Origin of the sequence: Streptomyces sp. NBRC 110028 (genome assembly GCF_001417735.1) — a bacterium.
GTDB lineage: Bacteria > Actinomycetota > Actinomycetes > Streptomycetales > Streptomycetaceae > Streptomyces.
Window position 1 is genome coordinate 1 of the sequence record NZ_BBUZ01000031.1, and the last position, 113,340, is coordinate 113,340.

The 113,340-nt window shown below is 72.2% G+C and carries 106 protein-coding genes, 2 pseudogenes and 1 riboswitch (1 of these 109 only partly in view); of the genes and pseudogenes, 45 read left to right on the forward strand and 63 right to left on the reverse strand.

The features are described from left to right. Positions 1-248: 248 nt before the first annotated feature. A complete protein-coding gene (locus ASC60_RS23130; protein ID WP_055554011.1) occupies positions 249-911 on the reverse strand; it encodes a DNA-3-methyladenine glycosylase in 663 nt (220 codons plus the stop codon). Between the two features lie 198 nt (positions 912-1,109). On the opposite strand from ASC60_RS23130, the gene ASC60_RS23135 reads away from it, so the two are divergent. Further along, positions 1,110-1,892 carry a sporulation protein gene (locus ASC60_RS23135; protein WP_055554012.1) on the forward strand — a complete coding sequence of 261 codons (783 nt, stop codon included), beginning with the start codon at positions 1,110-1,112 and terminating at the stop codon, positions 1,890-1,892. Between the two features lie 53 nt (positions 1,893-1,945). Here the strand turns inward: ASC60_RS23135 and ASC60_RS23140 are convergent, their stop codons facing one another. Next, on the reverse strand, positions 1,946-2,278 hold the full coding sequence (locus ASC60_RS23140) for a barstar family protein (protein ID WP_055554410.1): 333 nt from the start codon (positions 2,276-2,278) through the stop codon (positions 1,946-1,948). Positions 2,279-2,365: 87 nt separating this feature from the next. Here ASC60_RS23140 and ASC60_RS23145 point away from each other — a divergent pair, with 87 nt between their 5' ends. Together ASC60_RS23145 and ASC60_RS23150 are read left to right on the forward strand one after the other, a co-directional pair. Further along, positions 2,366-2,905, forward strand: a complete 540-nt coding sequence (locus ASC60_RS23145) for a YbhB/YbcL family Raf kinase inhibitor-like protein (RefSeq protein ID WP_055554014.1) — start codon at positions 2,366-2,368, stop codon at positions 2,903-2,905. Positions 2,906-3,008: 103 nt separating this feature from the next. Then, positions 3,009-3,512, forward strand: coding sequence for an HNH endonuclease (locus ASC60_RS23150; RefSeq protein WP_055554016.1), 504 nt, complete (start codon positions 3,009-3,011; stop codon positions 3,510-3,512). A gap of 87 nt (positions 3,513-3,599) precedes the next feature. On the opposite strand, the gene ASC60_RS23155 is transcribed toward ASC60_RS23150, so the two are convergent. The 3 genes from ASC60_RS23155 to ASC60_RS23165 all read right to left on the reverse strand — a co-directional run bounded on the left by ASC60_RS23155 (position 3,600) and on the right by ASC60_RS23165 (position 6,024). After that, a complete protein-coding gene (locus ASC60_RS23155) occupies positions 3,600-4,565 on the reverse strand; it encodes an SPFH domain-containing protein (RefSeq protein ID WP_055554018.1) in 966 nt (321 codons plus the stop codon). A 137-nt stretch (positions 4,566-4,702) separates the two neighbouring features. Further along, complete coding sequence (locus ASC60_RS23160) at positions 4,703-5,128, reverse strand: NfeD family protein (RefSeq protein WP_055554019.1); 426 nt, start codon at positions 5,126-5,128, stop codon at positions 4,703-4,705. 104 nt (positions 5,129-5,232) lie between these two features. Further along, positions 5,233-6,024: an ABC transporter ATP-binding protein gene (locus tag ASC60_RS23165; RefSeq protein WP_055554412.1), complete on the reverse strand. Its 792-nt coding sequence runs from the start codon at positions 6,022-6,024 to the stop codon at positions 5,233-5,235. Between the two features lie 110 nt (positions 6,025-6,134). Between ASC60_RS23165 and ASC60_RS23170 the strand changes: the two genes are divergently transcribed. After that, entirely contained in the window at positions 6,135-6,938 is an 804-nt protein-coding gene (locus ASC60_RS23170) for a hypothetical protein (protein ID WP_055554021.1), read from the forward strand. Between the two features lie 95 nt (positions 6,939-7,033). On the opposite strand, the gene ASC60_RS23175 is transcribed toward ASC60_RS23170, so the two are convergent. The 3 genes from ASC60_RS23175 to ASC60_RS23185 all read right to left on the reverse strand — a co-directional run bounded on the left by ASC60_RS23175 (position 7,034) and on the right by ASC60_RS23185 (position 9,209). Further along, positions 7,034-7,264 (reverse strand): chaplin, encoded by a 231-nt coding sequence (locus ASC60_RS23175; RefSeq protein ID WP_055554023.1) that lies wholly within the window; start codon positions 7,262-7,264, stop codon positions 7,034-7,036. A 138-nt stretch (positions 7,265-7,402) separates the two neighbouring features. Further along, the gene (locus ASC60_RS23180) at positions 7,403-8,059 is read right to left on the reverse strand and encodes a response regulator transcription factor (RefSeq protein ID WP_055554025.1); all 657 of its coding nucleotides are present in this window, start codon (positions 8,057-8,059) and stop codon (positions 7,403-7,405) included. Then, entirely contained in the window at positions 8,052-9,209 is a 1,158-nt protein-coding gene (locus ASC60_RS23185) for a GAF domain-containing sensor histidine kinase (RefSeq protein WP_055554026.1), read from the reverse strand. The genes ASC60_RS23180 and ASC60_RS23185 overlap by 8 nt, the downstream gene beginning before the upstream one ends. A 448-nt stretch (positions 9,210-9,657) precedes the next feature. On the opposite strand from ASC60_RS23185, the gene ASC60_RS23190 reads away from it, so the two are divergent. Further along, positions 9,658-10,422: a lytic transglycosylase gene (locus ASC60_RS23190; RefSeq protein WP_055554028.1), complete on the forward strand. Its 765-nt coding sequence runs from the start codon at positions 9,658-9,660 to the stop codon at positions 10,420-10,422. Between the two features lie 85 nt (positions 10,423-10,507). Here ASC60_RS23190 and ASC60_RS23195 read toward each other — a convergent pair whose 3' ends face one another. Next, positions 10,508-13,117, reverse strand: coding sequence for an FHA domain-containing protein (locus tag ASC60_RS23195; RefSeq protein ID WP_055554029.1), 2,610 nt, complete (start codon positions 13,115-13,117; stop codon positions 10,508-10,510). 330 nt (positions 13,118-13,447) lie between these two features. Between ASC60_RS23195 and serB the strand changes: the two genes are divergently transcribed. Beyond that, the gene (serB, locus tag ASC60_RS23200) at positions 13,448-14,683 is read left to right on the forward strand and encodes a phosphoserine phosphatase SerB (RefSeq protein WP_055554031.1); all 1,236 of its coding nucleotides are present in this window, start codon (positions 13,448-13,450) and stop codon (positions 14,681-14,683) included. A 116-nt stretch (positions 14,684-14,799) separates the two neighbouring features. Here serB and ASC60_RS23205 read toward each other — a convergent pair whose 3' ends face one another. The 4 genes from ASC60_RS23205 to ASC60_RS23215 form a co-directional block, all read right to left on the reverse strand. Continuing rightward, positions 14,800-15,318, reverse strand: a complete 519-nt coding sequence (locus ASC60_RS23205; RefSeq protein WP_055554032.1) for a histidine phosphatase family protein — start codon at positions 15,316-15,318, stop codon at positions 14,800-14,802. A 99-nt stretch (positions 15,319-15,417) separates the two neighbouring features. Then, positions 15,418-15,633 (reverse strand): hypothetical protein, encoded by a 216-nt coding sequence (locus ASC60_RS23210; protein WP_055554034.1) that lies wholly within the window; start codon positions 15,631-15,633, stop codon positions 15,418-15,420. A 169-nt stretch (positions 15,634-15,802) separates the two neighbouring features. Next, positions 15,803-15,919 (reverse strand): SGM_5486 family transporter-associated protein, encoded by a 117-nt coding sequence (locus tag ASC60_RS43770; RefSeq protein WP_267892818.1) that lies wholly within the window; start codon positions 15,917-15,919, stop codon positions 15,803-15,805. Between the two features lie 23 nt (positions 15,920-15,942). Continuing rightward, positions 15,943-17,232 carry an MFS transporter gene (locus tag ASC60_RS23215; RefSeq protein WP_234357092.1) on the reverse strand — a complete coding sequence of 430 codons (1,290 nt, stop codon included), beginning with the start codon at positions 17,230-17,232 and terminating at the stop codon, positions 15,943-15,945. Between the two features lie 128 nt (positions 17,233-17,360). Between ASC60_RS23215 and ASC60_RS23220 the strand changes: the two genes are divergently transcribed. Further along, a complete protein-coding gene (locus tag ASC60_RS23220; RefSeq protein WP_055554038.1) occupies positions 17,361-18,041 on the forward strand; it encodes a FadR/GntR family transcriptional regulator in 681 nt (226 codons plus the stop codon). A 17-nt stretch (positions 18,042-18,058) separates the two neighbouring features. Here the strand turns inward: ASC60_RS23220 and ASC60_RS23225 are convergent, their stop codons facing one another. The 3 genes from ASC60_RS23225 to fabG all read right to left on the reverse strand — a co-directional run bounded on the left by ASC60_RS23225 (position 18,059) and on the right by fabG (position 20,043). Beyond that, on the reverse strand, positions 18,059-18,388 hold the full coding sequence (locus ASC60_RS23225) for a hypothetical protein (protein WP_055554040.1): 330 nt from the start codon (positions 18,386-18,388) through the stop codon (positions 18,059-18,061). Between the two features lie 174 nt (positions 18,389-18,562). Beyond that, positions 18,563-19,333: an enoyl-ACP reductase FabI gene (fabI, locus tag ASC60_RS23230; RefSeq protein ID WP_039939381.1), complete on the reverse strand. Its 771-nt coding sequence runs from the start codon at positions 19,331-19,333 to the stop codon at positions 18,563-18,565. 5 nt (positions 19,334-19,338) lie between these two features. Next, the gene (fabG, locus tag ASC60_RS23235; protein WP_055554041.1) at positions 19,339-20,043 is read right to left on the reverse strand and encodes a 3-oxoacyl-[acyl-carrier-protein] reductase; all 705 of its coding nucleotides are present in this window, start codon (positions 20,041-20,043) and stop codon (positions 19,339-19,341) included. 677 nt (positions 20,044-20,720) lie between these two features. Here fabG and ASC60_RS41750 point away from each other — a divergent pair. From ASC60_RS41750 to tyrS, 5 genes and pseudogenes are all read left to right on the forward strand, one after another. Then, positions 20,721-21,092 carry a hypothetical protein gene (locus ASC60_RS41750; RefSeq protein WP_159043302.1) on the forward strand — a complete coding sequence of 124 codons (372 nt, stop codon included), beginning with the start codon at positions 20,721-20,723 and terminating at the stop codon, positions 21,090-21,092. 199 nt (positions 21,093-21,291) lie between these two features. After that, positions 21,292-22,794, forward strand: a pseudogene (locus ASC60_RS23240) (bifunctional glutamine-synthetase adenylyltransferase/deadenyltransferase); the annotation flags it as partial. A gap of 165 nt (positions 22,795-22,959) precedes the next feature. Further along, positions 22,960-24,486 (forward strand): TldD/PmbA family protein, encoded by a 1,527-nt coding sequence (locus ASC60_RS23245; RefSeq protein WP_055554045.1) that lies wholly within the window; start codon positions 22,960-22,962, stop codon positions 24,484-24,486. Next, positions 24,483-25,877, forward strand: a complete 1,395-nt coding sequence (locus ASC60_RS23250; RefSeq protein WP_055554047.1) for a metallopeptidase TldD-related protein — start codon at positions 24,483-24,485, stop codon at positions 25,875-25,877. Before ASC60_RS23245 ends, ASC60_RS23250 begins: the two co-directional genes overlap by 4 nt. 95 nt (positions 25,878-25,972) lie before the next feature. Continuing rightward, on the forward strand, positions 25,973-27,391 hold the full coding sequence (tyrS, locus tag ASC60_RS23255) for a tyrosine--tRNA ligase (protein WP_055554049.1): 1,419 nt from the start codon (positions 25,973-25,975) through the stop codon (positions 27,389-27,391). A 76-nt stretch (positions 27,392-27,467) separates the two neighbouring features. Here tyrS and ASC60_RS23260 read toward each other — a convergent pair whose 3' ends face one another. After that, entirely contained in the window at positions 27,468-27,749 is a 282-nt protein-coding gene (locus ASC60_RS23260) for a GlsB/YeaQ/YmgE family stress response membrane protein (RefSeq protein WP_055554051.1), read from the reverse strand. Between the two features lie 214 nt (positions 27,750-27,963). Here ASC60_RS23260 and ASC60_RS23265 point away from each other — a divergent pair, with 214 nt between their 5' ends. Both ASC60_RS23265 and ASC60_RS23270 read left to right on the forward strand, forming a co-directional pair. After that, positions 27,964-28,413, forward strand: a complete 450-nt coding sequence (locus tag ASC60_RS23265) for a DUF3099 domain-containing protein (protein ID WP_055554053.1) — start codon at positions 27,964-27,966, stop codon at positions 28,411-28,413. A gap of 193 nt (positions 28,414-28,606) precedes the next feature. Then, on the forward strand, positions 28,607-28,846 hold the full coding sequence (locus ASC60_RS23270; protein ID WP_055554055.1) for a hypothetical protein: 240 nt from the start codon (positions 28,607-28,609) through the stop codon (positions 28,844-28,846). A 34-nt stretch (positions 28,847-28,880) separates the two neighbouring features. Here the strand turns inward: ASC60_RS23270 and moaA are convergent, their stop codons facing one another. The 3 genes from moaA to ASC60_RS23285 form a co-directional block, all read right to left on the reverse strand. Continuing rightward, a complete protein-coding gene (gene moaA, locus ASC60_RS23275) occupies positions 28,881-29,870 on the reverse strand; it encodes a GTP 3',8-cyclase MoaA (RefSeq protein ID WP_055554057.1) in 990 nt (329 codons plus the stop codon). 100 nt (positions 29,871-29,970) lie between these two features. After that, positions 29,971-31,590, reverse strand: coding sequence for a cation acetate symporter (locus tag ASC60_RS23280; protein ID WP_055554058.1), 1,620 nt, complete (start codon positions 31,588-31,590; stop codon positions 29,971-29,973). A gap of 139 nt (positions 31,591-31,729) precedes the next feature. Continuing rightward, positions 31,730-32,086: a DUF485 domain-containing protein gene (locus ASC60_RS23285; RefSeq protein ID WP_055554060.1), complete on the reverse strand. Its 357-nt coding sequence runs from the start codon at positions 32,084-32,086 to the stop codon at positions 31,730-31,732. A 324-nt stretch (positions 32,087-32,410) separates the two neighbouring features. On the opposite strand from ASC60_RS23285, the gene ASC60_RS23290 reads away from it, so the two are divergent. After that, positions 32,411-33,958, forward strand: a complete 1,548-nt coding sequence (locus tag ASC60_RS23290; RefSeq protein ID WP_055554062.1) for a S8 family serine peptidase — start codon at positions 32,411-32,413, stop codon at positions 33,956-33,958. An 82-nt stretch (positions 33,959-34,040) separates the two neighbouring features. Here ASC60_RS23290 and ASC60_RS23295 read toward each other — a convergent pair whose 3' ends face one another. Next, complete coding sequence (locus ASC60_RS23295; RefSeq protein WP_055554063.1) at positions 34,041-34,694, reverse strand: lysoplasmalogenase; 654 nt, start codon at positions 34,692-34,694, stop codon at positions 34,041-34,043. Continuing rightward, positions 34,691-35,572, reverse strand: coding sequence for a sterol desaturase family protein (locus ASC60_RS23300; protein ID WP_055554065.1), 882 nt, complete (start codon positions 35,570-35,572; stop codon positions 34,691-34,693). The genes ASC60_RS23295 and ASC60_RS23300 overlap by 4 nt, the downstream gene beginning before the upstream one ends. Before the next feature lie 162 nt (positions 35,573-35,734). On the opposite strand from ASC60_RS23300, the gene ASC60_RS23305 reads away from it, so the two are divergent. The 5 genes from ASC60_RS23305 (at position 35,735) to ASC60_RS23325 (ending at position 40,532) form a co-directional block, all read left to right on the forward strand. Next, a complete protein-coding gene (locus tag ASC60_RS23305; protein ID WP_055554067.1) occupies positions 35,735-36,730 on the forward strand; it encodes a DEDDh family exonuclease in 996 nt (331 codons plus the stop codon). Between the two features lie 63 nt (positions 36,731-36,793). Further along, positions 36,794-37,027: a hypothetical protein gene (locus tag ASC60_RS23310; protein ID WP_055554069.1), complete on the forward strand. Its 234-nt coding sequence runs from the start codon at positions 36,794-36,796 to the stop codon at positions 37,025-37,027. 79 nt (positions 37,028-37,106) lie between these two features. Beyond that, on the forward strand, positions 37,107-37,961 hold the full coding sequence (locus ASC60_RS23315) for an SURF1 family protein (protein WP_055554071.1): 855 nt from the start codon (positions 37,107-37,109) through the stop codon (positions 37,959-37,961). A gap of 29 nt (positions 37,962-37,990) precedes the next feature. Then, positions 37,991-39,772, forward strand: a complete 1,782-nt coding sequence (locus ASC60_RS23320; RefSeq protein WP_055554073.1) for a glycoside hydrolase family 15 protein — start codon at positions 37,991-37,993, stop codon at positions 39,770-39,772. 4 nt (positions 39,773-39,776) lie between these two features. After that, positions 39,777-40,532, forward strand: a complete 756-nt coding sequence (locus ASC60_RS23325; RefSeq protein ID WP_055554075.1) for an SDR family oxidoreductase — start codon at positions 39,777-39,779, stop codon at positions 40,530-40,532. A gap of 200 nt (positions 40,533-40,732) precedes the next feature. Here the strand turns inward: ASC60_RS23325 and amaP are convergent, their stop codons facing one another. The 5 genes from amaP to ASC60_RS23350 all read right to left on the reverse strand — a co-directional run bounded on the left by amaP (position 40,733) and on the right by ASC60_RS23350 (position 42,937). Then, entirely contained in the window at positions 40,733-41,278 is a 546-nt protein-coding gene (gene amaP / locus ASC60_RS23330; RefSeq protein ID WP_055554076.1) for an alkaline shock response membrane anchor protein AmaP, read from the reverse strand. 7 nt (positions 41,279-41,285) lie between these two features. Continuing rightward, complete coding sequence (locus tag ASC60_RS23335) at positions 41,286-41,831, reverse strand: DUF6286 domain-containing protein (RefSeq protein ID WP_055554078.1); 546 nt, start codon at positions 41,829-41,831, stop codon at positions 41,286-41,288. Then, positions 41,828-42,115 (reverse strand): hypothetical protein, encoded by a 288-nt coding sequence (locus tag ASC60_RS23340; protein ID WP_055554414.1) that lies wholly within the window; start codon positions 42,113-42,115, stop codon positions 41,828-41,830. Before ASC60_RS23340 ends, ASC60_RS23335 begins: the two co-directional genes overlap by 4 nt. A 105-nt stretch (positions 42,116-42,220) precedes the next feature. Further along, positions 42,221-42,412, reverse strand: coding sequence for a hypothetical protein (locus ASC60_RS23345; RefSeq protein WP_055554080.1), 192 nt, complete (start codon positions 42,410-42,412; stop codon positions 42,221-42,223). Positions 42,413-42,454: 42 nt separating this feature from the next. Further along, entirely contained in the window at positions 42,455-42,937 is a 483-nt protein-coding gene (locus tag ASC60_RS23350; protein WP_055554082.1) for an Asp23/Gls24 family envelope stress response protein, read from the reverse strand. Between the two features lie 85 nt (positions 42,938-43,022). Here ASC60_RS23350 and ASC60_RS23355 point away from each other — a divergent pair, with 85 nt between their 5' ends. Beyond that, positions 43,023-43,763, forward strand: coding sequence for a hypothetical protein (locus ASC60_RS23355; RefSeq protein ID WP_055554084.1), 741 nt, complete (start codon positions 43,023-43,025; stop codon positions 43,761-43,763). Here the strand turns inward: ASC60_RS23355 and ASC60_RS23360 are convergent. From ASC60_RS23360 to ASC60_RS23375, 4 genes are read right to left on the reverse strand one after another with little or no spacing between them, the layout of a single operon-like run. After that, on the reverse strand, positions 43,751-44,209 hold the full coding sequence (locus ASC60_RS23360) for a MaoC family dehydratase (RefSeq protein ID WP_055554086.1): 459 nt from the start codon (positions 44,207-44,209) through the stop codon (positions 43,751-43,753). The two genes, ASC60_RS23355 and ASC60_RS23360, sit on opposite strands and share 13 nt — an antisense overlap. Positions 44,210-44,249: 40 nt before the next feature. Continuing rightward, positions 44,250-45,740, reverse strand: coding sequence for a long-chain fatty acid--CoA ligase (locus ASC60_RS23365; protein ID WP_055554088.1), 1,491 nt, complete (start codon positions 45,738-45,740; stop codon positions 44,250-44,252). 7 nt (positions 45,741-45,747) lie between these two features. Then, the gene (locus tag ASC60_RS23370) at positions 45,748-46,620 is read right to left on the reverse strand and encodes an amidohydrolase family protein (RefSeq protein ID WP_055554090.1); all 873 of its coding nucleotides are present in this window, start codon (positions 46,618-46,620) and stop codon (positions 45,748-45,750) included. After that, entirely contained in the window at positions 46,617-47,558 is a 942-nt protein-coding gene (locus ASC60_RS23375; RefSeq protein ID WP_055554415.1) for an SDR family NAD(P)-dependent oxidoreductase, read from the reverse strand. Before ASC60_RS23375 ends, ASC60_RS23370 begins: the two co-directional genes overlap by 4 nt. A 136-nt stretch (positions 47,559-47,694) precedes the next feature. Here ASC60_RS23375 and ASC60_RS23380 point away from each other — a divergent pair, with 136 nt between their 5' ends. Further along, a complete protein-coding gene (locus tag ASC60_RS23380; protein ID WP_055554091.1) occupies positions 47,695-48,207 on the forward strand; it encodes a MarR family winged helix-turn-helix transcriptional regulator in 513 nt (170 codons plus the stop codon). Positions 48,208-48,215: 8 nt separating this feature from the next. On the opposite strand, the gene ASC60_RS23385 is transcribed toward ASC60_RS23380, so the two are convergent. After that, positions 48,216-48,842 carry a two-component system response regulator gene (locus tag ASC60_RS23385; protein ID WP_055554093.1) on the reverse strand — a complete coding sequence of 209 codons (627 nt, stop codon included), beginning with the start codon at positions 48,840-48,842 and terminating at the stop codon, positions 48,216-48,218. After that, positions 48,839-53,104, reverse strand: a complete 4,266-nt coding sequence (locus ASC60_RS23390) for a HAMP domain-containing protein (protein ID WP_055554095.1) — start codon at positions 53,102-53,104, stop codon at positions 48,839-48,841. The genes ASC60_RS23385 and ASC60_RS23390 overlap by 4 nt, the downstream gene beginning before the upstream one ends. A 95-nt stretch (positions 53,105-53,199) precedes the next feature. Between ASC60_RS23390 and ASC60_RS23395 the strand changes: the two genes are divergently transcribed. Further along, positions 53,200-55,056 carry a SpoIIE family protein phosphatase gene (locus ASC60_RS23395; RefSeq protein ID WP_055554096.1) on the forward strand — a complete coding sequence of 619 codons (1,857 nt, stop codon included), beginning with the start codon at positions 53,200-53,202 and terminating at the stop codon, positions 55,054-55,056. Between the two features lie 35 nt (positions 55,057-55,091). Here ASC60_RS23395 and ASC60_RS23400 read toward each other — a convergent pair whose 3' ends face one another. From ASC60_RS23400 to ASC60_RS23425, 6 genes are all read right to left on the reverse strand, one after another. After that, complete coding sequence (locus tag ASC60_RS23400; protein ID WP_107097143.1) at positions 55,092-55,871, reverse strand: enoyl-CoA hydratase/isomerase family protein; 780 nt, start codon at positions 55,869-55,871, stop codon at positions 55,092-55,094. A 130-nt stretch (positions 55,872-56,001) separates the two neighbouring features. Beyond that, entirely contained in the window at positions 56,002-56,223 is a 222-nt protein-coding gene (locus ASC60_RS23405; RefSeq protein WP_009718933.1) for a helix-turn-helix domain-containing protein, read from the reverse strand. Positions 56,224-56,701: 478 nt separating this feature from the next. After that, positions 56,702-58,300, reverse strand: a complete 1,599-nt coding sequence (locus ASC60_RS23410) for an ABC-F family ATP-binding cassette domain-containing protein (protein WP_055554098.1) — start codon at positions 58,298-58,300, stop codon at positions 56,702-56,704. Positions 58,301-58,505: 205 nt separating this feature from the next. Beyond that, positions 58,506-59,921 carry a hypothetical protein gene (locus tag ASC60_RS23415; RefSeq protein ID WP_079038563.1) on the reverse strand — a complete coding sequence of 472 codons (1,416 nt, stop codon included), beginning with the start codon at positions 59,919-59,921 and terminating at the stop codon, positions 58,506-58,508. Positions 59,922-60,185: 264 nt separating this feature from the next. Next, positions 60,186-61,313, reverse strand: coding sequence for an alpha/beta hydrolase (locus ASC60_RS23420; RefSeq protein WP_055554102.1), 1,128 nt, complete (start codon positions 61,311-61,313; stop codon positions 60,186-60,188). A 46-nt stretch (positions 61,314-61,359) separates the two neighbouring features. Next, positions 61,360-62,010: a class II aldolase/adducin family protein gene (locus tag ASC60_RS23425; protein ID WP_107097144.1), complete on the reverse strand. Its 651-nt coding sequence runs from the start codon at positions 62,008-62,010 to the stop codon at positions 61,360-61,362. A 291-nt stretch (positions 62,011-62,301) separates the two neighbouring features. On the opposite strand from ASC60_RS23425, the gene ASC60_RS23430 reads away from it, so the two are divergent. The 10 genes from ASC60_RS23430 to cobC all read left to right on the forward strand — a co-directional run bounded on the left by ASC60_RS23430 (position 62,302) and on the right by cobC (position 73,605). Further along, positions 62,302-63,615, forward strand: a complete 1,314-nt coding sequence (locus ASC60_RS23430) for an inorganic phosphate transporter (protein WP_055554105.1) — start codon at positions 62,302-62,304, stop codon at positions 63,613-63,615. 15 nt (positions 63,616-63,630) lie between these two features. Continuing rightward, entirely contained in the window at positions 63,631-63,861 is a 231-nt protein-coding gene (locus tag ASC60_RS23435; RefSeq protein ID WP_055554107.1) for a hypothetical protein, read from the forward strand. A 163-nt stretch (positions 63,862-64,024) separates the two neighbouring features. Further along, positions 64,025-64,166: riboswitch (cobalamin riboswitch) on the forward strand. 140 nt (positions 64,167-64,306) lie between these two features. Beyond that, entirely contained in the window at positions 64,307-65,269 is a 963-nt protein-coding gene (locus tag ASC60_RS23440) for a cobalamin biosynthesis protein (protein ID WP_055554109.1), read from the forward strand. After that, a complete protein-coding gene (locus ASC60_RS23445; RefSeq protein ID WP_055554111.1) occupies positions 65,266-66,858 on the forward strand; it encodes a cobyric acid synthase in 1,593 nt (530 codons plus the stop codon). The genes ASC60_RS23440 and ASC60_RS23445 overlap by 4 nt, the downstream gene beginning before the upstream one ends. A gap of 58 nt (positions 66,859-66,916) precedes the next feature. Next, a complete protein-coding gene (locus ASC60_RS23450; RefSeq protein WP_055554113.1) occupies positions 66,917-69,085 on the forward strand; it encodes a putative cobaltochelatase in 2,169 nt (722 codons plus the stop codon). Continuing rightward, positions 69,085-69,681: a cob(I)yrinic acid a,c-diamide adenosyltransferase gene (cobO, locus tag ASC60_RS23455; protein WP_055554114.1), complete on the forward strand. Its 597-nt coding sequence runs from the start codon at positions 69,085-69,087 to the stop codon at positions 69,679-69,681. Before ASC60_RS23450 ends, cobO begins: the two co-directional genes overlap by 1 nt. Further along, positions 69,675-71,150, forward strand: coding sequence for a cobyrinate a,c-diamide synthase (locus tag ASC60_RS23460; RefSeq protein ID WP_055554116.1), 1,476 nt, complete (start codon positions 69,675-69,677; stop codon positions 71,148-71,150). Before cobO ends, ASC60_RS23460 begins: the two co-directional genes overlap by 7 nt. Before the next feature lie 20 nt (positions 71,151-71,170). After that, on the forward strand, positions 71,171-71,632 hold the full coding sequence (locus ASC60_RS23465; RefSeq protein ID WP_107097151.1) for a cobalamin biosynthesis protein: 462 nt from the start codon (positions 71,171-71,173) through the stop codon (positions 71,630-71,632). 64 nt (positions 71,633-71,696) lie between these two features. Continuing rightward, a complete protein-coding gene (locus ASC60_RS23470) occupies positions 71,697-72,536 on the forward strand; it encodes a sirohydrochlorin chelatase (protein WP_055554120.1) in 840 nt (279 codons plus the stop codon). Beyond that, on the forward strand, positions 72,526-73,605 hold the full coding sequence (gene cobC, locus ASC60_RS23475; protein WP_055554419.1) for an Rv2231c family pyridoxal phosphate-dependent protein CobC: 1,080 nt from the start codon (positions 72,526-72,528) through the stop codon (positions 73,603-73,605). The genes ASC60_RS23470 and cobC overlap by 11 nt, the downstream gene beginning before the upstream one ends. A gap of 134 nt (positions 73,606-73,739) precedes the next feature. On the opposite strand, the gene ASC60_RS23480 is transcribed toward cobC, so the two are convergent. Next, the gene (locus ASC60_RS23480) at positions 73,740-74,636 is read right to left on the reverse strand and encodes an SCO1860 family LAETG-anchored protein (RefSeq protein WP_055554122.1); all 897 of its coding nucleotides are present in this window, start codon (positions 74,634-74,636) and stop codon (positions 73,740-73,742) included. Positions 74,637-74,861: 225 nt separating this feature from the next. Further along, entirely contained in the window at positions 74,862-75,977 is a 1,116-nt protein-coding gene (locus ASC60_RS23485; RefSeq protein WP_199831030.1) for an amidohydrolase family protein, read from the reverse strand. Between the two features lie 223 nt (positions 75,978-76,200). Between ASC60_RS23485 and ASC60_RS23490 the strand changes: the two genes are divergently transcribed. The 6 genes from ASC60_RS23490 (at position 76,201) to thpD (ending at position 81,223) form a co-directional block, all read left to right on the forward strand. Continuing rightward, positions 76,201-76,827, forward strand: a complete 627-nt coding sequence (locus ASC60_RS23490; RefSeq protein ID WP_055554126.1) for a SigE family RNA polymerase sigma factor — start codon at positions 76,201-76,203, stop codon at positions 76,825-76,827. Further along, the gene (locus ASC60_RS40935; RefSeq protein WP_055554128.1) at positions 76,827-77,621 is read left to right on the forward strand and encodes a hypothetical protein; all 795 of its coding nucleotides are present in this window, start codon (positions 76,827-76,829) and stop codon (positions 77,619-77,621) included. The genes ASC60_RS23490 and ASC60_RS40935 overlap by 1 nt, the downstream gene beginning before the upstream one ends. Positions 77,622-77,963: 342 nt before the next feature. Then, positions 77,964-78,512 (forward strand): diaminobutyrate acetyltransferase, encoded by a 549-nt coding sequence (gene ectA, locus ASC60_RS23500; RefSeq protein ID WP_079038567.1) that lies wholly within the window; start codon positions 77,964-77,966, stop codon positions 78,510-78,512. A gap of 110 nt (positions 78,513-78,622) precedes the next feature. Beyond that, positions 78,623-79,885, forward strand: coding sequence for a diaminobutyrate--2-oxoglutarate transaminase (ectB, locus tag ASC60_RS23505; RefSeq protein ID WP_055554131.1), 1,263 nt, complete (start codon positions 78,623-78,625; stop codon positions 79,883-79,885). Positions 79,886-79,926: 41 nt separating this feature from the next. Continuing rightward, on the forward strand, positions 79,927-80,331 hold the full coding sequence (locus ASC60_RS23510; RefSeq protein ID WP_055554132.1) for an ectoine synthase: 405 nt from the start codon (positions 79,927-79,929) through the stop codon (positions 80,329-80,331). A 4-nt stretch (positions 80,332-80,335) separates the two neighbouring features. Next, entirely contained in the window at positions 80,336-81,223 is an 888-nt protein-coding gene (thpD, locus tag ASC60_RS23515; RefSeq protein WP_055554133.1) for an ectoine hydroxylase, read from the forward strand. 91 nt (positions 81,224-81,314) lie between these two features. Here thpD and ASC60_RS23520 read toward each other — a convergent pair whose 3' ends face one another. The 5 genes from ASC60_RS23520 to ASC60_RS23540 all read right to left on the reverse strand — a co-directional run bounded on the left by ASC60_RS23520 (position 81,315) and on the right by ASC60_RS23540 (position 88,978). Further along, the gene (locus ASC60_RS23520; protein ID WP_055554134.1) at positions 81,315-83,978 is read right to left on the reverse strand and encodes a DUF6493 family protein; all 2,664 of its coding nucleotides are present in this window, start codon (positions 83,976-83,978) and stop codon (positions 81,315-81,317) included. Then, positions 83,975-85,399 (reverse strand): SWIM zinc finger family protein, encoded by a 1,425-nt coding sequence (locus ASC60_RS23525; RefSeq protein WP_055554135.1) that lies wholly within the window; start codon positions 85,397-85,399, stop codon positions 83,975-83,977. Before ASC60_RS23525 ends, ASC60_RS23520 begins: the two co-directional genes overlap by 4 nt. Before the next feature lie 104 nt (positions 85,400-85,503). Next, positions 85,504-86,553, reverse strand: a complete 1,050-nt coding sequence (locus ASC60_RS23530) for an aminotransferase class V-fold PLP-dependent enzyme (protein WP_199831031.1) — start codon at positions 86,551-86,553, stop codon at positions 85,504-85,506. Positions 86,554-86,624: 71 nt separating this feature from the next. Continuing rightward, on the reverse strand, positions 86,625-87,278 hold the full coding sequence (locus ASC60_RS23535) for a DsbA family oxidoreductase (RefSeq protein ID WP_055554138.1): 654 nt from the start codon (positions 87,276-87,278) through the stop codon (positions 86,625-86,627). A 164-nt stretch (positions 87,279-87,442) separates the two neighbouring features. Continuing rightward, positions 87,443-88,978, reverse strand: coding sequence for an aldehyde dehydrogenase (NADP(+)) (locus ASC60_RS23540; protein WP_055554141.1), 1,536 nt, complete (start codon positions 88,976-88,978; stop codon positions 87,443-87,445). A 131-nt stretch (positions 88,979-89,109) separates the two neighbouring features. Between ASC60_RS23540 and ASC60_RS23545 the strand changes: the two genes are divergently transcribed. Then, the gene (locus ASC60_RS23545; RefSeq protein ID WP_055554143.1) at positions 89,110-89,880 is read left to right on the forward strand and encodes an IclR family transcriptional regulator; all 771 of its coding nucleotides are present in this window, start codon (positions 89,110-89,112) and stop codon (positions 89,878-89,880) included. A gap of 99 nt (positions 89,881-89,979) precedes the next feature. Beyond that, positions 89,980-90,960, forward strand: coding sequence for an aldo/keto reductase (locus tag ASC60_RS23550; protein WP_055554144.1), 981 nt, complete (start codon positions 89,980-89,982; stop codon positions 90,958-90,960). 72 nt (positions 90,961-91,032) lie between these two features. On the opposite strand, the gene ASC60_RS23555 is transcribed toward ASC60_RS23550, so the two are convergent. The 15 genes and pseudogenes from ASC60_RS23555 to ASC60_RS23625 form a co-directional block, all read right to left on the reverse strand. Continuing rightward, a complete protein-coding gene (locus ASC60_RS23555; RefSeq protein WP_079038569.1) occupies positions 91,033-92,253 on the reverse strand; it encodes a right-handed parallel beta-helix repeat-containing protein in 1,221 nt (406 codons plus the stop codon). A gap of 281 nt (positions 92,254-92,534) precedes the next feature. Continuing rightward, complete coding sequence (locus ASC60_RS23560) at positions 92,535-93,830, reverse strand: polysaccharide lyase family 1 protein (protein ID WP_055554148.1); 1,296 nt, start codon at positions 93,828-93,830, stop codon at positions 92,535-92,537. 38 nt (positions 93,831-93,868) lie between these two features. Next, positions 93,869-94,681 (reverse strand): rhamnogalacturonan acetylesterase, encoded by an 813-nt coding sequence (locus ASC60_RS23565; protein ID WP_055554150.1) that lies wholly within the window; start codon positions 94,679-94,681, stop codon positions 93,869-93,871. A 77-nt stretch (positions 94,682-94,758) separates the two neighbouring features. Continuing rightward, positions 94,759-96,096: a sugar ABC transporter substrate-binding protein gene (locus tag ASC60_RS23570; protein ID WP_055554151.1), complete on the reverse strand. Its 1,338-nt coding sequence runs from the start codon at positions 96,094-96,096 to the stop codon at positions 94,759-94,761. Beyond that, positions 96,093-96,611, reverse strand: a pseudogene (locus ASC60_RS23575) (pectate lyase); the annotation flags it as partial. The pseudogene ASC60_RS23575 and the gene ASC60_RS23570, both read right to left, overlap by 4 nt. Positions 96,612-96,688: 77 nt before the next feature. Beyond that, positions 96,689-98,224: a glycoside hydrolase 43 family protein gene (locus ASC60_RS23580; RefSeq protein WP_055554156.1), complete on the reverse strand. Its 1,536-nt coding sequence runs from the start codon at positions 98,222-98,224 to the stop codon at positions 96,689-96,691. Then, entirely contained in the window at positions 98,221-98,994 is a 774-nt protein-coding gene (locus ASC60_RS23585; RefSeq protein WP_055554421.1) for a DUF6807 family protein, read from the reverse strand. Before ASC60_RS23585 ends, ASC60_RS23580 begins: the two co-directional genes overlap by 4 nt. 56 nt (positions 98,995-99,050) lie before the next feature. Then, the gene (locus ASC60_RS23590) at positions 99,051-100,268 is read right to left on the reverse strand and encodes a Gfo/Idh/MocA family protein (RefSeq protein ID WP_055554158.1); all 1,218 of its coding nucleotides are present in this window, start codon (positions 100,266-100,268) and stop codon (positions 99,051-99,053) included. Positions 100,269-100,306: 38 nt separating this feature from the next. Beyond that, positions 100,307-101,215: a carbohydrate ABC transporter permease gene (locus ASC60_RS23595; RefSeq protein WP_055554160.1), complete on the reverse strand. Its 909-nt coding sequence runs from the start codon at positions 101,213-101,215 to the stop codon at positions 100,307-100,309. Next, positions 101,212-102,150, reverse strand: a complete 939-nt coding sequence (locus ASC60_RS23600) for a carbohydrate ABC transporter permease (protein WP_055554161.1) — start codon at positions 102,148-102,150, stop codon at positions 101,212-101,214. The genes ASC60_RS23595 and ASC60_RS23600 overlap by 4 nt, the downstream gene beginning before the upstream one ends. Before the next feature lie 102 nt (positions 102,151-102,252). Further along, a complete protein-coding gene (gene araD / locus ASC60_RS23605) occupies positions 102,253-104,004 on the reverse strand; it encodes an L-arabinonate dehydratase (RefSeq protein WP_055554163.1) in 1,752 nt (583 codons plus the stop codon). Beyond that, entirely contained in the window at positions 104,001-104,903 is a 903-nt protein-coding gene (locus ASC60_RS23610; protein WP_055554165.1) for a dihydrodipicolinate synthase family protein, read from the reverse strand. The genes araD and ASC60_RS23610 overlap by 4 nt, the downstream gene beginning before the upstream one ends. A gap of 11 nt (positions 104,904-104,914) precedes the next feature. Further along, positions 104,915-105,571 (reverse strand): GntR family transcriptional regulator, encoded by a 657-nt coding sequence (locus ASC60_RS23615; protein ID WP_055554167.1) that lies wholly within the window; start codon positions 105,569-105,571, stop codon positions 104,915-104,917. Positions 105,572-105,822: 251 nt separating this feature from the next. Next, the gene (locus ASC60_RS23620) at positions 105,823-107,184 is read right to left on the reverse strand and encodes a hypothetical protein (RefSeq protein WP_055554169.1); all 1,362 of its coding nucleotides are present in this window, start codon (positions 107,182-107,184) and stop codon (positions 105,823-105,825) included. Between the two features lie 159 nt (positions 107,185-107,343). Then, positions 107,344-107,934: a TetR/AcrR family transcriptional regulator gene (locus tag ASC60_RS23625; RefSeq protein ID WP_055554171.1), complete on the reverse strand. Its 591-nt coding sequence runs from the start codon at positions 107,932-107,934 to the stop codon at positions 107,344-107,346. Positions 107,935-108,134: 200 nt separating this feature from the next. On the opposite strand from ASC60_RS23625, the gene ASC60_RS23630 reads away from it, so the two are divergent. Continuing rightward, positions 108,135-109,049 carry an alpha/beta fold hydrolase gene (locus ASC60_RS23630; RefSeq protein WP_055554173.1) on the forward strand — a complete coding sequence of 305 codons (915 nt, stop codon included), beginning with the start codon at positions 108,135-108,137 and terminating at the stop codon, positions 109,047-109,049. A 38-nt stretch (positions 109,050-109,087) separates the two neighbouring features. Here the strand turns inward: ASC60_RS23630 and bla are convergent, their stop codons facing one another. Further along, entirely contained in the window at positions 109,088-110,002 is a 915-nt protein-coding gene (gene bla, locus ASC60_RS23635; protein WP_055554175.1) for a class A beta-lactamase, read from the reverse strand. Between the two features lie 119 nt (positions 110,003-110,121). On the opposite strand from bla, the gene ASC60_RS23640 reads away from it, so the two are divergent. Both ASC60_RS23640 and ASC60_RS23645 read left to right on the forward strand, forming a co-directional pair. Then, positions 110,122-111,009 (forward strand): LysR family transcriptional regulator, encoded by an 888-nt coding sequence (locus tag ASC60_RS23640; protein WP_079038570.1) that lies wholly within the window; start codon positions 110,122-110,124, stop codon positions 111,007-111,009. Then, the gene (locus ASC60_RS23645; protein ID WP_055554179.1) at positions 111,006-111,908 is read left to right on the forward strand and encodes a serine hydrolase; all 903 of its coding nucleotides are present in this window, start codon (positions 111,006-111,008) and stop codon (positions 111,906-111,908) included. Before ASC60_RS23640 ends, ASC60_RS23645 begins: the two co-directional genes overlap by 4 nt. 213 nt (positions 111,909-112,121) lie before the next feature. Here ASC60_RS23645 and ASC60_RS23650 read toward each other — a convergent pair whose 3' ends face one another. Beyond that, positions 112,122-112,865, reverse strand: coding sequence for an SDR family oxidoreductase (locus ASC60_RS23650; RefSeq protein WP_055554180.1), 744 nt, complete (start codon positions 112,863-112,865; stop codon positions 112,122-112,124). A 94-nt stretch (positions 112,866-112,959) separates the two neighbouring features. On the opposite strand from ASC60_RS23650, the gene ASC60_RS23655 reads away from it, so the two are divergent. After that, positions 112,960-113,340: the 5' portion of a TetR/AcrR family transcriptional regulator gene (locus ASC60_RS23655; protein WP_055554182.1), read on the forward strand. Its footprint extends 180 nt past the window's final position; only the first 381 of its 561 coding nucleotides appear in the window; it begins with the start codon at positions 112,960-112,962; its stop codon lies beyond the right edge, outside the window.

Consider the following 113,340-nt stretch of genomic DNA (forward strand, 5'->3'; position numbering starts at 1 on the left):
TTTCCGGCCCCCTGCTGGAGCGGGGTGTTTCGCGCCTTCCGGCGTGTCCACCACTTTAGCCAATTTCCCGCTCAGCTCCTAATCGGAGCCCCGGGGCATGATTTCGCGCAGCGAAATAGAGCCCTGTTCGGGAAGTGTCAGTAGTGGTTGGCCGCTCCGGGGCTGCTGTGACCCGACCTGCTGGTCGTGCCGACAGCGCTGCCCGTCTCAAGCGACTCGGGCTACGTTAGGCCCCCGGCCGACCGGAGTCAAATTGCCACCTGACGGCGCGTCCGATCGCGGCGCCTCGGGGTGTGCGCCCGGTACGGGCTCACCGAGGGGTCCCCCTCGATCCAGAAGCGCCACGGATGGGTCGCGCCCTCGCCGCCGACCCCCGTGCGGGGTCCGCTGAGCACCTGTTCGGGCCGGGCGGGGCAGCCCGCGAGTATTTCCAGCGGGGCCTCCGGGCCCGCGCACACATCGGCGCCGTCCAGCCGGCGGTCGACACCGAGTGCCGTGGCCAGCCGGGCGGGACCCTTGGCCAGTTCATGGTCGTTGCGCGCCTTCGGCCGGCGCTCATGGGCGTGCTCATGTCCGCACAGCACCTCCCCCGCGCGCAGCAGTACCCCGCTCGGGGAGCCCTCCGGCCCGCAGACCAGGTTGAGGCAATGCCACATGCCGTAGGTGAAGTAGACATACGCGTGGCCCGGGGGGCCGAACATCACGGCGTTGCGCTCGGTGCGGCCGCGGTAGGCGTGCGAGCCGGGGTCGGCCAGGCCCGCGTACGCCTCGACCTCGGTCAGGCGCACGGCGATCGCGCCCTCCGGTGTGCGGCGTACGAGGGTTCGGCCGAGCAGGTCCGGCGCGACCTCCAGGACCGGGCGGTCGAAGAAGGTACGGGCCAGCGGCGTGCGGTCGGGTCCATCGGTCACTTCGGCTCCGTCAGTCACGCGTTCCGAGCGTAGTGGAACCGATAGGTACCGGTGGTTGGAGCCGGGGCGGTCCGCTGCGAGGGTATGACCTGCGGAACCGCCGGAGGCTGTTCCGCGTATCTACTGTTCAACAGCGATCGACGCGATCGAGTCGTGGCGCGAAAGCGTCGGCGCCGAAGCGTGCTTGAGAGGGAGAACATGGGCTTCAAGAAGCTGCTCGCGAGTCTGGGTGCCGGTGGCGCCTCGGTGGAGACGGTGCTGACCGAGGAGAACGTCGTCCCGGGTGGCGTCGTTCAGGGTGAGGTCCGGATCCAGGGGGGCTCCGTCGCGCAGCAGATCGAGGGGCTCTCCGCCGGCCTGCAAGCCCGGGTCGAGGTGGAGCGGGACGGCCAGGAGCACAAGCAGGACATCGAGTTCACCCGGCAGCAGCTGGGCGGCGCGTTCGAGGTGCAGCCGGGTGCGGTGCACTCGGTGCAGTTCGGTCTTGAGATCCCCTGGGAGACGCCGGTCACGATGTTCCTGGGGCACCATCTGACCGGGATGAACGTGGGGGTGACGACGGAGCTGGCGATCGCGCGTGCGGTGGACTCCGGCGACCTGGACCCCGTCAATGTGCATCCGCTGCCCGCCCAGCAGGCGATCCTGGACGCGTTCGGCGCGCTCGGTTTCCGGTTCAAGAACGCCGACTTGGAGAAGGGCCACATCCGCGGCACGCGCCAGCGGCTGCCCTTCTACCAGGAGATCGAGTTCCACGCGCCGCAGCAGTACCGGGGGCTCAACCAGGTGGAGCTGTCCTTCGTCGCGGACGACCACGAGATGGACGTCGTCCTGGAGATGGACAAGAAGCCGGGGCTGTTCAGCTCGGGCAGCGACTCGTACCGGTCCTTCACGGTCGGCCTGAACTCCTACCAGGAGACGGACTGGGCCGCGTATCTGAACCAGTGGCTCGCCGAGGTCGGCGGCAAGCGCAACTGGTTCTGACCTCGCCGATGCCGCGGGGCGTGCGCCGGATGGTTCGGTGCGCGCCCCGCGCGCTATGTGTCCGGGCCGTCGTCGTACCAGATGGTCAGCGGTGTGCCGCGGGCCGACCAGTACGTGACGGCGTCGCTGAGGATGTCCGCCGCGATCGCCGCGGCCTCGGGTGCGGCGTCGCGGAACGCCGTCCAGCCCCGGACCCGCAGCAGATAGCCACTGGGCGCGGCGCCCTCGCCCCACCAGGACAGGTCGGTGAGGCAGTCGGCGAGCGCGTCCCAGTTGTGCCCGTACCAGTCGGGGAAGCGCAGGTCCCGGGCGCAGCGCTCGAGGAAGCCGTCCTTGTCGTGCACGCCGTCGAGGTGCAGGGGGAGGACGGGGGTCGGGCCGGTCATGGGCGCCATGGTGCCAGCCCGCGCCGGTCCGGTCTCGTTAGGCTGGCCGGACAGCTGATCAACCACGATCATCAGGAGGTTTTCGACGTGTCCGATCAGAACCGGCGTCCGCTCCCCCATGACTTCCATCCGCCGGTGCCGTCGTTCACGGTGGTGAGCGACGATGTGGAGGCGGGCGGCACGCTGCCGTCCGCCCAGGTGCAGGCGGAGGGGAACACCTCGCCGCAGCTGCGCTGGGAGGGTTTCCCGGAGGGGACGAAGAGCTTCGCCGTCACCTGCTTCGACCCGGACGCGCCGACCGGCAGCGGGTTCTGGCACTGGGTGCTGTTCGACATTCCGGCGACCGTGACGGAGCTGCCGGCCGGAGCGGGCGGCGGTGGCTTCGCGGGGCTTCCCGAGGGTGCCGTGCACGCCCGTAACGACTTCGGCACCCGGGACTTCGGCGGGGCCGCGCCGCCGCCCGGGGACGGGCCGCACCGCTATGTCTTCACGGTGTACGCGGTGGACACCGAGAAGCTGGGCCCGGACGCCGACGCGACGCCCGCGGTCGTCGGCTTCAACCTGCGGTTCCACACGCTGGGCCGGGCGCACCTGATCGGTGAGTACGAGGTGCCCGCGGCGGGCTGACGCCGCGAAATTGCGTTGTCCTCGGCCATCCTCCCGGCCAGAGTTGATCCCGGCCCGCCCGTCACGGAGCGGCGGGCGTGGCCGGGACGGGGAGGTGGTCGGGATGCGCGAGACGCTGGTTCTGAACGCGAGCTTCGAGCCGCTGTCGACGGTGACGCTGCGGCGTGCGGTGGTGCTGGTCCTGCAGGAGAAGGCCGTCGTCGAACGCGCCCATCCCGGGCTGCGGGTGCGCGCCGCGCAGGTCGATCTGCCGCTGCCGCGGGTGATCCGGCTGTGCCGCTACGTACGGGTGCCGTTCCGAAGACGGGCCGCGTGGTCGCGGCGCGGGGTGCTGGTGCGGGATCAGCACCGGTGCGCGTACTGCGGGCGGCGGGCGACGACGGTGGACCATGTGGTGCCGCGGTCGCGCGGGGGCGGGGACACCTGGCTGAACACGGTCGCGTCGTGTGCGGAGGACAACCACCGCAAGGCGGACCGGACTCCGGAGCAGGCGGGGATGCGGCTGCTCAACTCGCCGTTCGAGCCGACGCCTTCGGACGCGCTGCTGCTGGCGCTGGGGGCGGCGGAGCGGGACGGGCTGCCGGAGTGGCTGTCGCTGCCGGCCTGAGCCCGCCGGAAGGGCCAGGACGGCGGAAGGGCCGGTACCCCGCGGGGTGCCGGCCCTTCGGCTTCGGTCGGTGTCGCTCGGTGCCGGTCAGTCGATCCTCGGCTGCTCACGGCGCGGGGCGGCTTCCTTGCCGGTGCCCGTCGGGGCGGCCGGGGTGGCGCCGCCGTTCCCGCCGGTCATCGGGCCGAAGTTGCCGAAGGCGCCGCCGAGGCCCTTGAGGGCGTCGCCGATCTCGCTGGGCACGATCCAGAGCTTGTTGGCGTCGCCCTCGGCGATCTTCGGCAGCATCTGGAGGTACTGGTAGGACAGCAGCTTCTGGTCCGGGTCTCCGGCGTGGATGGACTCGAAGACCGTACGGATGGCCTGGGCTTCGCCCTCGGCCCGCAGCGCGGCGGCCTTGGCCTCACCCTCGGCCCGCAGGATCGAGGACTGCTTCTCGCCCTCGGCGCGCAGGATCTCGGACTGCCGGACACCTTCGGCCTGGAGGATCGCGGCGCGCTTGTCACGGTCGGCGCGCATCTGCTTCTCCATCGAGTCCTGGATGGAGGTCGGCGGCTCGATGGCCTTCAGCTCGACGCGGTTGACGCGGATGCCCCACTTGCCGGTGGCCTCGTCGAGGACGCCGCGCAGCGCCGCGTTGATCTCCTCACGGGAGGTCAGGGTGCGCTCCAGGTCCATGCCGCCGATGATGTTCCGCAGGGTGGTGACGGTCAGCTGCTCGATCGCCTGGATGTAGCTGGCGACCTCGTAGGTCGCGGCCCGGGCGTCGGTCACCTGGTAGTAGATGACCGTGTCGATGTTCACGACCAGGTTGTCCTGGGTGATCACCGGCTGCGGCGGGAACGGGACGACCTGTTCGCGGAGATCGACGCGGTTGCGGATCGAGTCGATGAACGGGACGACGATGTTGAGGCCCGCGTTGAGGGTGCGCGTGTAGCGGCCGAAGCGTTCCACGATGGCGGCACTGGCCTGCGGGATGACCTGGATCGTCTTGATCAGTGCGATGAAGACGAGCACCACCAGGATGATCAGGACGATGATGATCGGTTCCACAGCGGCTCCCCGTGCCCTTCATGCGTGCTTCTGGATGATCGGGATGATCAAGTCCGGTCTTGTGGGTGGAGTCTGTCAGATCAACGGCCGACTCCGCAGCTGAGCGGGGTGGGGCTCAGCTCTTGGTACTACGACGTCTACATGACGACGGCGGTGGCGCCGTCGATCTCGACGACGTCGACCTGCTGGCCCGGTTCATAGGTCTGGCCGGGATCGAGTGAGCGGGCGGACCAGATCTCGCCGGCCAGCTTGATGCGTCCGTCGCCGCTGTCGTCGACGCGCTCGAGGACGACGGCCTGCCGGCCTTTCAGCGCCTCGACGCCGCTGCGCAGCCCGGGTTGCTGCCTCCGGCTGCGGACCGCCATCGGGCGGACGACGGCGACCAGCGCGACCGAGACGGCACAGAAGACGATGACCTGGAGCACGACGCCGCCGCCGAACGCGTCGGTGATCGCACCGGCGACCGCGCCGACCGCGACCATCCCGAATTCGGGCATCGCGGTCAGCACGAGCGGAATGCCCAGCCCTACGGCGGCGATCAGCCACCACACCCACGGATCCACAAGGTCATGGTAGTTCTCAGGGTCCGTCGGGGAACAGGGCGCGATCCGGGTCGCCGGTGGCATGTGCCGTGTTCGGAGGGGGTTCAGGCCACCGGAGGGCGGTTTCAGGTCAGCGGCAGGCCCTGGGCGGTCCAGCGGTCGCCGTTGCGCTCGACGAGCAGCGGGAGCCCGAAGCAGCGCGAGAGGTTACGGGAGGTCAGTTCCATGTCGATGGGTCCGGCGGTGAGCACCTTGCCCTGACGGATCATCAGAACGTGGGTGACGCCCGGGGGGATTTCCTCGACATGATGTGTCACCATGATCATCGACGGCGCGTACGGGTCGCGGGCGAGCCGTCCGAGGCGGCGTACGAGGTCCTCGCGGCCGCCGAGGTCGAGCCCTGCCGCCGGCTCGTCGAGGAGCAGCAGTTCGGGATCGGTCATCATCGCGCGGGCGATGAGGGTGCGCTTGCGCTCGCCCTCGGAGAGGGTGCCGAACTTGCGGTCGAGGTACTCGTTCATGCCGAGGCGGTCGAGGAAGGCCCGGGCCCGGGTCTCGTCGACCTGGTCGTAGTTCTCCTGCCAGTGCGCGGTCATGCCGTACGCGGCGGTGAGCACGGTCTGCAGGACGGTCTGGCCGCGCGGCAGCTTCTCGGCCATGGCGATGCCCGCCATGCCGATGCGCGGGCGCAGGTCGAAGACGTCGACGGCGCCGAGCTGCTCGCCGAGGATCCGGGCGGACCCGGTACTCGGGAAGAGATAGCTCGACGCGAGGTTGAGCAGGGTGGTCTTCCCGGCACCGTTGGGGCCGAGGATCACCCAGCGCTCCCCTTCCTTGATCGACCAGGAGACGTCGTCCACCAGAGCCCGACCGTCGCGGACCACGGATACGTCCACCAGCTCCAGAACCTCGCTCATGAGCGCGTTGTCTCCCATTGCAGTCTCGAGTGTCGCGTGCGCCTGTGGGCGCAGCCCCCAGAGGAAAACCTACGCCACGCATTGTCGGCGCCAGTCCTTAGGCTGGTTCCATGCTCGATGAACCACGTTCAGGGCGCCTCGCAGCCTGGGGAAATGCCCTTCTCGCCGGACTTGTCCCGCCGGACGACGCCGCGCACCGGATCGCCGGGGAGGACGCGTCGCACCGGGTGGCGGGGCTGCCCGGCGAGTCCGGGCCGGTCGGACTGACGCTGGCGCTGGGGCGGCTGAGAGCGCTCGGGGCCAAGGGGCTGCGGGTGGCGCTGCCGGTAGCGGGGCATCCGCTGGGGCTGAGCGGGCCGCCGGAGTTCAACGCGAGGGCGCTCGACGCGGGCGAGGCGGTGGTGGCCACGGGGGTGGCGCTGGGCCTGGTGCCCGAGGTGTCGGCGGTGGGGCCCGAGGGCGATCAGCACGTCGAGGTGGTGTGGCACTGTCTGCCGGTGCGGGAGGCGCCGCCGGCGGATGTGCCGTCGCTCGGCGAGGCCGAGCGGGAGCTGGCCGAGGCGCTGCGGGAGGCAACCGAGGTGCTCTCCCGGCTGAATGTGGCCGGGGCCGGTCCGGCCGCCCAGGCGGCGCTGGAGGCGTACCGGGCGCGGGCCGAGCGGGGGCGTGAGGTGCTGGCGCCGGGCTATCCGCCGCGGGCCCTGCGGGTGCTGGAGCTGGCGCAGCGGGTGGGCGCGCTGGTCGGCATCGCGTACGCGCCGGGCGGGGACGGCAAGGATCACGGCGCGGCGGTGAGCGCGTCGGAGATCGCGGCCCGCGCGGAGGCGCTGCGGCCGGTGGAGCGCACGGCGCGGCGGGCCCAGGTGGCGGCGTACAACGCGTATGTGGAGGAGCTGGAGCGGGGCGGGTTCTGACGCCGTGACACCGTGACCGCATGGGGTCGGCCCCGGAGGCGGGTGCCTCCGGGGCCGACCGGTGCTGAGCGGTGCCTCTGCCCTGAAGAGAGCGCTCAGTCGCAGAAACCGGGGTTCATCGCCCCGATGACGTTGATGGTGTTGCCGCAGACCTCGACCGGCACATGGACGGGCACCTGGGCGTTGTTGCCCGACACGACGCCCGGGGACATCGTCGCCCCGCCGTCGGCCACGGGGCCGTCCTGGGCGGAGGCGACGCCGGCACCGGCGACGGCGAGACCGCCGGCCGCGATGGTGATGGCAGCGATCCTCTTGATGTTCTTCACTTTCTCAAGACCCTTCGTCCATAGCGCGTCGCCGCGGCGAATCGCCGCAGTACGCCGTGAAGAACGGCCCGGGGCGGGCGGGGTTGCGCTGTTCAGGTGACATACACACGTTGGTGTGATTGCACGGAGAAACGCTGTTCATGCTCCGATTCCATGGCGTACCGCCCAGAGCGCGGCCTGAGTGCGGTCGGCGAGGTCCAACTTCATAAGGATGTTGGACACATGTGTTTTTACGGTCTTTTCGGACAGCACGAGCGCGCGGGCGATCTCCCGGTTCGACCGGCCGTCCGCGATCAGCCCCAGCACCTCCCGCTCCCGGTCGGTGAGGGAACCCCCGCGCCCCTGGCCGCCGCCCGCCTCGTCCTGGGTGAGCAGCGCGTCGGCCACCTCGGGCTGGAGCACCACATGTCCGGCGTGGACGGACCGTATGGCGCTCGCGAGGGCGTCGGGGTCGACGTCCTTGTAGACGTAGCCGGCGGCGCCCGCGCGCAGGGCGGGGACCACGGTGCGCTTCTCGGTGAAACTCGTCACCACCAGCACCCGGGCCGGGTTGCCGAGGTCACGCAGTCTGCGCAGCGCCTCGATGCCGTCGACGCCGGGCATCTTGACGTCCATCAGGACGATGTCCGGGCGCAGCTCCTCGGCCCGGGCGATGCCCTCCTCCCCGTCCGAGGCCTCGCCCGCCACGTCGATGTCGTCCTGCACCTCCAGAAAGGTCCGCAGGCCCCGCCGCACCACCTGGTGGTCGTCGACGAGCAGCACCCGGATCGCCGCTCCGTCAGGTCGCTCAGCCACCGGGCACCTCCATCTCGATCACGGTTCCCTTGCCGGGCGCCGACTCCACGGTCAGTCCGCCGCCGACGCCGCTCGCCCGGTCGCGCATCGACACCAGCCCCAGGTGCCGCCCCGCCCGGCGCACCGCCGAGGGGTCGAAGCCGCCACCGTCGTCGGTCACCCGCAGCAGGGCGCCCTGGCCGTGCCGGGAGAGGGTGACGTCGACCCGCTGGGCGCCGGCGTGGCGCAGCGCGTTGTGCAGGGCCTCCTGGGCCACCCGCAGCAGGGCCTCCTCCTGGGAGGCGGGCAGTGCCCGCACCCCCAGGGCCTCGAAGGTGACCCGGGCGGTGTGGGCCCGGTCCAGGACCTGCACCTGAGTGCGCAGGGTCGCGACCAGGCCGTCCTCGTCGAGCGCGGCGGGGCGCAGCTCCACGACGGCGGAGCGCAGCTCGTCGGCCGCCTCGGCGGCGAGGGCCGCCACCTGCTGCAGCTCCTCCTTGGCGCGGACCGGGTCGCGGTCGACGAGCGCGGCGGCGGCCTGGGCGGTCAGCCGCAGCGAGAAGAGCTTCTGGGCGACGGCGTCGTGCAGCTCATGGGCGAGCCGGGCGCGCTCCCCGGCGATGGTCAGCTCCCGGCTGCGCTCGTAGAGCCGGGCGTTGGTGAGGGCGATGGCGGCATGCTGGGCGAGGATGGCCAGCAGTTCCTCGTCCTCGGGGGTGAAGCCGCAGCCGCCCTCCGGTTTCGCGCATCGCTTGTTGGCCAGGAAGAGCGCGCCGAGGACTTCCTCGCCGTCCGCGATGGGCAGACCGATGAAGTCCGACATGTTCGGATGCTCCGGCGGCCAGCCCTCGAAGCGCGGATCCCGCCGGACATCGGCCAGTCGCTGCGGGGTGGCGTCCTTGAGCATCGCGGCGAGGATCCCGTGCTGGCGGGGCAGCGGCCCGATGGCCTTCCACTGCTCGTCACTGACGCCATCTACTACGAACTGGGCGAAACCCCCATGGTCGTCCGGAACCCCCAGTGCCGAGTACTCCGCGTCAAGCAGCTCACGGGCGGACACAACGATGGTCTTTAGGACATCCCGGACTTCCAGATGTCGGCTCATCGCGAGGAGCGCACTGCTCACCCAGGCCAGGCCCGCCCCGGCTCCACCGCCCGGTCCGTTGGTCATGCGCCTCACCGTACCGGCGCCGCGACAGCGGGCGTATCGGCCTTGTCGCGGCGCTTCATTGCGACCTGAGACCTAGGGCGAGGGAAGTATGGGGAGCGCCCGGAGAGCGCCGTTACAAGAGCGGGAAATTCGGCGACACTCCGCATTTGCGCGGGCACACCTCGCGATATTAAAGACTCTGCAATGTGACCCCTAACACAGGATACATATCACTTACGAAGACAGTTAGTGGATGTTTCAACCCGGCATGAGCGGGGACAACGCCCGCCCGCATGGCCAGGGAAGACCTACTTATCCACTAAGCAGGATCGTATGTCACACCTTTGCCACAGCTTTTTGCGACCGCTAAGAATTTCCCCCAGTCGCACGGCGCCGTAGATCCAGACACGGCGCACAAGGCGCCGATTTGGCCTGCGACACATAGCGATTGGAAGAGGTCCACTCCGTCATGCCCCTGCCCAGTATCCCCGGCTACACCCGCCTGACGAAGACAACCAAGTACTCCGCCGCCGGCATAGCCGCGGCCGCCGCGGCCGCCCTGACCTTCACGCTCGTCCCCGGCGGCAACGCCGACGCCAAATCGACCGCCCAGGAACTGCCGGCGAAGCCGGTCTCCTGGACCTCGCAGAAGGTCGACAGCAAGGCCCAGCAGGAGGTTCTGCTCAAGCAGGCCACCCTGGCCAGCAAGCAGGCACAGGCGGAGGCCGCGCAGAAGAAGGCCGCTGAGGCAGCGGCCGCGAAGAAGGCCGCTGAGGCCGCGCAGAAGAAGGCCGCCGCCGAAGCGGCCGCCAAGAAGGCCGCCGCGGCGCAGGCCGCCAAGGAGCGCGCCGCCAAGGAGGCCGCGAGCCGTGCCGCCGCGCGCGCCAAGCTCGCCGCCGCCAAGAAGACCTACCCGGACAACCTCGACGGCTGGATCCGGGAAGCCCTCGACATCATGAAGAAGCACAACATCCCGGGCACCTACGAGGGCATCCACCGCAACATCATCCGGGAGTCCGGCGGTAACCCGCGGGCGATCAACCTGTACGACATCAACGCCCGGAACGGCGTCCCGTCGAAGGGTCTGCTCCAGGTCATCCTGCCGACCTTCCAGGCGTACCACGTCCCGGGCACGCCCTTCGACCAGTACGACCCGGTCGCCAACATCGTCGCCGCGTGCAACTACGCGGCCGACCGGTACGGCTCCATCGACAACGTCAACGGCCCGTACTAAGCCGGCGTGCACACGCCGAAGGGCGGCGGCATCCCCTGTGTGCGAGGGGTGCCGCCGCCCTTCGGCCGTGCGGTGCCGGTTGCCGCTACTTGCGCATGACCTCCGGCTCATGGCGGCGCAGCAGCCGCGCGACCGCGATCGCGCAGATGATGCCGAGCACCAGCAGGATGGCCATGTCGATGCTCCACTGGGCGGTGGTGTGCTCCCACAGCGGGTCCGTGTCCAGCGGCTTCTTGCGGTCCCACGGCGCCATCAGATGGCCCGGGCCGGGACCGAGGTCCAGCGTGGCGCCGACCGCGCCGACCGCCCAGCGGGCGGGCATCAGATACGCGAACTGCTCGATGCCGGGCGATCCGTAGATCTTGAACAGGATGCCGGTGAAGACGACCTGGATGATCGCGAACATGACCAGCAGCGGCATGGTCTTCTCGGCGGTCTTCACCAGCGCGGAGATCACCAGGCCCACCATCATCGAGGTGAAGCCGATCGCGATGACGGCCACGCACATCTCGACGGCCGGCGGCATGATCAGCGCCTCGTCGGGCAGCTCGCGGGTCGAGAAGCCGATGGCGCTGATGATCACGCCCTGGAAGGCGGTGATCACGCCCAGCACGATCACCTTGGACATCAGATAGGCGGAGCGGGACAGGCCGACGGCCCGTTCCCGTTCGTAGATCACCCGTTCCTTGATCAGTTCTCGTACGGAATTGGCCGCGCCCGAGAAGCACATGCCGACCACGAGAATCAGGGTGATCGTGCCGGAGTCCTGGTTGAACTGGCCCTTGGGCGCTCTGGTGAAGCCGAAGTCCGACGGGATCACGGTACTGACCGCGCCGAGCACGGCGGGCAGGATCACCATCAGCGCCATGAAGCCGCGGTCGGACGCGATGACGGAGACGTAGCGCCGTATCAGCGTCCACAGCTGGGAGCCCCAGCTCTGCGACTTCTGCATCCGCGCGGGCGGCGCCTGCACATCGACGGACTGCGGGGCGACGGCGTCGATGTCCGCGGCGTACATCTGGTAGTGCTGCGAACCGCGCCAGCGGCCCGACCAGTCGTAGTCGCGGTAGTTCTCGAACGCGGAGAAGACATCCGCCCAGCTGTCGTAGCCGAAGAAGTTGAGCGCCTCGTTCGGCGGACCGAAGTAGGCCACCGAACCGCCCGGCGCCATCACCAGCAGCTTGTCGCACAGCGCCAGCTCGGCGACCGAGTGGGTGACCACCAGGACGGTGCGGCCGTCGTCGGCGAGGCCGCGCAGCAGCTGCATGACGTCGCGGTCCATACCCGGGTCGAGACCGGAGGTCGGCTCGTCCAGGAAGATCAGCGACGGCTTGGTGAGCAGCTCCAGCGCGACCGAGACCCGCTTGCGCTGGCCGCCGGAGAGCGCGGTGACCTTCTTGTCCCGGTGGATGTCGAGCTTCAGCTCGCGCAGCACCTCGTCGATCCGGGCCTCGCGCTCGGCGGTCGCGGTGTCGCCGGGGAAGCGGAGCTTGGCGGCGTACCGGAGGGCCTTCTGGACGGTCAGCTCCTTGTGCAGGATGTCGTCCTGCGGGACCAGACCGATGCGCTGGCGCAGCTCGGCGAACTGCTTGTAGAGGTTCCGGTTGTCGTAGAGGACGTCGCCCTCGTTGGCCGGACGGTAGCCGGTGAGCGCCTTCAGCAGCGTGGACTTACCGGAGCCGGACGGGCCGATGACCGCGATCAGCGACTTCTCGGGGACGCCGAAGGAGACGTCCTTGAGGATCTGCTTGCCGCCGTCGACGGTGACGGTGAGGTGGCGGGCCGAGAAGGAGACGTCACCGGTGTCGACGAACTCCTCGAGCCGGTCGCCGACCAGCCGGAAGGTGGAGTGACCGACGCCGACGGTGTCGTTCGGGCCGATCACCTGCTGGCGGACCGGCTGGCCGTTGACGTACGTACCGTTGTGGCTGCCGAGGTCGCGGATCTCGAAGCGGCCGTCGGGCAGCGCCCGGAACTCGGCGTGGTGGCGGGAGACCTGGAGGTCGGAGACGACCAGTTCGTTCTCCAGCGCACGGCCGATGCGCATCACCCGGCCCGCGTCCAGCTGGTGGAACGTGGTCGGGCTGCGGTCGCCCTGGCCGGACCGCGCGTCGGCGGAACCGCCGGGTCCGCCCTGTCCGCCGGGAGTGCCGGGGCCGCCGCCGCTGCCGTTCTGCGCGAGGTTGTCGAGCGGGCTCTGCTGCTGCGGTACGAACGGCTGCTGCTGCGGGGGCTGCTGCCACCCCTGAGGCTGCTGGCCCTGCTGCGGCCAGCCCGCGCCGGGCTGCTGCTGGTAGGGCTGCGGTGGGGGCTGCTGATACTGCTGGGGCTGCGCCTGCTGCGCCGCTCCCTGTGGGCTGTACGCGGCGGCGCCCGCGGCCGCCCCGGCCCCCGCCCCCGAAACGTTCAGCCGCGGGCCATCCGTCGCGTTGCCGAGATGGACGGCCGCACCCGGGCCGATTTCCACCTGTTGGATTCGCTGCCCCTGCACATAAGTGCCGTTGGTGCTGCCGTGATCCTCAACGAGCCAACTGCGCCCGCCCCAGCGCACCGTGGCATGCCGCCAGGAGACTCTGGCGTCGTCCAGCACCATGTCGCCCTGTGGGTCACGCCCCACGCTGTATGACCTGGAAGGATCAAGCGTCCAGGTCCGTCCGTTCAATTCCAGTACGAGTTCCGGCACTCCATGCCCCACTAGTTGTCCCCCGAGCTACCCCCTGTCAGGGAGTCTAGGGATGGCGAACATCGTGAGGAACTATTTCAGGCTCAGCCGCTTAACCGGAAGTCGGGTTTTGAGCAAGACGGCAACTCGGGCATGTTGGTTCATCCGGAAAACCCCAGGAAAGCGATAAGCGCGTCCGGATGCTGCCGACCATGGATGATCCGGGCTATTCGGCACGGCCATGGCCATCCCGGGGGCGGTGACGGGGCGACGTCCGGCAGATGAACGTTCCGCGGCGCGCGGCCGTCCACGAAGCGGGCTGCCGCGCGCCGGGCGGGGGCGGCCGGATACGGTGGGAAGACCATGAGCGCATCGCAGATCCCCCCTGCCACCACCGTCCCGGCCGACGACGATCCCACCCTCCTTGTCAAGATCTTCGGCAAGGACCGCCCCGGCCTCACCGCCGGACTCTGCGACACCCTCGCCGGGTACGGCGTGAACATAGTCGACATAGAGCAGGTCGTCACCCGGGGCCGCATCGTGCTGTGCGTGCTGGTCACGGCCCCCAAGGGCGACGGGGCCGAGGGCGAGCTGCGGGCCACCGTGCACACCTGGGCCGAGTCGCAGCGGATGCAGGCCGAGATCATCTCCGGCCGGGGCGACAACCGGCCGCGCGGCACCGGCCGCTCGCACGTCACCGTGCTGGGGCATCCGCTGACCGCCGAGGCGGTGGCAGCGATCGCGTCCCGCATCACCGGCACCGGCGGCAATATCGACCGTATTTTCCGGCTGGCGAAGTATCCGGTGACGGCCGTGGAATTCGATGTCTCCGGAGCTGAGACGGAGCCGCTGCGCACCGCGCTGGCCACCGAGGCCGCCGATATCGGGGTCGATGTGGCGGTCGTGGCGTCGGGGCTGCAGCGCCGGGCGCAGCGGCTGGTGGTCATGGACGTGGACTCCACGCTGATCCAGGACGAGGTGATCGAGCTGTTCGCGGCCCACGCGGGCTGCGAGGCCGAGGTCGCCGAGGTCACGGCCCGGGCGATGCGCGGTGAGCTGGACTTCGAGCAGTCGCTGCACGCGCGGGTCGCGCTGCTGGCGGGAATCGACGAGTCGGTGGTGGAGAAGGTGCGCGCGGAGGTCCGGCTGACGCCCGGCGCCCGCACCCTGATCCGTACCCTCAAGCGCTTGGGCTACCAGGTGGGGGTGGTGTCGGGCGGCTTCACCCAGGTCACCGATGATCTCAAGGAGCGGCTGGGGCTGGACTTCGCCTCCGCCAACACCCTGGAGGTCGCGGACGGCAAGCTCACCGGGCGCGTGATCGGCGAGGTGGTGGACCGGGCGGGCAAGGCCCGGCTGCTGCGGCGCTTCGCGGCCGAGGCGGGGGTGCCGCTGGTGCAGACCGTCGCGATCGGCGACGGGGCGAATGATCTGGACATGCTCAACGCGGCCGGGCTCGGGGTGGCCTTCAACGCCAAGCCGGTCGTACGGGAGGCCGCGCACACCGCCGTGAACGTGCCGTTCCTGGACACCGTGCTGTATCTGCTCGGCGTGACCCGTGACGAGGTCGAGGCCGCGGACGCGCACGTGGAGGACTGACCGCCCGACGCCCGCGGAAGTAACCCCGCCCCGCCCCCGGAAGTATCCGCGCCCCGCCCGCCTCGCTGCCGAGGCGGGCGGAACGGTAGGGCGGCGGAACGGTACGGCGGCGGGGTTTACTCGTGCGGCGCCCAGAAGTCGTCGAGGCGGCCGACGCCGTGCTCCACCGACTTCCACGAGCCGTTGAACGTCACCACGGCGATGGCGGAGGTGGGGAAGCCGGTGCGGGCCATCCGCTCCCGGGTGCCCTCCGCGGCCCGGCCCGCGAGGGCGTCGGCGAGGGCGTGCACCCCGGGGTTGTGGCCGACCACCAGCAGGTCGGTGATCTCGTCGGACGTCTCGTTGAGTACCGCGATCAGGTCGCCGAGTGAGGCGTCGTACAGCCGCTCCTCGTACACCGTCTTGGGGCGCTGGGGCAGCTCGTGGACCACGAGCTTCCAGGTCTCCCGGGTGCGCACGGCCGTGGAGCAGAGGGTCAGTTCGGGGACCAGACCGGCTTCGGTGAGCCGGCGCCCGGCGAGTGGGGCGTCCTTGCGGCCGCGCTCCGCGAGCGGCCGCTCATGGTCCGCCACCTCGGGCCAGTCGGCCTTGGCGTGTCGGAGAATGACAATCCTGCGGGGCACATCGACGCTCATGCGTCCCAGCTTCGCATGAAACGGCTGGCGAGGCGCAGGGTGTTGAAACGGTGCTCACCTAAGTGAGCGCACGAGGCGAACGCTCCCGCGCACCGTCGGTCACGCCCCCTGGTGCCCGAGGACCTGGCGCAACAGCTCCAGGAACTGCGAGAGGGCGCCGGGCCCGCTCGCGGCCTGCGCGTCGGAGGGCCCGGCGAGCAGGAGCAGCAGCGCCGCGAAGGCGAGGGCGGGCAGCGCGAGGGCCCACCACGGCAGCCGGGCGTCCATGCCGCCGTCCGCCGGGGTCGCGGGCCGGGTGGGGGTGCGGGCGGACATGGGGATCGCCTCCGGTCGGGGAACCACGCTGCTTCGGATGGTTCGACGGTACGGAGCGGGCGGCCCCGTTCCCATCCGGTGATCCACCCAGTTCCCCCTGACCCTCACCCCCTAGGGGATGGTGGGGCCGGCCCCACCCCGCGGGCGGGCGTCCCCGTGCGGGCGGGCGTCAGGGAGAGGCGATGGTGGCGATCACGCCGATGACCACCGTGATCCCGAGCATCACGCCCAGGATGAGGAGGAGCTTCTTCTGGCCGTCCGGCGGGTTCTCATCGAGCACTGGCATGACGCCAGTGTCCCACCCGCCGGTCACATCTCGTCCTCAAGGGTGCGGTCACGCCCGGCGATCAGGCCCGTCACGATCTGCGGCACCATGAGCCCGGCCATCAGCGCCAGCGGCGGCCCCCAGCCGCCGCTGTGCTGGTACAGCGTGCCGACCAGCAGCGGGCCGGGGATGGACAGCAGATAGCCGGTGCTCTGGGCGAAGGCGGAGAGCCGGACCACGCCGGCGCTGGTCCTCGCCCGCATGCTGATCATCGTGAGGGCGAGCGGGAAGGCGCAGTTGGCGACGCCGAGCAGGACGGCCCACACCCAGGCCCCGCCGGCCGGGGCCAGCCACAGCCCCACGTAGCCGATGAGCCCGCAGACGCCGAGCACCACGGCCAGCACGCCCTGGTTGCGCAGCCGGGCCGCCGTGCGGGGCAGGACGAAGGCCAGCGGGACGCCCATGGCCATGGTGACCGCGAGCAGCACCCCGGAGGTGGAGGCGGAGACTCCCGCGTCACGGAAGATCTGCGGCATCCAGCCCATGGTGATGTACGCGGCCGTGGACTGGAGGCCGAAGAAGACGGCCATCGCCCAGGCGGTGGGGCTGCGGGTGATCCGGATGGCGGGAGCCGCCGGGCCGGACGCGGACCGGTCGGCGGCGGGGTCCGGCGCGGCCGGCTGCTCGGAGGGGCGGTGGTCACGGTCGCGGGCGAGGAACAGCCAGGGCAGCATCGCGACCCCGGCGAGCACCGCCCACACCCCGAGCCCGGCCCGCCAGCTGCCACCCAGCGCGTCGGTCATGGGCACCGTGATGGCGGCGGCGCTGGCCGTGCCCAGCGACAGCCCCATGGAGTAGAGGCCGGTCATGGTGCCGACCCGGTCCGGGAACCAGCCCTTGACGATCACCGGCATCAGGATGTTGCTGACCGCGATCCCGGCCAGGCCGAGCGCGCTGGCGCACAGGAAGGCCACCGTGCCGCCCGCGAACGGGCGCAGCGCCAGGCCCGTGGCGATGGCCGCGAGACCGGTGCAGACGACGGCTCCGGGCCCGAAGCGGCGGGCCAGCCGGGGCGCGGTGACGCCGAAGACGGCGAAGCAGGCCGCGGGCATCGAGGTGAGCAGTCCGGCGATGGTCCCGCTCATGCCGAGGTCGTCCCGGACCTCCTTCAGGAGCGGGCCCAGGCTGGTGACGGCGGGGCGCAGGTTGAGCGCGGCCAGCAGCAGGCCGACGACCACGATGCGGCGGCGCCACGGCGAGGGCGCGGGGGGCGGTTCGTGGTCCCGTCGGGCGGGGGCCGCGGTGTCGAGCGTCGCGAGGTCGTCATGTGACATGCCGGCCATCATAGAATCATGGGATGAATGGCTGTCCAGTTGATACGTAACCGCCAGGTGACAACGGGACGGCATCATGGAATCCCCCATTTTCCAGCACCAGACCCAGTCCCAGTCCCAGGAGAGTCATGCCGCTGACGTCGCCCCAGCGCTCCGTCCTCGCCGACCAGGTGATCGCCCAGCTGCGCGCCCAGATCACCTCGGGCGAATGGCCGGTGGGCTCGCGGATCCCGACCGAGCCCGAACTGGTCGAGCAGCTCGGGGTGGCACGCAACACCGTGCGCGAGGCGGTGCGCGCGCTGGCGCACAACGGCCTGCTGGACATCCGGCAGGGCTCGGGCACGTACGTCCTGGCGACCAGCGAGCTGGCCGGGGTGATGCACCGCCGCTTCGCGAGCGCCGAGCCGCGACACGTGGCGGAGCTGCGCAGCGCCCTGGAGACGAAGGCCGCGCAGCTGGCCGCGGAGCGCCGTACCGAACAGGACGTCAAGCAGCTCGACGCCCAGCTGGACCGGCGCGAGCGGGCCTGGGAGTCCGGTGACAGGGACGCGTTCGTGGAGGCGGACGCGACGCTGCACATGGCGATCGTCGCCGCCGCCCACAACGACGTGCTGGCGGCGCTCTACGCCGACCTGGGCTCGGTCGTACGGGACTTCCTGCGCGCCGACGTGGCCGACGGCCTGAGCCCCGAGGCGTACGTGGACCACGCGCGGCTGGTGGAGGCCATCCGGCAGCGGGACGGGGAGCGGGCGGGAGCCGAGGCGAGCACCCACCCGTTCGCCTGCCGGCTCAGCGCCGAGACCGGCTGAGCCCCCGTACCTCCGCCTCACCGGCGCCGGTGGGTCACCCACGCCTTGCGGATCTCCTTCCAGCAGCGCTCGTCCAGCTCCACGTGCTGCGCCGGGCCCACCTCCACCCGGCGGCTGTCCATGTCCGGGTCCCACCAGCGGGCGCATTCGACGTGCAGCTGCACCCGGTCGGCGTCGGGGTAGGGGTTGAAGCAGCTGGTCCTGGCGTGCGAGCCGCGCACCGAGGTGGAGCAGGCGGCCTCGCGCGGCCGGGGTCGCTCCTGCGCGGCGGAGCTGGAGGCGGCGAGGACGCAACCGACCGCGGCGACGACCATCGAGGCGACCGCGAAGCGCCGGGGCGTACGCATGGCAGGACCTCCTCGGCCGGGCTGTCGCTCCGCGAGTCGTGTCGTACTCCACCCTGCGGGCCGCGCCATCCGCCCGCCCGCTCGCTGGTCCGAACGGGTGACCACACACACGAACGGCCGCCGCCCCGCTCCCGCTGCACGCGGGAGGGGACGGCGGCCGGAAGGTCCGGTGACTCAGGCGCCCATCATGTGCACGCCACCGTCGACGTGCACGATCTCGCCCGTGGTGCGCGGGAACCAGTCGGACAGCAGGGCGACGACACCGCGGCCGGCCGGCTCCGGATCGGTCAGGTCCCAGCCGATCGGGGCCCGGTGGTTCCACACGTCCGCCAGCTCCTCGAAGCCCGGGATGGACTTCGCGGCCATGGACTTGATGGGACCGGCGGAGACCAGGTTGCAGCGCACGTTCTTCTCGCCCAGGTCACGGGCGAGGTAACGGCTGGTGGACTCCAGGGCGGCCTTGGCCACGCCCATCCAGTCGTACTTCGGCCACGCGAACTGGGCGTCGAAGGTCAGACCGACGATGGAGCCGCCACGCGGCATGACCGGCAGGCAGGCCATGGTGAGCGCCTTGAGGGAGTACGCCGAGACGTGCACGGCCGTGCCGACGTCCTCCCAGCTGCCCTCCAGGAAGTTGAACGCGCCCTGCGGGCCGAAGGCGATGGAGTGCACGACGCCGTCGAGGTCGACGCCCTCCCCCAGGTGCTCGCGCACCTTGTCGGCGAGCCCGTCGAGGTGCTCCTGGTTCTGCACGTCCAGCTCGATGACCGGGGCGGGCTTGGGCAGCCGCTTGGCGATCCGCTCCACGAGGGAGACCCGGCCGAAGCCGGTCAGGATGACCTCGGCGCCCTCCTCCTGGGCGAGCTTCGCGGTGTGGAAGGCGATCGAGGACTCGGTGATGACGCCCGTGACGAGGATGCGCTTACCGGCGAGAATTCCACTCATGACGTTCAGTGACCCATGCCCAATCCGCCGTCGACAGGGATGACGGCTCCAGTGATGTACGCGGCCTCGTCGGAGGCCAGGAAGCGGACCGAGGCGGCGATCTCCTCGGGCTGCGCGTAGCGCGCGAGCGGTACCTGCTTCACGATGTTCTCGCGCTGCTCGTCGCTGAGCGCGCGCGTCATGTCCGTGTCGACGAAACCGGGCGCGACCACGTTGACGGTGATGTTCCGCGAGCCCAGCTCACGGGCGAGCGACCGGGCGAAGCCCACCAGGCCCGCCTTGGACGCGGCGTAGTTCGCCTGCCCGGCGGAGCCCATGAGCCCGACCACGGACGAGATCAGCACCACGCGCCCCTTACGGGCCCGCAGCATGCCCCGGTTGGCCCGCTTGACCATGCGGAACGTACCGGTGAGGTTGGTGTCGAGGACGGCGGAGAAGTCCTCCTCCGACATGCGCATCAGCAGCTGGTCACGGGTGACCCCGGCGTTGGCCACCAGAACCTCGACCGTGCCGTGCTTCTCCTCGATCTCCTTGTACGCCTGCTCGACCTGCTCGGGCTCGGTGATGTCGCACTTCACCGCGAGGAAGCCGGCCGGCGGCTCACCGGACCGATAGGTGATGGCGACCTTGTCGCCTGCGTCGGCGAAGGCCCGGGCGATGGCGAGGCCGATGCCGCGGTTGCCTCCGGTGACGAGAACCGAGCGGCTCAAGGGACCACCCTCTCTTGTAGAAGTCATGCCGGTCGCCACGCGCGTGCGTACGTGTGCCGACCCTTGCACTAATGAAAACTATCGGGCTCCGGGCGGCTCCGGAGAATCGAGCACGCACAGGGGCGCCGACCGGACCCTGTCGACTTCCTACAGAAACCCGCCGACCGGCGGGAGCGGTCCCCGCGCGAGCTCCCTCTGACACACCCCACCAGCCCCTCACCCTGGCCCACGGCACGGTCGAAATGGCGGACTGCACCGGATACCGACCACGAAGCCCCGCCCAGGCGGGGGTGGTCCGTACACCTCCAGCTTCCCGGAGACCTTCCGGACGTGGTCCCCGCGCAGCCGGGGGTGGTCCGGGGTGCTCGGGCAGCGCGACGTCCCGCTACCCGGAGCGCGGGGTGAGGCGGACGGTGGCGCGGCCGCTGATATTGGGCGAAGCATGCTGACGCGGCGGTGATGCAGTGCCAGGCGCGTTCGAGTTCCTCGCTCACATTGCGCCATGTCTCACACCTCGCTTTCCGGCCAACCCACCGGTTCACGACCCGCCGAACCCGAGGCGTCACGACTGTAGCGATGGGAATCCCTTTACCGCGATGGACATCACTTTACCCCTCATGGGGAACTAACGCGGACAGCCGGATCGGGATCGACCCCGATCCGGCGCACATTAAAACATGAACAAACACTTGGTGAATATTGATCCAAAGAACCGCCTGGGGCTCCAGGAACCCGCAGGGAAAAGTGCTGTCCAAAACTCCACGGACACAGCGTCACGCGAATCCACTTTGCCCCAATTCGCACATCAATGCATCACTCAACGTTTTATTGCCCCCGTCTTGACCGGCATCGATGGCCCCTCCTACGTTTTTTCCGCCCAGACTCAGGCGTTTCATCTGGCGCCGGAAACAGCGAAACGCCTGTCGCAAGTCAACGAGAGGCGCGATGAAGGAGATCGCGAAGTCATCGACGGCCTCGATTTTGCCAGCCAGGCAAAGACAGGACGGCCGCCGAGCCCTCGCACACAAAGGGCTGGATGCGCCCGCTGAAACACGCCATCCAGCCCTTCCAATAGGAGACGCACTTGATTCGGCGATGACTCATCTCGACCTGGTCGACGCGACGGGACTATCGGGAGCAGCCATTGTTCTCGGGAATGATCCGGCTCCTTTCACCATGGCGTTCGCAGAGGAGCGGGCCTCGGTCATGGCAGGGCGAGAATGTCGGACAGGGACGGAGACGGCGCGCATGGCCCCATCGCAGGGACGCATGAACAGCACATTCACCCGGTTGCCCCGGCACGGGTTCACCGACCCCCCGGCCGCCCGGCGACTGCTGGACGCGCTCGAACTGGCCGGGGTACGCGGCGATTCGGTGCTGCTCGACGGGCTCGGGGCGACCGTCGATCCCGACCTGGCGCTGCGCGGGCTGGTGCGGTTGATCGAGGCGCTCCCGGAGATTCCGGAGGGCGGGGACGACAAGGAGGGCGCTGACTCGCGGCAGGCGTTGCTGGACACGCTGGTCACCACGAAGCCGCTGCGGGACCGGCTGCTGGGGGTGCTCGGGGCGTCCGAGGCGCTGGGCGATCATCTGGCGCGCCATCCGCAGGCCTGGCACGCGCTGCAGACGTACGAACCGGCGGATCTGCATCCGGCGACGCCCGAGTTCGAGCAGGCGCTCGCCGAGGGGGTCTGGGGCGAAGCGGGGGCGGGGATGCCGCGGCCGGACGCGCTGCGGGTCGCGTACCGCAAGGCGCTGCTGGCGATCGCGGCGCGCGATGTGTGCGGCTCCACGGACATCACCCAGGTCGCCGCCGAATTGGCGGACCTCGCGACGGCGACCCTGCGCGCCGCACTGGAGATCGCGGCGCAGGAGGAGCCCGAGGACGCGGCGGCCTGCCGGCTGGCCGTGATCGGGATGGGCACCTGCGGCGGGCGCGAGCTGAGCTACGTCTCGGACGTCGACGTGATCTTCGTGGCGGAGGCCGTGGACGGGGTCGAGGAGGGCAAGGCCGTCCGGGCCGCCACCCGGCTGGCCACGCGGCTGATGCGGATCTGCTCGGACGTCACCGTCGAGGGCACCATCTGGCCGGTCGATGCCGATCTGCGACCGGAGGGACGCGACGGCCCGCTGGTGCGGACGCTCTCCAGCCATGCGGCGTACTACCGGCGGTGGGCCAGGACATGGGAGTTCCAGGCACTGCTGAAGGCCCGCCCGGTGGCGGGCGCCCCCGGTCTCGGCGAGCGTTTCATCGAGCTGATCGACCCGCTGCGCTACCCGCCCGGGGGACTGGAGGAGGACGCGGTCCGCGAGATCCGCCGGCTCAAGGCGCGGATGGAGTCCGAGCGGCTGCCCCGCGGCGCCGATCCCACCACCCACACCAAGCTCGGCCGCGGCGGGTTGAGCGATGTCGCGTGGACGGTCCAGCTCCTCCAGATGCGTCACGGCCGCGCCGAACCGGGCCTGCGCACCACCCGCACCCGCCGCGCCCTGGCCGCCGCGCACGCGGCCGGTCTGATCGGCAGGGACGACGCCCGGACCCTGGACGAGGCGTGGGTGCTGGCCGGCCGGGTCCGCAACGCCGTGATGCTGATCCGCGGCCGCCGAGGCGACAGCTTCCCCGGCGACGCGCTCGAACTGGCCGCGGTGGCCCGCTACCTGGGCTACGGCCCGGGTCGGGCCGGCGAGATGCTGGACGACTACCGCCGCACGACCCGCCGCGCCCGCGTCGTGATGGAACGCCTGTTCTATGGCTATGAAAGATGATCGCCGCGCCGGTCCGGTCAGTTCCGGGGCTGACCGGACCTCGGCCTACGCCGAACCGTTGCGCTCCGGTTGGGGTGAAGCGATGGAAGGCCCCGGTGTCGTAGCGGCATGGTTCACTGCTGCCGGACACTCACAGACGAAGGGGCCGCCGTGGGGCACGAGATCGATCCGTCCTTCCTCGCGTTGCCGCTGCGCGCGCTCGCCGACGCGGCGCTCGCGCGGGCGCGGGCGCTGGGGGCCGAGCATGCGGACTTCCGGTTCGAGCGGGTGCGCAGTGCCGCGTGGCGGTTGCGGGACGCACGGGTCGCCGGGTCGTCCGACACCACGGACCTGGGGTATGCGGTGCGGGTGGTGCACGGGGGGAGTTGGGGGTTCGCGTCCGGGGTGGATCTGTCGATGGACGCGGCGGCGCGGGTGGCCTCGCGGGCGGTGGCGATGGCGAAGCTGTCGGCCAAGGTGATCGAGGCGGCCGGGTCGGACGAGAGGGTGGAGCTGGCGGACGAGCCGGTGCACGCGGACCGGACGTGGGTGTCGTCGTACGAGATCGACCCGTTCGAGGTGCCGGACACGGAGAAGACCGGGCTGCTGGCCGAGTGGAGCGGGCGGCTGCTGGCGGCGGACGGGGTGGCACACGTGGACGCGTCGTTGCTGACCGTCCATGAGAACAAGTTCTACGCGGATACGGCGGGCACCACGACCACCCAGCAGCGGGTGCGGCTGCATCCGCAGCTGACCGCGGTGGCGGTGGATCCGGTGAGCGGCGAGTTCGACTCGATGCGGACCCTGGCGCCGCCGGTCGGGCGGGGCTGGGAGTATCTGACCGGGGCGGGCGGCTGGGACTGGGACGCGGAGCTGGCCGAGCTGCCGGGGCTGCTGGCGGAGAAGATGGCGGCGCCGTCGGTCGAGCCGGGCTCGTACGACCTGGTGATCGATCCGTCCAATCTGTGGCTGACGATCCATGAGTCGATCGGCCACGCGACCGAGCTGGACCGGGCGCTGGGGTACGAGGCGGCGTACGCGGGGACGTCGTTCGCGACCTTCGACAAGCTGGGCAGCCTGCGGTACGGCTCGGAGGTCATGAACGTCACCGGTGACCGGACCGCCGAGCACGGGCTGGCCACGATCGGGTACGACGACGAGGGCGTGGCCGGGCAGTCCTGGGACCTGGTGAGGGACGGCCGGCTGGTGGGGTATCAGCTGGACCGCCGGATCGCCCGGCTGACGGGTTTCCCGCGGTCCAACGGCTGTGCTTACGCCGATTCGCCGGGCCATGTGCCGGTGCAGCGGATGGCGAATGTGTCGCTGCGGCCCGACCCCGGCGGGCCGTCCACGGACGGGCTGATCGGCGATGTCGAGAACGGGCTCTATCTGGTCGGTGACCGCTCATGGTCGATCGATATGCAGCGCTACAACTTCCAGTTCACGGCGCAGCGCGCGTACCGCATCCGGAACGGGGCGCTGGCGGGGCAGGTGCGGGACTTCGCGTACCAGGCGACGACGACTGATTTCTGGGGCTCGATGACGGCCGTGGGCGGCCCGCAGACGTACGTCCTGCACGGCGCCTTCAACTGCGGCAAGGCCCAGCCCGGCCAGATCGCGTCCGTCTCGCACGGCTGTCCGTCCGCGCTCTTCCGCGGCGTGAACATCCTCAACACCACCCAGGAGGCGGGAGCATGAGCGTGAAGCCGCACGAGATCGTGGAGCGCGCCCTGGAGCTGTCCCGCGCGGACGGCTGTGTGGTGATCGCGAACGAGACGTCGACCGCCAATCTGCGCTGGGCGGGCAACGCGCTGACCACCAACGGCGTCACCCGGGGCCGCACCCTGACGGTGGTGGCCACCGTGGACGGCGCGGAGGGCACCGCGTCCGGGGTGGTGTCCCGGTCGGCGGTGACGGCCGAGGAGCTGGAGCCGCTGGTACGGGCCGCCGAGGCGGCCGCGCGGGACGCGGGCCCGGCCGAGGACGCCCAGCCGCTGGTCGGGCCCGGGGCCGCCGCGCCCGCCTCCCCCGGCTTCACCGACTCCCCCGCCGAGACCTCCTCGGAGGTGTTCGCGGCGTTCGCCCCGGCGCTCGGCGAGGCGTTCGCCCGGGCCCGCGCGGGCGGCCGGGAGCTGTACGGGTTCGCCAACCATGAGGTGGTCTCCAGCTATCTGGGCACCTCCAGCGGGCTGCGGCTGCGCCATGACCAGCCGAGCGGCACGCTGGAGCTGAACGCGAAGTCGCCGGACATGACGCGTTCGGCCTGGGCCGGGCGGGCGACCCGCGACTTCGCGGACGTCGACCCGGCCGCGATCGACGCCGAGCTGGCCCGGCGGCTGCGCTGGGCCGAGCGGAAGGTCGACCTCCCGGCGGGCCGGTACGAGACGCTGCTGCCCCCGACCGCCGTCGCCGATCTGCTGATCTACCAGTTCTGGTCCTCGGCGGCCCGGGACGCGGCGGAGGGCCGTACGGTCTTCAGCAAGCCCGGCGGCGGCACCCGGGTCGGCGACACGCTGTCGGACCTGCCGCTGACGCTGCGCAGCGACCCGCGTGAGCCGGGGCTCGAGGCGGCGCCGTTCGTGATCGCGCACTCCTCCGGGGACGACGCGTCGGTGTTCGACAACGGGCTGCCGCTGCCCGCCACCGACTGGATCCGGGACGGGGTGCTGAAGCACCTGGTCACCACCCGGCACACCGCGGAGCTGACCGGGCTGCCCCTGGCCCCGGGGATCGACAATCTGATCCTGGACGGGGGCGGCACCCGCTCGCTGGAGGAAATGGCCGCCTCGACCGAGCGGGGCCTGCTGCTGACCTGCCTGTGGTACATCCGCGAGGTGGATCCGGCGACCCTGCTGCTGACGGGGCTGACCCGGGACGGGGTGTATCTGGTCGAGGGCGGCGAGGTCGTCGGCGAGGTGAACAATTTCCGCTTCAACGAGTCGCCGGTGAGCCTGCTGTCCCGCGCCACCGAGGCGGGGCGCACCGAGCCGACGCTGCCGCGCGAGTGGGGCGACTACTTCACCCGCGCCGCGATGCCCGCACTGCGGATCCCGGACTTCAACATGAGCTCGGTCAGCAAGGGGGTGTGAGACCGGCCGGACGATATCGGGACTGGCCTCGGGGGACCGGCTAATAGACTGGTCCCCGCCCATCCATCCGCCCTTTGACTCTCCCCAGGAACCCCATGACACGCCTCGGCGCATCCGTCGCCCGCGCCCGCGAGCTGCTCGACCAGGACCTCTCCTCCGACAAGCCCGTCGAGCAACTGCTCGCCGAGACGTCCGCGCGGCGCTCCCTCGACCTGAGCGACCTGTCGGCGCAGGAGCAGGCCGAGCTGATCGCCTCCCGTACGGTCGAGGTCCTGCCGGGGGTCAAGGAGCTGGCCGAGCGGATCGAGGAGCGCCGGGCCGTGGGCCGGGGCCTGGCCATCAAGCTGGGCATCGACCCGACGGCCGCCGATGTGCACCTCGGCCACACCGTGCCGATGATCGTCCTCAACCGCTTCCAGCGGATGGGGCACGACGTCACCCTGCTGATCGGTGACTTCACGGCCAAGATCGGCGACCCGTCGGGGCGTACGGCCGAGCGCCCGCCGCTCACCGACGACGACATCGCGCGGAACCTCGCGGGCTACCAGCAGCAGGTGCGGCCGTTCTTCGACTTCGGACAGGTCAGCTTCCGGCAGAACAGCGAGTGGCTGGCGCCGTACACCTTCCCGGAGCTGCTGGGGCTGCTCTCCCAGGTGCCGGTGTCGCAGCTGCTGCAGCGCGAGGACTTCCGCAACCGGCTGGCGTCGGGGTCGGGGCTCACCATGTCCGAGCTGCTGTACCCGATCGCGCAGGGCCTGGACTCGGTGGCGCTGGAGAGCGATGTGGAGCTGGGCGGCGCCGATCAGCTGCTCAATCTGCAGATGGGCCGCAAGCTGATGGAGCTGCGCGGGCAGCAGCCGCAGCTGGTCGTGACGATGCCGCTGATCGAGGGCACGGACGGCACCGGCGCCAAGATGTCCAAGTCCAAGGGCAACTACGTGGCGCTCAGCGCGCCCGCCGACGATGTCTTCGGCAAGATCATGTCGATTCCGGACCGGCTGATGAAGCCGTACCTGGAGGCGTGGACGGAGTGGACGGACGAGGAGATCGCCGCCGTGACCGCCCGGCTGGAGGCGCGGTCGCTGCACCCGATGGACCTCAAGAAGGTGCTGGCGGGCGAGGTCGTGACGGCGCTGTACGGCGTCGAGGCGGCGATGGCGGCGCGTGCGGGCTTCGTGGCGCAGTTCTCCAAGAAGAGCTTCACCGACGTCGGGACGCTGCCGGTGGTCGACGCCGCGGAGCACGGCGGTGAGACCATCGCGACCGTGCTGAGCAAGGTCCTGGAGTTCCAGCCGAGCGCGTCGGCGGCCCGCCGGGTCGCCAAGCAGAACGGTCTGCGGCTGGTCGTGGAGGCCGAGGACGGTCAGCGGGCGATCGTGCTCGCCGAGGCCCAGGCGATCCGGCCGCTGGCCGAGGTGGTCGCGGAGATGCTGGCGGCCGAGGGGCTCAGCGCGGCCTCCGGCGGGGTCTACCTCAAGGCGGGGCGGAAGATCGCCCAGCTCCAGGGCGTATAGGCGCTGACATCCTTGAGCGGCGGCCGGTGCGCTTCCACCATGCGCGCCGACCGCCGCGGCTCCTGGTTCCACGGGCTCAGGCCCGCTCTCTCCTGCCGCCGTGGCGGATCGTCTGCCACAGCGGCGTGCCGAGGGCGACGATCACGATGGCCCCGGCCAGCTGCAGCAGATGCCGGATCCAGTCGAATCCGCCGGTGTGCCTGACCCCGATCCAACCGGCCACCGCATTGCCCACGATGGCCCCGAGAATGCCGTAGACACAGGTCAGCCACAGGGGGATGTCTTGCTTTCCCGGCAGGATCGCCCTGGCGATCACGCCGAGAATGATTCCTACGACGATCGCCCACAGCCAGTTCATGTCGCCTCCTGACGCGGCGGGGGATGCGCGTTTCCTCCCAGTGTTCGGCCGTTTCCACTGCGGCGCATGTCGAAGCGCCCCGTACGTGCCCTGCCGTACGGGCTTCATCACCCGTCGGGGTGCCCCGGTATCGAACCGTATGGGGGCGAGGCGTAACGTTGAGTACGTATCGGAGCGGGGGGATACCTGCTCGGGGACCAGGTGGTGGAACGTGATGCGGAAGCACAGCGAGACCGAGGTCTTCCGGATCACCGGGGCCCGTCAGGGACTGGCCGACGATGTGCGCGGCCGGCAGCGGCGCTATGTGATCTCGATGTCGGTGCGGACGGTGTCGGTCGTGCTGGCGGCCGTGTTGTGGAACGTCGAGCGCCATGTGGCCATCGTCGCCCTGGTGCTGGGGGTGCTGCTGCCCTATGTGGCGGTCGTGATGGCGAACGCGGGCCGGGAGAACGCCCCTTCGCTTCCCACCACGTACATTCCGGCGCCGCTGCGCCCGATGCTGGGCTCCGGCCGGGACGAGAAGCCGTCGGATGCGCCATCGGATGCGGCGCCACATTCGGCGGCGCATTCGGCGGGGGATTCGGGCCCGGATTCGGCGGGGGCGGAATCCGTCCCGGAAGATGCCGCACATACCAGCGAGGATGGACGCGGCGGGCACGGCTGACCTGCCGCGTTTGCGGAACCTCAGGAAAACCTCAGATCAATCATGCTGTTCCGGTGCACCGCGCCCTATGCCTCGTGACATACTTCGTACGCGCTCCGCATCCCCCGTCGGAGCGACGGACCGACGCCGGGCGGCTCCCCCCGTGGCTGCCCGGCGTCGTCATGTCCGCGGCGGTTTCCGTACAGTTTGCGGTGTGAACATCCTCGACACCGCCACCGAGACCGACGCCCCGATCTGCTCCGCCAAGGGCTGCCGCGCCCCCGCCGTCTGGGTGCTGGCCTGGAACAACCCCAAGCTCCACACCCCGGAGCGGCGGAAGACCTGGCTGGCGTGCGAGGAGCACCGCGAGCATCTGTCGAACTTCCTCGGCATGCGCGGCTTCCTGAAGGACGTGGTGACGCTGGAAGAGTGGTCGGCCACCGAAAGCCAGTGATCAGCACCCGCTGATCAGCCGCGATCGCCGGTGATCAGCCGCCGATCGCCGACATCGGGCGGTCCGGCTGCAGGAACGACGGGTCGTCCAGCCCCGACCCCGCCTTCTTCCCCCACATCGCCAGCCGCCACAGCCGGGCGATCTCCTCGTCCGGCGCGCCGGAGCGCAGCGCGCCCCGCAGATCGGACTCCTCGCGTGCGAACAGGCAGGTGCGGACCTGTCCGTCGGCGGTGAGCCGGGTGCGGTCGCAGGCGCGGCAGAAGGGACGGGTGACGGAGGCGATGACGCCGACGCGGGCCGGGCCGCCGTCGACGAGCCAGCGCTCGGCGGGGGCGGAGCCGCGCTCGTCCCCGCCCTCGGGGGTGAGGGTGAAGCGGGTGCGCAGGCTCTCCAGGATGTCCCCGGCGGTGATCATGCCCTCGCGCTTCCAGCCGTGCTGGGCGTCGAGCGGCATCTGCTCGATGAACCGCAGCTCATAGCCGTTGTCCAGGGCCCAGGCGAGCAGATCGGGTGCCTCGTCGCCGTTGAGCCCGGGCATCAGCACGGCGTTGACCTTGACCGGGGTGAGCCCGGCGGAGTGCGCGGCGGCGAGACCGCGCAGCACGTCGCCGTGGCGCTTGCGCCGGGTCATGGCCTGGAAGACGTCGGGGCGCAGGGTGTCGAGTGAGACGTTGACCCGGTCCAGACCGGCGTCGCGCAGGGCCGCGGCGGTGCGCTCCAGGCCGATGCCGTTGGTGGTCAGGGACATCTCGGGACGCGGGGTGAGGGCGGCGCAGCGCTCGACGATGGAGACGAGGCCGGGGCGCAGCAGCGGCTCACCGCCGGTGAAGCGGACCTCGGTGACGCCGAGGTCGGTGACGGCTATCCCGATCAGCCGGACGATCTCGTCGTCGGTGAGCAGGTCGGGTTTGGCGAGCCACTGGAGCCCCTCTTCCGGCATGCAGTAGGTACACCGCAGGTTGCACCTGTCGGTCAGGGAGACACGCAGGTCGGTGGCGACTCGACCATAGGTGTCGATCAGCATGTCGGCGGCCCCTCACGGTTCGCTTGCGTGCACTGTGGTCAATTGTCCAGCACGGTACGCCAAGGCGATGACATCGAGGGGCCGCCGGGGGCTGTCGGCGTCAGTGGGCGCCGTGTCCGGTGAGCGAGCGGACCTCCAGTTCGGCGTATTTGGCCTTGTCCGGCTCCTCCTTGGAGACGAGGGTGCCCAGCCAGCCCAGCAGGAAGCCCAGCGGGATGGAGATCAGGCCGGGGTTCTCCAGCGGGAACCAGTGGAAGTCGACGTCCGGGAACATCGAGGTCGGCTTGCCGGAGACGACGGGCGAGAAGAGCACCAGGAAGACGGAGGAGATGAGCCCGCCGTAGATCGACCAGAGGGCGCCCTGGGTGGTGAAACGTTTCCAGAAGAGGCTGTAGAGGATGGTCGGCAGGTTGGCGGAGGCGGCGACCGCGAAGGCGAGGGCGACGAGTCCCGCGACGTTGAGATCGCGGGCGAAGACCCCGAGGACGACGGCGACGGTGCCGATGCCGACGGTGGCCCAGCGGGCGGCCCCGATCTCCTCCTTCTGGGTCGCCTGGCCCTTGCGGATCACATTGGCGTACAGGTCGTGGGCGAAGGACGACGAGGAGGCGAGGGTGAGCCCGGCGACGACGGCGAGGATGGTGGCGAAGGCCACCGCGGAGATCACCGCGAGGAGGATCGCGCCGCCGGTGGAATCCGCGCCGCCGCCGATCTCCTCGGCGAGCAGGGGTGCCGCGGTGTTGCCGGACTTGTTGGACGCGATGATGGCGTCCCGGTCCAGCAGGGCCGCCGCGCCGAAGCCGAGCGCGATCGTCATCAGGTAGAAGCCGCCGATGATGCCGATCGCCCAGTTGACCGACTTTCGGGCGGCCTGGGCGGTGGGGACGGTGTAGAAGCGGATGAGGATGTGCGGCAGTCCGGCGGTGCCGAGGACCAGGGCGATGCCGAGGGAGAGGAAGTCGAGCTTGGAGGTGGCGTTGACCCCGTACTTCAGGCCCGGCTCCAGGAAGGAACTGCCCATGCCGCTGTTCTTGGCCGCCTCGCCCAGCAGGTGGGAGACGTTGAAGTCGAACTTGAGCAGCACCAGGAAGGTGATCAGGAGCGTTCCCGCGATGAGCAGGACGGCCTTGACCATCTGCACCCAGGTGGTGCCCTTCATGCCGCCGATGGTGACGTAGAGCATCATCACCACGCCGACCAGGACGACGATGAGGATCTTCCCGGCCTCGCTGGTGATGCCCAGCAGCAGCGAGACGAGGACGCCAGCGCCCGCCATCTGGGCCAGCAGGTAGAAGATCGACACGACGATGGTGGAGACGCCCGCGGCGGTGCGCACCGGGCGCTGGCGCATCCGGTAGGCGAGCACGTCGCCCATCGTGTAGCGGCCGGAGTTGCGCAGTGGTTCGGCGACCAGGAGCAGGGCGACCAGCCAGGCGACGAGGAAGCCGATGGAGTACAGGAAGCCGTCGTAGCCGGAGAGCGCGATGGCTCCGGCGATACCGAGGAAGGACGCGGCGGACATGTAGTCGCCGGAGATGGCGAGTCCGTTCTGGAAGCCGGAGAACTGTCTGCCGCCGGCGTAGAAGTCGTTGGCGTCCTTGGTCTGGCGGCCCGCCCAGACGGTGATGCCCAGGGTCGCCAGGACGAAGACCGTGAAGAGCGTGATGATCAGTGGCCGGTTGTCCGACGCGCTCTCGGCCGCGAGCAGATAGGTGCTCATGCCGTGCCCCTTTCCTTCGCCCCGCCGCGGTAGCGGCTGCTCGTCACATCAGCGGCTCCGCCGCGGGCACTGCCGCCCGCGCGGCGCAGAGGCGCGGCTTTGTGTGTCGTCCGCGGCCGGGCGGCCGCGTGTGCGTCGCTCATGCGTCATCCCCCAGACGGGCCTTGATGGCCTGCGCGCGCGGGTCGAGCTTGGCGGCGGCGTGCCGGGAGTACCACCAGGCGATCAGGAAGGTGGTCAGGAACTGGGCGAGCCCGAACACCAGAGCGACGTTGATGTTGCCGACGACCCGGGTGCCCATGAAGCCGTCCGCGTAGTTGGACAGCAGGACGTACAGCAGGTACCAGCTGACGAACCCGATGGTCAGCGGGAAGGCGAACGAGCGGTGTGCGGTGCGCAGTTCGCCGAACTCGGGGCTCGCCTGCACCTCGTCGTACGGGGGTCGGTGGTGCTGCCGCTGATCGTCGGGACGATCGCTGGCCGGTGCGGTATCCACGGTCTCTCCTGGTGAGTGGGTCTGACGGGACGTACGGCGGCGATGGTGATCCAGATCACGCATCGTAAAGCGGGAGTCAATTCCACAACAGGGTCTGGTGGTTGAAAGGCGGAGGGAAGAATCGCTGATGCGTTTGGATCGGGGCGCTGTGGCGGGTTTTCTTCCGGAATGTATTGATACCCGGTGATGATCAGCGATAGCTTCGCTCGTCATGTACCCGCCCACGCGCATCCGCGCTGCGGCGGTCGCTACGGATGAGGTGGAGACCCCATGGCTCAGCTGAGATCGGATGCTCCCAGACCCGGGATGAGTTCCCTTAAGCGAATGGCGCCTTCCGGGTCGCGGGGGCTGACGCCGCGTGCCGTCGCCGTACCCGCCGCCCTGGCGCTCACCGGCGCGCTGGCGTTCCTGCCGACCTCGGCGGGCGCCACCGGGCAGGACAACCACCAGCCCGCCGCCCCGTCCGCCGCGGCCGCCGACGGCCCGTCGCTCAGCTATGTCGTCAACGTCCGCCCGGGCCACCACGACAGCGCGCGGATCGAGAAGGCCATCAAGGGGGCCGGCGGCACGGTGGTCGTCTCGTACGACCGGATCGGCGTGATCGTCGCCCACTCGGCCAACCCGGACTTCGCCAAAACCCTCCGTACGGTCCGTGGCGTCGCCTCCGCCGGTGCCACCCGCACCGCGCCGCTGCCCGCCCAGTCCACCGGCGACGTCGGCACCCCGAAGCTGCTGGGCGAGAAGGAGCGCAAGGCGGTCGCGGCCCGCGCCAAGGCCGGTCAGGACCCGCTGGAGCCGCTGCAGTGGGACCTGCCCGCCATCAAGGCGGACAAGGCCCACGAGAAGACCCTCGGCAGCCGCGACGTGACGGTCGGGGTCATCGACACCGGAGTGGACGACACCCACCCCGACCTCGCCCCCAACTTCGACCGCAAGGCCTCGGTCAACTGCGTGTCCGGCAAGCCGAACACCGCCGACGGCGCCTGGCGGCCGAGCGCCGAGGAGAGCCCGCACGGCACGCATGTCGCGGGCGAGATCGCCGCCGCGAAGAACGGCATCGGCGTCACCGGGGTCGCCCCGGGCGTCAAGGTGTCCGGCATCAAGGTGTCCACGACCGCCGGGTTCTTCTACACCGAGGCCGTCGTGTGCGGCTTCGTGTGGGCCGCCGAGCACGGCGTCGACGTCACCAACAACAGCTATTACACCGACCCGTGGTACTTCAACTGCACCGGCGACCCGGACCAGAAGGCCCTGGTCGACGCGGTGCGCCGGGCCTCGTCGTACGCCGAGCGCAAGGGCGTGGTCAACGTCGCCGCGGCGGGCAACGAGAACTACGACCTCACCTCCGACAAGATCACCGACACCTCCAGCCCGAACGACACCACCCCCGGTGAGCGGGTGGTGGACCCCAGCACCTGCCTGGACATCCCGACCCAGCTGCCGGGCGTCGTCACCACCGCCTCGACCGGCGCCAAGGGGCTCAAGTCGTCGTTCTCCAACCACGGGCTCGGGGTCATCGACGTCGCGGCCCCCGGCGGCGACAGCACCGCGTACCAGAAGCCGGCGCCCCCGGCCGAGGACGGCCGGATCTACAACACCCTCCCGGGCGGCAAGTACGGCTACATGGCGGGCACCTCGATGGCCTCCCCGCACGCGGCGGGCGTCGCGGCGCTCATCAAGAGCACCCACCCGAAGGCCTCCGCCGCGATGGTGAAGGCCCTGCTCAAGGCCGGGGCCGACGACACCGCCTGCCCGACGTCGTACGACATCGACGGCGACGGCGAGATCGACGCGGTGTGCGAGGGCGGCAAGGGCTACAACGGCTTCTACGGGGCCGGAATCGTGGACGCCCTGGACGCGGTCCGCAAGTGACCCGCTGACAGGATGTACGGGCCGCCGGGCAGCGCTTCCGCCCGGCGGCCCGTGCGCGTATCCCGGGGCCCGGCCGTCCGGCTCAGGCGGCTGCCGGAAGCGCCCTGAGCGGTGCTTCGCGGGCGGCGCGGCGCAGCAGCCCGTCGGTCAGCAGATACTGCGCGGCGACATAGGTGGCCATGATCCAGAACTGGGGTACGGGAGGCCGCGGCCAGTTGGCGAGACCGGCCGCGATCAGCCCGTCGGAGAGCAGGAACAGCGCCCCGCCGAGCCCGGTCGCCCGTCCCGCCCGCAGCGCGCCCAGGGCCATCGCCGTCAGCAGCAGGCCGTACGCGGCGACGGGGGCGCGCAGGGCCGGGTCGAGCCCGGGCCACAGCGCGGCCGTGCCGCCGAGCCACCCGGCGCCGTAACCGGCCGCCACCCACGGCACCGTACGCGGCCGCCCGGAGCGCGCGAACAGGGCGAGGTAGCACAGGTGCCCGGCCGCGAAGCAGCCCATCCCGGCGAGGAAGGCGGTGTCGCCGCCGAGTTGCAGCCAGACGTCCCCGCCCCAGCCGCACAGCAGGGCGGCGACCAGCGGGCGCGGCCCGCCGCGCAGCAGGACGTACGCCGCGAGGACCGGCATCAGGGCGGGCTTCGTCAGCTGGACGAGCGTGGTGGCGCCGGCGAGCAGCGCGCCCAGCTGCGCGGCGACCAGCAGCGCGAAGAGCCCGCGCAGGGCGCGCGCGGCGCTCATACGGCGCGCTCCGGCTCGCGCTCCCCCTCGGCCGCGGTGGCGGGCGTCGCCGCGGGCGCCCAGCCCGGTCCGCGGAAGACCCGCCCGGCGCGCTCGCGCCAGTCGCGGGCCGCCGCGATGTCGCGGGCGATGGCCGCGTACTCATGGGTGGCCACGCGCAGCGGGTTGTAGGTGTCGATGTTCTTGGTGAGCCCGAAGACCGGACGCCGGGTCTCGGGGACGAACGACCGGAAGAGCCGGTCCCAGACGATGAGGATCCCGCCGAAGTTGCGGTCCAGATAGCCCCCTTGGGAGGCGTGGTGGACACGGTGGTGCGACGGCGTGTTGAAGACGAACTCGACGGGGCGCGGGAGGGTGCCGATCCGCTCGGTGTGGATCCAGAACTGGTAGACGAGGTTCACCGACGAGCAGAACGCGACCGCGGCCGGATGCACGCCGAGCACGATCATCGGTAGGTAGAACGGCCATACGGTCCAGGTGGTCCACGGCTGCCGCAGCGCGGTGGTGAGGTTGAACTTGCGGCTGGAGTGGTGCACCACATGACAGGCCCACAGGAGGCGGATCACATGGTGCCCGCGGTGCGACCAGTAGGAGAGGAAGTCCTGCGCGAGCAGCATCAGCGGCAGCGTCCACCACTCCACCGGGACGCGCAGCGGGGTGAGTTCGTACACCGCGGAGTAGACCGCCACGATCGGGATCTTCCACACCAGGTCGAAGACGAGGCTGCCGAGCCCCATGGTGACGCTGGTCGCGGCGTCCCTGGCCGCGTAGCCCGCGGCGTCCCTCTCGGGGCGCAGGCGGTAACTCACCATCTCCACGACGGCGAGCAGCACGAAGGCGGGTATCGACCACAGCACGGCGTTGGGCAAATGCGGCATACCGGCAACATAGAGCCGGTTCCACTCCGCCGCCAGAGGTAGTTACCAACAAGTATGATAGACGCGATGTCAACAACGAGCCCGCACCGGTCGACTGACGGAACGTATCGGCACGGGCCCGGCCACCCGGGCTGTCGGCCCCGGCCCGTATCCTCATGGACCATGCTCGAAGACCCCACGGCAGCCGCCCCGCGAACCGCGTCAACACCCTCGTGGCCGGAGGCCTATCCGCAGGGGTACGCGGTGGTCGACGTCGAGACCACCGGCCTCGCCCGCGACGACCGGATCGTCTCCGCCGCGGTCTACCAGCTCGACGCCCGCGGCGCGGTCCAGGACCACTGGTACACGCTCGTCAACCCGCGGCGCGATCCGGGCCCGGTGTGGATCCACGGCCTCACCCGGGAGGTCCTGGAGGACGCCCCGCTCTTCCCCGACATCGCCGCCGCGTTCGCCGAACGCCTCGCCGACCGCGTCCTGGTCGCGCACAACGCCGCCTTCGACTGGGCGATGATCGCCCGCGAGTTCGCCCGGTCCGGGACCGAGGCGCCGGTGCGCCAGCGGCTGTGCACCATCGCCCTCTCCAAGGAGCTGGGGCTGCCGCTGGCCAACCACAAGCTGGAGACGCTGGCCGCGCACTACGGGGTCGTCCAGGAGCGGGCCCACCACGCGCTGGACGACGCGCGGGTGCTCGCCGAGACGTTCCGGCCGAGCCTCCACCGGGCCGCCGGGACCGGGCTGCGGCTGCCCCTGCTGGCCTGTCAGCCGCTCACCGAATGGACGGACCCGCCGTCCCGCGGGATCGGCGCCCAGCGCTCGTACCGGCAGCAGAGCTGGCGCCCCAGCCGCAAGCGCCCCGCCTGCCCCTACCCCAATCCGGGGCGCTACCAGCCGGGCGGGCTGCTGACCCAGGGCATGCGGGTCGCGTTCTCCGGGGACACCTCGGTCGACCGGGAGCTGCTGGAGGACCGGGCGGTCGAGGCAGGGCTGCACGTGGCGACCAGCGTGTCCCGGCTCACCAGCCTGCTGGTCACCAACGATCCCGACGCGTCCACCTCCAAGACCGTCAAGGCCCGCTCCTTCGGCACGCCCATCGTCGACGAGGCCGCCTTCACCCAGCTCCTCCTCGACGTCATCCCCGCCGAGCCGACAATCAGGTGAAGTCCGCGCGACGCGCCCGCCCACCGCTCGCCCGCCGTCGCCCGGACCCGCACGCTGTGGCCCATGGCACGCTGTGAGGTCTGCGGAAACGACTACAACATGACGTTCGAGGTGCACGCCCAGGGCAATGTGCACGTCTTCGACTGCTTCTCCTGCGCCATCCACCGCATGGCGCCCATCTGTGAGCACTGCCGGTGCCAGATCATCGGCCAGGGGGTCGAGGTGGACGGCCACTACTACTGCGGCGCCCACTGCTCCCGCGCGGAGGGGAAGGTGGGCATCGTCGACAAGGTATGACCCCCGGGCCGGATGCGTGGATTGTCGTCCGGCGCCCCCCGGGGCCGGGGGACAATCCACGCCGAGTAGGGTCAAGGACGTGTACCGCTTCCTGTTGACCCGGCAGTGGGTGATTCTCACGCTGATCGGGCTCGCACTGATCCCGACCATGATCAGGCTGGGCTTCTGGCAGCTGCACCGCCACGAGGCCAAGGTCGCGCAGAACCAGCTGATCGGGAACAACCTCGGCGCCCCCGCCGTCCCCGTCGACAAGCTCACCGCCCCCGGCCGCACCGTCCCCCGCGACGACACCTTCCGCACGGTGACCGCCACCGGGACGTACGACACGGCCCATGAGGTCGTCGTCCGCCAGCGCACCGGCTCCGACGAGCAGAGCATCGGGTACTTCGTCCTCACCCCGCTGATCGAGGGCAAGCGGGCCGTCCTGGTCAACCGGGGCTGGATCCCCGCCGGGGCCGACCTCACCAAGTTCCCCGACGTCCCGGCCGCCCCCCGCGGCAAGGTCACCGTCACCGGCCGCCTCAAGGCCGACGAGACCAGCGCGGACAGCGGCATCAAGGACAAGCGGGGCCTGCCGCCGCGCCAGGTCATGCTGATCAACAGCGAGGAGCAGGCCAAGGCGCTCGGCCGCCCCGTCCTGGGCGGCTACATCGAGCTGACCTCGTCCTCCCCCAAGGGCGGCAAGCAGCCCGACCCGGTGCCGGAGCCGGAGCACAGCGACATCGGCCCCCATATGGCGTACGCCGTCCAGTGGTGGATGTTCTCCGCCGGAGTGCCCTTCGGCTGGTTCGTCCTGGCCCGCCGGGAGCGCCGCGACCAAGCCGCCCAAGCCGCCCAGGCCGCCCAGGCCACCGGGGCCGCTGGGAACACCGGGGCCAGCGGGAACACCGGGCGGAGCCCCGGGAAGACCCCCGCCGCCGCCAATACGGACTAGCCTTCCCGCTCCCCGGGAAGGTGCCCGACGTGGCACAGGACATTGACGACTACGCGCTCATCGGCGACCACCAGACGGCGGCCCTGATCAGCCGCGACGGCTCGATCGACTGGCTCTGCCTGCCCCGCTTCGACTCGGGCGCCTGCTTCGCCGCCCTGCTCGGCGACGAGGACAACGGCCACTGGCGGCTCGCCCCCAAGGGCGCCGGCGCCTGCACCCGCCGCGCCTACCTGGACGACTCCCTGGTGCTGGAATCCGTCTGGGAGACCGGCACCGGCACCGTCAAGGTCATCGACTTCATGCCGCAGCGCGACCGCGCGCCCGACGTCATCCGCATCGTCGAGGGCGTCTCCGGCAGCGTCGAGATGGCGGGCGTCCTGCGGCTGCGCTTCGACTACGGGCACGTCATCCCCTGGGTGCGGCGCACCGACGGCCACCGCATCGCCGTCGCCGGGCCCGACTCCGTATGGCTGCGCTCCGAGCCGGAGGTGCACACCTACGGCGAGCACTTCAGCACCCGCTCCGACTTCACCGTCTCCGCCGGGGACCGGGTCGCCTTCGTCCTCACCTGGCACCCCTCCCACGAGCCCCGGCCCCGCCTCCTCGACCCGTACGAGGCCCTGCGGTCCAGCCTGGAGGACTGGCGCGCCTGGGCCGCCCGCTGCACCTACCGGGGCCCCTACCGGGACGCCGTCGTGCGCTCCCTCATCACCCTCAAGGCGCTCACCTACGCCCCCTCCGGCGGCATCGTCGCCGCCCCCACCACCTCGCTGCCCGAACGGCTCGGCGGGGTGCGCAACTGGGACTACCGCTACTGCTGGCTGCGCGACTCCACCCTCACCCTGAACGCCCTGCTCTCCGCCGGCTACCGCGAAGAGGCCGTCTCCTGGCGCGACTGGCTGCTCCGCGCGATCGCCGGCGACCCCGCCGAACTGCAGATCATGTACGGTCTCGGCGGTGAGCGGCGCCTCCCCGAACACGAGCTGCCCTGGCTGGAGGGGTACGGCCACTCCTCCCCCGTCCGCGTCGGGAACGGCGCCGTCACCCAGCGCCAGCACGATGTCTACGGCGAAGTCCTCGATTCCTTCTTCTTCGCCCGCGCCCACGGCATGGCGCCCGAACCGCACGCCTGGAAGATCCAGAGCGCCCTCATGGACTTCCTCGAATCCGCCTGGCAGGACCCCGACGAGGGCCTGTGGGAGGTCCGCGGCCCCCGCCGCCACTTCGTCCACTCCAAGGTCATGGCCTGGGTCGCCGCCGACCGCGCCGTCCGCACCATCGAATCCCACCCCGACCTGGACGGCGACACCGGCCGATGGCGGGCCATGCGGGACGCGGTCCACCGCGAGGTCTGCGAAAAGGGCTACGACGCCTCCCGCAACACCTTCACCCAGTCCTACGGCTCCACCGCGCTGGACGCCGCCACCCTCCTCATCCCGCGCGTCGGTTTCCTCCCCGCCGACGACCCCCGCGTCATCGGCACCGTCGACGCGGTCCGCCGCGAGCTCAGCCACGACGGAATCATCCGCCGCTACTCCACCGACGACACCTCCGACGGCCTCCCCGGCACCGAGGGCGCCTTCCTCGCCTGCTCCTTCTGGCTCGCCGACGCCCTCCACCTCATCGGCCGCCACCGGGACGCTTCCGCCTTGTTCGACCGGCTCCTGTCGCTGCGCAACGACGTGGGTCTCCTCGCCGAGGAGTACGACCCCGGGGCCGACCGGCTGCTCGGCAACTTCCCCCAGGCCTTCAGCCACATCGGACTGGTGGGGACCGCCCTTACCCTCGCGGACACGCCCCAGGCAGACTGACCCCATGGATCTTGGACTCAAAGACCGCGTGTACATCGTCACCGGAGCCACCCGCGGGCTGGGCCGCGCCGCCGCGGCCGAACTGGTCGCCGACGGCGCCAAGGCCGTCATCACCGGCCGCGACGCCGACACCGCCGCCGCGGCCGCCGCCGATCTCGGCCCCGACGTGGTCGGCGTCGCCGCCGACAACGCCGACCCCGGCGCCGCCGCACGCCTCATCGCCACCGCCCGCGAGCGGTTCGGCCGCTTCGACGGCATCCTCATCAGCGTCGGCGGGCCGCCCGCCGGGCCCACCGCCGACATCACCGACGCCCAGTGGCAGGCCGCCTTCGACTCGGTCTTCCTCGGTGCCGTCCGGCTCGCCCGCACCGCCGCCGCCGAACTCACCCCCGGCGGTGTGATCGGCTTCGTCCTCTCCGGCTCCGTCCGCGAGCCCGTCTCCGGCCTCACCGTCTCCAACGGTCTCCGCCCCGGGCTCGCGGGCTTCGCCAAGAACCTCTCGCTGGAGCTCGGCCCGCGTGGCATCCGCGTCGTGGGCCTCCTCCCGGCCCGCGTCGACACCGACCGGGTCCGCGAGCTGGACGGCCTCTCCGGTGACGCCGAAGCCGCGCGCGAACGCCACAGCGCGGCGATTCCGCTGCGGCGGTACGGCAAGCCCGACGAATTCGGCAAGGCCGCCGCGTTCCTCCTCTCCCCCGCGGCCTCCTACCTGACCGGGCTGATGCTCCCGGTGGACGGGGGCGCGCTCCACGGCTGGTGACGGTGGAGGTCTTCCCCCACCGCGCACCGCGCGCCCAGGTCCTGTCCGGCGGATCTTCGTGGATCAGCCCGCGGCGTCTGGTGTGGTGCGTCGCAGGGCGGAGGGTCGTCCTCGTACCGGGTCGTACTCGGGCGATCCCGACAACGCGGCGAGGTGCCGCGCCAGGCGTCGCGGGCCCGCGGAGATCCGCCGGACAGGGCCTAGTGGGCTCGCTCCGGGGCGTGGGGGGTGGCGCGCAGGTGGACTTCCGCCGGGAGGTGGGGCAGGCCCGCTGAGGTGCGGGCGGGGGTCAGGGCCTCGGTCTCCAGGGACCGCAGGGTCGCCGCCGGTTCCGCCCCCGCGGTCAGGACCAGGCGCACCCTGGCCCTGGGGGCGGCCCGGCGGCCGTGGAGGTGGACGTGGGCGCGGGTGACGCCGGGCAGGGACTCCGCGTCGGCGCTCAGGACGGCCTCCAGGGCGCGGCCGCGCAGTGACGCGCCGGAGCCGTCGTCCATCGGTACGAGGACGTCGTCCAGGCGGCGCCGCCGCAGCTGGGCCAGGGCCCAGCACAGCGCGAGCAGCACCAGCACGCTCAGCGCCGCGATGACGCCGGGCCACCACCAGTCCTCGTCACGCCAGCGCACCCGGTCCGCGCGGGTGAGCAGGACGGCGTCGGGGGAACGCCGGCCGGCGATCAGGACCGCCGCGCCCGCGCACGCGACGGCCAGGCCCAGGATCCCCAGCAGCACCCGGTTCACGATCCGCACGCGCCCGTCACCTCGCCGGTCGCCGTACGCGGACGGACAGCCCCGGGCGCCGGGCGAGCCCGAGTTGCCGGATGCCGTCTCCGAGGACGGTCAGCAGGTCGGCCCGTACGTCGTCGAGGTCGCGGAAGTGCGCCTGGGCGCGGGCCCTGATCCGGCGGCGGCCGACGTCGACCCGTACGGCCCGTACGCCGGGCACGGCCATCGCCCGGTCGCGCAGCATCAGCCCGGCGGCGGTGCGGTCGATCCCGGCCCGGAGGGCGGCCTTGCCGTCGTCGCTCATCGGGAGGAGCGCGCGCAGGCCCGGGGTGACGGCCAGCGCGACCATCCACACGCCCAGCACGACCAGGGCCACCGCGATCCCGACGATCCAGCCGTCGCCGAGCGGACGCGTGGCGAGCTGGCCGGCGAGCCAGCGCCGCCACTCCATCACGGGGTGGCCGGTGCGTTCGGAGGCGATGTCGTACAGGAGCAGCCCGAGCGCGCCGAGCAGGACCAGCGCGGTCAGAGCGGCCGGTACGCGCCGGGCCGACCAGAAGCGACCGGTGGCGCTCATCGCACCGTCCCCCGCTCCAGCCGCGGTGAGTGCAGCCGTTCCACGGTCACCGCCACGTCCGGCACCTCCATGCCCGTCAGTTCGCCGATCCGCGTCGCCACATGACGCCGTACCGCCGCGCACTGCGCGCCGAGGTCGGAGGGATAGCCCAGCTCGACGGCGACGCGTACGCGCGCGGCGCCCGCGCGGACCGCGACGACCGCGTAGGGCAGGAGCCCGCGCTCGCCGCCGAGCGCTTCCCGCGCCGCGCGCGAGGCGATCTTCGCGACGACGCGGTCCGCGATCCGGGTCGCGCCCCGCTCACCCCGCTCACCCCGCTCATCCGGCTCACGCTGCTCGCTCGGCTCACTCGGCTCACTCGGCTCATCCGGCTCACTCACGGCGCACCGTCACCGCCGCCGTTCGCCACGGTCGCGGGTGCGGAAGAACTCGCCGGGTTCCAGATCCCCGTCCAGGAACCGGCCCGCGACGAAGCCGACGGCACCCAACGCCGCCACCAGCAGAAAGGCCCCGAAACCACCGAAGTATCCGGCGAAAGCCAGCGCCATCCCCGCGATCATCCCGATCACGGCCATGCTCATCGTGTGCTCCCCTGCTGGAGCCAACCGGAGCCGCTACCGCGGCTACTGCAGCCTGGGCTCCGGCGATTCCTCTTCCTCATCCGGCAACTTCACATCGCTGACCGCGATGTCGACCTCGACGACCTCAAGTCCGGTCATCCGCTCGACCGCCGTGATCACGTTCTCCCGTACGGCCCGGGCGACTTCGGTGATCGAGACGCCGTACTCCACCACGATCTCCAGGTCGAGGGCCGTCTGCACCTCGCCCACCTCGGCCTTCACGCCGCGGGAGACCGATTTGCCGCCACCGGGCACCCGGTCGCGCACGACGCCGAAGGTGCGGGCGAGCCCGCCGCCCATGGTGTGGACGCCGACCACATCGCGGGCGGCCATTCCGGCGATCTTTTCGACCACACCGTCGGCGATGGTGGTGCGGCCGCGCGCTCCCGGGTCGACGCCGCGGCCTCCGCCGAGGGTCTTCGGCGTACCGGCGGACGGCTCCGTGGCGGGGGTCTGTGGCCGGTTGCGTGGCGCGGTCTCGGACATCACCGATCACCCTCCTCTCCGTTCGCCCTACTTGCCACACTAAAGCTGATTGGCCCGTAATGCGCATTTTGTGCATCATTCAGGCATGGTCACCGACCGGCTCGCACAAGCCGTACGGCAGCAGCTGCGGCTCGGCCGCCTCCTCCCCCTGGGCGGGCCGGGGGACGGCGCCTGGCTGACCGAGCGCGCGGCGGACGCCGTGCTGCGCCGGGCCGCCGACGCCCTGCCCGGGGTGCGTCTCGGCGCGCTCCGGATCGCCCTGGCCGATCCGCAGGCCGCCGCGCCGCCCGCGGTTCCGGCCCCGCCGAGCGCGCTGCCGCCGGGGGCGTTGCGGGTCGAGGCGGAGTTCGCGGCGACCGCGGACCGGCCGCTGCCGGTGACGGCCGACCGGCTGCGCGGGGTCCTGCTGGGCGCGGCCGCGGACCGGCTCGGGCTGGCGGTGGAGACCGTGGACCTGCGGGTGACGGACGTGCTGGACGAGGTTCCGGAGCCGGAACCGTCACCCACCGGGCAGCCGGAGGACCGAGGGGTCCCGGAGGACCGGGAGGACCGGGAGGACGAGGGCTCGGCGATCACCGCCGCGGTCACGGCCGTACCCGGTGTGGCCCGGCTCGCCCCGGTGCTGAGCCACCAGGCGGTACGGATCGAGGGACGGCACGTCCGGGTGGAGCTGGCCGTGGCCCCGGGGCACCGCGCGGTGGACGTGGCCCGCGCGGTGCGCGGGGCGCTCGCGGCCACCGCGCCGCCCCCGGCGACGGTGGCCGTCCTGGTCACCGCCGTGGACGACGGCGGCCGGCCCTCCCCCGTCCGGCCTCACCAGTGGTAGCGGTGCACCGCCTGGGCGACACAGCACGGCTTGTCGCCGCCGTCCTGTTCCACCACCAGGTCGATGACGGCCTGGGCGCCGCCGTCCCCGAGATCGTCGACGGAGACGAGGGTCGCCCCGGCCCGAATCCTGGCACCGGCCGGTACCGGCGCCGGGAACCGCACCTTGTTGAGGCCGTAGTTGACGGCCATCCGGACGCCGCCCAGGTCGAGGATCTCGCCCCACAGCGGGATCAGCAGGGACAGGGTGAGATAGCCGTGGGCGATGGTGCCGCCGAAGGGGCCGTCCTTGGCCCGCTCGGGGTCGACGTGGATCCACTGGTGGTCATCGGTGGCGTCGGCGAAGGTGTCGATCCGGTCCTGCTCGATCCGGTGCCACCGGCTGTGGCCGAGGTGCTGTCCGGCCAGCTGCTTCAGCTCGTCGAAACTGTTCACGGTCGTGGGCACGCGAGGTCTCCCTATCGTTCGGTGAGGCTGGTGGGTCTCGTCAGCGCAGGGCGGATTTGCGGATCTTCCCGCTGGCGGTGCGCGGCAGCGCGGTCCGGAACTCGACCGTCTTCGGCACCTTGTACTTCGCGAGGCGGCCCGCGAGGTGGTCGAGCAGGCCCCGCGGATCGGCGGTGGCTCCCGCCCGGAGGACCACGACGGCCTTGCCGACCTCGCCCCACCGGGCGTCCGGCATGCCGACGACGGCGCATTCGACGACATCGGGGTGGTCGTACAGGGCGTTCTCCACCTCGGCGGGATAGATGTTCTCACCGCCCGAGATGATCATGTCTTTGACGCGGTCGACGATGAACACATAGCCGTCCTCGTCCCGCACTCCCACGTCCCCGGAGCGGAACCATCCGCCCTCCAGCAGCGCGTTCGCGGTCGCGTCCGGCAGGCCGTAGTAGCCGCGCATCACATGGGGGCCGTGCACCAGGATCTCGCCGGGCTCGCCGGGTTCCGTCTCGCCGGTCAGGTCCGAGCGGACCAGCCGGACGTCGGTGAAGAAGTGGGGTACGCCCGCGGAGCCCGCCTTCGCCTCGCTCATCTCGCGGTCGAGCAGCAGCGTCCCCGGTGACGCCTCGGTCATCCCGTATCCCTGGATGAAGGAGAGGCCGCGGCGCAGATAGACGTCGATCAGCGCCTTGGGGACGGGGGAACCGCCGCACATCAGGGTGCGCACGGACGACAGGTCGGCCGTCGCCCAGCGCGGCGACTCCGCGACCGCCGCGAACATGGTGGGGACTCCGAAGAGGCAGGTCACGCCCTGGCTCTCGATCAGGTCGAGCATGCGTTCCGCGTCGAAGCCAGGCTCTATCACCACGCGTCCGCCCTTGAGCAGGGTCGGCAGGCAGGTCATGTTCAGCGCGGCGGTGTGGAAGAGGGGCGCGGTGACGAGGGTGATCTCGTCCGAGGCGAGATCGGTGTCGACCAGGACGTTGAGGCTGTTCCAGGTGATGTTGGCGTGGCTGAGGACGGCGCCCTTGGGCCGGCCGGTGGTGCCGGACGTATACATGATCATGCACGGATCGTCGGCGCCCATGACCTCGTCCGGCCCATGGTCACCATCGCCCTCGGCCAGCTCGTCGACCGCCACCGCGATGCCCGCGCCCGCCTCCGCGGCGGTCCGGGCGCAGCGCGCGTCGTGGAGGAGCAGCCGCGCGCCGGAGTCGTTCAGCATGTAGGCCAGTTCGGGCGGGGCGAGCCGGGTGTTGAGCGGTACGAAGACGGCGCCCACCGCGCAGGTGGCGAAGAGTGCGTGGAGGAACGAGGGGTGGTTGGGGCCGAGGTAGGCGACGCGGTCGCCGCGCCGGATCCCGCGCGCCCGCAGGGCCCGGGCGAACCGGGTGACGGTCGCGTCCAGCTCCCGGTAGGTCTGGGTGTCGTCCCCGTGGACGATCGCGATCCGCCCGGGGGTCTTGCGGGCCCGGCGTCGCGGCCACGATCCGACGCCCTCTCCCGCACCCCGGCCGATGCCTTGTTCCAGCATCTTTCGCTCACTCCTTCGTGAGGCCGAGCAGCCGCGCCGCGTTGTCCTTGAGGATCAGCGGCCGAACCTCGGGTTTGATGTCGAGTTCGCCGAAGTCGGCCAGCCATCGGTCCGGGTCGATCACCGGATAGTCGGAGCCGAACAGGACCTTGTGCTTGAGCAGCGAATTGGCGTAGCGGACCAGCTGCGGCGGAAAGTACTTCGGCGACCAGCCGGACAGGTCGATGAAGACGTTGGGCTTGTGTGTGGCGACGGCCAGCGCCTCGTCCTGCCAGGGGAACGACGGATGGGCCAGGATGATCGGCAGGTCCGGGAAGTCCACGGCGACATCGTCCACGTCCATGGGGTTGGAGTACTTCAGCCGGATTCCGCCGCCCCCGGGCACGCCCGCGCCGATCCCGGTCTGCCCGGTGTGGAAGAGCGCGGGCACCCCAAGCTCCTGGATCGCCTCGTACAGCGGGTAGAACCGCTGGTCGTTCGGGTGGAACGCCTGGAGGGACGGATGGAACTTGAAGCCGCGCACCCCGTGGCTCTCGACCAGCCGCCGCGCCGCCCGCACCGCCGCCCGGCCCTTCCACGGGTCGACGCTGGCGAACGGGATGAGGATGTCGGCGTGCTCGGCGCAGGAGGCGGCCACCTCCTCGTTGCCGATCGGCGGATGGCCGGTGGCGGTCTCCGCGTCCACGGTGAAGACGACGGCGGCGATGCGGCGTTCGCGGTAGTGGGCGGCCAGCTCGGGGATGGTGGGCTGCCGGGCGCCGTGGGTCCTGAAGTACGCGGCGGAGGCTTCGGCCAGTTCACCGCTCAGCGAGGAGTGGCCGTCGGCCGAGATCTCGGCGTGGGTGTGGACGTCGATGGCGACGAGGTCGTCGAGGTTCACCGCCCGGCCTCCTCCGTGCTCCCGGGGCTCTTCGGCTCCAACACGGGCGCGGGGATGCCCACGCCCTCCGGGTGCCGGCCCAGCGACGTACCCCAGACGCCCGCGATGGCGTCCGCGTCCCAGCCGCCCTCGCGGTAGACCGCCGACCGCTCCTCGGGATGGGTCCACAGGGTCAGCCGGTCGCCGCCGACGCCGATGGCCTGCCCGGTGATGCCGTCGGCGGCGTCCGAGGCGAGGAAGACCACGAGCCCGGCGACATCGTCGGCGGTGCCGAAGCCCTCGCCCTGCCGCAGCCAGCCGGGCAGCGGTTCACCGCGCTCCTCGTACGCCTCGACGTACGGCGCGAAGGCGGGGATGGTCGCGGTCATGGCGGTCGCGGCGACGGGGATCACCGCGTTGACGCCGATCCCGGCCTTGGCGCACTCCATCGACCAGGTGCGGGTCATGCCGACGATGCCCGCCTTGGCGGCGGAGTAGTTGGTCTGCCCGAAGTTGCCGCGCTGTCCGGCGGGTGAGCCGATGAGGATCAGCCGGCCGCCCCCGCCACGCTCGCGCATGTGCCGGACGGCGGCGCGGGCGCAGGTGAAGGTGCCCCTGAGGTGGACGCCGAGGACCGCGTCGAAGTCCTCGTCGGTCATCTTCCACAGCACCCGGTCGCGCAGGATGCCCGCGTTGGTGACGAGGACGTCCAGCCGCCCGAACGCCTCGACCGCGCGTTCCACCAGCGCGTCGGCGACCTCGCTGGTGCCGACCGCGCCGGGCGCGGCGACCGCCGTGCCGCCCTCGTCGGTGATGACCTTGACGGCCTGTTCGGCGGTGGCGGCGTCGGCGTCGTTGACGACCACGCGGGCGCCCGCCCGGGCCAGGGCACGGGCGTAGGCGAGGCCGAGGCCGCGCCCCGCGCCGGTGACCACGGCGGTCTTCCCGGTCAGCTCCATGGGCTGGGATCCTTCCACGAGTATCATCAGGGTTCCTGATTCTGATGGTGAGTGGAGCACTCCGGGAGGTCGGGTGTCAATGGGCGGAGCAGCGGCCGGACGCCGTCCCCGGTCACCGGTCGGGCAAGATGGCCGAATGACCACTTCCGAGCCGTCCGACACCGCGCAGCTGGACCAGGTCGGCACGCTCTACCTGGTGAAACGGCTGGAACAGGCAATACGGGCGCATCTGGACGCGCTGCTGCGCCCGTATCGCCTGACCACGCTGCAGTACACGGCGCTGACCGTCCTGGAGCGCCGGGACGGGCTGTCCTCGGCCCAGCTCGCACGCCGCTCGTTCGTCAAGCCGCAGACGATGCACGAGATGGTCCAGACGCTGGAGGAGCGGGGGTTCATCGAGCGCCGCCGGGATCCGGCCAACCGCCGGGTGCTGCTCATCAGTCTCAGCGACCGGGGGCGCGAGGCGCTGCGCGCCTACGACGAGCAGGTACGGCTGCTGGAGGAGCGGATGCTCGGCGGGCTGACCGAGGACCGGCGCGGGGAGCTGCGGCAGGCGCTGATCGACTGCACCCGGGCGATGTCGGCCGCGCCGCCAGGGAGGGACGACGACGTGCCACCGGGGGCGGGGCGGGACGCGGCGGCGCCGTAGCGCATCCGTCATCGGTCCTGGCAGGCCTGGCGGGCGGCCCGCAGTTCCTCCACGGTGCGGGCCAGCTCGGTGACGCAGTCGACCAGTTCGGACGCTTCCTCACCGCCCGTGTTCTCGCACAGCGCCTCCGCGGTGCGGGCGAGCTGTGCGGACACCCGCTCCAGCCGCTCGCCCGAGGGGTCCGGCTGACCGGCCAGCTGCCGGCGCAGTTGCTCGGCCTGGGCGGCGAGCTGGAGGTTCTTGCGGTGCAGATCCAGAAAGATGTTGACCTTGGTCCGCAGCAGCCAGGGGTCGATGGGTTTGGTGAGGAAGTCGGCGGCGCCGATGGCATAGCCCCGGTAGGGGTAGTCCGAATCGGTGTCGGTGCCGGTCAGCAGGATGATCGGGACGTCCTTGGTCTGCTCGAGACGCTTCATGTTGGCGGCGGTCTCGAAGCCGTCCATGCCCGGCATCAGGACATCGAGCAGCACGACGGCGAAGTCCTGCCGGAGCATCGCCTTCAGCGCCTCCTCACCGGAGTGGGCGCGGACGAGCCGGTGCTCGAGCGGGCCCAGGACGGCCTCCAGCGCGATCAGGTTCTCCTCCATGTCGTCGACGATGAGGATTCCGGCACGGTCGGGTGCGGCGGCGCTCATGACTCCCCCTGCCTCGGCGTCGGCGGGCGCGTCTCCGCGTCCGGGCCGGCCGTCTCGTCCCCGGGCTCCCCGTCGCTCCGGGCGGGCTCATCGGCTTCCGCGGTCTCCACCGGTTCTCCCGGGACCGGCGCGCCCTGCGGGTCGAGCAGATCGCAGACCGTGGACATCAGCCGGTCGACGTCCACCGGCTTGGGGACGTAGTCGTTGGCGCCGCTTTCGAGGGCCTTCTCGCGGTCGCCGGGCATGGCCTTGGCGGTGAGGGCGATGATCGGCAGATCGGCGAGCCGGGGGGTGCCGCGGATGGCGCGGATCGTCTCGTAGCCGTCCATCTCCGGCATCATCACGTCCATCAGCACCAGGGACACATCCGGGTTGCGGTGCAGGACGTCCAGCCCCTCGCGGCCGTTCTCCGCGTACTTCACGGTCATGCCGACCCGGCCCAGCACATGGGTGAGCGCGAAGACGTTGCGGATGTCGTCGTCGACGATGAGGATGCGGCGGCCGGTCAGTACCCGGCCGGGGCGGCCGCACTGCCACTCCTGGAGCCGGGGGGCGTCCGCCGGCGCCCCGCCCTCCCCGTCGCCGTCCCCGGCTCCGTCGCCGTCCCGGGGGGCCAGCAGACCGGCCAGGGAGCCGCGGTCGCCGGTCACGCCGCTCTGGTCGCCGAACACCCCGCTGGGCGCGTGGTCGGCGGTGTCCGGAAGCGGTTCGTCCCTGGTGGGCGGGGCCGCGGGGACGGTGGCGCCGGTGGCCCGGGGGTCGGACACATCGGGCGGCGGGACGACTCCGACGTAGTGGGCGGGGACGTAGAACGTGAAGCAGGAGCCGACGCCCTGCTCGCTCTCGGCGACGATCCGGCCGCCCAGCATTCCGGCGATCTCCCGGCTGATGGACAGGCCGAGGCCGGTGCCGCCGTATTTGCGGCTGGTGGTGCCGTCGGACTGCTGGAACGCCTCGAAGATCACGGGCAGCTTCTCGGGCGCGATGCCGATGCCGGTGTCCCGGACGGCGAACGCGACGACCGCGTCCGCGGTGCGCAGCGTCTCCTCCTGGAACTCCCCGCCGGCCGCCCGCTCCACGTGCAGCTTCACCCCGCCCGAGGAGGTGAACTTCAGGGCGTTGGAGAGCAGGTTGCGCAGGATCTGCTGGAGCCGCTGCTCATCGGAGTACAGCTCGCGCGGTACGTCCTCGCCGACGGCGATCTCGAACGACAGGCCGCGGTCGATGGCGAGCGGCCGGAAGGTGGCGTGCACGTAGTCGAGCAGCTTCATCAGCGGCAGCTTCTTCGGACGGACGTCCATCCGCCCGGCCTCGATCTTCGACAGGTCCAGGATGTCGTTGATCAGCTGGAGCAGGTCGGAGCCGGAGCGGTGGATGGTGGTCGCGAACTGCACCTCCTGCGGCGACAGCCGCTGGTCGGCGTTGTCGGCGAGCAGCCGGGCCAGGATCAGCAGGGAGTTGAGCGGGGTGCGCAGCTCGTGCGACATGTTCGCCAGGAACTCGGACTTGTACTGGGAGGCGGTGGCCAGCAGCGCGGCCTTCTCCTCCAGCTCCGCGTTGGAGCGCTGCAGCTCGTTGGAGCGCTGCCGCAGCTCGGTGGTGAGCCGCTGGGATTCGGACAGCAGCGACTCGGTGCGGGCGTTGGCGATGATGGTGTTGATCGAGACGCCGATGGTGTTGACGAACTGGTCGATGAAGGCGAGGTGGACCTCGCTGAACCGGCCGAAGGAGGCCAGCTCGATGACGCCGAGCACCTGGTCCTCGTACAGGATCGGCAGGATGACGACGCTGGTGGGGAGCGCGGAGCCGAGTCCGGAGTTGATGGTGATGTAGTCGGACGGGACGTTGTTGATCAGGATCCGCTTCTTCTCCAGGGCGGCCTGGGCGACCAGCCCCCGACCGGGGGTGCCGGTGGCCGGCAGCGGTCCGTCGTCCTGTTCGGTGCCGTATCCGGCGATCAGCTTCAGGCCCTCGCCCGGCTGGACACCGGGCTGGCCCAGGAAGAACGCTCCGAACTGGGCGTTCACCAGCGGGGTCAGCTCGCGCAGGATCAGGTCGGCGACCTCGACCAGATCACGGTGGCCCTGCATCAGGGAGGCGATACGGGCGAGGTTGGACTCCAGCCAGTCCTTGGCGCGGGTGGTCTCTCGCAGGTTGGCGACCATGAGGTTGACGTTGTTCTTCAGCTCGGCGACCTCGCCCTGGGCCTCGACCGAGATCGATCCGGACATATCGCCCTGGGCGACGGCGGAGGCGACCTCGGCGATGGCGCGCACCTGGGTGGTGAGGTTGAGGGCGAGGTCGTTGACGCTGGTGGTCAGCCGCTTCCAGGTGCCGTAGACGCCCTCGACCCGGGCCTGGCCGCCGAGGCGGCCCTCGCTGCCGACCTCGCGGGCGACGCGGGTGACCTCGGAGGAGAACGAGGAGAGCGTGTCGACCATCGTGTTGATGGTCGTCTTCAGCTCCAGGATCTCGCCGCGCGCGTCCACGTCGATCTTCTTGGACAGATCGCCCTGGGCGACCGCGGTGGCGACCTGGGCGATGTTGCGGACCTGACTGGTCAGGTTGCCCGCCATGAAGTTGACGTTGTCCGTCAGGTCCTTCCACACCCCGGACGCGCCCGGCACCTGGGCCCGGCCGCCGAGCTGGCCCTCGGTGCCCACCTCGCGGGCCACCCGGGTCACCTCGTCGGCGAACGCCCGGAGCTGGTGGACCATGGTGTTGACGGTGTCCTTCACCTCCAGGATCTCGCCCCGGGCGTCGACGGTGATCTGCTTGGACAGATCGCCGTTGGCGACCGAGGTGGTCACCTGGGCGATGTTGCGGACCTGACTGGTCAGGTTGAGCGCCATGAAGTTGACGTTCTCGGTCAGGTCCTTCCACACCCCGGACACGCCGCGGACCTGCGCCTGGCCGCCCAGGTTGCCCTCGGTGCCCACCTCGCGGGCCACCCGCGTCACCTCGTCGGCGAAGGACGACAGCCGGTCCACCATGGTGTTGATCGTCGACTTCAGCTCCAGGATCTCGCCCTTGGCCTCCACGCCGATCGTCTTGCTGAGGTCGCCCTCGGCGACCGCGGTGGCCACCTGGGCGATGTTGCGGACCTGACTGGTCAGGTTGTCGGCCATGAAGTTGACGTTCTGGGTGAGGTCCTTCCACACCCCGGACACGCCGCGGACCTGGGCGCGGCCGCCGAGCCGGCCCTCGGTGCCCACCTCGCGGGCCACCCGCGTCACCTCGTCGGCGAACGCCGACAGCTGGTCGACCATCGTGTTGACGGTGTTCTTGAGCTGGAGGATCTCGCCCCGGGCGTCCACGGTGATCTTCTGGGAGAGGTCACCGGTGGCGACCGCCGTGGTCACCTGGGCGATATTGCGGACCTGACTGGTCAGGTTGCCCGCCATGAAGTTGACGTTGTCCGTCAGGTCCTTCCACACCCCGGACACGCCCCGGACCTGCGCCCGGCCGCCCAGCTCGCCCTCGGTGCCCACCTCACGGGCCACCCGCGTCACCTCGTCGGCGAACGCGCGCAGCTGGTCGACCATCGTGTTCACGGTCAGCTTCAGCTCCAGCAGCTCACCGGTGGCCTCGACGGTCACCTGCTGGGTGAGGTCACCGCGGGCCACGGCCGTGGTCACCACGGCGATGTCGCGGACCTGGCTGGTCAGCCGGGAGGCCATGGTGTTGACGGCCTCGGTCACCTCGCGCCAGTCCCCGGACAGCCCCTGGACCTTCGCCCGGCCACCGAGGCGTCCCTCGGTGCCGACCTCGCGGGCCACCCGGGTCAGCTCGCCGGTGAACAGCGACAGCTGATCGACCGTACGGTTGACGCCACGGGCCAGCCGCCGCAGATCGCCGCGCAGTTGACGGTTGCCGTCGTGCAGGTCCACCCGCCGGGTCAGATCGCCCTCGGCGATGGCGTCCAGCACCCGGGTGGCGTTGGACACCGGGCCGGTCAGCGCGTCGACCAGCTGGTTGGCGTCGTCCACGCTGGTCGCCCACGCGCCCTGGCCGGGGCTCGCGGTCAGCCGCTCGTCGAGCCGCCCCTGGCGCGCGACCTCGCGGCGGACCCGCTGGAGTTCGGAGGCCAGGTGGGCGTTGCGCGCCACCAGCTGGTTGAACGTGCCGGCCATTTCGCCGAGCACTCCCTCGGCCGAGCCGTCCATACGCACGGTGAAGTCGCCGTCGCACAAGGCGTTCATCGCCGCCAGCATGGACCTCAGCTCGGTTGTGCACTCCGTGGGATTCGGCTCGCGTGCCATGGCGCCGCCCTTTAAAAGATCATTAGATATCCCTACGTCTGTCATAATATGGCACCTAGATGGCCTAATACGCCCTAATTGCCCTGGAGCCGCACGTGGGAGTTCTGCTTCCTCTCTCGCGCGAGTCCGTTGCCCGGACGACGCTGCCCGGAAGCGTGCGCGCGCCAGGGGCGGCGCGGGCGTTCGTCCGCACCACCCTCGCGGGGCGGACCGCGGCCCAGATCCTCGGACCGGACGCGATCGGCACGCGGGTGACCGAGGACGCGGTGCTGCTGGTGAGCGAGCTGGTCACCAACGCCGTCCTGCACGCGGGCACCCGGGTCGAGGTCACCTGCCGCGTCCGGGCCGGGAACGGGCCGGAGGATTCCGGCGACGCCTCGGCCGAGCCGCCGGACCGCCCGGGCATCGTCATCGAGGTCGCCGATCTGCACCCCGCCAGCGTGGTGCTGGGCGGTCCCGACACCCAGCGCCACGGCCGGGGCCGCGGCCTCCAGCTGATCGGCGCGATCGCCGAGTCCTGGGGCGTGACGTACCACCGCACCCGCAAGTCGGTGTGGTTCCGCCTGGGCACCGAGACGGCGCCGGGCCAGGTCGACTCCGTACCCGCCGGGACGCCCGCCCGCGCGCCGCTCGCCGCCGTGCCCCGCGCCCCCGTGGCGCCGCGCGGGCGGGCCGACCGGACCGCCGATTGGGCCGACCGCGGCGGGCCGTCGTTCCTCGCCGAGGCCAGCGAACTGCTCACCGGACAGCTGGACGAGAACATGGTCGCCGCCCTGGCCGGGCAGCTGCTGGTGCCCCGGCTCGCCGACTGGTGCGCGGTGTGGCTGAACGGCGAGAACGGCAGACCGGAGCTGCGCCGGGTCTGGCACAACGACGAACGCCGCATCGAGGCGCTCCGCGCCGCGCTGGAGCGCGATCCGCCGCCGAGCGGGCTCAGCGCCCCCGGCACCCCCTGGCCCTGGCCCGAGGCCGCCGACCCCTTCGGCACGGGTGGCACCGCGCTGATCTTCCCACTCATCGCCCGGGGCCGCGGCCAGGGGGTGCTGCTGCTGGGCCGGGCGGGGGTGGCGCAGATGACCGAGGGCGTGGTGCGGCTCTCCGACGACGTGGCGCGGCGGATCGCCCAGGCCGTGACCACCGCCCGGCAGTACACCCAGCAGGCCACCATCAGCCGGGCGCTGCAGCGCCGTCAGCTGCCGATCTCGCTGGCCCACATCCCGGGCGTGGAGACCGCGATCGTCTACGAGCCGCACGGCGAGGGCCAGACGGTCGGCGGCGACTTCTACGACCTGTTCCCGATGGGCGGCCGCCGCTGGTGCTTCCTGCTCGGCGACGTCTGCGGCAGCGACCCGGAGGCGATGTCCATCACCGGCCTGGCCCGCCATCTGGTGCGGCTGCTGGCCCGCGAGGGCCATGGCGTGGAGTCGGTGCTCACCCGGCTCAACCAGGCCCTGGTGGAGGAGGAGGCGGAGGCCACGTCCCTCGGCGGCGATCAGGCCCGGTCACGCTTCCTCAGCCTGCTCTACGGCGAGCTGGAGCCCGACCCCGAGTCGGGCGGCGCACACTGCGTCCTGGCCAGCGCCGGGCACCCGCTGCCGCTGCGGCTGAGCACCGACGGCACGGTGACGCCGGCGGCGCTGCCGCAGATGCTGCTGGGCATCGACGACGAGCCCGACTTCCACGCCGACTGCCTGGACCTCGCACCGGGCGAGACGCTGCTGTGCGTGACCGACGGGGTGACCGAGCGGCGGGACGGCAACCGGCAGCTGGACGACGACGACGGCCTGGCCGAGATCCTGCGCGGCTGCGCCGGGCTCGGCGCCAAGGCCATCGCGGAGCGGGTGCGCAGGGCCGCCCATGACTTCGGCACCGAGCCGGTCGACGACGATCTCGCGGTGCTGGTGCTGGAGGCGGTGCCGACGCCGGCGCGGGAGCTGCTGCGGGTGACGTGAGACGGTGCGGCGCCCAGGGGGTGCCGAGGGGGTGCCTAGTCCGCCAGGCCGGCCAGGTCGCGGATGCGGCGGGCCTGGGCGGCGCGCTCGGCGGCGCGCTGCTCGTCGTACGTACGGTCCGCGGCGCCCCGCAGCAGCGCCTTGGTCTCGACCACCGCGTCCCGGGGGGCGGCGAGCAGGGCCGCGGCCAGGTCCTGGACGGCGCCGTTCAGCTCGGCGGCGGGCACCACGAGGTTGGCGAGGCCGGTGCGCTCGGCCTCCTCGGCGTGGACGAAGCGCCCGGTCGCGCAGATCTCCAGCGCCCGGGCGTATCCCACGAGCCCGACCAGTGGGTGGGTGCCGGTCAGGTCGGGCACCAGCCCGAGGCTGGTCTCGCGCATCGCGAACTGCGCGTCCTCCGCGCACACGCGCAGGTCGCAGGCGAGGGCGAGCTGGAAGCCGGCGCCGATCGCATGGCCGTGCACCGCGGCGATGGACACGATGTCGTTGCGCCGCCACCAGGTGAACGCGTCCTGGTAGGCGGCGATGATCGCGTCCAGCTCGGGGTCCGGGCGGCGGGCCATGTCCGGGAAGGACGGCTCGCCCTCGAATCCCTCGGGGGTGAACGCCTGCCGGTCGAGACCTGCCGAGAAGGACACGCCCTCGGCGCGCAGCACGACGATCCGCACGCTGCCGGGCAGCAGGGACCCCGCCTCCGCCAGCGCCCGCCACAACGCGGGCGACTGGGCGTTGCGCTTGGCCGGGTTGGTCAGGGTCACCGTGGCGATCGCGTCATCGACGGTGAGCGATACGCCGTCCTTGTCGAGCAGGGTCACAGGAAGCCTCCGGTCGGCCGCAGTCAGTACAAGTGACTGCACAGTAACCACCCGGTCGAAAGGGACGATCAACCGGGTGGCACTGTCCACACCTGCTGCCGGTGACGAACCGCTGACGCGAGACGCGCGATCAGGCCGATGCGGCCTTCTTGCCTCGCGTCGCGCCACCGCGACCACGTAGGGACACTCCTGATTCGCTGAGCATCCGGTGGACGAATCCGTAGGAACGGCCGGTCTCCTCGGCCAGCGCCCGGATGCTCGCACCGGAGTCGTACTTCTTCTTCAGGTCTGCCGCGAGCTTTTCGCGCGCGGCGCCGGTCACCCGGCTGCCCTTCTTCAGAGTCTCGGCCACCCGTGCCTCCTCATGGGAAGTGCGCTCTGGACTCTCATGATCACCCCTACGCGCCTTCCTGGCCACCCATTCGGCAAGACCTGTGGAGGAAGGATTACGGGAAATGACGCCGTCCGAGCCTTCGGAATCCAGGATTCCGGTGGCTTACGCCCTGCCACTCTTTCTTGATCCACGAAGAAGCGGCAGGTCAGGGCCCCTATGCCATAGGTTGGACGGAGAGCGACCGGCGCGCGGCACGTGCCGTGCGCCGGTGGTGGGCGGCGCGCCGCGATACCAGCCGTTCTCACTCAGATGACGGATCACACCTAGGCCGAATGATCTACGGGAAGTGGATCAGGCGGGGAGGAAGCGGACCGGACGCCCCGAGGTCGGCCCGGCACACGCCGGACCGGGCGGGCGCCGGGCCGGGCGGGCGCCGGGCCGCGCGGGCGCCGGGCCGCGCGGGCGTCGGGCCGGGCGGGCGCCGGGCCGACCTCGGTCAGGCCAGCGCGACCAGATCCGCGTAGTCCTCGCCCCACAGGTCCTCGATCCCGTCCGGCAGCAGGATGATCCGCTCCGGCTGGAGGGCGTCCACCGCGCCCTCGTCGTGGGTCACCAGCACCACGGCGCCGGTGAAGGTGCGCAGCGCGCCGAGGATCTCCTCGCGGCTGGCCGGGTCGAGGTTGTTGGTGGGCTCGTCGAGCAGCAGGACATTGGCCGAGGAGACGACCAGGGTGGCCAGCGCCAGCCGGGTCTTCTCGCCGCCGGAGAGCACTCCGGCGGGCTTGTCGACGTCGTCGCCGGAGAACAGGAACGAGCCGAGCGTCTTGCGGATGTCGACGAGGTCGAGGTCCGGGGCGGCCGAGCGCATGTTCTCCAGGACGGTCCGGTCCGGATCCAGCGTCTCGTGCTCCTGCGCGTAGTAGCCGAGCTTCAGCCCGTGGCCGGGCGTCACCTGGCCGGTGTCCGGCTTCTCGACCCCGGCCAGCAGCCGCAGCAGGGTGGTCTTGCCCGCGCCGTTGAGGCCCAGGATGACGACCCGGGAGCCCTTGTCGACGGCCAGGTCGACATCGGTGAAGATCTCCAGGGAGCCGTACGACTTGGACAGGCCCTCGGCGGTCAGCGGGGTCTTGCCGCACGGGGCCGGGTCCGGGAAGCGCAGCTTGGCGACCTTGTCGGACTGCCGCACCTCCTCCAGGCCGGACAGCAGCTTCTCGGCGCGGCGGGCCATGTTCTGCGCGGCGACCGTCTTGGTGGCCTTGGCGCGCATCTTGTCGGCCTGCGAGTTGAGCGCGGCGGCCTTCTTCTCGGCGTTGGCGCGCTCGCGCTTGCGGCGCTTCTCGTCGGCCTCGCGCTGGGCCTGGTAGAGCTTCCAGCCCATGTTGTAGATGTCGATCTGCGAGCGGTTGGCGTCCAGGTAGAAGACCTTGTTGACGACCGTCTCGACGAGGTCGACGTCGTGGGAGATGACGATGAAGCCGCCGCTGTAGGTCTTCAGGTAGTCCCGCAGCCAGATGATGGAGTCGGCGTCGAGGTGGTTCGTCGGCTCGTCCAGCAGCAGGATGTCGGAGTCCGAGAACAGGATCCGGGCCAGCTCGACGCGGCGCCGCTGACCGCCGGAGAGGGTGTGCAGCGGCTGGCCCAGCACCCGGTCCGGCAGGCCCAGGCTGGCCGCGATGGTCGCGGCCTCCGCCTCGGCCGCGTAGCCGCCCTTGGTCAGGAACTCCGTCTCCAGGCGCTCGTACTTCTTCATCGCGCGCTCGCGGGTGGCGCCCTTGCCGTTGGCCATGCGCTCCTCGTTCTCGCGCATCTTGCGCAGCACGGAGTCGAGGTCGCGGGCGGAGAGGATGCGGTCGCGCGCGAGGACGTCGAGGTCGCCGGTGCGCGGGTCCTGCGGCAGATAGCCGACCTGGCCGGAGCGGGTGATGCTGCCCCCGGTCGGCATGCCCTCGCCCGCCAGGCACTTGGTGAGCGTGGTCTTCCCGGCGCCGTTGCGGCCGACCAGACCGATGCGGTCGCCCTTGGCGATGCGGAACGAGGCGGACTCGATCAGAACACGGGCGCCGGCACGCAGCTCGACGCCGGAGGCGGTGATCACGGGAATTACTCCTGGGCAGGGTGGACGGCGGACGGGACGGACCAGCGGGCGGGGCCGACGCCGTCTAATGCACGAGGAGAATTGCCATGCGGCCAGTTTAGCGGTGCGGGCAACCGGTTTCTCCCCTGGGGTCCGGCGCTCCCCCGCCCCCGCCGGGCCCCTCGCCCGCCCCCGGCGGGCACCTCACCCGCCTGCGGCGGGCCCGTCAGACGCCGCCGGTGTGGACCTGGAAGGCCGCCCGGCGCACCGCCTTGGCGAGGGCCGGGTCGGGATGGGCGGCGGCCAGCGCCACCAGCACCTGCACCGTACGGGGGTGTCCGACGGCCCGTACCTCCTCCAGCAGCGCGGGCACGGTGCCCTGCACCGCCGACTCCAGGTGGCGCACCAGCAGCGGGCTCTCGCCGTGGTCGGAGATGGCCGCCGCGGTGTCCACCCACAGCCAGGTGGCCTCCTCGCGGGTGAGCACGTCCAGCGCGTCCTCGGGGTCGGCGCCCTCGTGCTCGGCGAGCCACAGCAGCGCGTACGGCCGCAGGCACGATTCGTCCACGACGGCGCGCACCGCGGGCTCGGCGGGCGCCCCGGCGACCCGCAGCGCCTCGAACGCGAGCCCGCGCAGCAGCGCGTCGTCGCCGCGCGCGGCCTCCAGCAGTTCGGTGATGGCGCTGCCCACCGGGCGCGCGGCGAGCCAGGCCCGGTACTCGGCGCGGGCGGGCCCGGGGGTGAGCCCCGCGCAGCCGCGCAGCATGTCGGCGGCGGGGTGCTCGATGTTCCCGGCGGGGCTCTGGGCGGCCACGCAGATCTGTTCGAGCTTGACCCACACCGCCCAGTTGCCGAGCGCGGTGAGCACGGCGTCCCCTTCGAGGACGGTGAGCGCCCCGACCGAGGCGAGGGCGTCCAGGGCCCAGCCGAGCAGGCCCTCCAGCGCCTCGTCGTCGTCCTCCGCGCCGTCCGGGCGCTCCCCGTGGGCGGCCGGGGCCAAGGGCGCGGCGGTCTCGCCGTCGCCCGCCGCGGCCACCCCGTACGGCACCTCGCAGCGCTCGGTGCGCAGCTCCGCGACCCGCTTGCGCAGCATGTCCAGCAGCGTGGAGATCTGCACCGGGCCCGCGGACAGCTGGAGCAGCGGGAGCAGCTGCGGTACGGCCTCGACCACCTCGGCGACGGCGGCGGGCTCGGCGGTCTCCGGCGCGGGGCTGGCCAGCGACCAGGCGTCGAGCAGCGCGACCCAGCCGCGCAGCACCGCGCTGTCGTCGCGGTCCCAGGCCTGGAGCCGCCAGCCGGGGCGGGCGGTGCCGTCGTGCAGATCGACGAGTCCGACGAGCCGGGCCCGGTCCCAGTCGGTGCGCACCTCCTCGGGGTCGCGCCCCAGCGCGGCGGCGGCCCGGGCGGCGGCCTCGTCGGAGAGGGCCCCGAGCGCGTCGCCCTCGGCCGCGGCCCAGCGCGCCACTTCCACGGCCCCCACCAGCCCGGCGCGGGCCTGCCGGGCCAGCTCCGAACGGGGTGGTGTGCCCTCGGGCGGGCGTGGCGCCGGCCGGGAGCGGTTCGGCGCGGGCCGCGGGGCGGTGGCCATCGGCCGCTGGCGGACGAGTCGGAGCCGGGAGTCGCGCGGAGTACGGGACGTCACAGAAGCAGTCTCGCCGTTGACGGCCCGAAAGCCCAATCGGCACCCGTCCGGCGGTCGCCGCGGCCGGATCGCGGCAGCTAGTGCCGCGTCAGCCAAGGTTCACCCCGCTCGCCGCCCTGGCACGGCCATCTGCGGCGTTGCCGAATCGACCGAGTAGGCCCACTACGAGGCCGATCCGGCGCCTTGCATCTGACCGCACCAGGACGCCTCGCTACCGGGCAAACCCTGACTGACGCGGCACCAGCCGTAAACCCCCCGGACGCCTTACATGAGGGGCGTGAGGAACCGCCTCAGGACCTCTTCGTAGCCTTGGGGATCGGCGTTCCACATGGCGGCGTGCGGGGCGTGCCGGACCGGGTGAAGGGTGACCAGCTCGGGCCGGGCGTCGGCGAGTTCACGCGAGGCGCCCCAGGGCGCCAGGGTGTCGCCGGGGCCGTGCACGATGAGCGTGGGCACCCGCAGGCGCTCGGGGTCGGCCGCCTCCGCGAGCTTGCCGTCGTGCAGCCCGGTGCGCCCCTCTGCGGCCCGGACGGCGAGCGGGAGCAGGGCGGCGGGGGTGCGGTGCGCCGCCGCGAGGGCGCGCACGGTGGCCCGCCAGTCGAGCACCGGGGAGTCCAGGACGATGCCGCTGAGCCGGTGCCGCAGCGCGGAGTTGGCGGCCGCGTGCAGGGCCATGGAGGCGCCGGTGGACCAGCCGTGCAGGACGATGCTCTCCGCCCCGTAGCGGACCGCGTAGCGGATGGCGGAGTCGAGATCGCGCCACTCCGTGTCGCCGAGGTGACCGATGCCGTCGGGCGGGCGCGGGGCGCCGGGATCGCCGCGGTAGGCGAGGTCGAGCACCGGGATCCGCAGCCGGTTCAGCAGCGGCATGACGACCATGGGGTGTTCCCGGGTGGTGCCCAGGCCATGGGTGGTGATCACCCAGGTGGTGCGCTCGCCGGGCAGGAACCAGGCGGGCAGCGGGCCGAGTTCGCCGGGGACGTCGACGTCGGCGTGCTCGATGCCGAGCGCGTCCTTCGGGTCGCCGGCATACACCTGCGGGGTGAGCCGGACCCGGGTGCCCGCGTGGGGGGTGCCGTGCGTCACCCGCTCCAGGCGGCGTACGACGCAGTCGGCGGGGTGCGCAGCGTCCTCGTCCACCGGGCCGACGACGGCGTGGAGGTCCCGGCCGGTGAGACCGTAGGTGCCGGGGCGCAGCGAGGCGAGCGAACGGGTGAGGGTGATCCGCCCGTCCTCCACGGCGTGCACGGTGAGCGGCGGCTCGTTCGGCAGCGGCCGGTCGGGGGCCGGTTTGAGCGCAGCATCAGTGACGTACCGGCCCGCCGCCACCGCGGCCGCGCCGATACCGAGCAGAGTGGTGGCACCGGCCACCGCCGTTGTCCGCACACGCATCCCTCCCAGTGTCGGCGGGTACCCACGCGGCGGCCAGCGGAACTGGTTACTTTGGCTGGCCGTAACCGCTGAGCTTGGCCGCGGCTCGATCCAGCTCGGCGGGCGGGAGGAGGGCGGGGCCGCGGCCGGGCACGGACGCGGCGGCCAGCCAGACCTGGCACATCCATTCGAGCTGGGCGGTGCGGTCGTATGCCTGGTCCAGCGTCGCCCCGTGGACGACGGTGCCGTGGTTGCGCAGCAGACAGCCGGAGCGTCCGCGCAGCGCGTGCAGCATGTTCTCGGCCAATTCATCGGTGCCGTAGAGCGCGTAGCCGGCGACCCGGACCGGCCCGCCGAGCGCGGCGGTCATGTAGTGGATCGCGGGGAGTTCGTCGACCAGCGTGGAGACGGCGGTGGCGTGAACGGCGTGGGTGTGGACGATGGCCTCGGCGTCTTCCGTGTGACGGTAGACGGCGAGGTGCATGGGCAGCTCACTGGTGGGCGCGAGCGTGCCCAGCACCTGTCGGCCGTCGAGGTCGACGCCGACCACGTCGCGGGGGCCGAGCCGGTCGTACGGGACGCCGCTCGGGGTCACCAGGACGGTGTCGCCGACCCGGGCCGACACGTTGCCCGAGGTGCCGACGACGAGCCCGTCGGCGGTGGTCCTGCGGGCCGTGCGCACCACATGCGTCCAGGCCTGCCGCAGGGGCTGGGTCATCCTCGGCCGTGGCCGTCGTGCCGATCGCGGCTCCGTCACGGGCCCTCACCTCCGGGGCGCGATCCTTCCATACGGGCGTCGGCGCGCACGGGGGTCCGCACGGTCCGGTTACACCGGGTCGATGTACGGCTGTCAAACTCCCTGTGACGAACGGAAATACGGTCGAAATCCAGCCGTTCTCAGGCCCCCGCGATCGCGTCACCGTGACGCCCGCCTCAGTTCATCTCCCGTTCACCCAGTTTCCCTACGTTCACCGTGCACTGACCGCCCTCCGAACGATTGACCGGGTGTATGGAACACATCACGCTTCTCATCGGGATCGTGATCGTCACGGCCTTGGTGTTCGACTTCACCAACGGCTTCCACGACACGGCCAACGCCATGGCCACCACCATCTCCACCGGAGCACTCGGTCCTCGGGTCGCGGTGGCGATGTCGGCAGTCCTCAACCTCGTCGGCGCGTTCCTCTCCGTGGAGGTCGCCAAGACCATCTCCGGCGGAATCATCGACGAGGGTTCAGGTATCCGGCCCGAGGTGATCTTCGCGGGGCTGGTCGGCGCGATCCTCTGGAATCTGGTGACCTGGCTGGCCGGTCTTCCGTCCAGCTCCTCGCACGCCCTCTTCGGCGGTCTCATCGGCGCCACCGTGGTCTCCGTCGGCATGGACGGGGTCAACGGCGAAGCGGTCGTCATGAAGGTCCTCATCCCCGCCGTGGCCGCGCCGATCGTGGCGGGCATCGCCACGGTGGCCGCCACCCGGCTCACCTACCGGCTGGCGAACGACCGGGCCGCGGAGGACACCGCGAAGGGCTACCGCGCCGGGCAGATCGCCTCGGCCGCCCTGGTCTCCCTGGCCCACGGCACCAACGACGCCCAGAAGACCATGGGCGTCATCACCCTCGCGCTGGTCACCGGCGGCGTCATCGCGCCCGACTCCGACCCGCCCATGTGGGTCATCGTCTCCGCCGGACTCGCGATCGCCCTCGGCACCTACCTGGGCGGCTGGCGCATCATCCGCACCATGGGCAAGGGCATCACCGACATCCAGCCGCCGCAGGGCTTCGCCGCCCAGACCGGCGCGGCGACCGTCATCCTGGCCTCCTCGCACATCGGCTTCGCGCTGTCCACCACGCAGGTCTGCTCGGGCGCCGTCATGGGCGCGGGCATCGGCCGCAAGGGCGGTGTGGTGCGCTGGTCGACCGCGGGCCGCATGATCGTCGCCTGGGCGCTGACCCTCCCGGCCGCCGGTCTGGTCGCCGCCGGTGCGGCGCTCCTGGCCGGCCAGGGCAACGGGGGCGTCGCGGCCGTCGCCGTCCTCGCGGTGGCCGGCTGCGGCGTCATCTGGGTGCTCTCGCGCCGCAAGCCGGTGGACGCGAGCAACGTCAACGCGCCGGGGACGGAGTCCGCCGAGCCGGTCGGTGTCGTCACCGCCGCCGTGCGGTCGGTGGCCCCGCCGCCCGCCGGAAAGACCCCGGCCCCCGCGTCGGCCGCCGATGGCGCCGCCGGCACGGACGCCCCGGACGCCACGCCCGCGGTGTCCGCCGCGCGCGCCTCGTCCGAATCCGCCCCCGCCCCCGCCGCCGCGGGGACCCGTTCCTCCAGCTGACAGGGAGCACACACCATGCACATCGACTGGGCGGCCCTCGGCCAGGTCTTCGGCGTCAGCCTCGCGGTGACGGTCGGCGTCGTCGGGGTCTTCACCCTGGGCATCGTCGGCACCTCCCGTACGGCGCAGCCGCAGCCCCAGACCACCGCGGGCGGCGCGTCCCCGGCCGCGCGCACCGGCGCGTACGCCTGTTTCGCGCTGTGCGCCGCGGTGGTGGCGTACGGCATCTATCTGATCGTGGCCTGAGGCCACGGAACGGCCGCGGGGCGGTGGGTGCCGATCGGCGCCCACCGCCCCGCGGCCGTTCCCACCGGCTGTGGGCCTCGGCACACTACGGCATCGCAGGTCACATGCCAGTTGACGGCCATTCGCGCCCCATGGTGGACTTCCCGAGCCAAACGGCGGCAGGAGAGGAAGCCGGTGAGAATCCGGCGCGGTCCCGCCACTGTCACCGGGGAGCGCTCTTCCCTCACCGCAAGGGGTCACGGCCGTCCGTACGCGAGGACGGCTGGAAGACCGGGAGAGCCGCGGATCCGGGAGCCAGGAGACTCTCACCGCCGGTCACGTCGAGCCAGGGCGCGGACCCTGAGTGAGGACATACCGTCATGCCCGGCACTGCCACGCCGTCAGCCCCACCTGTCCCTGTGCTCGGCGGCGGTCCCCGCCGCAGAGGCGTGACGGCGGCCTGAGGATGCGCGCGGACCACGCCTCGTACGCGTGCGGCGCCGCTCTCGGCTTCCTCGGCGACCTCGCCACGGGCGATCCGCGCCGCGGCCATCCGGTGGCCGCGTTCGGGCGCGCCGCCGCGGCCGTCGAGCGGCGGCTGTGGCGCGACCACCGCGGTTCCGGGGCCCTGCACACCGCGCTGTGCGCGGGCGGCGCGGCCGCCGGTGCCGCGCTGCTGGCCCGTACCGTACGCACCCTCGCGGGGCCCCGCCGGACGGCCGACGCCGCGCTGACCGCCGCCGCCACCTGGGCCGTGCTGGGCGGCACCTCGCTGGTACGGGAGGCGAGGACCATCGGTGACGCGCTGGCCGCAGGCGACGTCGGCGCCGCGCGGGAGCGGCTGCCGCATCTGTGCGGACGCGATCCGCAGGCGCTGGACGCACAGCAGATCGCGCGGGCGGTCGTCGAGTCGGTGGCCGAGAACACCTCGGACGCGGTGGTGGGCGCGCTGGTGTGGGGGGCCGTGGCCGGGGTGCCGGGGCTCGTCGGCTTCCGGGCCGTCAACACCCTGGACGCCATGGTGGGCCACAGGTCGGCCCGCTACCGCCGGTTCGGCTGGGCGGCGGCCCGGCTGGACGACGCCGCGGGCTGGCCCGGCGCCCGTCTCACCGCCGTCCTGGCCACCCTCGCCGGGCCCGACCCGCGCGGCGCGCGGCGCGCCTGGCGCCACGACGGCGGACGCCACCCGAGCCCCAACGCGGGCCCGGTGGAGGCGTCGTTCGCGGGCGCGCTGGGGGTGCGGCTGGGCGGCACGCTGGCGTACGGGGGCCGGGTCGAGCACCGCCCGGTACTGAATCCGGGCGGCCGTCCCGTGACGGTGGCCGACATTCCGCGGGCGATCCGCCTCTCCCGGCGGGTCTCGGCGCTCGCCCTGCTCGTCACTGTCGCGGGGCGTTGCGCAACAGGCAGGAAAGGGGTGACCCGATGACCTCGGGGGGCGGACTGCTCATCGCGGGGACGACCTCGGACGCCGGTAAGAGCGTCGTCACGGCGGGCATCTGCCGCTGGCTGGCGCGCAAGGGGCTCCGGGTCGCGCCGTTCAAGGCGCAGAACATGTCGCTCAACTCCTTCGTCACCCGGGACGGCGCCGAGATCGGGCGGGCCCAGGCCATGCAGGCCGCCGCCGCGCGCGTCGAACCGAGCGCCCTGATGAACCCGGTCCTGCTGAAGCCGGGCAGCGACCGCAGCAGCCAGGTGGTGCTGCTCGGCAAGCCGGTGGGCGAGATGAGCGCGCGGGGGTATTACGGGGGGTCCGGGCCCGCGGCGAAGCCGCTGTCGGGCGCGGTGTCCCCCGGGGAAAAGCTGCACAGCGAACGGCGCGAAGGACTGCTGGGCACCGTCACCGCATGCCTGAGCGAGCTGCGGCGCACCCATGACGCGGTGATCTGCGAGGGCGCGGGCAGCCCGGCCGAGATCAATCTGCGCCGTACCGACATCGTCAACCTGGGGCTCGCCCGGGCCTCCGGGCTGCCCGTCGTCGTGGTCGGGGACATCGACCGCGGCGGCGTCTTCGCGTCGTTCTTCGGCACGACCGCGCTGCTGTCCCGGGAGGACCAGCGGCATGTCGCCGCCTATGTGGTGAACAAGTTCCGCGGCGACGTGACCTTGCTGGAGCCCGGTCTGGACATGCTGCGCGATCTCACCGGCCGGCCGACCGTCGGGGTGCTGCCGTACGCGCACGGCCTCGGCATCGACGAGGAGGACGGACTGCGGGTCTCGCTGCGCGGCGCGGTGCGCGAGAGCGTCGTCGCGCCGCCGCACGGCGCGGACGTGCTGCGGGTCGCGGTGGCCGCCGTACCGCTGATGTCCAACTTCACCGACGTGGACGCGCTGGCCGCCGAGCCGGGCGTCGTCGTGCGCTTCGTGGACCGCCCGGAGGAGCTGGCCGACGCCGATCTGGTGGTGCTGCCGGGGACCCGGGGCACCGTGAAGGCGCTGGAGTGGCTGCGGACCCGCGGTCTCGCCGACGCGATCGTGCGGCGCGCCGCCGAGGGGCGGCCGGTGCTCGGCATCTGCGGCGGCTTCCAGGTCCTCGGCCACACGATCGAGGACGAGGTCGAGTCGAAGGCCGGAACGGTCGCGGGGCTCGGGCTGCTGCCCGTGCGGGTCCGCTTCGCCACGGGCAAGACCCTGGCCCGGCCGGTGGGCGAGGCGCTGGGCGAGCCGGTGGAGGGCTACGAGATCCACCACGGGGTCGCCGAACTGCTCGCCGGGGGCGACGAACCCTTCCTGGACGGCTGCCGGGTGGGCGCGGTGTGGGGCACGCACTGGCACGGCTCGCTGGAGAGCGACGGCTTCCGCCGCGCCTTCCTGCGGCGCGTCGCGGAAGCGGCGGGCCGGGCGTTCGTGCCCGCCCCCGACACCCGCTTCGGGGAGCTGCGCGAGGAGCAGCTGGACCGGCTGGGAGATCTGATCGAGGAGCACGCGGACACGGACGCGCTGCTGAGGCTCATCGAGAACGGCGTACCGGACGGGCTGCCCTTCGTGCCGCCCGGGGCGCCGGGAGGAACGGCTTGAGCACGAGACGCGAGCCCGCACGCACCGACCGCGCACGCACCGTAGGAGGTACCCGAGCATGACCACCGCTGCCTACCCGTTCACCGCGGTCGTCGGAATGGACGACATGCGGCTCGCCCTGCTCCTCAACGCCGTCTCGCCCGCCGTGGGCGGCGTGCTGGTGCGCGGCGAGAAGGGCACGGCCAAATCGACGGCCGTGCGCGCCCTGTCCACGCTGCTGCCGCCGGTCGAGGTCGTCCCCGGGTGCCGCTTCTCGTGCGATCCGGCCGCGCCCGACCCCGGCTGCCCGGACGGGCCGCACGAGACCAGCCCGGGGGACGCGCGCCCCGCGCGGATGGTGGAGCTGCCGGTCGGCGCCTCCGAGGACCGCCTGGTGGGGTCGCTCGACATCGAGCGGGCGCTGTCGGAGGGGGTCAAGGCGTTCGAGCCGGGGCTGCTCGCGGACGCGCACCGCGGCGTGCTGTACGTCGACGAGGTCAACCTGCTGCACGACCACCTGATCGACCTGCTGCTCGACGCGGCGGCCATGGGCGCCTCCTATGTGGAGCGCGAGGGCGTCTCCGTACGGCACGCCGCGCGCTTCCTGCTGGTGGGCACCATGAACCCGGAGGAGGGCGAGCTGCGGCCGCAGCTGCTGGACCGCTTCGGGCTCACCGTCGAGGTCACCGCCTCGCGGGACACCGAGGAGCGCGTCGAGGTGGTGCGCCGGAGGCTGGCGTACGACGAGGACCCGGCCGGGTTCGCCGGGCGCTGGGCGCGCCAGGAGGGCGAACTGCGGGAGCGCATAGCGGCGGCCCGCGCCCTGCTGTCCTCCGTCCGGCTGGGCGACCGCGCGCTGCGGCAGATCGCGGCGGTGTGCGCGGCGTTCGAGGTGGACGGGATGCGCGCGGACATCGTGACGGCGCGTACGGCGACGGCGCTGGCCGCCTGGGCGGGCCGGACGGAGGTGAGGACCGAGGACGTACGGCAGGCGGCGCTGCTGTCGCTCCCCCACCGGCGGCGGCGGGCGCCGTTCGACGCGCCGGGGCTGGACGAGGACAAACTGGACGAGGTGCTGCGGCGGTTCGAGGACGACGAGCCGGACCCCGAGCCGGACCGCTCCGGTCCAAACGACGATCCCGATAACGACCCCGACGGACCGGGCGGGCCCTCCGGGGGCTCCGGGGAGGGCCCCGACGGGCCCGGCCGTGGCCACCCGCAGGACGCCGGGCAGCAGCAGGCGCCGCCGCCCGGCGGGCCCGAGCCGTCCGTGCCCGAGCAGCGGTCGGCCGGCCCCGAGGCGTCGGCCGACGCCGCGCCCGAAGAGCCGGAGCCCCGGGCGGAGGACGGCGGGGCCGGTGGCGGCGGCGCCGAGCGGGCGGCCGTGGGCGCCGGGGAGCCGTTCCGGACCCGGCGGCTGGACGTGCCGGGGCTCGGCGAAGGCGCGGCCGGGCGGCGGTCGCGGGCCCGCACCGCGCACGGCCGTACCGCCGGTGCGCGCCGCCCCCGGGGGACGCTGACCTCGCTTCACCTGGCGGCGACGGTACGGGCCGCCGCCCCGCATCAGCACGTCCGCGGGCGGCGCGGCCCGGGGCTGCTGGTGCGCCGTGACGATCTGCGGGAGGCGGTGCGCGAGGGCCGGGAGGGCAACCTCGTGCTGTTCGTCGTGGACGCGTCGGGGTCGATGGCCGCCCGCAAGCGCATGGGCGCGATCAAGGGCGCGGTGCTGTCGCTGCTGCTGGACGCCTATCAGCGGCGGGACAAGGTCGGTCTGATCACCTTCCGGGGGGCGGACGCGGAGCTGGCGCTGCCGCCCACCTCGTCGGTGGACGCGGCCGCCGCCCGGCTGGAACAGCTGCCGACCGGCGGCCGCACGCCGCTCGCGGCGGGGTTGCTGAAGGCCCGCGAGGTGCTGCGGGTGGAGCGGCTGCGGGACCCCTCGCGCCGTCCGCTGCTGGTCGTGGTGACCGACGGGCGGGCCACCGAGTCCAAGAGGGCGGCGGCCGCCGGTTCCGGCGGGTCCACGCCGGTGGCCCGGGCGAGCCGCGCGGCGCGGCTGCTCGCGGGCGACGGGGTCGCCTCGGTGGTCGTCGACTGCGAGTCGGGGCCGGTGCGGCTGGGCCTGGCGGGGGCGCTCGCCCGCGATCTGCGGGGCACGCCGGTCACCCTGGACGAACTGCGCGCGGACAGCGTGACCGCGCTGGTCCGCGATGTACGGACGGTACAGAACACTCGGAGGGCAGCCTGATGCCGCAAGGACAACCGACCGTCGTCCCCGACGACGGGCTGACCACCCGCCAGCGCCGCAACCGGCCGCTGGTGCTCGTGCACACGGGCGTGGGGAAGGGCAAGTCGACGGCCGCGTTCGGCCTGGCACTGCGGGCGTGGAACCAAAGCTGGCCGATCGGTGTATTCCAATTTGTAAAGAGCGCGAAATGGCGGGTCGGCGAGGAGCGCGCGCTGCGCGTCCTGGGCGACTCGGGCGAAGGGGGGACCGTCGCATGGCACAAGATGGGCGAGGGCTGGTCGTGGGTCCAGCGCGACATGGCTTCCAGCGAGGAGGCCGCACGCGAGGGCTGGGAGCAGGTCAAGCGCGATCTCGCGGCGGAGACATACCGGCTGTACGTGCTGGACGAGTTCGCGTATCCCATGCACTGGGGCTGGGTGGATCCTGAGGAAGTGGTGGCGATCCTGCGCGACCGGCCGGGCACGCAGCACGTCGTCATCACGGGGCGCAACGCACCGGCGCCGCTGGTGGACTTCGCCGACCTGGTCACCGACATGTCCAAGGTCAAGCACCCGATGGACACCGGTCAGAAGGGCCAGCGAGGCATCGAGTGGTGAGAGTTCCCCGGCTGGTCGTCGCCGCGCCCGCCTCCGGCAGCGGCAAGACGACCGTCACCGCGGGGCTGATGGCGGCCTTCGCGGAGCGCGGCCTGGATGTGTCCCCGCACAAGGTGGGCCCGGACTACATCGATCCTGGCTATCACGCGCTGGCCGTCTCGCCCTCCGGTGGCGGCCGGGCGTCTGGTGGCGGGGCGTCTGGTGGCGGGGTTTCTGGTGGCGGGGTTTCTGGTGGCGGGGCCGGGCGGCCGGGCCGGAATCTGGACGCCTATCTGTGCGGTCCGGACCGGATCGCCCCGCTGTTCCTGCACGGCGCGGCGGGCTGCGATCTGGCCCTGGTCGAGGGCGTGATGGGGCTGTTCGACGGGGCCGCCGGACAGGGCGAGCTGGCGTCGACGGCCCAGGTGTCCAAGCTGCTGCGGGCGCCGGTGGTGCTGGTGGTGGACGCGTCCTCGCAGTCGCGTTCGGTGGCGGCGCTGGTGCACGGCTTCGCCTCCTGGGACCCGGAGGTGCGGGTCGCCGGGGTGATCCTCAACAAGGTCGGTTCGGACCGGCACGAGGCGATGCTGAGGGAGGCGCTGGAAGGCGCCGGAGTACCGGTGTTCGGCGCGCTGCGCCGGATGCGCGAGATCGGCACACCGAGCCGTCACCTCGGTCTGGTGCCGGTGGCCGAGCGGCGCGCGGAGGCGACGGATTCGGTCGCGGCGCTGGCCGCGTGGGTGCGGGAGGGCTGCGATCTCGACGGGCTGATGGCGCTGGCGCGCAGCGCGCCTCCCCTGTCCGGGCCGGTATGGGATCCGGTGGCGGAGCTGGGCCCGGCGGCGCGGGCCGCCGCGGAGCGTCCGCTGCCGGAGGGGCGGCGGCCGGTGGTCGCCGTGGCGGGCGGGGCCGCGTTCACCTTCTCCTACGCGGAGCACGCCGAGCTGCTCACCGCGGCGGGCGCCCGGGTCGTGCCGTTCGACCCGCTGCGGGACGAGCGCCTCCCCGAGGGGACCGGCGGGCTGGTGATCGGTGGCGGCTTTCCGGAGGTGTACGCACCGGAGTTGTCCGCGAACGAGCCGCTGCGCGCCGAGGTCGCCAAGCTGGCGGCGACCGGCGCGCCCATCGCCGCCGAGTGCGCCGGGCTGCTGTATCTGGCGCGTTCGCTGGACGGCCGCCCGATGTGCGCGGTGGTGGACGCCGAGGCACATATGTCGGATCGGCTGACGCTGGGCTACCGTGAGGCCGTGGCCATTTCCGACACCTCCCTCGCCGCCGCGGGGACCCGGGTGCGCGGTCATGAGTTCCACCGCACCACCGTCGAGCCGGGCGCGGGACAGACGCCCGCCTGGGGCCTCGTCCATCCGCGGCGCCGCGCCGAAGGGTTCGCCCCCGGCGCCGTGCATGCCTCGTATCTGCATGTGCACTGGGCTGCGGTGCCCGGGGTGGCGGCCCGGTTCGTGGCCGGATGTGTGCCCGCCGCCGGGTGACGGAAGGCGGTGAGCTGAGGGTGGACCAGCCGCGGAAGCCGGATCTGGTCATCGGCGTCGGTGCGCGGCGAGGGGTGTCCGTGGACGAGGTGACCGGTCTGGTGGCGGCGGCCCTCGCCGGGGCGGGCCTCGCGCCCGGCGGCGTCGCCGAGTTGGCGACCGTCCAGGCCAAGGCCGGTGAGCCGGGGCTGCTGGCCGCCGCCGAGCGGTTCGGGGTGCCGCTGCGTGGGTACGGAGCGTGGATGCTGGCCGCCGTCGAGGTAACGAATCCGTCCACGGCGGCGCTCACCGCTATGGGGACGCCCAGTGTGGCCGAGGCGGCCGCGCTGCTGGCCGCCGGGCCGGGAGGCGAACTGCTCGTCGCCAAGCGGACGTCGGAGCCGGGCGCCGGCAGGCCGTCGAGGGCCACCTGTGCGATCGCCCGCCGTGGCCCGCGAAACGGCAGAAGACCTGCTGTGGCGTGTCCCGACGGCGCTCAGTAACGTCGCGGGGCGAGACTGCCATTCGCTCCCGTGAGACCCGCTTCATCTGCACCAAGGAGACCTCGTGACCACCCCGCCCGCGCTGCTCATCGCAGGCATCGGCACCCGAGACGCAAGGCGCGCCGGCGCCTTCCAGGACTTCGTACGGGAGTTGGGCGCGCGCCACCCCGACCTGCCCGTGGCGGGCGGCCTCACCAGGCCGGACGCTCCCCCGCTGGCCGACGCGGTGGCCCGGCTCGTCGGAGAGGGGGTGACGCGTTTCGCCGTCGTGCCCCTCAGCCTGAGCCCGGTGGAGCACCCCAGAGAGGGCGTCGCCGCCGCGCTGGCCCAGGAGGCGGAGCGGCACGCGGACGCCTCGTTCGTCTTCGGCCGCCCGCTGGGCCCGGACCCCCGGCTGCTGCGGGTGCTGGAGCAGCGGCTGGACGAGGCGCTGGGCGGCGGGCGGCGCTCCCCCTCGGACCGGGCGCAGACGACGGTGCTGCTGGTGGGCGACGGGTCGCCGCTGCCGGAGGGCAACGCCGAGGTGCACCGGGCCGCCCGGCTGCTGTGGGAGGGCCGTGGTTTCGCGGGCGTCGAGACGGCCTTCGCCTCGCTCGCCGCGCCGGACGTGCCCTCGGGTCTGGACCGCTGTGTGCGGCTCGGGGCGCGGCGGATCGTCGTGCTGCCGTATTTCCTGTTCGGCGGGGACGCGCTGGAGCGGGTGCGGCAGCAGGCGGAGGGCTGGGCGCTCGCGCATCCGGAGGCCGAGGTGGTGTCCGCCGATGTCATGGGCCCGACCGTGGAGTTGGCGGAGCTGGTCATGGAGCGCTACGAGGAGGTGGCCGGGGTGACCGAGCGGGCGCGGCTCGACGACGAGGCGGCTCATGCCCACGCCCATCCGGACCTCCACGCCGATGTCCGCTGACACACCTGCCGGTGGTGCGGTCCCCGGGTTCGATCTGCGGCATCACGGGGACGCGGAGGTGCGGGGCGCCGAGGCCGGGCTGACGGATCTCGCGGTCAACGTCCGGGCCGGTACGCCGCCGCGCTGGCTCAAGGACCGTATCGCCGCGTCCCTCGACGGGCTGGCCGCCTACCCGGACGGGCGGGCGGCGCGCGCCGCGGTGGCCGCGTGCCATGGGGTGCCGGAGGGGCGGGTGCTGCTGACGGCGGGGGCCGCGGAGGCGTTCGTGCTGATCGCCCGCGCCCTTCCGGCGCGGCGCCCGGTGGTGGTGCATCCGCAGTTCACCGAGCCGGAGGCCGCGCTGCGGGACGCCGGGCATCCGGTGGAGCGGGTGCTGCTCGACGAGCGGGACGGCTTCCGGCTGGATGCGGCGGCGGTGCCGGACGACGCCGATCTGGTGGTCGTCGGCAATCCCACCAACCCCACCTCCGTGCTGCACCCGGCCGCCGCCCTCGCCGAACTGGCCCGGCCCGGGCGGACGCTGGTGGTGGACGAGGCGTTCATGGACGCCGTGCCGGGCGAACCCGCGTCGCTCGCCTCCCGCACCGATGTGCCGGGGCTGGTCGTGCTGCGCAGCCTCACCAAGACCTGGGGGCTCGCGGGGCTGCGTATCGGATACGTGCTCGCGGACCCCGGGATCGTCGCCGGGCTGGAGCGGGTACAGCCGCTGTGGCCGGTGTCCGCCCCGGCCCTGGCGGCGGCGGAGGCGTGCTGTGCGCCCGCCGCGCTGGCCGAGGCGGCGCGGGCCGCCGAGCGGACCGCCGCCGACCGCGCCTATCTGGCCGGCCGGCTGGGCGAGTTCGGCGAGGCCGGGCTGCGGGTGTGCGGCCCGGCGGCCGGTCCGTTCCTGCTGGTCCGGCTGCCGGACGCGGCGGCGATACGGGCCCGCCTGCGCGACCTCGGCTTCGCGGTGCGCCGCGGGGACACCTTCCCGGGGCTGGGCCCGGACTGGCTGCGGCTGGCCGTCCGCGACCGCGATACGACCGACCGCCTGGTCATCGCCCTGGCCAAGGCCCTGCAGGACGGCTGAGCCTCGCCACGGGCCCCGGAAGGCCCCTTGGGGGGCCTGCCCGGGCGGGGTGAGCCGCGCCGGGCAGGCCCTGGCCGGTGCCGGGGGCCGGGGTGGGTCGGCCTCCGGCACCGGCTGCTGGGTGGGGTGGTGCCTTACGCATCACCGCGCGTTCCGGCGGCCCGCCGACGGCGGGCCAGGATCACCGCGCCGCCACCGGCGGCGAGCAGCACGGCGCCGCCTGACACCAGGTACGGGGTGGCCGAGCTGCCGCCGGTCTCGGCGAGGTGCTCCGGCTTGGGCTCCGACTTGGTCTGGTTGCCGACCTGCGGCTTCTCCGGCTTGGCCGGGACGCCGGGCGCCTCACAGGTCGCGTGGGCCAGGGTGACCTGGCCCTCGACCTCGGAGACGTTGAGCTTGAGCGGGTTCACCGAGACCTTCAGCGCGAGCGCGGTGGCCGCCGCGGTCCGCGAGGTGGTCGCCGTGCGCGACAGATCCAGGCTCACCTGACCGAGCGAGGGCACGTCGACCTTGGTGGAGGCGCCCGCGGTCAGGGTGGCCTTCTTGCCGAGCACACTGACCGTGCCCAGCACGTTGGAGTCGGCGGTCGGCTTCTTCCCGGCCGCGCACACGGCCTTCGAGGTGACCTGCTCGACCGTGATGAGCGGCACCGAGAGCAGCCCGGGCACGTTCACCTTGGCGTTGACGAGGTTGGAGTAGCCCTCGGACCGGGCCGCGTCCGTGGCGGCGCGGGCCGTGGCCACGTCGGCGCGCAGCACGCTGAAGGGGCGGTCGCCGTTGACACCCGCCACGGTAGCGCTGAGCGCGGTCTTGCTGGCGGTCCGGGGCGCCTGGACCTCGTTCAGCGAGGTCACCAGCGGTGCGGTGACGGTCTTGTTGAGGAGCGAGACGCTCAGGTCGGTACGGAGCACGGCCGCGCTGGCCTTGCCGGCGGTGTTGCCGGTCCGGGCCTGCGCCGTGGCCGCGGGCAGGACGCCCAGGACGGAGACGGCGCAGACGCCGGAGACCGCCACCAGACGGCGGGCGGGCATGCCGAAGAAGGTATTGCGTGAAAAGGACACGTGAGTTGACCCCCACAGGAGACATGGAGCCGCCGGCGCCTGCCGCGGGGGACTCCACGGGCGCCGACGGCCTCGACGACGCCATATTTGCGCACCGAGGGTAAACAGGCAGACACATGAAGACCGTTCATCCCAAAGGGTGTTGTTCGCCGAAGCGTTCGACCGCCTCGTGTCCCCAGGCCCCCTGGACCCCGCTCAGAACACCCGGCCCCGCAGCACCACCCGGCGCGGCGCCGTCAGCACCCGTACGTCGGTCCGCGGATCGGCGTCGTACACCACGAGGTCGGCGGGGGCGCCCTCGGTGATCCCGGGCCGTCCCAGCCAGGCCCGGGCGCCCCAGGTGGCCGCCGACAGCGCGTCCCGCACCGGGATGCCCGCCTTGACCAGCTCGGCGACCTCCTGGCCGACCAGCCCGTGCGCGAGCGAACCGCCCGCGTCGGTGCCGGTGTAGACGGGGATGCCCGCGTCCCAGGCGGCGCGCACCGTGTCGTAGCGCCGCGCGTGCAGCCGCCGCATGTGGTCGGCCCAGCGCGGGAACTTGGCCTCGCCGCTGTCCGCGAGCGTCGGGAAGGTGGCGATGTTGACGAGGGTCGGGACGATGGCGACGCCCCGCTCGGCGAACAGCGGAATGGTGTCCTCGGTCAGCCCGGTCGCGTGCTCGACGCAGTCGATCCCGGCCTCGACCAGCGGGGCCAGGGTCTCTTCGGCGAAGCAGTGCGCCGTGACCCGCGCCCCGAGCCGGTGGGCCTCGGCGATGGCCGCCTCGACCGCTCCGCGCGGCCAGCAGGCGGCGAGGTCGCCGCTGTCCCGGTCGATCCAGTCGCCGACGAGCTTGACCCAGCCGTCGCCGCGGCGCGCCTCGGCCGCCACGTAGGCGACCAGGTCCTCCGGTTCGATCTCGTGCGCGTAGTTGCGGATGTAGCGCTTGGTGCGGGCGATGTGACGGCCCGCCCGGATGATGCGGGGCAGGTCCTCGCGGTCGTCGACCCAGCGGGTGTCGGACGGCGATCCGGCGTCGCGCAGCAGCAGCGCCCCGGCGTCGCGTTCGGTGAGGGCCTGCTTCTCGCTCGTCGCGTCGTCCACCGCGCCGTGGGCGTCCAGGCCGACGTGGCAGTGGGCGTCGACGAGCCCGGGCAGGACCCAGCCGTCCAGCCTCGATACGTCCCGCGCCCCGGCCGGCCGGTCGAAGGTGATCTTTCCGTCGATCACCCACAGTTCGTCCCGCAGTCCGTCTTGGCCGCCCCCGGCGTCCCCGTCCTCCGGGCCGACCAGGATCCGCCCCGTGATGTGCAGCACCGCGCTCTCCCTCATATCACGCACTGTACGAGACGGCGCCGGGGTGCTGACCGGCCAATTCCCGGGAAGCGATAGAGCTCCCCTCGTACAACACAGGGAGCGCTGCTACGCTCACGCAACCCACCGGACGAGGGACAGTGAGGAGGCCCGCGTGAGCGCTCCTACCGATGGCCCGGCAGACGCGGCCGCCGACTTACCGCCAGCGGACCTACGGGCAGCGGACTTACGGACGGCCGGGGTGCGGACGGCCGACGCGCAGGCGGAGTTCCGGGAGTTCTTCGAGCGGCACCATGCCGAGCTGGCCCGCCTCGCCCATCTGCTGCTGGGCAGTTCCGACGGGGCGGACGACCTGACGGCCGACGCGCTGGTCGCGGTCTGGCACCGGTGGGACCGGGTGCGGCTCGCCGAGCATCCGGCCGCGTACGCCCGGGGCGTGGTGGCCAACCTGGCCCGGTCCCGGATCCGCAGCCTGGTGCGCGAGCGGCGGCGGGTGGCGCTGTTCTCCTCGGAGCGCTCGGACCGGGTGGACGATCCGGATGTGTCCGCCATGGTGGATGTGCAGGCCGCGCTGGTGAGGCTGCCGTTCCGGAAGCGGGCGTGTGTGGTGCTGCGGCACGCCTTCGACCTGTCGGAGCGGGACACGGCCCGCACCCTCGGCATCTCGGTGGGCACGGTCAAGAGCCAGACCTCCCGTGGCATCGCCGAGCTGGAGCGGCTGCTCGGCCCTCCGGACGACGACCCCGAGCGGCCCGCGGCGGGGACGCGGGCGCAGGCCCGGCCGGCGGCGCCGTCGGCACAGGAAACGGTGCGGGGGCTCCGCCCCGGCCGCGTGGGTCACGCCGGGCACCCAGGAGGGAACGGTTGATGATCGACCATCGCGACGACCGGCGCGATGTCGCCGCCGAACTGCGCGAGGCCGCCGAGGCGCACCAGCCGGACCGGTCCCGGATGCTGGCCCGGGTCACCGCGGGCATGGCCGCGGACGAGCGGCGACGGCTCCGGCTCCGGCTCCGGCGCGCCCCGGGCCGGCAGTGGGCCCGGGTGGTGGGCCCGGCGGCGGGGCTGGCCGCGGCGGTGGCCGCCGCCGGGATCGCGGTGGTGACCACCGACACCGCCGACGGGCCGCAGACGGTACGGACGTCGAGCGAACCGGCCGGGCCACCCGCGGGCCGGGGCGGCGACACGACGAAGCGGCCGGGCGGCGGCGCGGGGGACGAGGCTGGTCGGCACACGCCGAGCGCCTTTCCCACGACGGTCGGTCCAAACCATCTCGCCGATCCGGCGGTGCGCTCGCAGGGGGCGGTCAACCCCCATTCCAACCCGTACTGGGCGCAGAGTGACATCACGCTCACGACGAGCAAGCCGCTGACGTCGCTGACGGTGGAGCTGCGGGTCGCGGAGAACGGCGGGGTGCGCACCACCGGCTCCTTCAGCACCGTGCACACGGGCGGCCTGGCCACCTCGGTGCGCTCCGAGGACGGGGTGCTGGTCTTCCGCTGGACGCTCCGGAAGGGGGCTACGGTACCGGCGGGCCGCTACGTCTTCGCGGGGCAGTACAACCACACCGAGGGCAGCCGGGACGCCGGACGGGACGGTTACTCCGCCACCGGCCACGGCCCGTCCGGGGCATTCGCCGTCCGCGGCGACTTTCGCCGGTAAGCCCCCGAAGACCCGCCGGAATGAATTCGGGAAGGCCGTAAGATAAATTCGGGGCGTTTTCCAAGCACCTCTTCCCATCTCGTCTTCCCCGGCTTCCGATCTCTAAACGCACTTTTTTTAGTGGCCCAGGACACGGTAATTCGGCGGCATCACGAGCCCGTTACACATATGTGACACACTCCACACCCAGTCCGTTTCACCCCACTAACTCCCCCTCAAATCACCGCTTTTCAGCGATCCGACGCGCGCATGCGCGCCCTCGCGTGATACCACATCGACCCCCCTCTACGTAACCCCTCTCCTCGATGCATTTTTAGATCGCGCTGGGTAAATTGAATTTGCATGACCGCCGCACAAGCAGACCGAGTAGGTGCCCGTAGCGAATTTGATTTGCCAGAGGGGCTGACCCTCGACACACCACGCGTCGAGGATGGAGCCGCGATCTGGCGAATCGCCCGCGACTCCAAGACTCTGGACCTCAACTCCTCCTACAGCTACCTCCTGTGGTGCCGCGACTTCGCGGCGACCTCCGTGGTGGCGCGCGACGCCGAGGGTGGACCGGTCGGCTTCATCACCGGCTACGTCCGCCCCGACCGGCCCGAGACCCTGGTGGTCTGGCAGGTCGCCGTCGACCAGGCGTGGCGCGGCCGCGGACTGGCCGCCACGCTGCTGGACGGGCTGACCGCCCGCGTCACCGCGACGGGCATCCGGGGCATCGAGACCACGATCACCCCGGACAACACCGCGTCGAACCGGCTGTTCACGTCCTTCGCGGAGCGGCACGGGGCGCCCGTCGAGCGCGAGGTGCTCTTCGACGGCGGCCTGTTCCCCGACGGAGGACACGAGCCCGAGGTGCTCTACCGCATCGGCCCGCTCGCGGACCGTGGCTGAGCCCCGGATCCCCTGAGGTCATCCCCGATTCCCGCCCCCGACCCCCTGTACCCCGAGGGCGTACGCCCTTCACCCCCTCACCCCTCGCACTCATCTCCCAGGAGAATGCTGTGACCATCACCCCGCCCGCCCTGAGCGTCTTCGAGGCCCTGGAGTCGGAGGTGCGCAGCTACTGCCGCGGTTGGCCTGCTGTCTTCGACCGCGCGCAGGGCAGCCACATGTACGACGAGGACGGCCACACCTACCTCGACTTCTTCGCCGGAGCCGGGTCGCTCAACTACGGCCACAACAACCCGGTCCTGAAACGGGCGCTGATCGACTACATCGAGCGTGACGGCGTCACGCACGGTCTGGACATGTCGACCACGGCCAAGCGCGCGTTCCTGGAGTCGTTCCAGAACAACATCCTGCGCCCGCGCGACCTGCCGTACAAGGTCATGTTCCCGGGCCCGACGGGCACCAACGCGGTCGAGGCCGCGCTGAAGCTGGCCCGTAAGGTCAAGGGGCGCGAGTCGATCGTCTCGTTCACCAACGCCTTCCACGGCATGTCGCTGGGTTCGCTCGCCGTCACCGGCAACGCCTTCAAGCGGGCCGGCGCGGGCATCCCGCTGGTCCACGGCACCCCGATGCCGTTCGACAACTACTTCGACGGCGCGGTCGAGGACTTCCTGTGGTTCGAGCGGCTGCTCGAGGACCAGGGCTCCGGCCTCAACAAGCCCGCCGCCGTGATCGTCGAGACCGTGCAGGGCGAGGGCGGCATCAACGTCGCGCGCGCCGAGTGGCTGCGCGCCCTGGCCGATCTGTGCGAGCGCCAGGACATGCTGCTGATCGTCGACGACATCCAGATGGGCTGCGGCCGCACCGGTGCCTTCTTCTCCTTCGAGGAGGCGGGCATCACCCCGGACATCGTCACGGTCTCCAAGTCGATCAGCGGTTACGGCCTGCCGCTGGCGCTCACCCTCTTCAAGCCGGAGCTGGACATCTGGGAGCCGGGTGAGCACAACGGCACGTTCCGCGGCAACAACCCCGCGTTCGTGACCGCCGCCGCGACCCTGGACACCTACTGGGCCGACGGCCAGATGGAGAAGCAGACGCTGGCCCGCGGCGAGCAGGTCGAGCAGGGCCTGCGCGCCATCTGCGAGGAGAACTCCGGCACCTCCTTCCGCGGCCGCGGCCTGGTGTGGGGCATGGAGTTCGAGGACAAGCCGCGCGCCTCGGCCGTCTGCAAGCGCGCCTTCGAACTGGGCCTGCTGGTCGAGACCTCCGGTCCGGAGAGCGAGGTCGTCAAGCTGCTGCCCGCGCTGACGATGACGCCCGAAGAGCTGGACGAGGGTCTGCGGATCCTCGCCCGGGCGGTTCGCGAAACCGCCTGAACACCCTACGTAACGTAATAACAGAAAGGCAGCGACTCACCGTGATCGTCCGATCCTTCAAGGACATCGAGGGCACCGAGAGGCATGTAAAGGCCAAATCGGGTACCTGGGAGAGCAAGCGCATCGTGCTCGCACGGGAGAAGGTCGGCTTCTCCCTGCACGAGACCACGCTCTACGCGGGCACCGAGACGTCCATGTGGTACGCCAACCACATCGAAGCGGTCCTCTGCGTCGAGGGGGAGGCCGAGCTCACCAACGACGAGAACGGTGAGAAGCACACCATCACGCCCGGCACCATGTATCTGCTGGATGGACACGAGAAGCACACCATGCGCATCAAAAAGGACTTCCGATGCGTTTGCGTCTTCAACCCGCCGATCACCGGACGGGAGGACCATGATGAGAACGGGGTTTACCCCCTGATCACCGAGACCGAGGAGGCATGATCCGATGACCACGGTCACTGACCTGTACCCGACCCGCGGAACCATCGAGGTGGCCACGCCCCGCGTGGACCCCGTCGTGTGGTCCGAGCCCGGGGCCGAGGGTCCGATGCAGCCGTCCGAGCTGAGCGATTTCGATCGCGATGGCTTTCTGGCGATCGATCAGCTCATCACTCCGGACGAGGTCGCGGTCTACCGCGCCGAGCTGGACCGGCTGATCGTCGACCCGGACGTGCGCGCCGACGAGCGCTCGATCATCGAGCCGAAGTCGAAGGACGTACGGTCGGTGTTCGAGGTGCACCGGATCAGCGAGGTCTTCGCGAACCTGGTGCGCGACCCGCGAGTGGTGGGCCGCGCACGGCAGATCCTCGGTTCGGACGTCTACGTCCACCAGAGCCGGATCAACGTCAAGCCGGGTTTCGGGGCCTCGGGCTTCTACTGGCACTCGGACTTCGAGACCTGGCACGCCGAGGACGGCCTGCCGAACATGCGGACCGTGTCGGTCTCGATCGCGCTCACCGAGAACTTCGACACCAACGGCAGCCTCATGATCATGCCGGGGTCGCACCGTACGTTCCTCGGTTGTGCGGGTGAGACGCCGAAGGACAACTACAAGAAGTCGCTGCAGATGCAGGACGCGGGCACTCCGTCCGACGAGGCGCTGGCCGGCTTCGCCGACAAGCACGGCATCAAGCTGTTCACCGGCAAGGCCGGTTCGGCGACCTGGTTCGACTGCAACTGCATGCACGGCTCGGGTGACAACATCACGCCCTACTCGCGCAGCAACGTCTTCATCGTGTTCAACAGCGTGGAGAACACGGCGGTGGAGCCGTTCGCGGCGCCGGTGCGGCGGCCCGAATTCATCGGGGCACGGGACTTCACGCCGGTGCGGTGAGCCACCGGTCCTCTTGACCGTGGGTGGCCAGGGGGAGGGCGTCTGCCGCCCTCCCCCTGGCCATCTGCGTTTCCGCGCCCCCGCGCCCCTCCTACGCGTCCCCCCGCAGCGCCGCCCTCATCCGCCGCGCCTGCTTGACCGTCTGGGACGAGCCCGGGCGGGCCGCCAGCTCGTCGACCTCGGGTATCGCCCCTCGGGCGCCGGACCGCTCCGCGCACTCCGCCGCCAGCGTGAGGACGGCGGCGGCGCCCTGTGCCGACTCGCCCGCCAGGAATCCGGGGAACGTGCCCGACAGCACCGCCCACACCGTGGCGTACGCGCCGGTGCGCGCCGCCTCCCGCAGCGCCTCCCCGAACCGCTTCGGCTTGAGCCGGCGCAGACCGGTCAGCTCGGCGATGTCCCGGCCGAGCCGTTCCGCGTCGAGTTGTCCGCGAGCGGCGAGCACGAGCATCGCGTCCACCGCGAACATCCGCTCGTCGAAGCGCCGCGCCCCCAGCCCGTACGCCACGAGCAGATGGGTCGCGGGCCCGGCCGGACCGCCCGACTCGGCCAGCGCGGGCAGCACCGGCACGACCTCGCCGAGCTGGTCGAACTCGGCCAGGACCGCGAAGGCCGACAGCATCCGCGCCGCGATGATCTCCCGGTGCCGGGGCAGGAGGGCCAGAGCCCGCGGGGAACACTCCCCGCCGTGCCCGCACACGCAGGGGCTGCCGAGGGGATCGTGCGCGGCCAGCAGGGAGCGGAACGGCTCGGGAAGATCCTCGTGCCCGGGAAGGGCCTCGGTGCGCACGAGCACACCGGGGCGGGGGCTGCGGAGCCTGAGCGGCTCGGTCTCCCGGGAGACGACGGGATCGGGCAGGCCGCCGGAGGTGAGCCAGGCGGCCAGCCGCCGCCCCGCCGGGGAGGTCAGCCCGGCCGCCGCCGCCCGCACCCCGGGCGGCACCTCCCGGTCGAGCCGCAGCAGGGCCAGTTCGAGGTCCGCCCGGCCGGGCTCGGTGCCGGAGCGCTCGTACGCGGCGAGCCGGGCCACCAGCTCCGCCGGATCGATGGCCCCCGTCGACCAGGTGGGCGTGGCCAGCAGGAACGGCAACGGGTCACCGCTGTCCAGCCGCTCCCCGATCTCGGCCGCGCGGCTGAGGCAGACGGACCAGATCGCCGTGTGCGGGCACTGGTGCTCCCCGGACCGGAAGCGGAGGGTGCGCAGGTCCTCCTCGGTGGCCGTCCCCATGACGGACGTGACGACGGCTTCGAGCGCCTGCGCGAAGGCGTGGCCGCTCCCCCACGTGACGAAGTCCCGGCGCTGCGCCACCACCGGGCCCAGCGCGGTGCGCAGGCCCGCCCGGTCGCCGTGGGCGTGCGCCACGAGACTGTTCAGCGCCCGCTCCTCCTGCGCCGGGGTGCCGCCACCGCGCAGCAGCGCGCCGACCTCCTCGGCCAGCTCGGCGAGGCCGAGCGGTGCGGGGTCCAGGCGCTCGGGGCCGGGCACGGGCGGCAGGACGTCGCCCTCCGCGACGGGCGGGTCTGCCGCCTCGGCGGCCACGGCGTCCCCGAGCGCCTCGGCCGCACGGACACGCAGGTCGGAGGGGAGTTGCCGGGCGCGCGCCGCGACCTCGGCGAGGGCGGCGGCACCCGCGTGCCGCCGGTGGCGGACGACCAGGGCGAGGGCCTTGTCCTGGAGGCTGTGCTCCTCGTGCCCGAAGGTTTCGGCGGCCACCGGCAGCAGCTGGTCCGTGAGGGAGCGATCGCGCCTCATCGCCTTGTCGAGCATGGCCAGCTGGGCGCGCACGATCTTCTTCTCGGGCCGGAACAGGGCGGCCCCGGACGCCTCGATCAGGTGCTCGGTCTCCAGGCGGCCCGCCGCGTCGAGGCCGGCCAGCGTCTCCTGGGCCAGGGACGCGACCAGGGGATGGCCGTCGGGCAGCATCCGCACCCAGGTGAGGGTGTGCGCCGTCCGCTCGTCCGCGGTCAGGTCCAGGGCGGTCAGCAGGGCGAGGAAGCCCGTCAGCACACCGGGCCGGCCACCGCGCAGCAGCCGCGACAGACAGCCCTCGACCAGGGTCTCCCGGCTGAGCAGCCCCTCCCGGGCGAGCCCGGCGAGGGCGGCGGCCCAACCGGGGTCGTCCGGCCGGTGGTACGGGAAGTCCGAGCCGACCCCGGGCACTTCGAAGAGCCGGGGGACGACCGCCGTGAGGAACGGGTCGTCCCGGAGCCGTTCCTCGATCGTCATGCCACGGGCCGGGATGCCGCGCAGCCAGCCGAGGACGAAGCCGTCCGTCGTGGGCGGCTCGCAGCCCGCGGCCGACACCAGCCCCGCGATCAGCGGATAGTCCTCCTCCGCCGTACGGCGGTCCGCCAGCCGTCGCGCCACCTCGCCCAGCCACGCGGGGTCACGGCCGCCCATCGCTTCGAGCACCAGCGAGAGATCGCGGTCGCCCTGCCACAGTCCGCTGCCCACGAGCCATCCGGCCGCGGCCGCCGCACCCGTGCAGCATCCGGCCCCGGCGGGCAGCAGCGCCCGGAGCACGGCCAGGTGCCGCTCGCTGCGCCGGGCGAGGTCGTCCCGCGTCTCCTTGCGCCACGCCTTGAGCACCGGCAGACACCTCCGCCGCTCGGCGCCGGTGAGCGCGCCGACCAGCTCGGGGACGTCATCGGCGCGGCCCTCGCGCACCGCGTGCAGCAGCCCGCGCACGCCCTCGGTGGCCCCGTCGGGGATGGCGTACGCGGTGTCGTACGTGTCCTGGGTGGCGTCGCTCATCGGGTGGCTCCGTCGGGGGTGAGGGCCGGGTCCTGGACGGTGCCGGCCGTACGGGGCGCGGCCGTGCGGCGGGCGATGCGGACGGCGAGGGCGTGCTTGCACGGGCCGCGGCCGCCGCGGTATTCGGCCCACCAGCGGCAGGTGCAGCTCAGCCGCCCTCCGGCGGATCTGACCCGGTGGATGTGGTCGTCGACGGTGACGGTGGCGAGGGCGCCGTCGAGGCGCACCGCGCCCGCCTCGACGAGGGCGCGGGCGGCCCGCAGCCGGGGGTTGTCGCGCTCGGCCCGCCCGGTGTCGTACGGCAGTTCCCGATGGAAGTACGCGGCCTCCGCCGTGTCGTAGCCGATGCGCCCGGCCGTGCCGAGGCGGGTGAGCGCCGCCCGTACCCGCCGCGGGGTGAGCCCGGACTGTGCGGCCAGGTCGGCGATGTCGACGGCCGGGTCCCAGGCGAGCAGGACGGACACCAGGTCGGCGTCCTCGGCGGACTCGTCCGACGCCAGGGCGTCGAGGACGCCGCCCTCGCCGGAGAAGCCCCGCGCGGCGTCCGGGGACAGGGTGAGGGTGAGGCGCATCCCCGGGAGCCCGATCTCCCACGCGCCGGCCACCGGGCCGCTGCCCGCCGTGACGGCCGGGCCGTGGATCCGCAGGCCCGTGGCGTGGCGCAGCACCCGGGTCAGCGCGGTCAGCCGCTCCGGCCCCGGCAGGCAGACCGCGCCGGGCACCGGCCGGGTGGTGGCGCGCAGCGAACGGCCCGCGGGGACGACCCAGCGCGCTCCGCGCGACGCGCCCCGGTGGGCACCGGGGCGGGGCAGGGAGCGGAGGAAGCGCACCGCCTCGGCCGCGGGGAGTTCGGCCCGCAGGTCGAATCCGGAGGCGACGACCTGCGTCTCGGCGAAGCCGCGCAGCCAGCGGCCGGGCAGCGGCACCTTCTTCTCCACCACCGGCCCGTCGAAGGTGGTGACGGTCAGCTCGTCGGGCCCGACCTCCAGGCGCAGCGGATCGGCCGCGCCCACCCGGGTGAGGGCGTCCCGGAGCGGGATGTTCACGTCGACGTTGGTGGTGCCGTGACCGATGTCGTCGCCGTCGAGGGCGTCGCCCAGCATGTCGAGGCGCGCGTACACCCCGCAGCAGCCGGAGAACGACTCGAACCTCAGCCGGTCCCCGTTCCCGGTGACGACCGGGTCGAGCGAGAACGGGGGCAGCGGCTGGTAGTAGCGGGCTGCGGCGACGTCCGCGACGCACAGCAGTCCGGCGGCGGCTGCCTGGGGGTGGGTCAGGAAGCCGCGGAAGAAGCGCGGATGGGCTTCCCCGCCGGCGGGGGTGCTGCCGCCGGAGGTCTCCAGGCCGAGGCTGCGCCCCTCCGCCGTGGAGCGCACGGCGGAGGGGCGGAGATAGGCGTAGGTCTGTGCCGTTCGTGTCATGGCTGGGACGCTAAGGCCCGCCACTGACAGCGTTGCGGGTCAGCGGTGGAACATCCGGCCACGGGCCGGGCGGTCGAGGTGTTTCCCCCGTGCTCAAGCCGCGCTCAGACGCCGGGCAGCAGCTCCAGCAGGCGGTCCACGTCGGCGGGGGTGTTGTAGAGGTGGAAGGCGGCGCGCAGGTTCCCGGCGCGCGCCGACACCTGCACGTCCGCCTTGGCCAGCCGGGACGCGGCCTCGCCGAGCCCCGGTACGGAGACGATCGCCGAGCCGGGCGCGGGCAGGCAGGTGTGCCCCAGGCCGGTGGCCCCGGCGCGGAAGCGGTCGGCGAGGGCGCTGTTGTGGGCGTGCACGGCCTCGGTGCCCAGTTCGTGGAGCAGGGCGAGCGAATGGCGGGCCGCGACGTATGCGAAGACGGCCGGAGCCCCGTCGTAGCGCCGCGCCGACCGGGCCAGTTCGGCCACCGGCCCGTAGCAGCTGTCCCACGGCTCCTCCCCCGCGACCCAGCCCGCGAAGACCGGGGTGAGGCCGCCCAGGTCGTCGGGCACGGTGAGGAAGGCGGTGCCGTGCGAGCCCATGAGCCACTTGAAGCCGATGGCCACGGTGAAGTCGTCGGCTCCGGCGCTCACCGGCAGCCATCCGGCGGCCTGGCTGAGGTCGACCAGGGTGCGCGCCCCGTGCGCGCGGGCGGCGTCCCGGATGGCGTCGAGGTCGGCGATCCGGCCGTCAGCCGACTGGACAGCGCTCACCGCGACCAGCGCGGTATCCGGCCGTACCGCGTCCGCCAGCTCCTCCAGCGGCGCGCTGCGCAGCACGAGGTCGCGGCGTACGGCGAAGGGGTTGACCAGGGAGCTGAAGTCGCCCTCGGCGGTGAGGACTTCGGCGCCGGGCGGCAGCGAGGTGGCGATGAGTCCGGCGTATACGGCGACCGAGGCGCCCGTCGCGACCCGCCGTGCCGGTACGCCGGCCAGCCGGGCGTAGGCGGCGCGGGTCTCCTCGACCGATTCGAAGGCCATGTCGGTGACGCGGCCGCCGGCGGCCGCGTCGTCGAGGGCCGCCTTCATGGCGGCCACGGAACGTGCGGGGATCAGACCGCTGGAGGCGGTGTTGAGGTACGTCGTCTGTGGCGCGAACTCGGCGCCCGCCAGGCTCTCCATGACCATCCACTATGGGGCGGGCCCACCCCGGCGTCCATCACACATCTCTGCAGAGTGCCCCCCAGGGATGCTTATGCGTCCTCGCTGACCTGCGACGATTCCCACGCCTGGGTCAGCGCCCGGGTGAAGACCTCGGCCGGCTGTCCGCCGGAGACCCCGAAGCGGCGGTCGAGGACGAAGAAGGGCACGGCGTTCGCTCCCAGCTCCGCGGCCTCGCGCTCGTCGGCCCGTACGGCGTCGGCGTAACGGCTCTCGTCGGCGAGCACCGCGCGCGCCTCCTCGGCGTCGAGCCCGGCGTCGGTGGCGAGGGCGACCAGCGTGGCGGGGTCGAAGACGGAGCGCTCCTCGGCGAAGTGCGCCGTGAGGAGCAGGTCGAGCAGGCGGCCCTGGCGGCCGCGGTCCTTGGCGAGGTGCAGCAGCCGGTGGAGGTCGAAGGTGTTGCCGTGGTCGCGGCCGGGGTGCCAGCCGAGCCCGGCGTCGGCGGCGGCCCGGGCCACGCGTGCCTCCATGGCCTCGGCCTGCTCGCGCGGGACGCCGTACTTCGACGCGAGCATGTCGAGGACCGGGGAGGTCTCGCCGCAGGGGCTGTCCGGGGCCAGCTCGAACGAGCGGTGCACCACCTCGACCTCGTCCCGGTGCTCGAAGGCGGCGAGGCCCTGTTCGAAGTGGGCCTTGCCGATGTAGCACCACGGGCAGGCGATGTCGGACCAGATTTCTACGCGCATGCGGGAATCAACCACCGGAGCCGCGGATTCCTTCCCGCCCCGGATCCGTTCCGCCCCGGATCCGTTCCCGCCCGGGATCCGTTCCGGTCCCGGAACGCGCGGCGGCCGTCGGGCGCGCGGGACAGGTCCGCGCGCCCGACGGCCGTGCCGTCACCGGAGGGGGGTCAGCCCTGCTGTTCCCGGATGCCGTTGACCCGGCGGGGCAACCCGAGCGGGTTGTCGTCGCGCAGCTCCGGCGGGAGCAGCGCGGGCGGGGTGTCCTGGTAGCTGACCGGCCGCAGCCAGCGCTCGATGGCGGTGCCGCCGACCGAGGTGGAGGTGGAGGTGGTCGCCGGGTACGGGCCGCCGTGGTGCTGGGCGGGCGCGACGGCGACGCCGGTCGGCCAGCCGTTGACCAGGACCCGGCCCGCGAGCGGGGTCAGCTCGGCGATCAGCTCACCGGCCCGGCCCTCGGTGCCCTCGGCCTCGGCGGCGGAGATCTGGACGGTGGCGGTCAGGTTGCCCTGGAGGCGGCCGAGGACGGCGGTGATCTCGGCGTCGTTCTCGTACCGGGCGACGACGGTCACCGGGCCGAAGCACTCCTCCAGCAGCACATCGTGCGGGCCCTGCTCGGCGAGGCGCGCGGCCGGGACGGTGAGGAAGCCGGGGCTGACGCTGTGCTCGCCGCCGGAGCCCGGGGTCACCGGGGCCTCGACGTCCGCCAGCTCGGCGCGCTCCTTGACCCCGGCGACGAAGTTGTCGCGCATGCGGTGGTCCAGGAGGACCCCGGCGTCGGTGTTGCTGACGGCCTCGGTGAGCGACTTGACCAGCGCGTCACCGGCCGCGCCCGCGGGCGCCAGCACGAAGCCGGGCTTGGTGCAGAACTGGCCCACGCCCAGCGTCATCGAACCGCCGAGCCCGGAGCCGATCTGGTCGCCGCGCTCGGCGGCGGCCGCCTCGGTGACCACGACCGGGTTGAGGCTGCCCAGTTCGCCGTGGAAGGGGATCGGCACCGGCCGGGCGGCCGCGGCGTCGTAGAGGGCGCGGCCGCCGCGGATCGAGCCGGTGAACCCGGCGGCGGCGATCAGCGGGTGCTTGATGAGCTCGATACCCGCCTCGAAGCCGTGCACCACGGAGATCACGTCGGCGGGCAGCCCGTGCCGCTCGGCGGCGCGGCGCAGCGCGGATGCGGCCACCTCGGAGGTCGCGGGGTGGTCGGGGTGCGCCTTGACGACGACCGGGCAGCCCGCGGCGAGGGCGCTGGCGGTGTCGCCGCCGGGCACGGAGAAGGCGAGCGGGAAGTTGCTGGCGGCGTAGACGGCGACGACGCCCAGCGGCAGCTTGTAGCGGCGCAGATCGGGCCACGGCGGGGTCTGGGTGGCGTCGGCGTGGTCCACGTGGACGTCGAGGAAGGCGCCCTCGTCCACGATCTTCGCGAAGGACCGGAGCTGGTAGCTGGTCCGGGCCAGCTCGCCGGTGAGCCGGGCCGGGCCGAGCGCGGTCTCGGCGTCGGCGGCCTCGACGATCGTGTCACGGGCCTCGTCGAGCAGATCGGCGGCGGTGCGCAGGAAGGCGGCGCGCACCGTACGGTCGGCGAGGGAGCCGCGTGCGGCGTCGGCCGCCCGCACCACCTTGTCGACCTCCTCCGCCGTGGCTTCGACCGCTACCTGCTCACGCTGCTTTCCGGTTCGGGGGTCGACGCTCCACACTGGTGCTGACACCGCGGATTCCTCCTGCTGTGTTACCGCTTCTTGCGTCTCGCACATCGACTGTTGTTCGATATGCTGAACGCTGTCCCGGTTGATGAATTCCATCGGGACTCTATGGCTGGTCGAACAGAGGGGTCAAGGCGATGACAGCTGCCGAGACGGGCGGGGCCCAGGTCAAGTCGGCGGTCCGCACGGTCGAACTGCTGGAGTTCTTCGCCGGACGGCCCGGCATGCACAGTCTGGCATCCGTGCAGGAGGCCGTGGGCTACCCCAAGTCGAGCCTCTACATGCTGCTGCGCACCCTGGTCGAGCTGGGCTGGGTGGAGACGGACGCGACCGGCACCCGGTACGGCATCGGGGTGCGGGCGCTGCTCGTCGGCACGTCGTACATCGACGGCGACGAGGTCGTGGCCGCGGCCCGGCCCACCCTGGACCGGCTCTCGGACGACACCACCGAGACCATCCACCTCGCCCGGCTCGACGGCACCAACGTGGTCTACCTCGCCACCCGCCAGTCCCAGCACTATCTGCGCCCCTTCACCCGCGTCGGCCGCCGCCTCCCGGCCCACTCCACCTCGCTGGGCAAGGCGCTGCTGGCCACGTACACCGACGAGCAGGTGCGCAAGCTGCTCCCGGAGACGCTGAGCCCGCTCACCGAGCACACGCTGACCGACCGCGAGCAGCTGATCGAGGAGCTGCACCTCATCCGCGAGCAGGGGTACGCGGTGGACCGCGAGGAGAACACCCTGGGCCTGCGCTGCTTCGGCATCGCCATCCCGTACCGCACCCCGTCCCGGGACGCCATCAGCTGCTCGGTGCCGGTGGCCCGGCTCACCGCGACCCATGAGCAGATGATCAAGGACGCGCTGTTCGACGCCCGCGACCGCCTCACCCTCGCCACACGCCGCCTCTGACCCGCCTGCCCCGAGGGGCTGACATCGGGCGTGCGTCAGTGGTCTCCTGTGACCGGCCGAAGCCGAGGCGGCTGTCAGGGGCCGGGAGAGGAGACCGCCGTGGAGTACGCGCGACTGGGCATGTCGGGGATCAAGGTGTCGCGGATCTGTCTGGGCATGATGAGCTACGGCGACCCCTCGTACCGGGCATGGCAGCTGGACCTCGACGCGTCCCGGCCGATCGTGCGGCGGGCGGTGGAGAGCGGGGTGACCTTCTTCGACACCGCCGACATGTACGCGGTCGGCCGCAGCGAGGAGATCACCGGCGAGCTGCTGGCCGAGTGCTTCCCGCGGCGCGACGACTATGTGCTGGCCACCAAGGTCTACCACCCGATGGGCCCGGGCCCCAACGACCGGGGGCTGTCGCGCAAGCACATCCTGGCCGGGATCGACGCCTCGCTGCGGCGTCTTGGCACCGATCACGTGGACCTGTACCAGATCCACCGCTACGACCATGAGACGCCGGTCGAGGAGACGATGGAGGCGCTGCACGACGTGGTGCGCGCCGGGAAGGCCCGCTACATCGGCGCGTCCTCGATGTACGCGTGGCAGTTCGCGAAGGCCCAGCACACGGCCGACACGCACGGCTGGACGCGGTTCGTCTCCATGCAGAACCACTACAACCTGCTGTACCGGGAGGAGGAGCGGGAGATGAACCCGCTCTGCCTGGACCAGGGCGTCGGCGTCATCCCGTGGAGCCCGCTCGCGCGCGGCCTGCTGGCCGGGACCCGCGACCGGGACCGCACCGGCTCCACGACCCGGGCCGCCAACGACCCCCTGGTCGAACGGTGGTACGCGGACGCCGACTTCGACATCGTCGACGCGGTGCGCGCGGTCGCCGGGGAGCGCGGCGTCTCCCCCGCCCAGGTCGCCCTGGCCTGGCTGCTGAGCCGCCCCGCCGTGACGGCGCCGATCGTCGGCGCCACGAAGCTGTCCCATCTGGAGGACGCGGTGGCGGCGGTGGACCTGACCCTCGACGACGACGAGATCGCCCGCCTGGAGGCCCCCTACCGCCCCCGGGCCATCATGGGCCACTCCTGAGCCCCTTGAGCCGCTTGAGCCCCTTGAGCCGCTTCACCGCCCGCCGGGCCTTCGTCCGCCCGGCGGCGGCGCTCAGTTCATGGCCGAGCCGACCTCCGTATCACCGGCGACCACGAGGAAGCTGGTGACGGGCAGCGAGCCGTCCTGCCGCCGGGCGCCGTACGCCGTGCCCGGTTCGGTGGACACGAACGGCGGGGTGATCGAGGCGTCGGGGTTCCAGTTGTTGCCCCGGGAGACCGCCGACTCCCCGGTGTCGGCCTTGCCGCGCTCGTTGGCCACGGCGAGGTTCTGCTGGAGCAGCACGCGGGAGTCGGGGAAGGAGTAGCCCCGGCCCTGGTTGGCGTAGGCGGTGGTGCGCAGCAGCCGCAGGGCGCCGGTGTTGCCGCCCGCCGCGAAGCCGTTCTTGGAGTTCTTCCAGGCGGCGGACGCCCGGACGACATGGGCGGGGGTGGGCGCCGCGTCGGTGTCGGCGCCGAGCTGGAATCCGCTGCCGTCGCCCTCGAAATCGCGGATGCCCCAGCGGTTGATGCCGTTGCCCCAGGCCCAGGAGTGGTCGATGGCGACGGGGCTCGCCCACATCCACAGGTCGAGGCCGTCGTCGCTGTTGTCGAAGAAGCGCGACCCGGTGATCACGTTCCCGGAGCCGGAGCCATGGGTGATCGCGATGCCGTCGGCCCTCTTGCCGCCGCTGGCGTCGTCGTGGTTGCCGTAGGAGTCCAGGTTCCGGATGAGGTTGCCGTCGGTGTGGTCGCCGCGGAGGGTGAACCCGGTGTCGCCGTTGCCGCGCGTGGTGAGGTTGTTGAAGACGCCGCGCGAACAGGAGGTGCAGACCAGGCCGCCGCCGGGGGCGTTGCGCAGTTCGAGGCCGGAGACGGTCCAGTAGTCGGCGCTCAGGGAGAGCAGGGAGGCGCCCTCGCGGAGCCGGGAGCCGTCGACCCTGACCTTCTCGCCCCGGTACGGCCGCAGCCGGACGCGGTCCTCGGCGGTGCCGCTCACGGAGCTGCGCAGGGTCCGGGTCGGGTAGTACGTACCGCCGCGCACCTCGATGGTGGTGCCGGGCTTGGCCACGGCGAAGGCCTTCTCCAGCGTGCGGTACGGAGCTGCCGGGGTGCCCGCCTGGCTGTCGTCGCCGCCGGGCGCCACGTAGACGGTGGTCGGAACGGCGCTCGCGCCCTCGGGCGAGGCGGTCAGGTACACCCCGGCCACGGCGGAGGCCACGATCACGGCGCTCCCGAGCGACAGGGTGCGGTCCTTGCGACGGCGGTGGCGACCGCGGCTTCGCCTCACTCTCATGGCAACTCCTGTTCTGCGTCGAGAGAGCGGGCCGTGGGATCCTGAACGACCCGCTCCATGGCGTAGTTGCCGCCGATCCAGATTAGGTTGCCGCCGTCTGGAGATTCTCAGATTACGGAATCACGATCGTCCAGCGATAGGCCATGGCAACTGTTGATCATTCTGCGACCCGCATTGCCCGGCAGTCCAATTGGAGTTGACCACAACATCGGCGGGGAAGGGGGAGGCCGGGCGGGGCCGGTTGACGCCCGGTCTCCCCCGCTCAGGGTGCCGGCGAGGCGTCAGAGGCGGCCCGCGCCCGCGTCCTTGCCGACGATGCCGGGCACCGCGCGGGGCGCGTCGACGCGCGTGCGCAAGCTCGGGGTCCAGCCCGCGTCGCCGCCCAGTTGCTCATCGGGGACGCCCGCGTTGTGGAGGGCGAGGAGATCGGCCGGCTTACCGCCCACCTCGTTGTTCTTCGCGGTCAGTGCCGTGCCCTTCCACTTCTTGATGATCTTCGCGGGGTCGACGGAGGACGGCACCGTGAAGGCGTTGGCCTCGGCGAAGAGCTGGGATTCGGCGCCGACGCCCCAGCTGTACGCGTAGCCGCTCCGGGGCGCGACGAAGTGGTTGTTGTACGCGTCGACCTTGCCGAACCGCACGCGCGGCGCGCGCTCCACGATGTTCTTGAACAGGTTGTGGTGGAGCGTGACACGGAGCTTGCCGCGGTCCGTGGCGCCCGCGCTGTCGCTGTTGCCGATCATCAGCGTCTTGTCGTGGTCGGCGAACACGTTCCAGGAGGCGGTGACCAGGTCGGCGCCGCGCACCACGTCCAGTTCACCGTCGTGCTGCTGGTAGAGGCGGCCGTAGTAGCTGGGCTGGGCGCTGTCGGGGCGGCGGCCGTCGGTGAAGGTGTTGTGGTCGACCCAGACGTGCGTGGAGCCGTGGACGACCAGGTTGTCGTACTCGGAGTTCCAGTTGCCGTCGTCGCCGTCGGTCGGGTCCCAGGCGGGGAAGCAGTCGAAGGCGTCCTCGAAGGTGAGGTTGCGGACGATGACGTCGTCCACGCCCCGGATCTGGAGGCTCGCGCCCAGCAGCCTGGCGTTCCGGCCGACGCCGAGGATGGTCGTGTGGGAGCCGACCTTCAGCTCGACGCGCTCGTACTGCCGGGCGGCGGACGCGGCGCGGGCGTCCTCCTGCGGGCCGGACGGGGCGGCCTTGCCCCAGGTGGCCGGGTCGTACGCGGTGAGGTACGCGTCCAGGGAGTAGCCGTCGGTCGCGTAGTCGGCGCAGGACAGCGGCTTCCCGGCGTCGTCGGTGTTGGCGTCGATCGTTCCCTTGACGTAGATCAGCCTCGGGGCCGGGTCGCCGTCGCCGAGGGCCTTCACCAGCTCGGCCCGGTTGGTGACCGTGAAGGTGTGCGCCTTGTCGGCTGCTGAGCCGCCGGTCGTGCCGCCGTCGGCGGAGGCCCAGCCGTCACCGGCCGGGAGGGCGCCGTTTTGGGGCGTCCGGGCGGCCGCCGACGGGCCCTGGGCCACGCCGAGGGCGAGTGCGGCACAGCCGAGCACGGCGGCCACGCGGGCATGACGTCTGAACATGGTGGCTCCTGGAGACGGGGGACGGGGAAGGGGGGTGGCTACCAGGTGATCCAGCTGTCCGGGATCGCGGCGTCCAGCCGCCGGACATCGCCCGGCCGCAGCACCCGCCGGGCCGCCAGCTCGCGCGCGACGAGCCGGGCCACCTCGATCGCGCCGTGCGGCTGGAAGTGGGTGTTGTCCTGGACCCCGGCCGGGTAGTTGGGCGACTCCCCCGGCCGCAGCCAGTTGAAGCAGCCCTGGGTGGCCACGGGTCCGAGCCGCTGCCACAGCGCGAGGCTGGACGCCTGTACGTCGACCAGCGGCACCCGCTCGGCGCGGGCGAGGCGGCGTACGGCGTCGGGGTAGGCGCCGTGGGTGGGCAGGGCGTTGCCCGCCGCGTCGAACCTGCGGCGCTCCACGGAGGTCAGCAGCACGGGGTGCGCGCCGCGCTCGCGCGCGCCGTCGAGGTAGAGCCGCAGATACCGCGGATACGTCGTCTGCGGATCGGTGCCGCGCGCCGGGTCCTCGGTCTTCTCGTCGTTGTGGCCGAACTGGACGAGGAGCAGGTCGCCGGGGCGGAGGGCGGCCAGGATGGGGGTGAGCCGCCCCTCGTCGTAGAAGCTCTTGGAACTGCGGCCGTTGACGGCGTGGTTGGCGACCGTGAAGCGGTCGCCGGCCAGGAAGAACGGCAGGGCCATGCCCCAGCCGGTCTCGGGCGCGGCGGTGGGCTGCTTGGTCGCGGCGGTGGAGTCGCCCGCGAGGTAGACGGTGGTGCGGGCCTTCGTGGCGGCGGCCGCCACCGCGCCGGGGGCGGCGAGGGCGAGCGGCAGCCCGGCGAGGGACGCGGCCGCGCGTCTTCGGGTCAGGGACATGACGAGACCTTTCGTACGAGGCGGGGCCGAGGCGGCCGCCGGTGCGGTGCGGCCGCCCCGTACACGCGCGGGAACCGCTACTTCCGGTGCTTCTTCCAGTCGGCCTGGGCCTTGTTCAGCTCCCCGGCGACCTTGTCGCAGAAGGCCTTGGCGGTCATCTGGCCCAGCAGCACCTTCTGGAAAGCGGGCTCGTTGTCGGCCTTGCTGATGTTGTTCCAGTCCGGGAGGTGGTACGGCAGCTGGACGACCTTCGTCCGCGGGTCGTTCAGCGACTCCAGGGCGGCCTTGGTCGGCGGCGCCTGGTTGATCCACTCGTCGTCGGCGGCGCCGATGTTGGCGGGGATCGCGCCGACGTCCTCGTTCCAGAGGCTGTTCATCTCCGGGGAGGCGGCGAACTCGATGAACTTCCAGGCGGCCGCCTTGTTCCTGCTCGCCTTGAACAGGCCGAGGCCGTCGACCGGGTTGGAGACGATCGTGCGCGCCGACCCGGCCCGGGACGGCGGCAGCGGTATGCCCGCGATCTTGTCCTTGCCGAGCTGCTTCACATGGTCGACGTAACTGCCCAGGTTGTGCTGGAGCATGCCGATGTCGCCCTGGTCGAACTGGGCGACCATCTTGGCGAAGTCGTTGTTCAGGTCGGCGGCGGGGGTGACCTTCTTGAAGAGGGCGACGTACTTCTCCAGCGCCGCGACGTTCTCGGGGTCGTTCAGCGTCGTCTTGTCGCCGTCCCAGAACGAGGAGATCCCCGACTGGGCGTACATCATGTCCAGCGCCTGGGCGATCGAGCCCGCGCCGCCGCGCAGGGTGAAGCCGAACTTGTTCCTGCCCTTGTCGGTCAGCTTCTCGGCGGCCTTGTAGAAGGCGTCCCAGGTCGTCGGGGCGGGGAGGTTCGCCGACGTGAACAGGTCGGTGCGGTACCAGAGGGTGCCCTGGTTGGCCGAGGTCGGTACGGAGTACAGCTCCTCGTCGTCCCCGCCGGCCGCGCGGACGCTGTCCACCATGTTCTTGATCAGCTTGCCCTTGAGAGGGCTGTCCTCGATGCGGTCGGTGACCGGGTCCAGGGCCCCCTGGGCGGCGATGTTCGCCAGGTACGCGGTGCCGACGCCACCGACGTCGGGGAGGCTGTCGCCACCGCTCTGGATGGCCGTGTCGTACTTCGACTGCACGTTCGTGATCGGAATAGGAACGTACTTGACCTTGATGTCCGGGTTCTTGGCCTCGAACTTGGCGATGATCTTCTTCCAGACCGCCGTCCGGGGGCCGCCGTTGTTGTCCCAGAACGTGATCGTGCCCTTGCCGGACCCCTCCTCCCCGGTGGTCGACCCGTCGTCACCGCACGCGGTGGCGGTGAACGCGAGGCTGAGGACGACGGCGACGGCCGCGGCGGCTCTGTGGTGCGGGGATGGTTGCTTCATGATGCGCGTCTCCTGGTCTGTTGGGGTGCCCGGCCGTCCGTCCCCGCGAGGTAGTCGGCGACCTCGTGGTGCGCGGCGTCGGCCTCGTTCATCTGCGGCCGTCCGGCGGCGGGATCCGGCCCCGCCGCGCCCGGTCCGGTGTTGCGGTACTCGGTGAAGCGGGCCTCCTGCCACGGGAATCCGCTCATGTCCGTCCAGGGGGCGGACTTGACCGCGGCGGGGAGGCGCGTATCGCGGATGAGCACCTGCGCGACCGCGTCCGGCTCCCCGCCGGGGTGCCACGGGCGCCCGAGGTGGAAGGTCTGATCGGGCGCGTCGCTCACGACGCGGCCGCGGGTGATCAGGAAGCCGTGGGGGTTGCCCTTCCAGGTGCTCGCGGCGGTGATGGGGTGGCGGGCCGTGACGTCGCTCGCCGCGATGACAACGGTGGCGCTGCCGGTGGATGCGCCGTACTCGGCGGGGGTGTCGTGGACGATGGTCGTGTCCGCGCGGTGCCTGCCGGTGCCGAGGAGCACGGCGACGTCGCGCGGCCCCGCCGCGTCCTGGGCGGAGCCCACGGTTTCGGGGAGGGGCGGGGTGGGGGACATCTCCATCACTCGGCTCCGTCCGTCACCCGGAAGTCGGCGAAGGTGGCGTGGCCCGCCGCGCCGCGCCCCGGCGGGGCGGCGGCGAACAGGCCCAGCAGGGCGCCCACCCACCGCCACGGCGTGGCGGCGAAGACGGGCCCCGACGGGCGGAAGCCGTCGCCCGTGTCGGCGAAGAAGCGGCACCGCGCGCCGGGCGCGACCTCGATACGGAGGCGGGCCCGGGCGGCGGGGGCCGGGCGGGGGTGTTCCGCGTCGCGTTCGCGCTCCATGCTCACGCCGGCGAAGCGGTGGACCAGGCGGACGCCGTCCGCCGCCCGCTCCAGGCCGATCCAGCCGAACGCGTCGCCCAGCACCGCCAGCCCGGCCTTGGCGCCCACGGCCTCGCTCTCCAGCGCCAGGTCGGCCGTGACCGTGAAGGACTCGGCGGGCAGGCGTTGGACCAGGACGTTCGGCAGCTTCCGCAAGTCCTCGGCCGCATCGGCCCGGTGGCACGTCAGCCACAGCCCGGAGCCGTCGTGCGCGGTCGTCCAGCCCGCCGCGGGGTTGGCCGTCCAGGACCACTGGGGGCCGTACCGGCCCTGGGGGAAGACATCGTCCACGGCCGGGGCCTGGATCTCCGCCGTGGTCCCCTTCGGCTTGCGGTACCACGCCACCGGCTCGCCCTCGTCGCCCGCCACCGGCCAGCCCGCGTCGTCCCATCGCATCGGCTGGAGGTGCACCACGCGCCCGTAGGCGCCGCGATGCTGGAAGTGGAGGAACCAGTCCTCGCCCTCCGGGGTGTCCACCCAGGCGCCCTGGTGCGGGCCGTTGACGTCGGTGCGGCCCTGGGCCAGGATCGTCCGCTCCTCGTACGGGCCGAAGAAGTCCCGCGAGCGGAAGGCGCCCTGCCAGCCGGTTTCGACGCCACCGGCCGGGGCGAAGATCCAGAACCAGCCGTCGCGCCGGTAGAGCTTGGGCCCCTCCAGGGTGAACCACCCCGGGATGGTGTCCCCGTCCACGATGACGCGGCCGTCGTCGAGGAGTTCCCGGCCGTCCGGGCTCATGCGGTGTCCGGTGAGCCGGTTGTTGACGCCGGAGCGGGACTTGGCCCAGGCGTGGACGAGGAAGGCGTTGCCGTGTTCGTCCCACAGCGGGCAGGGGTCGATCAGGCCCTTGCCCGGCTTGATCAGGTGCGGGGCGCTCCACGGCCCGCGCGGGTCGCGGGCGTTGATCTGGTGGACGCCGGTGTCGGGGTCGCCCCAGAAGATCCAGAAGCGGCCGTCGTGGTGGCGGATGCTGGGCGCCCAGACCCCGCAGTCGTGGCGCGGGAGGGCGAAGGCGCCGGCGGGTTCGAGCCGTTCCAGGGCGTGTCCGAGGACGCGCCAGTTGACGAGGTCCCGGGAGTGCAGGACGGGCAGTCCGGGGGCGCGTCCGAAGCTGGAGGCGGTGAGGTAGTAGTCCTCGCCGACGCGGACGACGTCGGGGTCGGACCAGTCGGCGTCGAGGACCGGGTTGCGGTACGTGCCGTCGCCGAGATCGGCCCGCCATACGGGTCCGCTCATACGGCCGCTCCCTTGTCCGACAGCTGCCCCGCGATCCGCGCCGCCTCGTCCCGACCCAGGCATCCGTCCACGACGGCGGTGACGACGCGCCGGGTCACGGTGTCGGCGGGGGCGATCGTCAGCGGCCGCCTCCGGGTGTCCAGGGCCGAGCCGACGCCAGGGTGCTCACCGGTGCGCACGTACCAGGGGGCGGAGCGGGTGTCGCCGGTCGCCCCGGCGAAGACCAGCGTCCAGTCCTCGGCGGCCAGCGCCACCCAGTCCGCGCACCGCCCGTCCACGGCGGCCTCGCCCTCGCCGCCCGCGCTGAAGACCCGTGGCGGCTGCGGACGGCGCGGCGCGCTCCAGAAGAAGCCCCCGCCGGACCCGGAACCGGCGCCGCCGACGCCGATCTCCTGGCCGCTCACATTGGTGAGCGCCGTGGTGAAGTCCAGCGCCCAGCACCCCGCCGACAGGGGCCGCACCGCGACCGTGCGCCGCTCCAGCAGCAGGTGCCGTCCGCCCGCGCCGCCCCAGGACAGCTCCTCCACGAATCCGTCCGGGTCGCGCAGCAGCCAGCCCAGGTGACGCTGGCCGCCGTAGGCGTCGGGCACGGCCATGGACACGCCCGGCTGGTCGGTGACGGTGACGCCGCCGAGGGTCCGTACCGGGTGCAGAAAGGGGCGCGGGGCGGGCGTCCCGGCGAGCTGCGGCCGGTGGACGTACGTACCGACGGGCCGGTTCTCGTGGCGCAGCACGGTGCAGGGGGGACGGTTGGTGAAGGACGCCTTCATGGGCGCGTTCACGGGTGCGTTGATGGGCGCGTTGATGGGCGCGTTGATGGGTGCGTTCATGGGTGCGGGACCTCCGCGGGGGGTGCGGCCCAGGGGGCGCGCAGTTCGGAGTACAGAGCGAGGCGCTCGGCTCCGGCGGCGACCAGCTGGTCGATGCCGGTGACGACGCGCCGCTTCGCGCCCGCCGACGCGCCCGCACCGGGTTCGGTGCGCCAGGCGTCCGCGGGCAGCGGGACCGGTGCGGGGGCGGTGCGGACCGCCTCGACGACGCGCATGAACGCGCCGGTGCGGTCCGGTGGGACGAGCAGTTCGGTGCCGTCGCGCACATGGGCCGCCAGGTTCTCCAGCAGGTCGGTGCGCGCGTAGTGGGTGGTCTCGGGGGGCGCTCCCGCGCGCTCTACCCGGACCCGGTCCTGCTTGTACCAGAAGGTGATGCGGCCCTGGTCGCCGTGGACGACGACGTACGGCTCGCCGGGTTCCTCCGCGCACAGGGTGACGGCGGCGGTGAGGGTGGTGCCCCAGCGGGTCCGCACGCGCAGGCAGGAGGTGTCGTCGGCCTCGATGTCGTTGGCCCGGTACAGCTCCAGTTCCAGGGCGGTGATGTCCTCGGCGCGGTCGGCGCCGTCGATGCGCAGGGCGGTGGCGACGGCGTGCGCGAGGGGGTTGGTGAGGACGCCGTCGATGACGTCGTGGCCGCCCAGGGTGCGGTGCCCGGCCCAGGGGGCGCGGGTGTAGTAAGCCTCGTCGCGCGACCAGGCCCCGGCGGCGCCGATGCCCCGTACGGTGCCGATGGCTCCGTCGGCGATGAGCTTCCGGATGGCGGGCAGGGCGTGGGAGCCGAGGGACTGGAAGCCGATCTGGCAGGCGGTGCCGAGGTCGGCGAGCCCGTCGCGCAGCCGGGTGAACTCGGCGTAGGAGGGTGCGGGCGGCTTCTCCAGCAGCAGCTGCGCGCCGTGCGCGGCGGCGGTGAGGGCGAGGTCGGCGTGGGTGTGGATCGGGGTGCAGATGACGGCGATCCGGGCGCCGGTACGGGCCACCAGCGCACCGAGGTCGCCGGACTGCTCGGGTCCGGGCTCGCCGAAGCCGTCGCCCAGCTCCTCCGCGTCGAGCCGCCGGAGTTCGCACACCCCGGCCAGCCGCACCAGCCCCTCCCCCGCCAGCCGCCGGATGTTCTCCAGGTGCCAGCGGCCGTGCCCCCGCGCGCCCGCCAGGACGACGGGTACGGGTGCGTGTCCCTCGGTTGCCCCGCGTCCCCCGGGGTGTGTCGTGCGCATGGTACGAACCTCCTTGCCCGCGAAAACGGTGACCGGGGTCAGCCCTTGACGGCGCCCGCGCTGAAGCCGGTGATCAGCCACTTCTGGATGAAGGCGAAGACGATGACGACCGGCACCGCCGCGATCACGCCACCGGCCGCGAGGGCGCCCAGGTCGACGCTGTCGGCGCCGATGAGGGTGTTGAGGCCGACCGGGATGGTCTGCGTGTCCTGCGAGCTGAGGAACATCAGCGCGAACAGGAAGTGGTTCCAGCTGTGGACGAAGGCGAAGGAGCCGACCGCGATCAGCCCCGGCCGCAGCAGCGGCAGCACCACCGCGCAGAAGGCCCGCAGTCTCCCGCAGCCGTCCACCCAGGCCTGTTCCTCCAGGGAGACCGGCACGTTCTTGATGAAGCCGCTGATGAGGATGATGGACAGGGGCAGCTGGAAGACGGTCTCCGCGATGATCACACTGCCCAGCGAGTTGATCATCTGGAGGTTCTTGAAGATCTCGAAGAGCGGTACGAGCATCAGCGCGCCCGGGATGAACTGCGAGGCGAGCAGGGCCAGCATGAAGCCCTTTTTGACACGGAAGTCGAAGCGGGCGAGCGCGTAGCCGCCCGCGAGCGCGACCACGGTCGTCATCACCAGCGACGCGACGCCGACGATCATGCTGTTCTGGAAGAAGGTTCCGAAGGCGCGCTCGTTCCAGACCTTCGCGAAGTGCTCCCCGGTGACCGGCCACGGCACCAGCGAGGTGGAGCCCGCCGGGCGGAGCGCGAAGAGCAGCATCCAGTAGAAGGGGACGAGGGTGAACAGCAGATACAGGCCCAGCGGCGCGTAGATCTGCCAGCGCGGTACGCCGTCGTCGAGCGAGCGTCCGCGCCGCCTGCCGGTGGCGGCGGGCGGGACGGGGGCTGCGGGGGCGGCCTCGGACCGGTGGTCCTGTTCCGCAGTTACGGCGGTCACTTGGTGTCGCCTCCGAACTTGCTCAGGCGCAGATAGAGGATCGAGCAGAAGAGGAGGATCACGAAGGCGACGGTGGTCAGCGCGGAGGCGTAGCCGAAGTCGTGGCCGTTGATCCCGGTGTTGGCGACGTACAGCGGCAGCGTGGTGGTCTGCCCGGCCGGGCCGCCACCGGTGAGCGTGTAGAGCAGGTCGACGTTGTTGAACTCCCACACCCCGCGCAGCAGGGTCGAGAGCACGATGGCGTCCTTCAGGTGCGGCAGCGTGATGTGGAAGAACTGCCGCGCCCGCCCGGCGCCGTCGACCGAGGCCGCCTCGTACAGGTCCCCCGGGATGGACTGCAGGTCGGCGAGGATGAGGATGGCGAAGAAGGGCACACCGCGCCAGAGTTCGGCGAGGACGGCGGCCCAGAAGACGGTGCCGGTGTCGGAGAGCACGGAGGTGCCGTACGTGCCGATCCCGGCGTCCGCGAGGTAGCGGCTGATGCCGGTCGACGGGTTGTACAGCAGCATCCAGATGGTGGTGGTCAGCACCCCGGAGACGGCCCACGGCGAGAAGACCAAGGCGCGGGCGATGCCGCGTCCGATGAAGGTCTGGTTGACCAGCAGGGCGAGCGCCACGCCGAGGACGAGTTGCAGCAGCACCTCGGTGACGACCCATGTGCCGCTGAAGGTCAGCGCGTCCCGGAACTGCGGGTCGTCGGTGAAGATGCGGGTGAAGTTCTCGAAGCCCGCGTAGCCGTTCCGCCAGGGCTTGGTGACGTTGTAGTTCTGCAGGCTGTAGTAGAGGACGCTGAGCATCGGATAGGCGATGAAGCCCAGCATCAGCAGCCCGGCGGGGGCGATCAGCAGGTACGGGAGGCGGCGTGGTGTCGCCCCCGTACGGCGCCGGGTGCCCCGGGGGGCGACCCGGGGTTGTTCCGCCACGGCGTCGGCCATGACTGCTACTCCGTTCTCAGGGGGAAGTGCGGAATGGAAGCGCTTTCCGTACGTCGTTCGAGATACCGTGCAAAAATTTCTCGGTCGAAAGTCGCGGGCCGCTCAGCCCGCGTACGGTTCCGGCACCGCGCCGTCCCGGGCCAGGAAGCGGAAGTCGCAACCGGTGTCGGCCTGGGTCATCTGGTCCTGGTAGAGCGCCCCGTAGCCGCGCCCGTAGCGGGGCGGCGGTGTCGTCCATTCCGCTCGGCGCCGCTCCAGCTCGGCGTCGTCCACCTCCAGCCGCAGCACCCGCGCCGCCACGTCCAGCGTGATCAGGTCGCCGTCGCGGACGAGGGCGAGCGGCCCGCCGATGTACGACTCGGGGGCGATGTGCAGCGCGCAGGCGCCGTAACTGGTGCCGCTCATCCGGGCGTCGGAGATCCGCACCATGTCCCGCACCCCCTTCTTCAGCAGGTGGTCGGGGATGGGCAGCATGCCGTACTCGGGCATGCCGGGCCCGCCGAGCGGACCGGCGTTGCGCAGCACCAGCACGGTGTCCTCGGTGATGCCGAGGCCGGGGTCGTTGATGGTGGCCTGCATCGTCTTGTAGTCGTCGAAGACGACGGCGGGCCCGGTGTGCTTCAGCAGGTGCTGACCGGCGGCGATGTGTTTGATGACCGCGCCGTCCGGGCACAGATTGCCGCGCAGCACCGCCACCCCGCCCTCCTCGGCGAGCGGGTTGTCGCGCGGCCGGATGACGTCCGGGTTGTGCACGAGGGCGCCGTCGAGCTGTTCGCGCAGGGTGGCGTGGGCGACGGTGGGCCGGTCCAGGTGCAGCCGGTCGGTGAGCCGGGAGAGGAAGCCGGGCAGTCCCCCGGCGAAGTGGAAGTCCTCCATCAGATACCGGCCGCCGGGCCGCAGATCGGCCAGGACGGGCACGGTGCGGGCGATCCGGTCGAAGTCGTCCAGGGTGAGCCGCACCCCCGAGCGCCCGGCCATGGCGATCAGGTGGATGACCGCGTTGGTGGAGCCGCCGAGCGCGAGCACGGTGGTGACCGCGTCCTCGTACGCCTCCCGGGTCAGGATCTCCGACAGCCGCAGGTCCTGCCACACCAGCTCGACGATGCGCAGCCCGGAGGCCGCGGCCATCCGCTCGTGCCCGGAGTCGACGGCCGGGATGGACGAGGCGCCCGGCAGGGTCACGCCCAGCGCCTCGGCGGCGGCCGTCAGCGTGGAGGCGGTGCCCATGGTCATGCAGTGGCCGGGCGAGCGGGCGATGCCCTGCTCCAGCTCGGCGATCTCGCAGTCGCCGATGAGCCCGGCCCGCTTGTCGTCCCAGTACTTCCACATGTCGGTGCCCGAGCCCAGCACCTCGTTGCGCCAGTGCCCCGGCAGCATCGGCCCGGCGGGCACGAAGACGGTCGGCAGATCGGCGGTGGCGGCGCCCATGAGCAGCGCCGGGGTGGACTTGTCGCAGCCGCCGAGCAGCACGGCGCCGTCCACCGGGTAGGAGCGCAGCAGCTCCTCGGTCTCCATGGACAGCAGATTCCGGTACAGCATCGGAGTCGGCTTCTGGAACGTCTCGGAGAGGGTGGAGACCGGGAATTCGAGGGGGAAGCCGCCCGCCTGCCAGACCCCGCGCTTGACCGCCTGGGCGCGGTCGCGCAGGTGGACGTGGCAGGGGTTGATGTCGCTCCAGGTGTTGAGGATCGCGATGACCGGCTTGCCGAGGTGTTCCTCGGGCAGATAGCCGAGCTGGCGGGTGCGGGCCCGGTGGCTGAAGGTCCGTACCCCCTCGGCGCCGTACCACCGGTGGCTGCGCAGCTCCTCGGGCCTTCTGCGGGGGCGGCTCCCGCTTCCCCGGGGGCCGCTCACAGCGCCCACCCCTGTATCAGCGCGGCCACCTCGGCTCGCTGCGGCTCCGGCAGCAGCCGGCTCGGCGGGCGGACGTCGCGGCGGCACAGGCCGAGCGCGGCCAGCGCCTCCTTCACCACGGTCACGTTGTTGGCCGACTGCCGGGCGGCCCGCAGATCCTCGAACGGCCGGATCTGCTCCCACACCTTCATCGCCGCCGCGTAGTCCCCGGCGCGCAGCGCGCCCAGCATGTCCAGCGAGACCTTCGGGGCGACGTTGACCAGCCCGGAGGTGAAGCCGGTGGCGCCGGCGGACCAGTACGAGGGCGCGTACAGCTCGGCCAGCCCCGCCACCCAGACGAACCGGTCGAGCCCCGCGTCCCGCGCGAAGGCCGCGAAGCGGGCCGCGTCCGGGACCGCGTACTTCACGCCGATCACGTTCGGGCACGCCTCGCCGAGCCCCGCCAGCGCCGCGCCCTCGATCAGCGGGTTGCGCAGGTACGGCACCACGCCCAGCTCCGGAACCGCCTCCGCGATCTCGCGGTGGTAGTCGACCCAGCCGTCCTGGGACACATACGGATGCACCGGCTGGTGCACCATCACCATCTGGGCCCCGGCCTCCCGGGCGTGCCGCGCGGCGGCCACCGCCGTCGCCACGTCCTGCCCGACTCCCACCACCACGACGGCCCGGTCGCCCGCCTCCTCGACGCTCAGCTCGGTGCACAGCCGGCGCTCCTCCAGGGTGAGGGCGTAGAACTCCCCGGTGTTGCCGTTGGGGGTGACGGCCCGTACGCCGCTGTCGAGAAGCCGGCGCAGCAGGGCGCGGTAGGCGTCCCGGTCGACGGCGCCCGTGGCGTCGTACGGGGTCACCGGGATCGCCACGACGTCCGCGAGCGCGGTTCTCAGCGGTGTGAAGTCCATGCGGGGCCTCTCTAGTCCGTGTTCGCGTCGGTGTCCGGGTCCGGGAAGGCCCGCTCGACGAAGGAGGAGATGTGGTGGTGCAGCGCGCGGGCGGCCCCGTCGGCGTCGCCGTCGTGCGCGCGGGCCAGGATCTCCCGGTGCTCCCGCGCCTCCCGGTCCCAGGACGGCACCGCCTGCCAGGCGACGGCCGACACCAGCGCGGCCTGGTCGCGCAGTTCGTCGAGCATCCGGGTCAGCAGCGGGTTGCCGCACGGGAGGTAGAGCGAACGGTGGAAGTCCCGGTTGGCCAGCGACCGGTCGGCCGGGTCGGCCGCCGCGTCCGACCGCTCCAGCGCGGCCCCCGCCGCCGCCAGGCTCGCCCGCGCGGTGACGGTCCGCCGCAGCGCCTCGGGCTCCAGCAGCAGCCGTACGTCGTACACGGCCCGTGCCATCGCGGTGTCGACGGTCCGCACGGTCGCGCCCTTGTACTCGCTCATCACCACCAGCCCCCGGCCCGCCAGGGTCTTCAGCGCCTCCCGCACCGGCGTCTTCGACACCCCGAACTGGGCCGCCAGCTCGGTCTCGACGAGTGGCTGCCCCGGCCGCAGCCGTCCCGTGAGGATGGCGTGCTTGACCGCTTCCAGCACGTACTGGGTACGGGACGGGATCGGGCTGGGGGCGATGTCCATAGTGGCTCTCAGATCTCACGTATCGCGTCTCATATATGACGTACGAAGTACGACGCGATGAAGTTAGGGCGGCCCCGGGGATTCGTCAACGGTCCTGACGAAACTTCACGTTCCCTTGCCGGTAACGTGATCGGAGTGCTGACGGGATCCCCGACGAGACGCCTGGTCCTGCCGCGCGGCAACTCCGCCTCCGGCAAGTCCTCCATCGCCGCCGGGCTGCGCGAGGACCACCGGGGCCGGACCCACGCCTACTACCTCGACGTGCCGTTCGTGTGCGACGGGGCGGGTGCCCGGTCGGCGCAGACCGACCGGATCTCCTCCAGCAGCTCCGGGTAGTGCTCGCCGTACGTGTTCACCGCGTGCCACACCGCGTCCAGCGCGGCCTTGAGCGGGGCGGGCTCGGCCGCGGCGAGCACGGCGGGAAGAGCGAAGTGCGGCTGTGAGATCCGCGCGGGGCCGGGCCTGCCGCCGGGGGCGTGCACCACCACGGCGGCTCCGCACCCCGCGCCCCCGGTCGGCGTCACGCTCCGGTCGGCGGCCGTCTTCGGTACGAACGCGCCCAGCCTCCGGCCGAGACCCGGCCGCCTCGCCCTCTCGTCTGCGGACGCCGCGGCCGGAACCCACGCCCACCCGGCCGCCGCCGGGGGAGCCGGTGGGCGGTAGGGCGGTCGCTCGGGAGCTATCGCCTCCAGCACCGACCGGTTCGGGACCCGGGGGTCGGAGCGCAGGGTCTCCCACATCCGGCCCACGTCGTCGAACGGTGGCGGCAGCGGACGCCTCTCCGCCAACGCGGTGAGCGCCTGGGCGACCCACGGCACATCGGTCAGGCCCGCCGCCGCGCAGGCCCGTCGGGCGGCCAGCGACGCCACCGCGCGCTGCGCCTCGGGACCCGCGGCGTCGAGCGCGTGCACCAGGTCGCTGTCGAAGCGGAGCAGACCGCGGATATTGCCGCCGACACCGCGCAGCGCCTCGCTCGGCAGCCGTCCGCCCCACTCCCACCGCTCGCGGTGTGATCGCCGCTCCTCCGCGGCCCGTTCCTCCGCCTGGCGGGCCAGGCGTTCGGTCTGGGCGCGCTGCTCGGGTGTGGGCGGCGGCGGAAGTTCGCGCGCAGAGCGGTGCCAGTACGCGGCGATCCGTGAGGCCTGGCGGACCACGCGGTCCGGTCGGGGCGGCGCGGGCCAGAACTGCAGGAGGTAGCTGTCCACCGGTGGCTCCCCGGCCACTCTGGTGTCGCGCTCCCGCCCTTCGTCCATCCCCCGGGCGCAGTACCGTACTCGGTAGTCGGTCGGGGCGAGGTTCAGGTCCCACACGGCCTCGCCCGCCCATTGCACCAAACTGGTGCGTTCCGACACCGGACGGAAGGACACCTCCACCACGTCCTCCCAGACCGGGTCCGGCGGAGGTGCCTCGTCGTGGACCTCCACGACGAATCCGACGTTGCCCGTGTGCAGTCCGGTGGTCAGCCAGAGCGCACCCGGGACCGCGGCCCCGCACAGGCCCCCGCTCTGGCCCGCGAAGGCCTCGAAGAGGTCCGGATTCGCACTGTCCGGATCGCTCTGGACGTAGATCTGACCGTAGTCAACGTGGACTTCGCCTGTGACCGGCCTGCGCACGGCAACCCCCTCTTCGTCGCTGACGGCCTCAGGACCCCTGCCGGACGGGCCGTCACATGTCCCACAGCCTGCCGCAGACCACTGACAACGGGCCCGGCGGTGTCAGTTCGGCTGTCCGGTGAGCTGCTTGATCAGGAACCGGCACCTTTCGAAAACTGCCTAGTTGCGCGCGCGCAACGCCTGCGAGAGAGCGTCGACGGTCACGTCCACGATGGCCAGGAGCTGCGCCGGGCTCGCCCCGGCTCTGCTCATGACGGCGAGAGACTGGTTCACGGCCGCCGCGTGTACGGCGAAGGCGTCGGCGTCCCGGTCGGCCAGCCGGCCGGCCTTCAGCGCGGCGCGCAGGCGCAGGCGCTGCGAGCCGAGCGCCTGCCTGGCGTGCGCCGCGACGGCCGGGCTCAGCACCGGGATCGCCATGGCCGACTGGGCGATCAGGCATCCGTCGGGCAGGTCGGGATCGGCGATGCGCGCGAGGGTGACGTCGAAGAACGCGCGGACAGCCGCGAGGGGCTCGGAGGCCGCACACGACAGGGCGGCGTCGTACTTGTCGCCGTAGCGCGTGCCGTAGCGGTCCAGGCAGCGAAGGAACAGCGTGTCCTTGTCGCCGAGCGAGGAGTAGATGGAGCTGCGGTTCAGGCCGGTCGCCCGGGACAAGTCGTCGACCGAGGTGTCGGCGTAGCCGGCGCGCCAGAACTGGATCATCGCGGCATCGAGCGCCGTGTCCATGTCGAACTGCTTCTTGCCTGCCACGTGCACTTCCTTGCCGGGGGTCGGTGTTCGGGATGCCGGTCATCATCCCATCTTGAACCGATCAGTTCAAGATGTGTTAGCCTTCGGACGTGATCATGACCGGGCGTCCCGGCGCCCTCGGACTCGCGGGTCCTCAGCGGCACGGCAAGCCCTCGGGCGAACCGCCGGACCAGCACACCCCAGCCCCCGATGGAGGATCCATGACCGTCTCCGGACGTCACCCCGTCCGCGACCTGCCCCTGGACGACCTGGCCGGATTCACCCACCACTGGGTCGACGCGGACGGCGTCCGCCTTCATGCCGTCGAAGGCGGCCGGCCGGCCGGCCCGGCTGTCGTCCTGCTCGCCGGGTTCCCGCAAACCTGGCGGGCCTGGCGAAAGGTCATGCCCGGCCTCGCCGGCCGGTTCCGCGTCATCGCGATCGACCTGCCGGGCCAGGGCCACTCCGAGCGCCCGGAGCGCGGCTACGACACCCATACGGTCGCCGCCCACGTCCACGCCGCCGTCACGGCACTCGGAGTGCCGTCCTACTGGCTGGCCGCCCACGACATCGGCGCCTGGGTCGCCTTCTCCCTCGCCCTCGACCACGAAAGCCAACTGCGCGGGGTCGCCCTGCTCGACGCCGGAATCCCCGGCATCACCCTCCCGGAAACGATTCCCACCGACCCGGCCCGGGCGTGGAAGACCTGGCATTTCGCGTTCCACCTCGTGCCCGGCCTGCCCGAGACCCTGCTCGCCGGCCGCGAACGGGACTACGTCGGCTGGTTCCTGAAGGCGAAGGCCCTCGCTCCCGGCACATTCGACGACGCCGACCTCGACCACTACGCGGCGGCCCTCGCCGCCGACGGCGGCCTCCGCGCCTCCCTCGCCTACTACCGGGACGCCGCCGAGTCGGCGCGCAAGAACCACCAGGCGCTCAACCGGCGGCACCTGACCGTGCCCGTTCTCGGGATCTCCAGCAGCCACGGCTCCATTCCGGACATGGCGGCCTCCCTCAGCCCGTGGGCCGACCACACCACCGGAGTCAGCGTGCCCGGCGCCGGGCACTTCATCCCCGACGAGCAGCCCGAAGCCGTCGCTGCCGCGATAGCCGACTTCATCGTCGGCAGCGACTGACGCCGTTCAGGGACGAACCTCGGCCTTGGACCGATCGTCTAGGACAGGGTGCCGGCGACGACGGACGCCGCCTTCGCGATCAGCTTGTCGTCGTGCGCGTCGTCCTCCTCGCCGCGGTTCGTCATGACCGCCATGACGATGGGCGCGGCCCCGGGGCGCCACACCACGGCGATGTCGTTGCGGGCGCCGTAGCCGAAGCCGCTCCCCGTCTTGTCGCCGACCACCCAGCCCTCCGGCACCCCGGCCCTGATGAGGGCGTCGCCGGTGGTGTTGGTCCGCAGCCACGTCGCCAGCTTGGCGCGTTCGGGCTTGCGGAGGACGTCGCCGAGGACGAAGGCGCGCAGGTCCCCGGCCAGCGCCCGGGGGGTGGTGGTGTCCCGCGTCTCACCCGGGGTCCATCGGCTCAGGTCGGGCTCGACGCGGTCCATCCGGGTGATGTCGTCGCCGAGCCTCCTGACCTCGCGCTGGAGCGCCTTGGGTCCGCCGATCACGTCGAACAGCAGGTTGGCCGCGGTGTTGTCGCTGTAGCGGACGGCGGCGTCGCACAGCTCGCGCAGGGTCATGCCGGTGTCGACGTGCTTCTCGGTGATGGGTGAGTTGTCGATCAGGTCGTCACGGGAGTACGTGATCACCTTGTCCATCCCGCCGAGCGAGTACCGGCGCAGCACGGCCCCGGCGGTGAGCGCCTTGTGCGTGGAGTGGAAGCCGAAGCGTTCGCCGGCCCGGTAGGCCACCTCGCGTCCGGTGCCGGTGTCAATGGCGTAGAGGCCGAGCCGGGCGTCGAACTCGCGCTCCAGGGCCTTGAGTTCGCCGGTGTACGGCTTCGTGGCGGCGGCGGTCGCCGCCGTGGGCGACGAGGCCGTGGCGGTGTCCTGCCCGCAGGCCACGAGCGGGACGAGGGCGAGCGCGGCGAGAGCGCCGAGCGCGGTGCGGCGGGCACGGGTGAACCGCATGGGGACCTCCAAGGGCCGGTGCTGGTCGGTGAGTTGCGAACACCTTCACCGCCGGGCACTCATGCGGTCCAATACGCTCACGCGCCACTTCATGCCGATCTGGCATAAGGTTCCGGGTTGTGGATCTCGTCGGGGCGTGCCGTGCGTTCGTCAGCGTGAGCGAGTACGGCAGTTTCACCGTGGGGGCGGCGGCTGCCGGGATGTCCCAGCCGGTGGCCAGCCGTCGCGTCGCCGCCCTGGAGGAACGCTTCGGTGAGCCGCTGTTCGAGCGCACGTCGCGGCGGGCCGTGCTCACCCCGTTCGGGCGGGACATGCTGCCGACGGCCCGGCAGCTCGTCCAGGCGGCGGACGTGCTGCTGCACGAGGCCGAGGCGGTCAAGCGCAAGCCGTGGCGGCTCGCGGTGCCCGGCATCTGCACCACGGCCGGTCTCGCCCGGCTCGTCGCCGAGGCGCGGGGGCTCGGCGTCACCCTGGACCTCCGGGTCGCGGCACCGGCGCGGCGCGCGGAGCTGATCCACACTCAGCACGTACGCGCCGCCCTGCTCACGGTGGTGCCGGACGACGCCGCGTGGTCCGTACCGCTCGGGCTGGCCGGTGCCGTGGATCCCGGGGTGCGGCGCGTCTACCTGGAGACGCTGCGGGTCGGCCGGGCCTCCTCCGGCCCGGCCCGGCGCGTCTGGATACAGCCGGAGGACGACGTGCCGCACATCCGCGATCCGCTGACCCGGCTGCGCGACGCGGTGGGCCTGCGGCCCGCCCAGCTCGTCACCGCGACCGACCTGACCACTGCCGTGGCGGAGGCCCTGCGCACCCACGACGTGCTGCTGTGCTCGCCCGCGCAGGCCGCGGAACTCGGCCTGCACTGGCGGCCCGTGGGCGAACTGGCCACCCTCACCCGCGGCTACGCCCTCGTCTCCGCGGAGGGCAGTCCCCAGCACATCGAAGCACGCCTGGGCGGGGCCATAGCCCGCTGCCTGGGCGCCGAGACCCGGCGGGTGCCCACGTGAACACCGAAGCGCTGCTCCACGACGTACGGCGGCAGCTGCACGACGGCGGCCTGCGCGGCTGCCTCCTCGTACGGGACCTGCACACGGGCGAGGAGCTGGGCATCGACCCGGACACCCAGCTGCCCTCGGCCTCCCTGGTCAAGGTCCCGCTGGCGCTGGCGACGGCGGAGCGCGTCCGGCGCGGCGAGCTGGACGGGGCGACACGGCTGGAGGTGCGGCCCGGGCGCGTCACCACGCCCGGCCCCACCGGGCTGAGCCGCTTCCGCCACCCGGCGCGGATCGCGGTCGACGACCTGCTGTACCTGAGCACCTGCCTGAGCGACGGGGCGGCCGCCGACGCGCTGTTCGGGCTCACCCCACCCGCCCGGGTCGCCGACATCCTCCACGAGCTGGGGCTGCGCGGCATCACCGTCCGGCACACCGTGGACGAGCTGTCCGACACCCCGGTGGAACGCTTCGACACCGCCCAGGCCCACCTGGCCCACGCCCTGGCCATCGGCGCCGGTACGGGCGGCCGCGGCCACCGGGTGCCACAGCTCGACACGACCCGCGCCAACACGGGCAGCGCCCGCTCCTACGTCGACCTGCTCCAGGCCCTGTGGACCCCGTCGAAGATCCACCCCGAGGTGGCGGAGCGCGTACGCGACCTCATGGCCCACAACGTCCTGCGGCACCGACTGGCCCCGGACTTCAGCTCGGACGCCACGAAGTGGTCCTCCAAGACCGGCACCCTGCTGAACCTCCGCCACGAGGTGGGCGTGGTCGAGCACGCCGACGGCCAGTCCTTCGCCATCGCGGTCCTGACGGAGTCCGAGGTGCCGGCCGCCGTCCAGCCCGGCGCGGAGGCCCTGATGGCCCAGGCGGCCCGCACCCTGCGGGACCACTTACGGCAGCTCTAGGGCGTGTTTCGAAGTCCCGCCTGCCCCGCGACGCCTGGCACGCACGCTCGCTGCGTTGTCGGGATCGTCCGAGTAGGCCCGCCCCCGGACTCCGTCCGGGAGGTGGCCCCGCGAGGACGACCCTCCGCCTCGCGATCGCACGCACCAGACGCCGCGGGGCCCGCCCTCCGGGCGGACGGCGCTACTTTCGAAACACGCCCTACCGTAGAGGAGTCACGCCTGGACGGTTGGGCGCACGTTGATCTCGCCGATCTCGACATCATCGGGCTGCTCGACGGCGAAGGCCACCGCGCGGGCGACCGCCTCCGGTGGGAGGCCCACCGCGGCCATGTTCTCGCGCGTCTGCTCCCGCAGGTGCGGGTCCGCCATGGAGTCGGCGAGATCGGTGCGGACGTATCCCGGCGAGATGGCCGTCGTGCGCACCACCCCGTCGGTGGACTCCGTGCGCAGCCCCTCGTGGATGGTGCGCACCGCGTTCTTGGTCGCGGCGTAGACCGCCATCGAGGGGGACACGCCCGCCAGGCCCGCCACGGAGACGATGCTCACCAGATGGCCCGCCCCCTGTTCGCGGAAGACGGGCAGCGCGGCGGCGACGCCGTTGAGCATGCCGCGCAGATTGACATCGATCATGGCCGACCACCCTTCGGTGTCGAGGTCGGCCAGCGGGCTGATCGGGGCGATGCCGGCGTTGTTCACCAGGACGTCGATGCGGCCGTACTGGCCGGTGGTGGTCGCGACCAGGCGCCGCAGGTCCCCGGCCCGGGTGACGTCGACGACGCACGTGGCGGCACGCCCCCCGGCCTCCCGGATGTCCCGCGCTATCGCGTCGACGCGCTCGCCGCGGCGCGCCGCGAGGACGACCGCGGCGCCGCGCCGGGCGAGTAGACGGGCCGTGGCTTCGCCGATGCCGCCGCTGGCCCCGGTGATGGCGACGACCTTGCCGTGCAGAGAGAGCACTGCTGCCTCCAAGTAAAGTGGACACGTGTCCGCGTGGGATTCACCCTACCGGACACGTGTCCACTTGTCGCAGGCGGAACGTCAGGAGAGACCTATGAGCGTGCCGGCACGCCGTCCGGACGCGGCGCGGAACCGGACCCGCATCGTGGAGGCCGCCCGCGCGGCCCTCGCCGAGTCCAGCCACGTCCACCTCAATGAGATCGCCAAGCGCGCCGGTGTGGGACAGGGGACGCTCTACCGGAACTTCCCCAACCGCGAAGCGCTCCTCGCCGAGGTCTACCGGCGCGACGTCGAAGCGCTCGTGGCCGCCGCCCCCGCGCTGCTGGCGGAACACGAGCCGGTGGAAGCCTTGCGTCACTGGCTCGACCGGGTGATCGACTACGCCGAGATCAAGCACGGCGTCCTGGCGGCGCTCGAACCGGCGGCGTGGCAGGACCTCGTCGCCCACAGCCACAACCCCATCGAAGGCGCCCTC

What these genes read in the sequence shown, in the direction of transcription:
- ASC60_RS23525 (WP_055554135.1), bottom strand. Translation starts at nt 85,399, where the DNA reads ATGACACGAACGGCACAGACCTACGCCTATCTCCGCCCCTCCGCCGTG.
- ASC60_RS23300 (WP_055554065.1), bottom strand. Translation starts at nt 35,572, where the DNA reads ATGCCGCATTTGCCCAACGCCGTGCTGTGGTCGATACCCGCCTTCGTG.
- ASC60_RS23190 (WP_055554028.1), top strand. Translation starts at nt 9,658, where the DNA reads ATGCCCCTGCCCAGTATCCCCGGCTACACCCGCCTGACGAAGACAACC.
- ASC60_RS23570 (WP_055554151.1), bottom strand. Translation starts at nt 96,096, where the DNA reads ATGAAGCAACCATCCCCGCACCACAGAGCCGCCGCGGCCGTCGCCGTC.
- ASC60_RS23325 (WP_055554075.1), top strand. Translation starts at nt 39,777, where the DNA reads ATGGATCTTGGACTCAAAGACCGCGTGTACATCGTCACCGGAGCCACC.
- thpD (WP_055554133.1), top strand. Translation starts at nt 80,336, where the DNA reads ATGACCACGGTCACTGACCTGTACCCGACCCGCGGAACCATCGAGGTG.
- ASC60_RS23345 (WP_055554080.1), bottom strand. Translation starts at nt 42,412, where the DNA reads ATGAGCATGGCCGTGATCGGGATGATCGCGGGGATGGCGCTGGCTTTC.
- ASC60_RS23210 (WP_055554034.1), bottom strand. Translation starts at nt 15,633, where the DNA reads ATGTCCGCCCGCACCCCCACCCGGCCCGCGACCCCGGCGGACGGCGGC.
- ASC60_RS23305 (WP_055554067.1), top strand. Translation starts at nt 35,735, where the DNA reads ATGCTCGAAGACCCCACGGCAGCCGCCCCGCGAACCGCGTCAACACCC.
- ASC60_RS23265 (WP_055554053.1), top strand. Translation starts at nt 27,964, where the DNA reads ATGCGGAAGCACAGCGAGACCGAGGTCTTCCGGATCACCGGGGCCCGT.
- tyrS (WP_055554049.1), top strand. Translation starts at nt 25,973, where the DNA reads ATGACACGCCTCGGCGCATCCGTCGCCCGCGCCCGCGAGCTGCTCGAC.
- ASC60_RS23185 (WP_055554026.1), bottom strand. Translation starts at nt 9,209, where the DNA reads ATGACCAACGGACCGGGCGGTGGAGCCGGGGCGGGCCTGGCCTGGGTG.
- ASC60_RS23280 (WP_055554058.1), bottom strand. Translation starts at nt 31,590, where the DNA reads ATGAGCACCTATCTGCTCGCGGCCGAGAGCGCGTCGGACAACCGGCCA.
- ASC60_RS23260 (WP_055554051.1), bottom strand. Translation starts at nt 27,749, where the DNA reads ATGAACTGGCTGTGGGCGATCGTCGTAGGAATCATTCTCGGCGTGATC.
- ASC60_RS40935 (WP_055554128.1), top strand. Translation starts at nt 76,827, where the DNA reads ATGATCGACCATCGCGACGACCGGCGCGATGTCGCCGCCGAACTGCGC.
- ASC60_RS23580 (WP_055554156.1), bottom strand. Translation starts at nt 98,224, where the DNA reads ATGAGCGGACCCGTATGGCGGGCCGATCTCGGCGACGGCACGTACCGC.
- ASC60_RS23380 (WP_055554091.1), top strand. Translation starts at nt 47,695, where the DNA reads ATGACCACTTCCGAGCCGTCCGACACCGCGCAGCTGGACCAGGTCGGC.
- ASC60_RS23170 (WP_055554021.1), top strand. Translation starts at nt 6,135, where the DNA reads ATGCTCGATGAACCACGTTCAGGGCGCCTCGCAGCCTGGGGAAATGCC.
- ASC60_RS23220 (WP_055554038.1), top strand. Translation starts at nt 17,361, where the DNA reads ATGCCGCTGACGTCGCCCCAGCGCTCCGTCCTCGCCGACCAGGTGATC.
- ASC60_RS23375 (WP_055554415.1), bottom strand. Translation starts at nt 47,558, where the DNA reads ATGGAGCTGACCGGGAAGACCGCCGTGGTCACCGGCGCGGGGCGCGGC.
- ASC60_RS41750 (WP_159043302.1), top strand. Translation starts at nt 20,721, where the DNA reads ATGAACAAACACTTGGTGAATATTGATCCAAAGAACCGCCTGGGGCTC.
- ASC60_RS23150 (WP_055554016.1), top strand. Translation starts at nt 3,009, where the DNA reads ATGCGCGAGACGCTGGTTCTGAACGCGAGCTTCGAGCCGCTGTCGACG.
- ASC60_RS23560 (WP_055554148.1), bottom strand. Translation starts at nt 93,830, where the DNA reads ATGTTCAGACGTCATGCCCGCGTGGCCGCCGTGCTCGGCTGTGCCGCA.
- ASC60_RS23365 (WP_055554088.1), bottom strand. Translation starts at nt 45,740, where the DNA reads ATGCTGGAACAAGGCATCGGCCGGGGTGCGGGAGAGGGCGTCGGATCG.
- ASC60_RS23165 (WP_055554412.1), bottom strand. Translation starts at nt 6,024, where the DNA reads ATGAGCGAGGTTCTGGAGCTGGTGGACGTATCCGTGGTCCGCGACGGT.
- ASC60_RS23295 (WP_055554063.1), bottom strand. Translation starts at nt 34,694, where the DNA reads ATGAGCGCCGCGCGCGCCCTGCGCGGGCTCTTCGCGCTGCTGGTCGCC.
- ASC60_RS23350 (WP_055554082.1), bottom strand. Translation starts at nt 42,937, where the DNA reads ATGTCCGAGACCGCGCCACGCAACCGGCCACAGACCCCCGCCACGGAG.
- ASC60_RS23205 (WP_055554032.1), bottom strand. Translation starts at nt 15,318, where the DNA reads ATGAGCGTCGATGTGCCCCGCAGGATTGTCATTCTCCGACACGCCAAG.
- ASC60_RS23225 (WP_055554040.1), bottom strand. Translation starts at nt 18,388, where the DNA reads ATGCGTACGCCCCGGCGCTTCGCGGTCGCCTCGATGGTCGTCGCCGCG.
- ASC60_RS23485 (WP_199831030.1), bottom strand. Translation starts at nt 75,977, where the DNA reads ATGAGGGAGAGCGCGGTGCTGCACATCACGGGGCGGATCCTGGTCGGC.
- ASC60_RS23440 (WP_055554109.1), top strand. Translation starts at nt 64,307, where the DNA reads ATGCGCGCGGACCACGCCTCGTACGCGTGCGGCGCCGCTCTCGGCTTC.
- ASC60_RS23585 (WP_055554421.1), bottom strand. Translation starts at nt 98,994, where the DNA reads ATGAAGGCGTCCTTCACCAACCGTCCCCCCTGCACCGTGCTGCGCCAC.
- ASC60_RS23420 (WP_055554102.1), bottom strand. Translation starts at nt 61,313, where the DNA reads ATGCGTGTGCGGACAACGGCGGTGGCCGGTGCCACCACTCTGCTCGGT.
- moaA (WP_055554057.1), bottom strand. Translation starts at nt 29,870, where the DNA reads ATGCTGATCGACACCTATGGTCGAGTCGCCACCGACCTGCGTGTCTCC.
- cobC (WP_055554419.1), top strand. Translation starts at nt 72,526, where the DNA reads ATGTCCGCTGACACACCTGCCGGTGGTGCGGTCCCCGGGTTCGATCTG.
- ASC60_RS23520 (WP_055554134.1), bottom strand. Translation starts at nt 83,978, where the DNA reads ATGAGCGACGCCACCCAGGACACGTACGACACCGCGTACGCCATCCCC.
- ASC60_RS23450 (WP_055554113.1), top strand. Translation starts at nt 66,917, where the DNA reads ATGACCACCGCTGCCTACCCGTTCACCGCGGTCGTCGGAATGGACGAC.
- ASC60_RS23610 (WP_055554165.1), bottom strand. Translation starts at nt 104,903, where the DNA reads ATGGACTTCACACCGCTGAGAACCGCGCTCGCGGACGTCGTGGCGATC.
- ASC60_RS23565 (WP_055554150.1), bottom strand. Translation starts at nt 94,681, where the DNA reads ATGTCCCTGACCCGAAGACGCGCGGCCGCGTCCCTCGCCGGGCTGCCG.
- ASC60_RS23535 (WP_055554138.1), bottom strand. Translation starts at nt 87,278, where the DNA reads ATGCGCGTAGAAATCTGGTCCGACATCGCCTGCCCGTGGTGCTACATC.
- ASC60_RS23310 (WP_055554069.1), top strand. Translation starts at nt 36,794, where the DNA reads ATGGCACGCTGTGAGGTCTGCGGAAACGACTACAACATGACGTTCGAG.
- ASC60_RS23140 (WP_055554410.1), bottom strand. Translation starts at nt 2,278, where the DNA reads ATGACCGGCCCGACCCCCGTCCTCCCCCTGCACCTCGACGGCGTGCAC.
- ASC60_RS23335 (WP_055554078.1), bottom strand. Translation starts at nt 41,831, where the DNA reads ATGAGCGCCACCGGTCGCTTCTGGTCGGCCCGGCGCGTACCGGCCGCT.
- ASC60_RS23390 (WP_055554095.1), bottom strand. Translation starts at nt 53,104, where the DNA reads ATGGCACGCGAGCCGAATCCCACGGAGTGCACAACCGAGCTGAGGTCC.
- ASC60_RS23615 (WP_055554167.1), bottom strand. Translation starts at nt 105,571, where the DNA reads ATGGACATCGCCCCCAGCCCGATCCCGTCCCGTACCCAGTACGTGCTG.
- ASC60_RS23425 (WP_107097144.1), bottom strand. Translation starts at nt 62,010, where the DNA reads ATGACCCAGCCCCTGCGGCAGGCCTGGACGCATGTGGTGCGCACGGCC.
- ASC60_RS43770 (WP_267892818.1), bottom strand. Translation starts at nt 15,919, where the DNA reads ATGCCAGTGCTCGATGAGAACCCGCCGGACGGCCAGAAGAAGCTCCTC.
- ASC60_RS23385 (WP_055554093.1), bottom strand. Translation starts at nt 48,842, where the DNA reads ATGAGCGCCGCCGCACCCGACCGTGCCGGAATCCTCATCGTCGACGAC.
- ASC60_RS23480 (WP_055554122.1), bottom strand. Translation starts at nt 74,636, where the DNA reads ATGCCCGCCCGCCGTCTGGTGGCGGTCTCCGGCGTCTGCGCCGTCTCC.
- ASC60_RS23430 (WP_055554105.1), top strand. Translation starts at nt 62,302, where the DNA reads ATGGAACACATCACGCTTCTCATCGGGATCGTGATCGTCACGGCCTTG.
- ASC60_RS23290 (WP_055554062.1), top strand. Translation starts at nt 32,411, where the DNA reads ATGGCGCCTTCCGGGTCGCGGGGGCTGACGCCGCGTGCCGTCGCCGTA.
- ASC60_RS23530 (WP_199831031.1), bottom strand. Translation starts at nt 86,553, where the DNA reads ATGGAGAGCCTGGCGGGCGCCGAGTTCGCGCCACAGACGACGTACCTC.
- ASC60_RS23630 (WP_055554173.1), top strand. Translation starts at nt 108,135, where the DNA reads ATGACCGTCTCCGGACGTCACCCCGTCCGCGACCTGCCCCTGGACGAC.
- serB (WP_055554031.1), top strand. Translation starts at nt 13,448, where the DNA reads ATGAGCGCATCGCAGATCCCCCCTGCCACCACCGTCCCGGCCGACGAC.
- ASC60_RS23355 (WP_055554084.1), top strand. Translation starts at nt 43,023, where the DNA reads ATGGTCACCGACCGGCTCGCACAAGCCGTACGGCAGCAGCTGCGGCTC.
- bla (WP_055554175.1), bottom strand. Translation starts at nt 110,002, where the DNA reads ATGCGGTTCACCCGTGCCCGCCGCACCGCGCTCGGCGCTCTCGCCGCG.
- ASC60_RS23600 (WP_055554161.1), bottom strand. Translation starts at nt 102,150, where the DNA reads ATGGCCGACGCCGTGGCGGAACAACCCCGGGTCGCCCCCCGGGGCACC.
- cobO (WP_055554114.1), top strand. Translation starts at nt 69,085, where the DNA reads ATGCCGCAAGGACAACCGACCGTCGTCCCCGACGACGGGCTGACCACC.
- ASC60_RS23135 (WP_055554012.1), top strand. Translation starts at nt 1,110, where the DNA reads ATGGGCTTCAAGAAGCTGCTCGCGAGTCTGGGTGCCGGTGGCGCCTCG.
- ASC60_RS23250 (WP_055554047.1), top strand. Translation starts at nt 24,483, where the DNA reads ATGAGCGTGAAGCCGCACGAGATCGTGGAGCGCGCCCTGGAGCTGTCC.
- ASC60_RS23555 (WP_079038569.1), bottom strand. Translation starts at nt 92,253, where the DNA reads ATGAGAGTGAGGCGAAGCCGCGGTCGCCACCGCCGTCGCAAGGACCGC.
- ectA (WP_079038567.1), top strand. Translation starts at nt 77,964, where the DNA reads ATGACCGCCGCACAAGCAGACCGAGTAGGTGCCCGTAGCGAATTTGAT.
- ASC60_RS23590 (WP_055554158.1), bottom strand. Translation starts at nt 100,268, where the DNA reads ATGCGCACGACACACCCCGGGGGACGCGGGGCAACCGAGGGACACGCA.
- ASC60_RS23445 (WP_055554111.1), top strand. Translation starts at nt 65,266, where the DNA reads ATGACCTCGGGGGGCGGACTGCTCATCGCGGGGACGACCTCGGACGCC.
- ASC60_RS23545 (WP_055554143.1), top strand. Translation starts at nt 89,110, where the DNA reads ATGACAGCTGCCGAGACGGGCGGGGCCCAGGTCAAGTCGGCGGTCCGC.
- ASC60_RS23435 (WP_055554107.1), top strand. Translation starts at nt 63,631, where the DNA reads ATGCACATCGACTGGGCGGCCCTCGGCCAGGTCTTCGGCGTCAGCCTC.
- fabI (WP_039939381.1), bottom strand. Translation starts at nt 19,333, where the DNA reads ATGAGTGGAATTCTCGCCGGTAAGCGCATCCTCGTCACGGGCGTCATC.
- ASC60_RS23215 (WP_234357092.1), bottom strand. Translation starts at nt 17,232, where the DNA reads ATGTCACATGACGACCTCGCGACGCTCGACACCGCGGCCCCCGCCCGA.